Here is a 114849-nt window from a genome sequence, read left to right as displayed (position 1 = left end):
TCGGATGATCGGCTTTACGAGATTGCGGACCAGGTCGGCTTCAAAGACCAATACTACTTTAACCGTCGCTTCCGCCAAGCTACCGGAGTGACGCCGCGGCAGTTCATCCGCATGCAGCAGGAGAGACTGAGCTACCGGGACGCAACTGGACGCAAAATCGCCCTGCCGCCTGCCCCGGAGCGGATCGTGATGATCGGCGATGCCCCGGGGGAACTGCTCGCGCTCGGCGTAAGTCCCGTCGGCGTCAACAAAGCAAACAGTTCGGGCATTTTGTACCAGGAACAACTCTTTGGCGTCGCTGACATCGGTCACCCGGTCGATCGGGAAAAGATCGCGGAGTTGCAGCCCGATCTGATCCTGCTCGGTTTTTGCGAGGACGAAGAGCTGATCCGGAAGCTTTCCCGGATCGCCCCGATCGTGACGTACAACAAATACGCCCCGCTGTACCAACGCTTTCGGACGATTGCCACGATCGTCGGGAGGCAACAGCTTGCAGAGGAATGGATCGCAACGCATGAGCAGAAGCTGAATGCGCTCAAACGGCACTTGCCTTTGCCGAATCGGGAAGAAACGGCGTCTTCTTTCATTTGTCAGGATGGGAAACTGTTCGTCATGGCCGGAAAAGGGCTGCTCTCTACGCTTTACGGCTCGGGCATGGTGAACGCTCAGGCCAACATCCGGAAGCTGATCGCGCAACATGTCGCCTTTGCCGAAGTCACGCCGGAGCAACTGCCCTTGTTCGCCGGCAACCGCGTCTACTTGATTCAGTCGGCCAATGACAGCCAGACCCGCCAACAGCTGGAGCGGACGGCTCAGTGGAGCAATCTGCCAGCCGTGCAAAACGGACAGGCTTACCTGATCGACGACAAATGGAACTACGACGACCCGATCACCAAGCAGTATTTGCTCGACGAACTGCCTGTGCTGCTCGGGCAAACTTCATAGTGCTTTTTGCACGGAGTGGATCAATGTGCACATGAAAAAAGCTCGCGGCTGTTGCAACCGTGAGCTTTTTTGGGCAATTTATTCTACCTGGTAGTGTGCCTGATTGCGCATCAGTTCACGGATGTTGGGCAAATACGGCATCAACTTTTCTGCTTCGGCAATGCTTTTCCACTCGATCGCCTGAATCTCCGAATCGGTCGTTCCCAACTCGCCGCCGACAATCTCGCCCATAAACGTGACAAATGTCGCAAACTCGCGGCCAATGACCTTTTCGCTGACATGCACGATCTTGCCGACCTGCACGGAAAGCCCCGTCTCTTCCATAGCCTCGCGCTTCGCTGCGTCGCAGAGCAGCTCGCCATTTTCCCGCTTCCCGCCTGGCAAACTCCAATACTCCTCATTTTGCACCATGAGCACTTTATCGGTATCTTGGTCATACAGCAAGACGTAGGCCACATTTACGTGAATCAAATCCATAGCTGCTTTCCTCTCTTTTCTCGACTTGACTGGTCCCATCTTGTAGCTTGATTCCCGCTTTTGGATTGGCACATTTTACAAACTTTCGCAACGATTGTTATAATAGCACAAATTACAAGCTTTCCACACGCGAGGAATGGCCGCTGACAGCGCGGTTCCTTTTCCCCGATGTGGATAGGTTTTTGGCAAAAGGAGAGAACGATATGGAAATCAGAAAGCTGGCTCCCCATGAAGAAGCGCCCATGGATCTGCTCTTGCTCGCAGATCCTTCGCAAAAATTGGTGGAAGACTATTTGCAAAGGGGCCAGTGCTATGTTGCCGCCCAGGATGAACAGTTTGTTGGCGTCTACGTCCTCATCTCTACGCGCCCCGATACGATTGAGCTGGTCAACGTCGCTGTAGACGAAGCGCGTCAAGGACAAGGCATCGGCAAGCAGCTCGTTTTGCATGCCATCGAGACAGCGAAAGTGTCCGGCTACAAAACGATTGAGGTCGGCACAGGCAACTCCAGCCTGGATCAACTGGCCCTCTACCAAAAATGCGGCTTTCGCATGACCTGGATTGACCGGGACTTCTTTCTGCGCCATTATGAGGAAGAAATCTATGAAAACGGCATTCAGCTGACAGACATGGTTCGCTTCTCCCAAGACATTTGAGAGCGGGCGTCACCTGGAAAGGAACGATATGTACACGTACACCATCTGTTTTCTCAAGCATGCAAACGAATACCTTCTGTTGAATCGGCGCAAACCGCCGCTGATGGGCCGCTGGAACGGCGTCGGCGGCAAGCTCGCGCCAAACGAGTCTCCGCTTGACTGCGTGCTGCGCGAAGTTTTCGAGGAGACAGGCATTGCCTTGTCCTCCGCCACTTACAAAGGGATCGTTTCGTGGAAGCTGGACGGAGATGTCGCTGGCGGCATGTACGCCTATGTGGCGGAACTGCCTGAGACGTTTGAGCGTCCGCTGACGCCACGTCGCGTTGAGGAAGGCATCCTGGACTGGATGAGTCTCGACTGGATGCTGCATCCGAAGAACGAAGGGATCGCCGAAAATGTTCCGCAGTTTTTGCCGTACATGCTGGAACACGAGCAGCCGATCCAGCACGTTTTTACTTATGAGGGCGATCGGGTAATCCAGTACGAGCGCCTGCCGCTCCCGGAAGTGGCAGAAGCGGTGAAAAACGGATAGCTTTGCTGGTCGGTTCAGGTTCACCTCCCTCCACCATGGCGTGGCAAGGGAGGTTTTTTATGGGGAAAAGGCGGATATGTTACTGAACAACAATCTAGCATCTGGCACTGAAAGACCGCAAGCTCCTGTTCTTTTGCGAAACAACAAATCATTTCCCGTGCGGTTGTATCGCGTAGAATTTTTTATATGGGAGGTTTATAACTTTTTCTGCGCATCGTTTTTTGATCAGGCGCGATATTCACTAAGATCAAACTCTCTGCGATGCCCAGTTCCAGTCAAGAAAGCGGGTGGTCCTGGCTGTTTAGCTATATCGAACACTGCGAAACCTTCCCCTAACTCCATCTCGGCAACCATTGGGCAATTCGCCCAACTGCTCTCCCCTCACTCAGACAAAACAGCCAGACGAGGTATCTGGCAAGTTGGCAACTCCACTTTGGCATGTTGGAAACCAGCATTTAGTTTACATAATTAAATTATGGTTCACCTAACAGCACGATCCTACTCTCTCTATTCCCCCTAAAAACCTTTTCCATTTTGCGGAACTTGATCGGTTTGTCCACGTATGTAACCATATCAACCTAAAAGAAGGTGGCTTGCTTTGGCGATCGAGATCAAGAACATCCGTACTTCAAAAGGAATGCTGCAATACAACATCAGCGGCGACGGCTCGCCCAAGCTGGTGCTGATCAACGGCGGGTCTGGTCCCATCGAAGGCTGGATGCGAGTCCTCCCCGCCTTGTCTGCGGAAAGCTCCGTTTTTTCCTACAATCGCTTGGGCGTCTCGGGCAGCGACAAACCGCAAGAGCCTCAGGATGGCGTCACGATTGTGGAAACGCTGCGCGAAGCACTAGCCGCTGCCGGCTGGGAGCCGCCCTTTTTGCTGGTGGGACATTCTTTGGGAGGGCTGTACGCCAATTTGTATGCCCGCCGCTATCCTGCTGAAGTATCCGGGATGGTCCTGATTGAAGCCAGCCATCCGAAAGATCTCCTGCTCGGGGACTACCAAACCAGCGCGGTCAAGGCAATCAACAGACTGCTCGCCCTGTTCGACTCCTGGTCTGCACACAAAAAGTTCAGTGAGGTGCATTTTGTCCAGCAAACCGTCGCCCAGTTGAATGATCACGCGGCATTCCCTGACATCCCGCTGTACGTCATCACCGGAGGCAAGGAAAACCGCATGATGCCAGAAGCAGCGCGGCGAAAAAGGTGGGAGAACCAACGGGAATTGCTCGCCCTCTCCCCGCAAAGCCAGCATGTCGTCGCCAAAAACAGCGGACATTTCCCGCAATTTACGGAACCGCAGCTCGTCATCGAGACGATCCTTGCGTGTGCGAAGCAAATCAGATAACCAAGTGATCTCCCGCTTCATCCGCTTTTACCCGCACCAAACAGCCGCAGCTTCATCAGCCCGGCTGTTTGCTCCGCTTTCTGCTTGCTTGATTTCTTACCGACTCGCAACCTTTCGTTTCAGCAAAGGCTCGCGTCCTTCGCGCCCTTGCGTTTTCGCCAGGTAGATGGCGTACTCCAGCGGCCGTTGGATCGCGCGTTTGTACTGTTCCGTAGCCCCCATCTCGCGAAAAATTTCTCGCGCTGGCTTGGGGTTGACTTCGATCAGCCAGGCGCGACCGTCTACATCGATCCCGATGTCCAGTCCGAACTCCACCATTCGCCCAAAGTGATCTTCCAGCGTCTCCGCTGTTTGATGGGCGAGGTCTTCACAGTCGCGGACGATTTGCGCCGAGCGTTCCTCGCCGAATTTGGGCTTTAAAAAGGCGGGAACCGGCACAGCTTTTCCGCCCCCGTGCAGGTTGGAAGTAGCGCTGCGCTCCCCCCCTACCCGGAAGCCGTGGCCTGTGATGCTCCACTCGCCCTGGCCGTTTTTCTGGATCAAAAGCCGCATGTCTACGGCTCGCGCTGGCACCAGTTGCAGCCGCAAGCCTTGCTGAACGATGTACTTCTCTTGCCTTGTCCACCGATCCGTCCAGCGCAAAACGGCGGAGATGTCGGAAAAGACCTTGGAAATCTTCGCCCTTTGCTTGTCGCGCCCAAGCAGACGATACCCTCCGCCGTGCTTCTCGATCGAGAGGATGTTGCGTCCGCCTGTTCCATTCAACGGCTTTACGTACAAGAGCGAATGCCTGCCGAGCATTTTGATGAGATTTTGCCGATTGTACAAAAGCGTTTCCGGCAGCCAGCGATGCATGCGCGAATCGCGGTGCAATACCTCATGGACGCGCCATTTGTTCGCCAGACGATTGTTGGCGTACAAGAACGGGCTTGTGCGGCGAAATGCCACATAATCCTTGAACGCCTGGGTCGGTGTGTAGCGGTAACGGTCGAACACAGCGTCCGGACGGTCAAACAAGCGCGATTGCCACTTGCCGTTTGCATCCAGGACGTACCCTCTCACCTGCTTGCCTGATGCCAGCACGTCTTTTGGCGAAAATAAAAAGGCAGTGCAGCCCAGTTCTTGTCCCGCCTTCAGCAATCGGCGAAAATAGGTTGGCTCCGCGAATCGCTTGCCCTCCCGCCAAGTCAAGATGCCGATTGTGGGTCGTTTCATCCTGCCACCCTCTCTCGTTTCTTCCTTGGCAGTTTATTCACGATTCGGCAAAATGGCGCTTAGCGCAGCTTCTTTTCCAAAGCGAGCAAATCGAGCGGCAGCGGGGCCGACGCCTGCACCAGCTCTCCCCCGAACGGATGGGCAAGCGTCAGTACCGCCGCGTGCAGCGCCTGTCTTCTGATCAAATCTTGCTTCCCTCCATACAGCTCGTCGCCCAGCAACGGATGCCCGATATGACTCAGGTGGACGCGAATTTGATGCGTGCGCCCCGTCTCCAGTCTGCACTCGACTTTTGTCGCCGTCTTGTAGCGCTCCTTGACTTCATAGTGCGTGACGGCAGAATCGCCGTTGGGCGCGACTCTTCTGCGGGTGGCATGATACCTGTCCTTGCCGATCGGCTCATTGATTTTGCCGTTCCCTTTTGCCATCTGCCCGGAGACGAAAGCGAGGTATGTCCGCTTGATTTTGCGCTCGCGCAGCATTTCGTCCAGCAAGGCCGACGCCCAGGCGTGCTTGGCGTACAAAACCACCCCGGACGTATCCTGATCCAGCCTGTGCACATGACGCACTTTCGCTTGCAGTCCGGTGCGGAAAAAGTGCCCGGACACCAAATGATCCAAAGTCAGGTGATGGTTCGGCTCGGTTGGATGAAGCAGCATGCCCGCAGGCTTGTTCACGATCAGCAGATGGTCGTCTTCGTACAAAATCGGCACCGTTTCGCTCGCCGGGTCCAGTCCGAGCGGCTCTGGCTGGCACAAGCGCATGCGAATTTCCTGTCCCTCTCGCACTTGCGTGTGCTGGGCACAAGGAGCGCCGTCTACAAGCACTTCTTTATGCTGAAACAAAAGATGGACCTGCTTGCGTGGCAGCTTCCATCCCTCGCGCAGCAGGTTCCCGATCGGAATGGCGTCGTCCTCCGCCTGCAAGTGGCAGACGAGCCATTCCCCTTCTTTTTTCATCGATCGCATGGTCAATCTCCCTGCCTTATGTTCGTTGCATTACTCTGCGTTCAAACCGTTGTTTACCTGAACGGCGCGGTCGAGAAAACGCTCGATCTCTTCGCGGCTTTTGCCGAGCTTGCTGACGAAGCGAACGAGCTCTTTGCCCCGGCTGAACGCGATGAAGCTGGGAATCCCGAACACATCGTGCTTCTGGGACAAATCAGGCAGCGTATCGCGATTGACAGCGACCATGTCCACTTGCTCTTTATATTGTTCTTCCACTTCCGGCATGAACGGATCGATGCGGTGACAGTCCGGGCACCAATCGGTAAAAAATTTGACCACGACGGGCTTCTCGGCGGCAATCGCCTGTTCAAATTCTGCTTCTGTCTTGAGTTCTCTCATCATGGATCTTCCTTCCTAGAATGATTTGGGAACAGTGTAGCACAAAGCCTGCCTGTTTGTCGCACGCGGCTGACACTTCATCCGCTTTTTACAACGCCCCGCCCTGCTCCACCAAACAGCGCACAAACGCTTCAGCCGGGCGCGACAGCGGCTTGTCTTTGCGATAGGCAACGACGAGTGTCCGGTATGGCTTCGTCGTAAGCCGTACGTAGGCGGGCGGCTCTATCGTCCCTGGCGCCAGCGTAATCATTTCCGGGGCAAAAGACAGCCCCATGCCCGCCGCGACCAGCGATTGGACGGTCTGGATGTTGGTGCTTTCAAAGACGATGCGCGGACGGAAGCCAGCTTGCTCGCACAACCGCAAGGAAATCGTCCGGAAGCCTTGCCCTTCCTTCAGCAAAATGAACGGCTGATCCGCAAGCTCGGCCAAGTCGACCTGCTTTTTGCCAGCCAATGGATGATTCGGCGGCACCGCCAGGAAAATTTCTTCATTGATCGCCGGAATGATCTCCAGCGAAGGGTCGCTGATCGGCATCGTCAGCAAGCTGACGTCGATTTTTCCGCGCACGAGCAACTGTTCCAGATGGCTGGATGTTTCCTCCATCAGTTGCAGCTCGACTCCGGGGAACAACTTGGTAAACGTCGGCAACACACGCGGCAGGACGTAAGCGCCCGTGATCGGCAAGCTGCCAACCAGCAGTCGGCCGCTCTCCCCCACTGCATACGCGCGCATTTCCCGCTCCAGCCCTTCCGACATGTCTACCAGCGTCTGCGCCACCTGCACAAAACGTTGGCCCGCATCTGTCAGCTCCACATGCTGGGGCAAACGGTGAAACAGACTCACACCCAATATTTTTTCCAGCTTGGCGATTTGCTGGCTAAGCGATGGCTGAGCCAGATGCAAGCGGTTGGCCGCACGCGAAAAGCTGCGTTCCTCCGCTACTGCAAGCACATAACGAATCTGTCGTAACTCCATAAAAAACCTCCCGATAGGCAAAAGCTATCCTTCTCATAATTATTATATCTTTGAACTATTTTCTTTGCCATGATACAACCTTGTTAAGAGTTTTCGCACGAAGGAGGCATTCACTAATGAAACCCCGTACAATGTTTGAAAAGATTTGGGACAATCACGTGATTCACGAGGAAGCTGGCAAACCGAGCCTTTTGTACATTGATCTGCATCTGGTGCACGAGGTGACTTCTCCGCAAGCGTTTGAAGGGCTCCGCCTGGCTGGCCGCAAAGTCCGCCGTCCAGAACTGACTTTTGCCACCATGGACCACAACGTGCCGACAGCGGATCGCTTCAATATCAAAGACCCGATCTCCCGTCAGCAAATGGAAACACTGACTGATAACTGCCGGGAATTTGGCATTACACTCGCTGACCTGAACAGCCCGGATCAAGGAATCGTCCACGTCATCGGCCCTGAGCTTGGCCTGACACATCCCGGCAAAACGATCGTGTGCGGCGACAGCCACACTTCCACGCACGGGGCATTCGGCGCCCTCGCCTTTGGGATCGGGACGAGCGAGGTCGAACACGTACTCGCCACACAATGCTTGCCGCAGCTGAAGCCAAAAACGATGGAAGTCCGCGTGAACGGCGACCTGCCTTTCGGTGTCAGCGCAAAAGACTTAATATTGGCGATTATCGCAAAATACGGAACTGACTTTGCCACCGGGTACGTCGTAGAGTACACAGGCGAAGCGATCCGCAAGCTGACAATGGAAGAGCGCATGACCGTGTGCAACATGACGATTGAAGGTGGCGCACGCGCCGGGCTGATCGCTCCGGACCAAACGACGTTTGACTATCTGCAAGGCCGCCGCTACGTTCCGCAAGGCGAAGACTTCCTGGCAGCAGTGGAAGCATGGAAAGAGCTGTGCACAGACGAAGGCGCTACGTACGATACATGTGTCGAAATCGACGCCGCTGCCATCGAACCGCAAGTGACATGGGGCACCAGCCCAGGCATGGGCACGAACATCACCAGCACGGTTCCAGACCCGGAAGCTTTTGAGACTACGGCACAGCGCAAAGCGGCTCAGGACGCTCTCGCTTACATGGATCTTGCTCCGGGAACGCCTATGAGCGAAATCAAAATCGACCGCGTCTTCATCGGCTCCTGTACAAACGGACGGATTGAAGACTTGCGCAAAGCGGCGGAAGTTGCCAAGGGACGCAAAGTCTCCCCTTCCGTACACGCGATGGTCGTACCTGGCTCCCAGGCAGTCAAGCAGTTGGCTGAGCAAGAAGGCTTGCACCTCATTTTCCAGGAAGCCGGTTTCGACTGGCGTGAATCCGGCTGCTCCATGTGCCTCGCCATGAACCCGGATATCTTGTCAGAAGGAGAGCGTTGCGCTTCCACTTCCAACCGCAACTTTGAAGGACGTCAAGGCCGTGGCGGACGCACTCACCTCGTCAGCCCGGAAATGGCAGCCGCGGCAGCCATCGCAGGCCGCTTCGTAGACGTACGTGAATGGAAAAGAGAGAGCGCAAGCGAGGAGGTATTCCAATGAACCCATTTGTCATCCACACCGGACTGGTCGCGCCACTGGACCGTGTCAACGTAGATACAGACGCAATCATCCCGAAACAGTTCCTGAAACGCATCGAGCGCAGCGGCTTTGGCCAGTTCCTGTTTTATGAATGGCGCTTTAACGTCGATGGCTCGCCGATCGACTCGTTCATCCTGAACACCCCTGCCTACAAAGACTCGACTGTGCTTCTCGCCCGCAACAACTTCGGCTGTGGCTCGTCGCGCGAGCACGCTCCGTGGGCTTTGCTCGACTACGGCTTCCGCTGCGTGATCGCTCCGTCTTTTGCCGACATTTTTTACAACAACTGCTTCAAAAACGGCATCCTGCCGATCAAGCTCAGCGAAGAGCAAGTCGACGAACTGTTCTTGCGCACACAAAGCCGCGAAAATTACGAGCTGACGATTGATCTCGAACAGCAAGTCGTGCGCGACAGCGATGGTTTGTCCTATCCGTTCGAGGTTGACCCGTACCGCCGCTACTGCCTGTTGAACGGCCTCGACGACATCGGAATTACGCTGCAATACGAGGACAAAATCGCTGCCTACGAAGCAAATCGTTAATCTTTTTGCTCGAAACATGTTTTTCCATACAGAAGCGAAGGCATGCTGCCACACATGCCTTCGCTTTTTCGTCTGGTCAAGCGTTCGTTTTCAAGCGGTAGCCACTACTCATGCAAGAGTACGTACATCAGCGTCTCGTCGACGTAGCGCTCCCCTACCTTCAAAGCTTGTTTTTCATAACCGTACGGCACAAAACCCATTTTCTCGTAAAAACGTACAGCCCCAGGGTTGCTCGTCACAACCGCAAGCTGAACCTGGCTAATGTCTCCGCGCGCTTTCAAATACGCCAGCTCTTCGTGCATCAACGCTTGCGCGACACCTGTCCCGCGATGCGCTTCCCGGACGTACATAGACACGACCGCTGCCTTATGCCGCGCCTTGATGCCGCGATGGCGGAAATAGCCGATGATCCCTACCAGCTCCCCTGCGACGAAAGCGCCAAAATAACCGCTGTCGCCTTGTGGTCCCTGAGACAGCCGCTCCTTCCACTCCGCCATAGGCCGTGCCGCATCTTCTTCATACGTAGCACCGAATGCATCCGGGTCGGTTTGCAACCCTTCCAATCTTACTTTTACAAAAGCTTCTGCATCTTCTGGCCCCAATCGGCGGACTTCCATTGTGCGTTTCCCCTCTCTCCTCGCATTTCCACTCATGATAGTAAAGAGTTGCCAGGTTGTAAAGGTTGAAAAATTCCTTTTTAAACCATTTTTGTAACGGAGAAAAGTTTTCCTGGAAGGTGCGTTCGCTTTCCCGCCAAGCTACAGAGACGACAAGCGGTGTTGCGGAACTGGAAGCTGCATTTTCTCCACTGCTGACGGAACGAAGCGGTACCGCTACTGGATCGGCTGTCCGGTCGGCACAAAGCGGCTATGCTTCCAGATCGCCAGCCTGACCGGGATAACGCGGTACCCATATCGGATAGGCAGCCCGGTTGGATCAAAGTGGACAACTACCGGATCACCAGCCTGACCGGAACAACGCGACTCCCCTACCGGATCGCCAGTCTGGTCGGTACAACACGGCTCCGCTTCCAGATCGCCAGCCTGACCGGAACAAAAAAACGCCAGGACAGCATCCCCCGGCGCTTCTTTTCACCACTTATTCGTTGCTCAGGCAAGCTCGTTCCGGGCCGAATCGGCAAGATCAAACGATGCCAGCGCCTGTTCACGCAGCTTGAACTTTTGAATTTTGCCAGACGCTGTCATCGGGTATTCGGCGACGAACTGGATGTAGCGCGGCGTTTTGAAACGGGCAATTTTGCCTTCGCAGTACGCCAACACTTCCTCCTCTGTCAGCGTCTCGCCCGGTTTTACCCGAATGCAGGCCAGCACCTGCTCTCCGTATTTGGCGTCTGGAACACCGACGATTTGCACGTCCAGTATTTTCGGATGCGTGTACAGAAACTCCTCGACCTCACGCGGATAAATATTTTCCCCTCCGCGAATGATCATATCCTTCAATCTGCCTGTGATCCGGTAGTAGCCTTCCTCGTCGACCGTCGCCAAATCTCCCGTATGCAGCCAGCCCTCTTCGTCGATCGCCTTCGCGGTTTGATCCGGCATATTGTAATACCCTTTCATCACCAAATATCCGCGCGTACACAGCTCGCCCTGGACGCCAGGAGGCAGCGTCTCTCCCGTCGCTGGGTCGATGACCTTCGCTTCCACTCCTTCGTGCAGCCTGCCTACGGTGGATACCTTGCGCTCGATGGAATCTTCTGGCCGCGTCTGGGTGATGACCGGGGAAGCTTCCGTCTGTCCATAGGCGATCGTGATGTCGCGGATGCCCATTTTGTCCACTACGTTTTTCATTACCTCGATCGGGCAAAGAGAACCCGCCATAATGCCCGTGCGCAGCGAACTGAGATCGCGCTCGGCAAAAGACGGATGGTTCAGCTCGGCGATGAACATGGTCGGCACTCCGTACAGCGCTGTGCATCGTTCGGCTTCGACAATCGAGAGCACCAATCCGGGATCGAAAGCGGTGACAGGGACCATCGCCGCTCCCGTGGCAACGCAGGCGAGCGTGCCCATCACGCAGCCAAAGCAGTGAAAAAACGGCACGGGGATGCACACCCGGTCTTCGATGCCGAGCCCTTGACATTCCGCTACCTTGATGGCGTTGTTGACGATGTTCACATGCGACAGCATGACTCCTTTGGGGAAGCCAGTCGTCCCTGACGTATATTGCATGTTGATAACGTCGTCGGGCGAAAGCGACTCTTGCCGCAAACGCCGTTCTTCCTCGCTGACCAGCTCGGCCCGCGCGAGCAAATCTGCCCATAAAAACATCCCCGGCTGCCGCTCCTCGCCCAAGTAGATGACATTGCGCAAATGGGGAAGCCGCTTCGACTGGAGAGCGCCCGGCTCACACGTCTCCAGCTCGGGACAAATTTCCTTGATCATGTCGAGGTAGTTCGCATCCCGATACCCGTCGATGAGCAGCAGTGTCGTCGATTCAGACTGCCGCAGCAAATACTCCAGCTCATGGACGCGGTAGCTTGTATTCACCGTCACAAGCACTCCGCCCATCTTGGCCGTTCCAAACTGGGAAATCACCCATTCCGGCACATTTGTCGCCCAGATCGCGATGTTCTCCCCTTTTTGAATGCCGAGCGACATAAATCCCCTTGCCGCCTGATTGCACACTTCCTGAAACTCGGCAAACGAATAACGCAACGATCGTTCATGGTAGACTAGCGCTTCCTTATCCTGATAAAGTCTGGTTGTCTCATCCAGCAAGTTGCCAATCGTAATCATCCGCAGCATGCAAGCACCCCCAAAAACATTCAGACTATTCCATCTTTATCAACTAGGATTCGTTCTCTTCCATCATATTCCTTCCGAACAGAAAAAGAAAAGCGCCCTCATCGGAACGCTTTTCGCTTATTTCACCACAATTTTTTGCGTCGCTTCTACCTTGTATGGCAGATGGTTGCTGTAATTCAGCTCCACGCGGATTTCGTGCTCGCCTTTTGGCAGCTTTTTCAGCATGAACTCCGGATGGTAGATCATTCCTTTGGATTCTCCATCGAGGTACAGATGGGCGTGGCCTTTGCCAAACACCGGGGTTTGCCCAAGCTCGCTGCTCTCCTGAACGAACTCGAAGTTTTGCGTCAAAAGCGACACTTCTGCTGTCGTTCCGTCCACGGAAATATCCATGTTCAAAGACGGCTTGGCGGCATCGGTCGGCTGGCTCACCGGAGTGTTGGCCGTGGTAGTCGGCACACTCGTGTCACCTGGTCGATAGGAGTCAGAGACGTGCAACGGGTCTTTGACCAATAGCACGATTCCCGCCACCAAAACAACTACGAAGACGATCCCGCCCAAAATGAGATTGCGCATACTGATAATAAAGACCTTCATGTCTCTACTCTCCCTTTCGCAAGTGCTTGTCACTTATTTGTACATGCATATGCGAGAGCAAAGAGAGTTAGACGCAAAACTTTTCTAGCAATCAGCGGTAGTTGATAAATTGCACGTCGAGCGCCAAATCTGCCTTGCGGATCGCCTGAATGATCTGTTGCAGTTCATCCCGGCTTTTTCCGGTCACGCGGATTTGATCGTCCTGCACTTGCGTTTTCACCTTCAACCCTGCGTCTTTAATGATGCTGTTGATCTTTTTGGCGTTTTCCTTGTCAATTCCTTGCACCAGCTTCACGCGCTGCCGAACCGTCCCGCCCGCTGCCGGCTCCACTTTTTGATAGTCCAGGTTTTTGATCGGGACGTCGCGCTTGACCAGCTTGCCGAGCAAAATGTCTTTGACCTGGCCGAGCTTAAATTCGTCATCCGAGATGAGGACAAGCTCTTCCTTTTCCAATGAGATGCTGCTTTTGCTCCCTTTGAAATCAAAGCGATTCTCGATTTCCTTCAAAGCCGTCTGGATGGCGTTGTTCACTTCCGACAAGTCCACCTTGGATACGATGTCAAACGAGCTTTCTTTGCTCATTTTCTTTCCTCCTTTGAATGGGAAATAGTGCCCTAGATCGCCCGGACCAGGCCGCCGTCAACGAGAAACGATTGTCCGGTGACATAGCTGTTGGCTGGCGACGCCAAAAAAGTCACCGTGCGGGCAAATTCATCCGGGTGACCGTACCTGCCAAGCGGAATTTGCTGCTCCCAGTTTGCGCGGACTTCATCTGCCGTAACGCCTTTTGCACTCGCGCTTAGTCCGTCCAGTTGCTGCACGCGGTCTGTGGCGATTCGTCCCGGGCCGATTGTGTTAATCAAAATGCCGTCCGGCCCCAGCTCGGAAGACAACGTTTTCGCCAAGCCCAAAACGCCCGTGCGGAACGTGTTGGACAAAATCAAGTTTTCCAACGGCTGCTTGAACGAAGAAGAGGCAAAGTTGACGATGCGCCCAAACTGGTTGGCGCGCATATGCGGCAAAACGGCGCGGATCGCCCGGACATAGCTCAGCAAGTTCAGCTCAAAGGCGGAAATCCACTGCTCGTCCGTCAACTGGTCAAACTTGCCCGCGGCAGGCCCGCCTGAATTGTTGATTAAAATATCCACGCTGCCAAACTCGCTGACGGTCGCCTGCACAACCCGCTCGATATCTTCCGGCTTGGTCACATCGACGACCACGGCAAGCGGAGCTTTTCCTGTTGCCTGTTCAATCTCGGCGCGAACAGCTTCCAGAGCGCCTTCGTCTCTGCCGCAAATCGTTACGTTTGCTCCCTCGTGAGCGAGGCAAAGCGCTGTCGCTTTTCCCAGCCCTTTTGTCGACGCAAGCACAAGAGCTGTCTTACCCTTCAGTTGCAGATCCATAGTCAGACTCCTTTCGCGGTGCGTATGTATCTTCCTTAGTTTCTATTCTACAGAACTTTCTGACGAACGAAAAGCAAAGAGAAGGGGCAAAAGCACACCTTCCCTTCTCTTCTTTTCGCTATCGTATTGGAACGCACTTCGTTGATCAGATGTGCCCCGCTTGCTTGCGGCAGGCGAAGCAGTCTGACTGCATCGTGCTACAGCTCGGTTTTGGAAACCTCGTTGTTTTTGTTTTGTTTCGCCAAACGCTTGGCTTCCCGTTTCGCTTGACGCGCTGCCTTGCGAGCCAGGCGTTTTTCTTTTGCCCCTTCGAACAAAGAGTACAGCACAGGCACGAGGATCAAGGTAACCATCGTATGGAAAATCAAGCCGGCAATAACGGCTGTCGCAAGCGGAGCTTCCATGTCGGAGCCTTCCGCCATTGCCAATCCCATCGGCAGCATCCCCAGGATTGCTGTCAGCTTCGTCATGATAACCGGACGCACGCGGTCTTTCGTTCCTTGCACGATCGCTTCTGCCGTAGCCATGCCGCGACCGCGCAGCAGGTTGATCCGGTCGATCAGCAAGATCGCGTTGGAGACCACGATACCGACCAGCATGATAATCCCGATCATCGCCATCTCGCCAAACGTTCGTTGCGTGAGCACGAAGCCAAGTACCACGCCAACCAGTGCCATCGGAATTGTCAGCATAATGATGAACGGCTGCGACAGTCGGCCGAACTGGGCGACCATGATGACATAGATCAGCGCAAGAACGCCGAGGAAAACAAGAATCCCTTGTGTCATGTTGGCGCTTTGTTCTTTCAACTGGCCGGCAATTTCCACTTTGTATCCCTCAGGAATGACCATGCCCGGCAGCTTCTCGTTGATTTCACGTCCAACCGTACCCAAATCGCTTCCCAACAGCTCTGCGGACACACTGATGATCCGTTCGCCTTTTTGATGTGTAAGCGTAATCGGCGATTTGCTGTAGACCCAATCTACGAGGTCAGCAAGCGGCACTTGTGCCCCTTTCTCGGATGTTACCGTAATCCCCTTGAGCTGCTCTGGATGCTTCAGCCAGTTGTCCGGCATTTTGGCGACCACATCCACATCGATGCCATCTTTTGTGATGGACGTAATGTGCTGGTTGCCAATCAGAACGCTCAGTTGCTGGAGCAAGGAGCGATGGTCAACGTTCAGTCTGGCCAGTGCATCTTGCTTCGGAATCAGCGTTACTTTTTCTTTTCCTTCTTTGAAATCGTTGCGAATATTCGTTACGCCATTGATCGTGGACAGCATGCCCTCAAGCTCCGTGGCGATCTTGCGCATTTGCTCCATATCGTCCCCGGTGATGTTAAGCTGAACCGGGGCTGATCCACCTTGTTGTCCGAAAGACATGGAGATGGACTCAATGCCTGGGATCGCATTCAGGCGCTCGTTGATATCAGCCGTCAAAGCTTCCTTGGTACGATTGCGTTGCGACTTCGGCACGAGTGAGATGAAGATGTCCGAATCACTTTTGGACGCTATGAAGAAGACGTCTTTTACTTCGGGAATGCCCCGCAGTGCTTCTTCTCCGACCACCGCAGCTTTTTGCGTGCGTTCCAGCGTTGAACCCGTCGGCATCTTCAGCGTGGCAAAAATAAAGTTTTCGTTCGGATCGAGTCCGTTCCCCATCTTCACAAAAGGGGTAAGGAAAGTTACGGCGACAAGCATGAGCACCGCCACGATAATCGTCTTGACCCGGTGGCGCAAAGCCATATTCAACAGCCCGTTGAACAACCGATTGACAGCGTGTTCTTTTCCTTCGCCCTCCAGCGAGACCTTTTTATCTTTCTGCAAAAAGCGATCGGAAAACACAGGTACGAAAAAGAACGCGGCAATGGTCGAAGCGATGATGGCAGCCGATACGGTAAAGGCAATCGTCGCCATGATCGGTTTGAGCCAATCGGCAAAGTTTGCAAAAACGAGCGGCAAAAATACGACGATGATCGTAAGCTGCGAAGTAAATACAGGCGTCAGTACCTCTTTCGTTCCTTTGATGATCGCCTGTTTCAGCTGCTCGCCTTTTTCACGGAAATGATAGATGCTCTCCAGTACGACGATCGCGGCGTCGACAATCAAGCCGACCGACAAGCTCATCGAGAGCAAGCTGACCATGTCGATGTTGTAGCCAGCCATTTTCATGGCGATAAAGGTCATGAGAGCTGACAATGGCAATGTCGTTGCGATGACGAGCGTCACCCTCCAGTTGCGCAAGAACACAAACAGGATGATGATCGCCAATGCCCCACCAATGGCCACATCGCGGCTGAGGTTCGATACCGCATGCTCGATGAAGGAAGCAGCCTCAAACATGACTTTTATTTGATATTTTCCATCGGCTTCCGTATTGATCTGCTTGATGAGTTGCTCGACATTGCGCTGGGTAGTAATCAGATCGTAACCGTCTGAGCGCGACACGCTAAGGTGTACGAATACCATGCCATCAGTCAGCGCTACCGAGTCCTTCACTTTTCCGCGCATGTCTTCCACAGTCGCCAATTGCTCCAGCGTGACGGTTCCGTTCGGTGTGTTGATCGGCAGCACGTTCATTTCCTGTACAGAATGGAAGCTGTTGTCGATCATGATGACCGTGTCAAAGCCTGTGTTTTCGAGCGTGCCGATCGCTTGCTTCCAGTTCGTTTCCTGTAGCTGGGAAACAACCTCGGATGGCGTTGTGCGGTAGGCGTTCAGTCTCTCAGGGCGCAAAGTGATCGCGATTTTGTTCTCAAAGCTGCGATCTGATACAGACACTTCTTTTACGCCTGGCACTTCTTCGATCCGGTCTTTGAGCGTTGTTTTTGCCAGGCTCAGCATCGCTTTCGGATCGGCTCCCACAAGCGCGTAGTCGATCATTTGATCGTCCCCGAAGCTGTTCTGGGTTACGCTGACCGTGTCAATCGCTTTCGGGAAGCCGTTGCGCAGCCGGTTAACGGTATTTTGCACATCTTGCTTAACTTGTTCCCCTTTGCCTTCCAAGGCGATAATCGTAATATTGGCGTAACCTGTACCTGTAGTAGAAGAGTATTCTTTAATGTTTGCAATTGACTTGATATTTTGCTCGATGTTCTTCGTTACCTTCTCTTCCATCTCTTCCGGGGGAAGTGCCCCACCCGATACATTGACGAAGATCGATGGGAAGTTTGTTTTCGGAAGCAGCTCGACATTGAAGCTGAACAGCGAGCCCAAGCCAGCAAGCACGAGCAAAAAGGTAAACAAGTACACAATCAGGCGTCGTTTCAGCAAAAAGAGAATCAACTTTTCCATGCTACTATTCTCCCTTCGCCTCTACTTTTTGCCCCTCGACGTAGAAAGTAATGCCGCTGCGCAAAAGCTGGTCGCCTTCTTTGACGCCCGAGAGAATCTCGATTTGATCGTCGACGATCTGTCCGGTCTTCACTTCCTTCTTCACAGTAAGGCCATCTTCCACCGCCATGACATAGTGCTCTGTAGAGTTAACTCCGACACTTTCCAGCGGCACCAAAAATCCGTTCACTTTGCGCGGAGCCTCAATCGTTGCAGCCATTCCGCCGCGCCAGAATCCATCTGCATTCGGAATCGTTACTTCCACCCGATACTTGCCTGTTTCCTTGCTCACGACCGGGGAGACAAAAGTAATCGTTCCCTGGCTTTGTTTGCCGTCATCGGATACAGCCTGCACCTTCGTTTTTTCCTGGAATTGACTGATGAGATCATTGGTAATATCAAGAGTGACTTTCACTTCGCTCAAGTCCACCAGATGAATGATTTGATCGCCTGGCGAAGCCTGTTCGCCTGTTTGTTTGTATACATCCACGACCGTTCCGGCAAAAGGAGCATGAATTTTCGCATCATCCAGACTCTTTTTCGCCCGCTCAACCTGTCCGGCTGCCGATTTGATCGATGCGTTGGCCATGGCGATGTCCTCTGGCTGCGCACCGCGTTGCAATTCGGTGAGGGACAGTTGTGCGTCTCGCGCAGAAATTTCCGCTTGAGTCAGGGCGCGTTTCAAGTCATTTATTTCGGTCTGTGAAATAGCTCCGCCAGCAAACAGCTTTTCGCCTGCTGTCAGGTCCTGCTTTGCTTTTTCCAGACGGCTTTGGGCACTTTGCACTTGCAGTCGTTGCTGTTCAATCGCCTCGGCAGTTGCTCCCTTCAATGCTTTGTTTTTGCGCGCCGCTGCCTCTTCCACCTGGCTTGCAGCTGCTTCTACTTCCTTTTGGTAGTAACGCGAGTCAAGCGTTGCCAACAACTGGCCTTGCGCGATCTTCATCCCTTTGCTTACCGGGATGGATGAAATCGTTCCTCCCGTTCCAAAAGGCAGTACGGCGTCACGCTTTGCCTCTACCATTCCGGTAACACGCAGCACGACTGGCTGTGCAGCTTTTTGAACCGTAACCACTTCAACGACTTTCGCTTTTGCCTCAGCCTGCGTTGGAGGCTCTGGTGCTGGGCCTCCGCAACCAGCCGTAACCAGCAATAGAGAGGCCATGATGATCGATGCCCGTTTTTTCACAATGATTCCTCCAAATTTTCACAATCTGTTCCCCTTGCGTAATTGTGCCAGTTTTTACCTTCGCTGCAAAACAGTCAGCGGTTGGAATTTCGTCTCCGTCCCAAGGCGGAGGAGGACATAATCCCTACCAGTTTCATAAGTATATACGAACAACACAGAAGACCGTTACCGTTTTTTGGGCTTTCAGCAGAAAAAATCTAAAACAGGAAAAAGCAGCCAAGTAGAATTACTTGACTGCTTTTTTAGCATCGCTTTACTTCTCGTTTAAGAGCTGCTCCATTTCGTCCAGCAACTCTTTGAAAACACTCAACGCTTCTGCAACCGGGGCGGGAGAGGTCATGTCGACGCCCGCCTTTTTCAGCAGGTTGAGCGGATAGTCGGAGCTGCCGCCCTTGAGGAACTCCAAGTAGCGGTCAACAGCTGGCTGTCCTTCCTCCAAAATCTGCTTGGACAAGGAAGTCGCCGCCGAGAAGCCCGTGGCGTACTTGTAGACATAAAAATTGCGATAGAAGTGAGGAATGCGCGCCCACTCCAAATCTACTTCTTTATCTACAACCATGTCTGGTCCATGGTAAGCGACGTTCAGCTCACGGTAGATCGCACTGAGCGAGTCGGCTGTCAGCGGTTCGCCCTGCTCTTCTTTGGCATGGACGATTTTCTCGAACTCGGCGAACATCGTCTGACGGAAAACCGTGCCGCGGAATTGCTCCAGATAGTAGTTGATCAAGTACAGACGCTGCTTCTTGTCTGTCGTGGTCTTGAGCAGGTGGTGCATCAGCAGGGCTTCGTTGAGCGTGGAAGCTACTTCCGCCACGAAAATCTTGTAATCGGCATACGTATATGGCTGGGCCTGATTGGAGTGGTAGCTGTGCAGGGCATGCCCCATTTCGTGGGCCAGCGTAAACATGTTGTTCACGTTGTCCTGGTAGTTCATGAGCACGTACGGATGGGTCGTGAATGCTCCCCATGAGTACGCCCCGCTCGTCTTGCCTTCGTTTTCATGCACGTCGATCCAGCCGTTGGAGAAGCCTTCCGCCAGCACGCGACCGTACTCCTCGCCGAGCGGATGGAGCGCCTCCTTGATCGTTGCGACCGCCTGATCGTACGGGATTTTCATGTCTACCTCGGGCACGATCGGCACGTACAAATCGTACATGTGCAGCTCGTCGACCCCGAGCAGTTTTTTGCGCAGCGCGATGTATTTGTGCATCAGCGGCAAGTGCTCGTGAATCGTCGAAATCAGGTTGTCGTACACAGACAAGTCCACGTTGTCCGCGAACAGGGCCGCATACAAGGCGGACGGATATTTGCGCGTCCGGGCGTAAAACACATCGCCCTTGATCGCCGAGGTCAGCGATGCGGCAATCGTATTGCGAAACTTGCCGTACGTAGTGTACAGCGCTTCAAAAGCTTCCTTGCGCACGCGTCTGTCCTTGCTCTCCATGAACTGCGTGTAGCGACCTTTTGTCAGTTCGACTTCTTCGCCGTTTTCGTCCGTAATCATCGGGAACTTCATGTCGGCGTTGTTCAGCATGCCAAAAATTTTCGAAGGAGCCGAAGCCAGTTCGCTCATGTTCGCCAGGAGCGCCTCTTCCTCCGAGGAAAGCGTATGCGGCTTGAAGCGCGTAATCTCGTCCAGCAAAATCCGGTAGTGCGCCAAACCTTCTGTGTCGTTGATCCACGCTTCCAACTTGTCCGTCGGGATGGTCAAAATCTCCGGCTGTATGTAAGCGAGCGCACCGTATACTTGCGTGCTCAGGCTGGTAGCACGATCAGTCAGTCCCTGGTACGTGCTGTTTGCGTTATCCTCGTCACGGCGCATGCGAGCGTAGACGTACACCGTATCGAGCGTCTTCGTCAGCTCGTCCTGAAGCGTCAATGCTGCGAGCAGCTGCTCCCCGGACTGGGCCAGCGTCCCTTTCAAGGCAGCAACTTGCTCGGTGAGTTGTTTCGCCTTTTGCACATCTTTTTCCCAATCCGCGTCGGTTGGGTAAATATCCTCCAACCGCCATTTGTATTCAGCGGGGACGTCACTGCGTTTTGGCAGTGTTTTGCTTTTGTTCACCGTGATCACTCCCTCGTAATTTGCGCTAGATGGTCAAATCATCCATATGTGACTATCCTACCGTATTATGCCAACTTGTTCAAATCATTAGCCTGCACTTGCGCCAAGTTGCCAGCCAAAAGAAAAAAGCTGAGCTTTCCCAAGGAAAAGTCAGCTTTTTCCTACCCCGATATACGTAAAGCCTGCTTGCTTGACGGTCTGGGCAGGCCAGGCGTTGCGTCCGTCGAGCAGCACGGGCTGAGCCATGCTCTGGCGGATTCGCTCCCAATCTAGCTGCACGCACTCTTTCCACTCGGTGACCAAAAGCGCAGCATCGGCGCCCGCTAACGCTTCTTCGGCTGTCTTCGTATAGGTCACATTCGGAAAAGATTGCTTCACAGCGTCTTCGGCAACCGGATCATAGGCAAAGACGGCAGCTCCCTGCTCTGTCAGCTCATGCAAAATGGAAAGAGACGGAGCCTCCCGGATGTCGTCCGTATCCGGTTTGAACGCCAGCCCCAGTACGGCAATCCGTTTGCCGCGACAATCCGGCACGAGCTTTTGCAACTGCTGCAAAAACCACACGGGCTGTGTGGCGTTGACCTCCCGTACTTTTTCCAGAATCGAAAGCGAGATGCCGTTCTGGGCTGCCAGTTGCAGCAAAGCGATCGTGTCTTTCGGAAAACAGGAGCCGCCGTAGCCGACACCCGCCCGCAAAAATTCCGGGCCAATCCTGCTGTCGAGCCCCATCCCGTGCGCGATCGTGGCGATATCTGTACCCAGTGCCGTGCTCAGTCTCGCCAGCTCATTCATGAACGAGATGCGTGTCGCCAAAAAGGCGTTGGAAGCGTACTTGATCAGCTCCGCATTCGCCCTGGTCGTCACCACGCGCGGGGCATTCACGCCTTTGTACAGTTGTTCCATCACTTCCCCCGTCGACGGATCGCTCACGCCGATGACAATTCGCGAAGGCTCGATGGCATCCAGCAAGGCGCTCCCTTCCCGCAAAAACTCCGGGTTGGACGCGACAGACAGTTCCTGGCAGCCGTCAAGCAGGTCGGCCACTTTGTCTCCGGTCCCTACTGGCACCGTACTTTTGATCACCACAACCCGTTTTTGCAAAGCTGAGTTGTGCACTTCTTTGATCGCTGCTACCGCGCTGTACAAGTAAGTCAAATCAGCGGTTCCGTCATCCGCTTCGGGAGTCCCTACGCAGACGAAAAAAACATCCGCGTCTTTCGCTTCCGACAGCTGCGTGGAAAAAGCCAGGGTACCTGCTGCAAGCACTTGTCGCAGCGCTTCCTCCAATCCCGGCTCATAGATCGGAGAGATGCCTTGCCGCAATTTGACAATCTTCGCTTCGACAAGATCAATCCCGATCACATGATGGCCGTTCATGGCAAGGGAAACGGCAGTCGTCAAACCTACATAGCCGGTACCGATCACGGCAACTTTCATTGCTTCACCTCATCATTTTTTCATCACGCGCAAATACAGTTCTTCCAGCTTCAGTCGCTGTTTGGAAACATCGTGGTTTTTCTCCACCTTCATCCTGGCTCGGGCGGTCATTTCCGGCCACTCGTGCTCGGAGGCGAGGACATGGTTGATCATTCTGCCGAGCTTCGCAGGCGAACGCTCCGGCACGAGATAGCCCGACTCTCCGTGCTCGATCAGCTCGGGAATCCCGGAATGGTAGGTGGAAACAACCGGGCGGCCGGAAGCCATCGCTTCCATCAGCACGTTCGGAATCCCTTCCTGGTCGCCGTTGCGAGCCGTTTTGCAGGCGATGACAAACAAGTGGCATCTCGCCAGTTCGCGCTGCACGTCCTGATGCGGCAAGGCTCCCTTGAGCACGACTTGCTTGCCCAGCTTGTATTTTTTGATCATGCGCCGCAGTTTTTTCTTTTCGTCGCCATCCCCGACGATGATCAGCTTGGCTCGCGGATGCTTTTCGTGCACTTGCACAAACGCCTTGATCAATGTGTCCATGCCTTTCTTCTCCGTCAGGCGGCCGACGCTGAGCAGGCGATACTCGCCGTTCTGAACAGGCTGCGGTGGCAGCATCGGGAATTTGCGCAAGTCGATCCCCGAGCGAATCAGTGTGATTTTGTCACCCGAACAGCCCAGGCGGATCAGACGCTTTTTCATATGGTTGCTGACGACCGTAAACGCCTTGCCCTTTTTGAACAGGCGCTTGAGCGAACGACGATAGCCCGGATTTTCCCGTACGCGCTTGGTCGCATCGAAGCCGTGAAAAGAAGTGATCAGCGGCAACCCCGCTTTTCGCGCGTAGGGAAGAAGCTCCAGGCCAGCGGGACCAAAGCGGGCATGCAAGCATTTGATTTTTTTGCGCTTCATCCACCCGGAGAGTCCTGCCATGGAATTTCGCACATAGACAGGCGCATACGGGAACTGTTTGCGATTGAACGGCCGCTGCCTGGTCAAGACGACAGGTTTGACTCTCTGATGTCCAAGCAGCTGCTCGTAGATGAAGGTTTCACTTCTGGGCAGAAATTTTCTCCGATAGACGAGGACCCGATGCATGCAACTGGCCTCCTATTTTCGAGTTTTAGCTCCTCAGTTGGAAACGCATATCCGCCAACTGTCGGCGCAGCCCTTCTTCCAGGGAAACTTGCGGACGATAGCCCAACCGTTGCTCGGCAAGCCGTATATCTGCGCAAGTCCGCTGCGAATCACCGGCCGGACCAGGCTGAAACCGGATGTTGGGCGTCGTGTTCAAGAGCGTGCCCATGATGGTAAGGACATCGATCAGCTTGATTTCGCGGTTGCCGCCTACATTGAAAATCTCGCCGGGCGCAGCGTGGCGGCCAGCGAGTATGTTCGCCTCTACTGCATCGGTTACGTAGGTGAAGTCCCGCGATTGCTGGCCATCTCCATAAATGACGACAGGATCTCCCTTCATCATCTGCCGGAAAAAGCGGTGAAACGCCATATCCGGCCGCTGCCTCGGGCCGTATACGGTAAAGTAGCGCAACATCGTAATCGGCAAACCGAACGCTTTCACATAGACGGAACAAACCTGCTCCATCGCTTCCTTCGTCACCCCATAAGGCGATACGGGACGCAGCGGAGCGGATTCGTCCGTCAGCGTCCCTTGCATCGTTCCGTATACAGATGAGGAGGAAGAGACTACGATGACAGGCGGTTTCGGTCTTTGCAGGCATGCCTCCAGCAGCAGTTGGGTCGCCAAAATATTGTGGCTGACGTACTCGGAGAATGCCTTGCCCCAGCTGTTCCGCACGCCGGGCAGCGCAGCCAGGTGATAGACGACATCGACTTGGTCCAACCAATCGTTCCAACGCTCTGCCTGCAACATGGTTGAATGAAAAGTAAAGGCGGGATGGCTTCCGATCTCAGCGAGATTGCGAAGCTTGGCAGCAACGTCGTAGTTGTCGACGAAGCCATCGATGCCGATCACTGTCACCCCGTCATTTAGCAAGCGCTGAGTCAAATGTGACCCGATAAAACCAGCACAACCGGTGACAAGCGCTTTTGTCATCGCTTCCGCCGCCTCACTTTCTTCAACCTTTTGATCACGAGATATCCGTCCTTGTAGCCGTAGACAGCTTTGTACTTTTTGCCCCAACGCTTGAGGTAGTATTTGAACGTCTTTTTGCGCAAATGATTCCGTCTGCGCTTCATTTTATTGTCGGTCAGCTGCCCTCTGTGTTTCGTCCGGTTGTACAGCTTCTTGTTAATAAAGCGGACGCGGTATTTTTCGATCAGCCGCAAAATGATGCGGCGATCTTCCATGATGCGGCCTTCGTATTTGTCAGAGGTGTCCCAGCCCCCTACTTCGTGAAGCGCTTCGACCCGGTAGCAGCGCGGCGCGACCATCCAGCGATTGTATTTCAAAAATTGGTATTTGTTGCGAAAATGCTTGTGCTTGACGAGAAACGGATTGTAATACTTCCCGCGCCGCACGCGCCAAATTTTCACGTTCCCGTAGTAAAGCGCGGTGCTTTTCTTGCTTTTGCGAATGTACCTTTTGATGACCGCCAGCGTCCGTTTGGGCAGCCAATCGTCCGAATCCAGCTGCAACAAGTACGGAGTATCAACCATCGACAAAGCCTGATTCATCACTTTGCCGATGCCTGAGTTTTTCTCCATCCGGTAGTACATGATGTTGGGATGGTACAAATACTTTTCGACCTTTTTGCGCGTCTTGTCAGTCGATGCATCATCGATAATCAGCAGCTTCCAGTCTTTTGACGTCTGCTTCAAGACGCTGTTGATTGCTTTGCGGATGAATTTGGCACGATTGTACGTCGGGATGACCACAGTAAAAGTTGGGTTCATGTGTCCTCCCTCTTCACAGCTGGAATGCGAATCGATGACTTGTCGCTCAAAATAAAGACCCCGCTCGTATCCGTTGACTGCCCGACCAGATGGGAGGAACGCCCGAATACACTGTCCGTAATGCTCCAAGCGACATCCATAAGCGAACTGTTTTCCAACATAATACTATTTTCGATATGGGCGCAATTTTGCAGATGTACCCCGTTTTGGATCGATACGTACGGTCCCAATCGGCAGTTTTCGATATGACAGCCCTCGCCGATCAACACAGGCCCGACGATCTCGCAATTTGTGACGATTGACCCTTCGCCAACCCGATGAGTGTTGCCCAAATCTTTTGCCAGCATCCAGCGGTTGGCCTCCAGCCAACGGTCAATCGTTCCGACATCTGAATACTTGCCGCTTGTAAGGGCGTGCGCGATATGGAAACCGCGGTCAATCATGGACTGGATCGCATCCGTGATCTCGTATTCACCACGGGCGGATGGCTGTAGTGTAGCAATCGACTCAAAAATGGGTGGGGTAAACAGGTATGCGCCAATGACAGCCAGATTACTCTTCGGCTGGCGGGGTTTTTCCTCGACCGAGACCAGACGCCCTTCCTGTACTTCGGCAATCCCATAATCCTGTGGTCTCTCCACTTCACTTAGCATCACAGCACCGTCTGAATTATCACTGGTAAACGCACGCATGAGCCCGTGCAGCGAATCCATCAACAAGTTGTCACCAAGTAACAAAATAAACGGTTCGTCTTGCAAGAACGGTTGCGCTAAATGGACAGCATGTGCGATTCCAAGCGGCACCTCCTGCTCGATAAAAGTAATGGTAGCCCCAAATTGACTACCATTGCCCACCAAAGGAGGAATCTGCACTTGGGAAGGGTGTATGACAATTCCAATCTCTTGCACACCCACTTCACGCAGTTTGCTGATGCAGTAGTGTAATACCGGATGATTGGCCACAGGGAGGAGGGTTTTTGGTTGCGAATAGGAGAACGGGTGCAGTCGCGTACCACGTCCAGCACACAAGATTAACCCTTTCACAAGTATCACTCCCCAGTTGTGCTCTGCGATACTTATAAGGTATGCGTCTCGTGATATCTGGACAGGGCAGACGTCCATTCTCCTTGAAGAAAGGGCATAAACCTAGCGATGCCCGAAAAAAAGTTATCCGGTTTTGAGGAGCGGAAGCTTTTCTTTTTGGCGCTTTCCGACTGCATTCTCAAAGACGCGCAGGTAGCCTTGCGCCGTCGCGTACCAGGAAAACTGCTTGGCACGCAGCAGCGCCTGTTTCCCCATTTCCGTCCGAACATAGGGCGCGCTCCACAAAAGCTCCCAAACCGCTGGCAATTCTTTTTCCCAATCTTTGGGAGGAATCAAGAAGCCGCTGCCCTGATGGGTGACAACCTCTTTGATCCCGCCGCGCGTCGTGGAAATCACTGGCTTGCTCGAAGCCATCGCCTCCAGATTGACGCGGCAAAATGCCTCTTTCCAAATCGACGGAGTCGCTACCACGTCGCCAATCTGATAGTAAAGCGGCATTTGGGCACTGGGGACAAAATTGACGAAGCGGACTTTGTCACCGAGCGGTTTCGCCAGCCTTTTCAGTTCCCGCACATACGGATTCAGGCGATTGCTGCCGTAGCCTGTGCCTCCGACGATGACCAGCCGTGCGCGTGGGTCTTGCTTGCTGACCTGGTGAAACGCTTTGATCAGAATATGGACGCCTTTGCCGCGCATCAGCCTGCCCGCGTAAAAAAGCACGCGGTCATCCGGCGACAAACCGACTTGCTTGCGCAGCTTTTTGATCGTGTAATGCAGCTTTGCCACCTGGTAAGGCGACACATCCACTCCGAGATGAACCGCATGAATTTTTTCCGCGGGAATTTTGCATGACTTGATAAAATGTTGCCGCAAAAATTCGCTGTTCGTAATAAAGCCGGACGCCAGGCGAACGACACGCTTCATTTTTTCCTTGCTGATCATGCCCGGCGATCCGTACACATGGGAATGCATATTGACAAAGACCGGAATCTTTGGAAAATGCCTCTTGAGCTGCAACACGTAAATCGGCCGATTTTCCACCAAAATGACATCCGGCTTGTGCTTGCGGATATGCTTGATGATCTTTCGCAAATAAGGACCTGGGCCATCGTAGGAAAAACGGATGAACTCGCGGTTTTCCTCTACCGTCGACTTGGGGTAAGTCGCGCAGCGCCGGGTGTAGATCGTCACTTTGTGCTCGGGATCGATCATTTTGGTCACTTCGTCGATATCGTGCTCCACCGAGCTTCCTTTGACGGGTGGTACGGAAAATGGCCCCGGGCTAATTATGGCGATGTTCATTCCGCTCGCTCTCCCACTCCTTTTTCAAGGACAGAACCACCTGATACAGATGCTGTCTCTCTTTGGACTGTTCCTCCTCTGCCTTTTTCCAGCGTTTTTCCCATGCCGCAAGCGATTCCTTCAGTGCTGCCACTTCCTGCTCCAGCTTTTCCAGCTGTTCGCTCGTCGCCACGTCGGTTTCTCGCATAATAATTTCGAATGTAGGCTCAAGCACCAGTTGTTTTTCCTCATCCGGCTTTTCGTCTGCCGGCTGTTTTGGAACTTGCTCGATCACGGCCTCCTGGGCTTTTTCCACGGGTTTCACAATCGAGATGCGCTCCACCGCTTCATCGACGACAAAATGCCCCGAAAAAACGCCTGGTGTTACCCAGTGGGGCAAATCCCCTTTTTTCCGCTTTTCCATAAGCCTTCCCTCCTGCAACGTGCTTCTACGTAATATGCTATGACAAACGCGGAAAATGGGTACGTGTACAAAGGAGACAGACAATAGAAAAAACCGCTTTGATTGGTAGCATCAAAGCGGCTGTCGATAATCTTTGGACTGATTTTGGCGGCGAAAATTCAAACTGTACAAGCGGGCTTGCTCTACCGTGGTAATTTGCTGCTTTTGCCACTCCAAAAGGATTCTGTCGATGTAGCGAATATGAAGCTTGCCTACCGTTGCGGCCTCACGCAATGCTGTTAGGATCAGCTCTTCCTGGTAACCGTCCTGCTCTGTCCACATGTGGATACTCTCCAACTCAAAAGGAGACAAAGGTCGACCAAACGCCTGCTCAAAACGGGAATAAATCGCAACCGGCTCTGCATCCAATGTCGCAGCAGCCTCCATGAACGGCTCCATCATCCGCGGATCAGCTTGCTGCTCGCGCCAGGTCTGATACAGCTTTTTATACAAAGGAGTCAAATTGTACTGCTCATGGCGCATTCCCGTCTGCGGATCGATAAATTCGTCAATGCTGATCCAGTCTTCCTTCAGCAGCTTTTGCAGCGATTGGATCAATCTCATGCTGGACATGGACATGCGCTCCTCCAGCTCGGTCAAGGTCGGAAAGCGATTCCCTTCCTGCTGAAAAGAAAGCAGATGAATGAGCAGCATCATTTCGTCGTCTGCCAGAGACATTCGTTTGTACATCTTTAGAAGAAGGTTGGAGACGGATGTTGCACCTTCTTGCAACAATTGCAATATATGGGAATCCATAACGCATGTTCACCTCTGGGTTGGATTAACAAGGAAGTGCGTAAAACGCGCTGTCACACAATAGGAACACCCTGCTGCCCTCTCGCAACAGGGTGTATGAGAAACACGAACTTACGGATAGAGACGATAGAGCATACGCGGGAACGGAATCGTTTCACGCACGTGATCCAGACCGCAAATCCAGGCGACTGTCCGCTCAAGCCCCAGACCGAAGCCGGAGTGAGGAACGGTTCCGTATTTGCGCAGGTCCAAGTACCAGCGATACGCTTCCTCGGACAGCTCGTGCTCGGCGAACCGTTTTTCCAACAGCTCCGGATCGTCGATGCGCTGGCTGCCGCCGATGATTTCGCCATAGCCTTCCGGCGCGATCATGTCTGCGCACAGCACTACTTCCGGACGCTCAGGATGCGGCTTCATGTAGAATGCCTTGATCTCGGTCGGATAGTGCGTGATGAACACAGGCTTGTCGAAATGGTCCGCAATCAATGTCTCGTCTGGCGCTCCGAAATCGTCGCCCCACTTGATCTCGCTGCCTTTTTCCTGCAACAGCTTGATCGCATCGTCATACGTGATGCGCGGGAAAGAACCCGTTACGTTTTGCAGTTTGGTTGTATCGCGCTCCAGCGTTTTCAGTTCGCGCTGGCAGTTTTTCAGGACGGATTGCACCACATGGGACACAAAAGCTTCCTGAATGCGCAAGTTTTCCTCGTGATCGACGAAAGCCATCTCCGGCTCGATCATCCAAAACTCGATCAAGTGACGACGCGTTTTCGATTTCTCTGCACGGAAGGTCGGACCGAAGGAATAAACGCGCCCCAATGCCATTGCGGCCGCTTCCATATAGAGCTGACCGGATTGGGACAAATACGCGTCTTCATCAAAATATTTGGTATGGAACAGGTTCGTTGTTCCTTCTGCTGAAGTCGGTGTCAGGATTGGCGGGTCTACTTTCACAAATCCGTTTTCATGGAAATACTCGTATACAGCGCGAATCACTTCGGAACGAATCGCCATAACCGCACGCTGGCGCGGAGTGCGCAGCCACAGGTGGCGATGATCCATCAGGAAGTCTACACCGTGCTCCTTCAGGGAGATCGGATATTCCTGGGCGATCTGAATGATGTCAACGCCTGTTACCGTCAGTTCGTAACCGCTTGGTGCACGATCATCTGCGCGAACGACGCCGGTTATGTATAAAGAGCTTTCCTGAGTCAGTTGGGATGCATTTTCCCAAACGTTTTCCGCTACTTCTGCTTTCACTACTACGCCCTGAATGAAGCCGGACCCGTCGCGAAGCTGCAGAAATTGAATTTTCCCGCTGCTGCGCTTGTTGTACAGCCAGCATCCAATGCGTACTTCTTGTCCAACATGCTGCCCTACTTGGGCAATCGTCGTCAACATCGAATAATTCCCTCCATTTACCATGCCACACAACAGACTAAGTGTACCCAACAATTATACTATTGGGGACAGGCAAATTCAATCAAAGACTCCCTTGAACGGATGGTTACCATAATATAATTATGTTAACAAAAAGCGAGGAAGCCGACTGCACTTCCCACCAACGGCCCCTCGCTTCTTGTTTCTCATTGCTCAGGAACGCAAATCGTCCTCATCACGGAATGTTTCATGCTCATCCGCTGCTTTTTCCTCGCCGGCATCTTCATCTGCTTCGTACTCGCCCTCTTCCCATTCTTCCCCCAAGTCGTCATCCTCTTGCTGCTCATGATGCAGGGCTGTCACCTCGTCATGCACCTGCTCGCCTTTTTCGCCAATGGCGATCCACTGCAAAACGCCGCTGTCTTCCTGCCCGGTTTCCTGACGAAAAACGGTAAGCACAGCCGAGGTGCGTTTGGTGTATTTGAGCGACACGGACACCCCGACCTGATTCGTCATCGCAACCAGGCAATAATGGACGTCTGCATAGGGAGTGGGCAAGCGGACCGTGACGTCTGCCGTCTGGCTTTGCGCCGGGATGCGGAATGGGACAAAGCCAAACTGCTGAAGCGTCGTGCCCAGCTGAACATTCGTCTCAACCGTTTGAAAAGCCAGCTTCTCCCGCGTAATCGACTTGTCGGCCAGATGCTCTGCCGTGACGGTTCTCGGCGCTATTTTCGCTCCGCTAACGGCATGATCGGCCAGCTTTTCTTCCGTTACCGTATTTGTTTGCAGATGCTGACTTTCGATGGAGTTGACGGCAAGATGCTCGCCCGTGAGTGTTCCCTTGACGAGATGGTCACCGCTCAAGCTGCTCTTTTCCACATGTATGCCTGTAATCGCATGCATTTCGAGCTTGCTTCCGTCGACAGCGTGATCCGCCAGTTTTTCGCGTGTGACGCTATTCTCTTGCAGCTTTTCTTTGGAGATGGACTTGGGCTGGATATGTTCGTGCTGCACGGATTGATTGGCAAGATGCTGGGCGGTCACTGCTTTTTCGCCGATTTTTTCGCCAGTGACGGCTCCTTTGCCCAAGTGCCTTGTCTTGATGGCCTCTGTCGCCAGCTTGGGAGACGTAACCGCCGAATCGGCCAGTTTATTTGCGGTAATGCTCAAATCCGTCACTTTGTCGGTCGAAACAGACTCGGGAGCGAGTTTTGACGTCGTCACTACATGATCGTGCAAATGCTGCGTCTGGATCGCATATTCCCGCAGATGACTGCTGCCGATGACGCGTTCACCGATATGCTGCTCCTCGATTGAGCGCCGCGCGATTTTCTCCGCACGAACAGCCCCGTCAGCCAAATGCCTGCTGTTGACGCTCTCCTCCACCAATTGCTGCTCGCCTACGCTGCGATTGGCCAATTTGTCGAGCGTGACGGCTTTGTCTGCCAGCTTGGCTGCCGTGACCTGTTGCTCCCCGATTTTTCTGGTCGTGACGAGTCCATCTTGAAGATGCGTCGTTTGAATGCTGCTTGCTTGCACGTGGACGCTTGCGATCGACTCTTTTGCCACTTTTTCCGAAGTGACGCTGGCGTGATCCAGATGTTCGGTGAGGACGGCGTAAGGACTGATTTTATCGCTTGTGACCGCTTCCGGCTGCAAATGCTGGCTGTAAATGGAATGAAAAGCGATGTGCTGATCCGTGACGCAGCCCGCCGAAAGATGCCCGCCGTCTACGCTGTTCTCCGCCAGATGATGATGCAAAATCGCTCCCTCGCGAATATGCTGGGACTCGATCGAATCCTCCTCCAGCTTGGTGGAAGTCACGGCCCCATCCCGGATTTTGTCGGTCGTGACCGCGCCGTCCTCCAGCTTGACGGAGTTGATCACATAGTTGGCGAGGTTGCGAGTCTGAATGCTGCCCATCTTGATTTTGTCCGATGTGACAGACTGATCTTGAAGCAGCTCATTCGTAATCGCCTGATCCTGGATGTGCTTCGTCTGGATCGCAGACTCTGCAAACTTCATGGAATCAATGGTCTTGTCAGCCAATTTGTCGGACGTAATGCTGTTGTTGACAAGCTTTTGCCCGGTAATGGAATGGTCCTGCACATTTTCGCTGGTGACCACATGCCGTCCCAGATGCTCTCCGAGGATCGCGTACGGAGCGATTTTGTTTGAAGTGACGCTTTTGTCTGCCAGCTTGTTGCTGTCGACGGCGTAGTCCTTCAACAGCGACGTATCAATCGTTCCCGGCTTGATTTTGGACGAATCGACAGCGCGGTTGGCGATTTTTTCCGTAGTGACAGACTGATCCGTCAAATCATCGGTATAAACAAACGATTGCACCCGGTCATCATTGCGATCTTTGATGATCTTGGAAAAAGTCGTCTGGTTGGACGACACACCCTGCTTGGGCATTTTCTGCAATGGTTGTTGTATCGGGCTTGTCGGTGCATGGGAGCTTGGCTTGGGGCTGTTGACAGCGGACTCCAGCAGTTCCAGCTCCAGATCAGCCATCCAATCCTGCTCCGATGTAGAAGATGTTTGCATAAGCGGAATTTCATGCAAGGTTTGCCTGAACGTTTTGGACAGACCTCTGCTCATTTTTTTTCGGTTCGCGTTTGCCATAGAGTCTCCTTGCCTCCTGATGTCATTCCCGGATCATTCTGTAAGATATTCAACCCTATAGGCATTTGGCACCGCAACGCAAAATTTGTTTCGCCCGTTCACAAGTTTTCCCCCACGCAAAAAAACCTGCCAGGCCAACATCAGCTGCTGGCTAGCAGGTTTTTCGTCGCGATTTGATTACGATACAGCCGCTTCCTGTCTCGTTTGGGACAAGAGCGCCCTAAATTCATCTCCTTGCAGCACTTCTGCTTCCAGCAGCGTACCCAAACCAGTCTGGAACACCGCATCGTACTGGCGAAGCAAGCGGTGCGTCTCCTCCAGCAAACGGGACAAGAGTCGCTCTACCTCATCGTGAATCCTCGTTTTGTCTACGTATTGCAGGTGGACAATCCCGAGGTCCGACATCCCGCTGGACACGATTTCCTGAGACATGCCCAGCGCTTGCTCGAAGTCGTTTTTGGAGCCGGTACTGCGTCCGCCGTAGTAGATTTCCTCTGCTACTGCTCCGGCGAGGCTGACCATGATCTGTTTCTCCAAAGCGTCCCTTGTGTACAAATAGCGGTCTTCCATCGGATTTTGCCGAACGTAGCCGAGCGCTTTGCCGCGCGGGCTGAGCGTTACTTGCGAGACAGAACCCGGACGCACGACCTCACTGATGATCGCATGTCCCAATTCATGCAAGGCGACGCGCTTTTTCTCTTCCTCGGAAGCCTGGCGGTCGACTTTTTCTCCGAGCATGACCTTGTCTACGGCGTAAGCAAAATGCTTGGCCATGATCTTGTCGCTTTTGTCGCGCATGGCGTAAATCGCTGCCTCGTTCGCGACACTTTCCAACTGCGCTCCCGAGAAGCCGAACGTCTCCTGCGCCACCTTTTCCAACACCACATCCGCGCCCAGCGGCTTGTTTGCTGTATGGATGGTCAAAATCTGCTCGCGCGCAGGCTTGTCAGGCAAATCTACCGTAATGTGCCGATCAAAACGTCCTGGTCGAAGCAACGCGGCATCCAGCATGTCTTTGCGGTTCGTTGCCGCCATGACCAAAATGCGCGGTTTCTCGCTCGTCGCTACGCCATCCATCTCGGTCAGCAGCTGGTTCAACGTTTGGTCGTACTCCCGTTGTTGCTGCCCATCCCTTTTTCCGCCGACAACATCAATCTCATCGATAAAAATAATCGCGCTGTCCTGTCCGTTTTTCTCGGCCATCGTCTTCGCCTCTTTAAACAGCTCACGGACACGCTGCGCTCCGACACCTACATACATCTCCACGAATTGCGAGCCGGAAGCCGCGACAAAGGCAGAGTTGGTGTAGTTCGCTGCCGCTTTTGCCATCAACGTCTTCCCGGTACCAGGAGGCCCGGTCAGCAGCACGCCTTTGATCGGACGAATGCCGTATTGCTCAATCTTGTCTTTGTAGACGAGAAAATCAAGCGATTCTTTCAGCTCTTTTTTGGCGCGTTCCTGACCGCCGATATCGGCAAACTGCACGTCCGACTTGGGAATCTCGTGCTTGTTCTGCTTCCGTTTGCCGCCGAGCGCCACATTGCCGCCCTGACCGTTTTGCTGACGGATGACGAGGAAATAAATCGCCCCCAGCACGGCGGCGAACAAAATAAACGGTGTGATATTCACGCCCAGAAACACAAGAAAAACGAGTATCGCAGGAACGACGCCGATCAGTACCTCTTTACCCACGAGCCGTCACCTCTTTTGCCTCGGAACGGGGAACAATCGTATAAAAGTCCTCCGTTCCTTTTTTCAAATAAACGTAGATGTTTGCGTCATCCATAAAAGCATCTGCCGCATCGAGCTTGTTCGTCTGTTTCCACTCCGCAATCAAGGCAGGAATGCGGCTGTATTGATGCAAATCCAGCGCTTCGGTGAAAATAAACTGGCCGCTTTTCCAAACCTGTGTCATGGCTTCCGACTGATTCGCTACCACGATAGCGACTTGCTTGTCGCCCGCAATATTTTTCGTTCGCGCAACCAGATCGCGATACTCCGCCGGAAATGCCTGCGGATTCGTCACTTTTACATCTATCTGAATTTTATCTTTGCCTACATGAAAATTACTGAGTGTAGCTGATTGCATCTGGCTGACTTCTGTACGGATCGGCTCTTCAATCTCCATCTTCTGATACAAGAACCATCCTCCAAACAGGAGAGCCAGTGTCGCCAGCAAGGACAACCCGATTGCACTTTTTTTCAACTGCACAGCTAGTCCCCCCATATCGCGTTCTCGTTTTCTCTCTTGTCAACGAACCCAGTATATCACATGAGTATATCAATTTTTTATACAGATGTTGGGTGGCATGCCAAACAGGCCTTTTCCAACAAGGAAAAGACCTGTCGCGAGCGTATATACCATCTGGGTCAAAACAAGCAATCAGGTAGGCGACAATACATAAGAAGCGAGCAGGGCGCCACTGAACAAGTCATAGTGCAAGTAATGATAGCGACCGTTTGCATCCTTCACGGTCACTTCCCAAAACTTCTTGTCCTTTTCAAGTCCGGGCACGATATGGGTAATCTCGGACTTCGGAAAAGCCTTGTTTACCGCATCCTCCACATTTTTGCGCGGAACGGCAAGATCCATGCGATCAAACGATACTTTGTCTGCGGTCATCCAGGCTACTACAGGCGTACCGGCTTTGTTCTTCCCGATCACCACGGCATAGCTTTCCGTACCGCGATATTCGTCGATGGATTCGATTTCGGCAATCGTCGTCCTCGTCTGCACCCACTCACGTACGGTCGCATCGAATTGCGTGCGCTCTCCTGCTACGGAAGCAGTCAAATGATAGGCGAATCCCGCGATTGTCAACAACAGCGCGGCGATTACTCCCACGATAATTCTCACTAACACGTTTTTGGTAACTCCTTTATGCGGTTGACATTACAATCGGAAACGAAGCTGGTCCTGTTTGATCCCCGCCACGGTTCTGATTTGCATTTCCAGCTCCAGTTGGCGAAGCGCGCCTGTGTCAGGCTCATACCAGAGCTGATATTCGATGTTGATCCCTTTGGCAAGCTCAGGGGTAATATCAGCGATCGGAAAGGACGGCCCGAGCCACATCGCCAACAAGGATGTCACTTTTTCCGGCGGCACCGTGAGACGATAACCGCTCCAGTCGCTTCCCGAAGTATCGGCGATCGTCTGCGGCTCGACCGATGACAGCACGCTTTGCAACAGGACAGCGTGTTCATACGGCGTAAACAGGGCGTAAGGGAGTGCTGCATGATCCTGAACTTGTCCGTCTATTGTTACGGTAACCGGCTGCTCCTGGTTACGGCTGATGGCCAGCTTGTGCCCGCCGATTTCTCCGTCCAGGCTGAATGTCTCATGCCGATAGCGGCCATTCAGCGCTTGGTCCTGCATGTAAACGAGAAACGAGCGCTCCTCTGACCGAGTCAGCTGTTCCAAAAGTTGCGGCACGGCATACGCCTCTCGTTTGCCAATCAAGCCCTGTTCATTCCCGGCATCGGCAGCTGAACGGTTCCACAAACCAAAAGAGCCGAGCGCCATCCCGAGGCCAAACAGGCCGAGAAAGATCGGGATCAGCCACCATAGCTGTTTGGGCCGGACGTACATCTGGCGTTCCCCCTGTCCCATTTTTGTCATAGCCTATGCTATACGGGAAGGTTTTAGAACGGCACGGAAAACTTGCTAATCATAGCTCGGGGCCAAGCGGTCATACTACTTATACACCCGCAAGGAGGTGAGCGCGTGAAGTCGCCGCAACAAAACGCATCTCCTGACATACTTGGGTTTTTGCTACAAGAATACCGCGTCTCCTGGGCTGGACTGTCTTCTCCCTTGCGTCAACTGTCGCACACACCCACACTGCATTTTCGCCATCATCCCCTGACAGAGCTGTGGCGAAAATGAGCACGGCACGATGTAATACCCAAATTCCCCTACCTACACCTACACTCCCTTACTCCTGTCCCACACCAGACAGGAGCCTTTTACCGTTTCAGCGCAGCGAATACGCGATTGGCTTCGTAGATGGCACGCTCTTCGTCGATGGTGAGCAGCTTGTGGTTGCGCATCAGGAACTTGCCCGCAACGATTGTGTCTTTGACATCACGGCCGTTTGCCGCATACACGACATGGGAAATCGGCTCATGCGCAGGATGGAAATGCGCCTGGTGGCTGTCGAGAACGATCAGGTCAGCCTTTTTGCCTACTTCAATGCTGCCGAGCGTATCAGCCTGGAACACACCGTCTGCCCCGTAGCGAGTAGCCATGCGCAGCGCCTCTTCAGCCGGAACGGCTACCGGGTCGTTGTTCACGCCTTTGTGCAAAATCGCTGCGAGTTTCAGTTCTTCAAACAGGTTGAGGTTGTTGTTGCTCGCCGAGCTGTCTGTTCCGAGCGAAACGCTCACGCCTTTTGCCAGCATTTTCGGTACAGGTGCTACCCCGCTTGCCAGCTTCAGGTTGCTGACGACGTTATGGGAAACTTTCACTTGATATTTTGCCAAAATGTCAATCTCTTCATCCGTCAAATGCACGGCGTGGGCAACCAGTGTAGGGCGGTTGAACATGCCCAGCTTTTCCAGGTGAGCGACTGGACGCAAACCGTAATCTTTCTCGTTTTGCCCCACTTCCCATGCCGTTTCAGACATGTGGATATGCAGCGGCAAAGACAGCTCGTCCGCTTTTTCAATAATTTGGCTGATAAACTCAGGCGAGCACGTATACGGTGCATGCGGTGCCATCATTACGGTGATACGGCCATCCGCCTGGTTGTGCCATTCTTTGGCAAAAGCGGTCGCATCGCGCAGCTTGGTCTGTCTTTCTTCCTCGGAGCACAGACCGATCATGCCGCGGCACAGGCGGGCACGCATGCCGGATGCATCGACTGCCTTGGCTACTTCGTCCATATGATCGTACATATCGACGAATGTCGTGGTTCCGGTACGGATCATTTCAATCAGGGACAGTTGGGTTCCCCATTTGACAGAATCAGCGGTAAATTGCGCTTCCAGCGGCCACATTTTCTCTTCCAGCCATTGTTGCAACGGCAAATCGTCCGCATAGCCACGCAAAAGCGACATGCCCGCGTGTCCGTGTGTATTGATCAAACCAGGCAGGATGAAGTCGCCTTTTTGGTCGATGACTTCATCGTAGCCTGCATCGGAAAGGTCTTCAGGGGTAGGGCCTACATATGTGATTTTGTCGCCTTCGAACGCGACAGCTCCATCGTGGATAACCTCGTTTTGTTCATTTACCGTAATCACTGTTGCGTGGATGAGGATGGTCTTTTTCATGACTACACTCCATTCTTACGTTAAGTAGTAGGCCAGGCTCTGCAAATTGGAAGTCACATCCGCATAGTGGATGCGCACATCCTTTTTCGCGCGAATTGTCGTAGGAGCAAAATTGAGGATTCCCTTGATACCCGCTTGAGTCAACTGATCACATACGGATTGCGCAGCCGGTGCGGGCACGGTGATAATCGCCAGCTTGATTTGTCTTTGCGCAATCGTGTCCGCCAGCTCATTCAATGGCTGAATCGGGATGCCCGCCACTTCTTTTCCCAGCTTGCCGGGATCATTGTCAAAAATGGCCGCAATCCGCATGTTATCTTTCAAATAAGCGTTGTAGTTGCTGATCGCATGGCCCAAATGGCCTGCTCCAACGAGCGCGACGCGTATCTCATCCGTCAGCTTCAAAATCTGGCGAATTTTTTCCACCAAGTAATTGACGTCATAGCCAATTCCTTTTTTCCCGAAATCGCCGAATGTTGCCAGGTCTTTTCGGATTTGGGCCGGATTCACATCCAAGTTTTTGCCCATTTGCTGGGAGGAAACAGTAGTTACCTCGTTTTGCTGCAAATAGCTGAGGTAACGCAGATAAATCGGCAGGCGGCGGACGACCGCTTCCGAAATCTTTTCGTGTTTAGCCACGCTCGGTCTTCCCCCCTATTTCTTTTGCTTGAATACCCTGTAATCTTTCCCGTTGGACAAGATCGTGATCGATCCGTCCCGGCCCGTCATATACGTCTCCGCCCACGACTCGCCCAACCGCTCCAGCACCTCGGTCTTGCCCTCTTTTTGCATGTCGCGCTCTGTATTGCTCTGGATGATGGCGACCTGAGGATCAACCCGGGAGAGAAAAGGCTGCGAAGTTCCTTGATTGCTGCCCTGGTCTCCCACTTTCAGCACAGCCGACTTCAACTGCTCGGGATGGCGGGCGAGCAAGCGCTCCTCGGCCTGTTCGTTGATGCCGCTCACAAACAAAAACCGCAACTGATCATGCGTCAGCGCAAAAACGAGCGAATTGTTTTGCGGCGACAAAAACAGCGGCTCGCTGGGCAGCAGTACATCCATCGTGATGTCGGTGTCGAGAATCAGCTCCTGGTTCTCCTCGAGTTCTCTTTGCTTCGCGATCTTGTCGTACGGAACGAACTGGCGAATCGAAGGCGCAATCAGCTTGGGCACAATGACGGAATCAATGATGATTTGCTGGTGTAAAAAAGGGAATCCTCCTGCATGTTCAGGCTGATCGTTCGTCAAGACCAGATAGTCCAGGCGCGTCAACTTCGCAGCGGAAAGATGCGCAGCCAAAGCTGGCCAATCTTCCGCGCTGCCCGTATCAATCAGCATGGTTTTCCCGCTCGGCATCCGCACCAGCGTGCTTTCTCCATGAGGAAGCGCCCAGTAAGTGATGACAAGACCCGTAAACTCCGCTTCGTTCTCGGTTGCAAACGGGTCGTCCACCTTAACGGCTTCCTGCAAATGGGTATCGATGGAGCATGAACATAGCAATGCCACACATGCGACGAGAAGCAGCCAGGCCCACTTTTTTTTCCATAACATTTATTTTATCACCTAAATCCCTGCTAGACTATTGCTTCATTTTATGAATCTGGCAGGGATTGCATACGTAAGAACGGTTCAATTCGTTCGCGCAGCGTCGGCCAGGAGCCTGTCTCCACCTGAAACGGCGGGAGCGATTGCAAAAAGGAACGGCCGTAGCGGGATTCGACCACACGCGTATCGAACACGACCACAACGCCCCGGTCCAAATGGTGACGAATCAACCGTCCGACTCCTTGCTTGAACAAAATGACGGCTTGCGGCAGCGCCAGCGACATGAATGCGTTTTTTCCGTCTGCTTTCAAAGCTTCCGCGCGTCCCTGGTAAACCGGGTGGTTGGGCGGCGTGAACGGCAGCTTGATGATAACCAGACTGCTCAGCCACTCTCCTTGGATGTCCACGCCCTCCCAGAAGCTGCTCGTGCCAAGCAAAACGCTTCGTTCCATCGAACGAAACAGACTGACCAGCTTGCTGCGGTTGTTGCTGTCGATGCCGTGTCCAAACAGCGTGTACGGCTCCGGTTCCCCGGCCAGACGCTCTTTCATGGCTTGATACACCAGCCGCAACATCGAATGCGAGGTGAACAAAATCAGCGTCCTGCCTTTTGACGCCACAACCACGTCTACACAGCCTTGGATGATCGCTTCGAGATACGTCTGGTCGTTTTCTTTTCCCGGCGCCGGAAAATCGGAAGGAATCAATAGCAGCCCCTGCTCTTCGTAATGGAACGGCGATGGCAGCGACAGCGTGCGTACCCGCTCGGCAGGCAGCTTGTCGAGGCCAAAGCGGCTCATGACGTAAGAAAAGCTGTTTCTGACCGTCAGCGTAGCGGAAGTCATGATCAGGCTGCGCTTCTGGGAAAAAAGCGGCTCGGCAAGCGAATCCGCGACATCGAGCAACGCCGCAGACAAGTGCACCTGCTTGCGGGCCGTGCGCGACTCGACCTCCATCCAGTAGACGTAGTTCGGATCTTGCTCTTGCAAAAAGAAATGCAACAGCTCCATCACATTTTGCCATTCCTTCACCAGCCCGAACAAATCCGTCTGCAAGCTGCGGATGAGGAAGGGCGGCTTCTCCTCTTGGGGAACGGGAACCAGCTTCAGCATCTGTTCCAGTCTGGAGGCGAAGTCTGTCATGGCGTCGATCAGCTTTTTCGTCACCTTGCGAATTTTTTCTTGTTTTCCCGTGAAAGAAGCTACCCGATACCGCACCGTCTCCCTGCCTGCGTCTGTCGTCTCCTCGGCGCGCTCGGAAGCCCATGCGTACAGAAACTGCGTCCATTGCTGAGCCTTGTCGCGCAAAGACGCAGACAGCTTCTTGCACTCCAGAAGAACCGTGTTCAGCTCTTCCTGGACAGACGGCTGCCAGCTTTGCATTTCCTCGGCAAAGCGTGCAATCGCTCCCCCCTCCTCGACAGAAGCGCGATCCAGCAAAAACATCACCTGTGTCGTTGTCAGCTGCTTGCCCAAGTGCTGTGTCGCGGCATCTTCCAGATGGTGTGCCTCGTCGAGAATCGCGACCTCGTACGGCGGGAGAATCCGGTTCTCTGCCTGCAAGTCGCTGATGAAGAGAGCGTGGTTGACGATGAGCACATCTGCTTCTTTTGCCCGGTCTTTCGCCTGAAAATAATAGCAGCGGCTAAACCACGGACAGGCCCGGTTCAAGCAAGAGCTTGTATCGCTTTTCACCTGCTGCCAGAAAAGCTGGCCGCTCGGAGGCAGGCTCAGCTCCTCCACATCACCCGTTTCGGTCTGCGTTAGCCACGTGAGAAGCTGGCCTTTTGCCAGCCGCATCTCCTGGTTGCTGCCCTCTACCGGCTCCTCCAATGCCATCTCGAATTTGCGCAGGCACAAATAGTTGCCCCGGCCTTTCAACGTCGACGCGGTAAAAGCAAAAGGAAGTGTCTGCTGCAACGTGGCGATCTCTTTATGGAACAGCTGCTCTTGCAGTTGAATCGTGTTCGTGCTCACTACAAGCTGCTGTTGATTTTGATACGCCCAAATGATCCCGGGCAGCAAGTACGCCAGAGACTTCCCTGTGCCTGTCCCTGCCTCCACCAAAAGGTGCGTGCCCTCCTGCATGGCGTCGAAGACAGCGTGCATCATCGCTTCCTGTGCTTCCCGGCGCTGGTAGCCGCTCATGCTGGCATGCATCTGGCCTTTTTCGTTCAGCATTTCTTCCAGTTGCTCGCTGAACGCTTTTCCGTAGCTCCGTTCTGTCTGCGGGCGCTGGAAACTCGCCTTCAGCTTTTCCTCGCGCTTTTTCAAAGCCAGTTGGCGGTATATATCCCACAGCGGTGAAGCTTGCCGTGCTGGCTCGTCGCCCAGCTGTGGCAGCTCCGCCAGCTTTTCCATTTCCATTTGCCGCAAAAGTGTCGCGATGTCCGAACGAAACGACGATACGAGCATTTGCAGTCGTTGAATCGTCACGAGCGGCAACTGCTGCAAAATATCGAGCAAGTGCAAGAAGAGCTGGGCGGTTGCCAGCGCGTCACTGTCGGCCTGGTGAGGATTGTCATGCTCGATCGCAAGCTCCGACGCCAGTTCCCCAAGCCTGTAGCTGTTTTGCATCGGCAAAAGCAAGCGGGACAACTCGACTGTGTCGAGCACATATCCGTCAAACGCATAATAGCCCTGGCTCAGCAGGGCTTCTTGTAAAAATTGGAGATCAAAGCTTGCATTATGGGCAACAAAAGCTCGTCCATCCAATAAGCGCAAAAATGTCGGGAACACCTCTTCCAAAGTAGGCGCGTCAGCCACCATTTCATTGGTGATCCCTGTCAGTTGCGTAATAAAAGGGGGGATGTCCTGTCCGGGATGAATCAGGGTCGAGAAGCATTCTGTGATCTGCCCGTCGTCGATCGCCACAGCGCCGATCTGAATAATGCTGTCTCCCTGCCGCGGATGGCTCCCCGTCGTTTCAAAGTCTACTACCAGTAATCGATTCAAGCGTTGTCACCTCGTAACCTGGGCGGAACCTGTCATCCGCACTCATTCACATTCGGCAACAGTGGGAAATATTCCTGCTTCCGACTGCAATTACGGCTGCACAAGCTCGTTTTGCACAGCTTCTGCGCCGAGCTTGCTCGCGCACAGCTGCAAGTAAAGCGGGATTTCCCGAAACTGGTCTGCGTGAGGCAACGTTCGCTGGAAATACTGCTCAGCCAGCCGCCAGTTTTCCTCCACCATCGCCAGTCTCCCCAAGTGGAAGTACCCAAGAGAACGGATATACGGGTCCGCATCATCCAGAAACAGCTTGGCCAACCGCTTCGCTTCCAGCGTTTCTCCAATTTTTTCAAAAGCGGAGATCATTCCGGACTGCCCCAGGCGGTTTTTGCTGTTTTTTGCCAAAATGCCGCGAAACGCTGCGATGGCCCCCGGGATATTGCCATCAAACAGCTGCATCCAGCCGTAGCTGAACACGAAGTCATCCTGCTCTGGCGCCAGACTGATCGCTTTTTTCACAAGCGTCAGCGCTCGTTTGCTCCCGGCGATCAGCCAGGTGTTCCATGCCAGCCCGTGCCACGTCCAGCCTTCCTTGGGCAACCGTTCCGTCAAAAAATGATAGCACACTTGTGCCCGGTGGTAATTGCCCACAGCTTCGTACAAATGAGCCATTTCCTGCAACGTCTCGTTATCGAGCTCGCGGTTGGGCAAAGTCAGGCTTGATGGGGCAACAAGCTCTGCCGTCTCGTCCATCTGCATCAGCAGTTTGGCGGCGCGAAGCCATAACAGCTGTGCCTCCCAATCTTGCTCGTGCTTTTGCAAATAACATTCGATCTCATCGAGCGCTTCCTGGGCATCGCCGTCCATCAAGTAGCAGAGAGCGAGGTTGTACTTGGCTTCCTCCTGCTCAGGCTTTACTTCCAGCGAGGTTTTAAAAGCTTGCGCGGCCTCCAGCCACTGCTTCTCCTCCGCTAATATGCAGCCGATGGCATTGCTGCTGATCGCCACGATCGCAGGCGAGCTTGCCGATTTTCCCAACAGCCGAAACTCGCGAAAAGCCATTTCCTTGTCGTCGCAAAACAACAGGCTGTAAGCGTAATACAGCCGACCGCTTTCCCAGTCCGGCGCTTCTTTCACCAGCTCGGCAAAACACTTTTTCGCGTCCTGAAACATGCGCAGATGGTAAAATCCTTCTCCGCGGCGAAATACAGGCTCGTAAGCGTGCATCGCTTGCGGCAGTTTGTCGGCTTTGGCTTCGAATTTCGGCTCGGATTTTGACTCGCTTTTAGTCTCGTTCTTGGCCTCGCTTGCCGTCCCTTTTTGGCCATCCTGTTTATGGTCCGTCGCTAACGGTTCTTTTTTTAAGGAAACGGGCTTGGCCTTTTCCTCTTGTGTCTCTGTCGGCAGCTGCCCTTCTATTTGCTTGATGTGCCGGATCGCGTTGGACAGCTTCTCTTCAAATTGCAGCCACAAATCGACGACCGTATCGCTGACCTGCCGCAAGTAAAACAGTTGATCCGCTAACTGAAGCCTTTCCTGCTCGGATGCTTCCTGCCACCGTTCCTCTATCGTCTGCGCTTTTGTGCGCAACGTCTGAAACCAGTCCTCGATCTTCACGAAAAAGCCACCCCCCTGTGAGGCATGAGTAGTTTCATTGTCTCACAAGGCAGGTGGCTCTATGCGCAAAGGCAAAGGCTTTGTCTACAGGATCGTCGCGTGTATTTCCTCGCCCAACATTTCCTTGATTCGGTTCTTCTCGTCCATGATCGCCACTTTTGGCTTGTACGTGCGAGCTTGTTCATCGGTCATCATGGCGTAGGCGATAATGATCACGATATCGCCTTCCTGAACGAGACGGGCTGCTGCGCCATTCAGGCAAATCACGCCACTGCCTGGCGCTCCTTCAATTACATACGTTTCCAGACGCGCCCCGTTGTTGTTGTTCACGATTTGCACTTTTTCATTGGGCAAAATATCGAGCGCATCCAAAATATTTTTGTCGATCGTAATGCTCCCCACGTAGTTGAGGTTCGCTTCTGTCACTGTTGCGCGATGGATTTTCGCTTTCATCATAGTGCGAAACACAGGCATTACCTCCCTTGTCATCCTCATGGAACTTTTTCGCTTACCACGTATGATTAACGGACAGACGCGATCAGGTTGTCAATCAAACGTGTCTTGCCAAAACGGACAGCAAGCGCCACGATAATGTCTTGTCCGGATGTCTCTTTTTCGATTGGCTCCAAATCAGGATAACCCAAAATTTGGATATAGTCGATATCTGCCAGCGGTTTCGCTGCAATCATTTGCTCGATACGCTCTTTGATCTCGGCAAGCGGCTTGCCCTCTGCGAGCCACTCTGCTGCCTGCTGCAAGCTTTGCGACAGGATGAGTGCCTGTGAGCGTTCTTCTGCGGACAAATACACATTGCGCGAGCTCATCGCCAGTCCATCGGCTTCCCGAACGATCGGGCATGGCACTACCTCTACCGGAACGGACAAGTCTTTGACCATTTGCGTGACCACGGCTACTTGCTGTGCATCTTTTTGACCGAAAAACGCATAGTCAGGCTGGACGATGGAGAACAGCTTCAAGACCACCGTCGACACTCCGTCAAAATGCCCCGGCCGGGAAGCGCCGCACAAAGGTGTCGTGACGTTCGCTACCGATACCGTCGTCAGGATCGGCTTGGGATACATTTCTTCGACAGTTGGTGTGAACAGCAGATCGACTCCCGCTTCAGACGCCATCCGGCTGTCACGCTCGATATCGCGCGGATACCGTTCAAAATCTTCATTCGGGCCAAATTGCAGCGGATTGACAAAAATGCTCATGACGACGAGGTCGCACTTTTCTCTCGCTGCCTTGACCAGACTGAGGTGTCCTTCGTGCAAAAAGCCCATCGTGGGCACAAAGCCGATTGTCTTGCCTTGCCGCCGTGCTGCTTGTATTTGAACGCGCACATCCTCGATTGTGGATAGCTGCTGCATCGTTTGAATCATGATTGGGTCACTCCTTCTCCGTACAGCTCCTTGATCGTCTCTTCCGATGCACGAAACACGTGATCAGGCCCCGGAAAGTGACGAAGCTCGACTTCTTTGACATACGTAGCGACTGCCTCGCGAATGGATGTGCCGATGTCAGCGTAGCGCTTGACGAATTTCGGCGTCAATTGGGAAGCGTAACCAACCAGGTCGTGGAACACGAGCACTTGTCCATCACAGTCTGCCCCAGCGCCGATGCCGATTACGGCAATCTCCAGCTTTTGGGCAATCATTTTGGCTACCTCTTGCGGCACGCATTCCAGCACAATCGCAAAAGCGCCAGCCTGCTGCAAAGCCAATGCGTCATCCAGCAATTTTTTTGCCGCTTCCAGATCGCGTCCCTGCACTTTATAACCGCCAAGCTGATGAACCGACTGCGGAGTCAAGCCGATATGTCCCACTACCGGAATGCCTGCCTGAACCAATCGGGTGATCAGAGGCGCAAGCTCGCTTCCGCCCTCCAGCTTGACTGCTCTGGCGAGTCCCTCCTGCATTAGTCTTCCCGCATTTTTCACCGCTTCTTCGATCGTGCCGTGATAGCTGAGAAACGGCATGTCCGAAACGACAAAAGCGCGTTTGGCCGCTCTTGTCACCGCCTTCGTATGGTGGACCATATCGTCCATCGTCACAGGCAGCGTGGAGTCGTAGCCAAGCACGACCATGCCGAGCGAGTCGCCAACGAGAATCATGTCCGCGCCAGCGTCCTCTACCAGCTTTGCCGATGGAAAATCGTAAGCTGTCACCATCGTGATGGGAATGCCCGCTTCTTTCTTTTTGCGGATGTCCGAAGTCGTGACTTGTTTTGTCATTTGCGTCTTCTCCTCTTTCGCGCCAAGCTTCGTGGATAGAGAGGAATAAAAAAACCTTCTCGCTCATAAAAGGGAGAAGGTTGTCCATGCCAAAGAGACATACTTGTCTTGAACGGATTCCTTCTGTCTCGGTCCACAAAGGCTCTGAGCAGATTTTTGTCCTTGCGTATTTGCCTTATCTATACACCATTTGCTGCAAAAATACTCCGGGAGTACCGTTCTTGAAAAGATACAGCCTCCCTTTTGGAGTATAGCAAATCATCTACACATTTGCACGATAATTGACGTCCGCCGAATACACTTTATGGATCTGGCCTGCCCGATCTTCCACCATGAGCACGCCTTCCTCATCAAGCCCTATCGCTTGTCCCTCCAGCTTTTGCGAGATCGTCTGGACGGTTACCCAGCGGCCAATCGAATAGGAGTTGGCTTCCCACTCTTGCTTCACACGCGCGAAGCCTGCGCGCAAGTAATGGTCGTACTCTTCCTCGAAGTTTTGGCAAAAGCGCTGGATGAACGAAACGCGCTTGATCGGAGTACCCGACTCGATTCGCAAAGAAGTCGCGATAGACAACAACTCTTCGGGAAAGTCAGCCTGTACACTGTTGGCGTTCAGCCCGATGCCGATCACCAAGTAATTGACGCGATCCGATTCCGCGTTCAGCTCGGTCAATACCCCACACACTTTTTTGTCCCCGATAAAAATGTCGTTCGGCCACTTGATCTTGACAGGAAGCCCTGTTTCCTCGCGAATCGTTCTCGCGACAGTCACCGCTGTCAGCAAGGTCATCTGCGGCGTTTTCGGCAGCGGGATCGCAGGGCGGACGATCAGGCTCATCCAGATGCCTGTCCCTTTCGGAGAGTGCCAGGGACGTCCCAGCCGCCCTTTCCCCCCCGTCTGTTGCTCCGCCAAAACGAGCGTGCCTTCCTGTGCGCCTTTTGCCGCAGCCTCGTGCGCGAGCGGCTGCGTGGAGACGACCTCATCATGGGCGATGACATGCTGTCCGATCCGCGCGGTAGACAGCCCCGCCATGATTTCTGCCGCAGACAGCCGATCAGGCGCTGCAAGCAAGCGATAGCCTGACTTGCGGACAGCTTCTACCTCGTACCCATCCCGCCGCAACTCCTCGATGTGCTTCCAGACCGCGGTTCGCGAACAGCCGCACGTCTGGCTCAGCTCTTCGCCGGAAATAAAGCGTCCCGGCTGATCGCGAAAGGCTTGAAGAATGACTTGTTTAATGTTCATCTTGCGCAACCTCTTTCTTTGCAGCTTCAATCAAATCATGGGGGGTGTTCGGCAATCCGTGCAGGGCCGCTTGCCGCAGCAGCGTCCGCAACACGTGGACAATCCATTCCCCCGGTTTCTTTTGCAGGGCGAGTTGCAGATCAAGCCCGGTTATCGCAAGTTCCTTCATGGTTTTGACCGGCATCGCGTGATATTGTTCGGACAGGCTCGCCAGCATGGCTTGCGGCTGTTGATTCCACCAGCATGCCAGCAAAAGCTGGGCGAGCTGCTCGCATTTTTCCCAGCCTGCTTCGAGCAACAACTGCCCCCACTCAAGCGGTTTTGGCTGATCCCACTCCGGTTGCAAATGCCGCAATTGCTCCACAAAAAAACCGATTGCTTCCGTCTCCCGCTTGGACATTCGCAAAAGCTGGCAGGCAGCGATCGCTTCCTCGGAGGTAAACTGCGCTGCGTAGAACAGAAGCGCCCATTTTTGCGGCAGACTGTTTACATGCGCACTCCGCCAAAATGCGGAAGCCGAATCGCGAAACAATCGCTGCAAGACAGGCGAATAGCCAAACAGTTCCGTTTCGTTGATCAGATCGCAACCGATTTGCGGGGCTTGGCTGCCGAGCATTTTATTCAGCTCTTCCCGGACACGCTCCACAGCGATATGCGCCAAAAGCGAAGCCGTCTCGCTCATGGCAGCAAGCGTCCTGGCCTCAATCGCAAAACCGAGCTGCGCCGCAAAGCGAACGGCTCGGAGCAATCGCAGCGCATCTTCCCGAAAGCGCTCCAGCGGTTGTCCCACGGCCCTGACCAGTCGCGCTGCCATATCTGCCTGACCGCCAAACGGGTCCTGAAGCTCTTTCATCCGATTCATCGCCATGGCATTCATCGTAAAATCCCTGCGCTCCAAATCCAGTCTGAGATCGGACACGAACTGGACGTCTGCCGGACGGCGATAGTCTTCATACTTGCCTTCCGTCCGATAAGTCGTCACTTCAAAAAATTGCCCCTCGATCCTGACAGACACTGTCCCATGCTTGAGTCCGGTCGGAACGTGATCGGGAAACAAGCGGATGACGTCGCCAGGATGGGCATTCGTACATATATCTATATCGTGCACGGGCCGAGACAGCAGCCAATCGCGGACGCATCCGCCGACATAGTAAGCTTCAAATCCGTGATTCTCCAACGTCTCAAGAACCCGGTTTGCCAGATGGAGCGTCATACCGCTCCCCCCTTTCTCGCATGGTTCACCCGATGTTATGAGGAGGCGACACTCATGAGATTTTTGTATGGGCTGTTCATTTTTGTATCCAAGTTGCATCAATTGGTGAAAAGCCGATTGTCCCGCCAATAGCTGTTGTTGCCCGTATCGAGTGCTTATCCGAGCAGCTTGGCGTAGAGCGCCTCGTACTCGGAGGCAATCGTTTCGTGACAAAACGTTTTGCAGGAGCGTTCGATGCTGTTCGCGGAAAACTGGCGATACATTTCTTCATTTTGCAACAGACGAATCGCCGCTTGCGCCATGCCTTCGACGTCTCCGATCGGACGCAAAAAGCCGTTGACGCCATCGACAACCACTTCGGGAATCCCGCCAGCCACGGAAGCCACGACAGGAACGCCACACGCCATTGCCTCCAGCGCAACCAAGCCGAAGCTTTCCTTTTCCGACGGCAAGAGCATCAAGTCTGCCATGGACAACACTTCCGCTACGTCCTCCTGTTTGCCCAAAAAGCATACGTCCTCTGTCAAATCTTGCTCGGCGATTTGCTTGCGGACGGCCCCCATCTCCGGTCCTTCCCCAATCAGGATCAGACGCGCAGGCATCTCTTGTCTGACTCGCGCAAAGATGTCAATGACATCCGGAACGCGCTTGACCGGACGGAAGTTGGATATGTGCATGAGGATTTTCTCCCCGTTTGGAGCGAACACTTTTTTCAGGTGCTCTACCTCTTTCGGGTAGTAGCGCCGCTTGTCGACGAAGTTGTACACCGGAACGATTTCTTTTTCGACGTGCAAAAGCTCTTTTGTCTGCTTGATCAAATCTTTGGATACAGCCGTCACGAGATCGCTGCGCTCAATGCCGAAGCGAATCATGTCGCTCAAGTTCGAGTCATACCCCAACACGGTAATATCGGTCCCGTGCAGAGTCGTGACGATTTTCAGATGATCCCCGACCATTTGTTTCGCTAAAAACGCACACAGCGCATGTGGCACGGCATAATGTACGTGCAATAAGTCCAGCTTTTCATTTTTGGCCACCTGCGCCATCCGGTTTGCCAGCGTCAAATCGTACGGCGGATATTTGAACACGTCATAATGGTTCACTTCTACTTCGTGGTAAAAAATATTCGGATGAAAGGCTCCCAGGCGAAAAGGCATCCCGCCGGTAATAAAATGCACCTGATGCCCGCGCTCCGCCAACAGCTTGCCAAGCTCTGTCGCGACAACCCCTGAGCCTCCCAAAGATGGGTAACAAGTAATCCCAATGTTCATTTCTTAGGTGTCACCCCTTTTCACAAGCTGTTCAATACATAAGGCGCAGCACTGACAAATCCTTCTGCATACGTCACGCCTGCTTGTTGCCCAAACAAGCGCTCGCGATACTCGACCGATTCCAGATACCCGTTGGTCAACGGAGTCTGCACACTGCCTTCTTCCAGCTCGAATTGACTGCGGTAGCAGCGGAGCACTTCCATTTTTTGCGGGTAGATCGCGGTAATGTCGACCACAAACTGGGGTGTGACTGTCGAATTAATAAAATAGTACAGAAATTGAGCAGGGCGATACGCTGGCAGCTCCGAATCAGGCAAATACTTGCGGATACCCGCATTGAAGATAGCTTCCCGCACGATGCGGCTTACGCTCTCATGATCGGGATGCCGATCGGAAAAATACGGAGCGAGCACTGTACGCGGACGCGTTTCGCGGATCAGCTTCACGACCCGCTCGATCGCTTGCTCCCTGACGCTCTCCAGCCCGCGGTCAGGCAAGCCAAAATTGTAGCGCGCCGCAACCCCTAGCAGCTTGTCAGCCGCAGCCGCTTCCTGTTGTCTGCGCTCCACCGTGCCATTCGACGACAGCTCGGCGTACGTCAGATCGAGAATCGCTGTACGCTTCCCGGATTGCGCCGCCAAAAGCAGGCTCCCCGCCGCGCCGATCTCCACGTCATCAGGATGCGCACCAATCGCCAAAATGTCGAGTGAACTCATGCCTCATTCTCCTCGTGCAGCACCTCGCGCCAGGACAACTCCCCGCGCTCCAGCGCCTTGAGCATGATTTCCGCAGACCCGAGGTTGGTGGCAAACGGAATTTTATGCACATCACACAGCCTGAGCAGCGCAATAATGTCTGGCTCATGCGGCTGCGAAGTAAGCGGATCACGCAAGAAAATAATCAGGTCCATCTCGTTTCGGGCAATTTTCGCCCCGATTTGCTGGTCGCCTCCCAGAGGTCCTGACAAAAATCTGGTGAGTTTCAGCGAAGTGGCATCCATGATTCTTGCGCCTGTCGTACCCGTGGCATACAGCTCATGCTCGGCCAGGATCGACTCGTAGGCCGTTGCCAATTGGACAATCTCTTCTTTCATTCGATCATGCGCTATCAATGCAATTTTCACGAGAAACTCTCCCTTATGTCTCGATAGAGATCGCTTTTTTAATCAAACGTTTAATCAATCAAATGTTCCAGCCCGTAAATCAAGCCGTACATGCTCATCACAGCTTTGATCGCCAAGTTGACGCCTGGCATAAACGACTCGCGATTGATGGAATCGTGGCGAATCGACAACGTTTGCCCGGTCGCACCGAACAGCACTTCCTGGTGAGCAACCATTCCCGGCAAGCGGACGCTGTGAATGCGGAAACCTTCGTACTCGGCTCCCCGCGCCCCCGGAATCGTCTCCACTTCTTCCGGGTGTCCCTGCTTCAGCTCCTGGCGCACAGCAGCGATCATTTCCGCCGTCTTTAGTGCTGTGCCGCTTGGCGCATCCAGCTTGCGGTCGTGGTGCAGCTCGATGATCTCCACATGCGGCATGTACTTCGCTGCCATCGCGGAAAATTTCATGCAAAGAATGGCCCCAATCGCAAAATTCGGAGCAATGATCGCCCCCAGACCCGCTTCTTTGTAGCGATCGGTCATTTCCTGCAACTGCTCGGGAGTCAACCCGGTCGTGCCGATCACAGGTCGAACGCCGTGTGCCAAACACAGCTCCATGTTTTTGTACACGCTATGCGGTGTCGTAAAATCGACAAGCACGTCAGGCTGCATTTCTTCCATTTGTTTGGCAATTTGTTCCGCGTCAAGGCGCGTATCCAGATTGCCGGTATAGATCATCTGGTCGTCCTGCGCCAGCATTTTGACAACTTCCTGTCCCATGCGTCCGTTGGCGCCCGCCACCGCTACGCGTATTTGTTTATTCATGCGGATCGTTCTCCTCAATTCTTGTCCAGCGATCTTTATCGCGTGTGTTGAATTTGTGCATAATACGATCAAACGCTTCCTGCAAATCAATGCCAAGCGAGTTGGCGAAGCAGATCACAATAAACAGGACGTCGCCCAGTTCTTCTTCGACCGTTTTCTCGCCTTCGTCTTTCTTTTTGGGCTTTTCGCCGTAAAAATGATTGATCTCCCGTGCCAGTTCCCCGACTTCTTCCGTCATGCGAGCCAGCATGGACAGCGGTGAAAAGTACCCTTCCTTGAATTGCGATATGTATTGGTCCACTTCCTGCTGGATTTCTTGCATTGTTTTTTGCCGTTCCATTCGCCCACTCCTTTGTTGTTTTCATCCTTCTCTCTTTCACCTATCGTACACAAAAAGGCTGCGTTTGCCAAATCTCAATACTTCCTCTTCCAACATATGGACAATCAAATAATCGGTCATTTATAATGGCTTTCGTATGACCCTCAGGCATCAAGGTTTTCGCTCGCACAACTGCACAACATGTCGGACAAAAAAGCATCCATTTCGGCTCCGGCAAAACAGGAGGACACTATGAACATCCGTTTAAAGAGCATCATCGCCATCATTATCGGTTCTGCCATCATGGGATTCGGCATTAACGCCTTTAACATCCCCAACCATCTTGCCGAGGGCGGTATCACGGGGATTAGCATTTTGATCAAGCTATTGTTCCCGGTCGTAGATCAAGGGATTGTCTTTTTCGTCTTGAACGTACCGCTGTTTTTGTTAGGTTGGAAAATTCTCGGCCGCACGTCTTTTTTCTACACGATTTTAGGAACGGTCGCCCTTTCCGTCTTTCTCTCCGTCTTTGACGGCGTCATGCCGCTCGTGATGAAAGATCGACTGCTCGCTTCCCTGTACGCTGGTGTAGCTGTCGGCGTCGGTTTGGGCATTATTTTCCGCTATGGCGGAACGACTGGCGGAGTAGACATCATCGCCCGCTTGCTGCAAAAATACATGGGTGTCAGCATGGGTAGAACGCTGTTTTTCGGCGACATCCTCGTCATCGGCGCATCGCTCATCTACTTGAACCTGGAGAGCGCGATGTATACGCTCGTCGTCGTGTTTATCGCAGCGCGCGTGATCGACTTTTTCCAGGATGGGGCTTACGCCGGAAAAGCGCTGACCATCATTTCCAATCACGCCGAGCAAATCTCGAAGCAAATTCTCGATCTCGGCCGTGGCGTAACGCTTCTGGCGGGTAAAGGAGCTTACTCTGGGGAAGAAAAGAAAGTCATTTACGTCGTCGTCAGCCGCAACGAAGTCATGCGCTTTAAAAACATCGTGCAAGAGATCGATCCGCACGCTTTCGTGATCGTCAATGACGTGCACGAGGTGCTGGGCGAAGGCTTTACGCTTGATGAGAATAAAAAGCCGCTGCATGATTAAAGCTTCAAACGCAACAAAACCTTGCCTGAGCATAAGGGCAAGGTTTTTTGTGTACGCTTCCTTCCGTTTTCAGGTGGAGCGAATTTCGCCATCGTACTTTTTCCACGCCACATAAGCCAAAGCGGCAACGAGCGCAATCGCAATCGAGAGCAGCATCGTCATGGGCGAATCAGGCCGCATCATCAGGCGGGCAAAAGTGCTCTTCTCCTCGCCGACAAATGCCGTCTGAATGGAACCGTTCAAATCGCGCAAAGCTTCCCTGATGAGCTGCCAGTCCATTTGCGCGTTTCTCATCTCTTTGGAAATGACATCGTAAGCCGAGGAAATCGAAGCCAATTGCTCCTCCGGCAGCTGGATGCTCATGCCCGGTTTGATCGCCAAAAACAGCCGATAATTCTCGTCGAACTGCTCGCGAAATTGGGTGAAATTACGCTCTACCGCAGATTGCTGCAAGTTTTGCACTTGGGTGACAAGAGAGGGATAATAGCTGCGCCACATCGGCTGATGTTCATGCGTCAAAGCATCAATCGCTACCCGAACTTGCGTGGCGTGCCACAACAGCTGCTGCTCGCTCACGTTGGCCGAAGAAAAGCTTTTTTTCGCCGCCAAAATCGACTGCGTTACCGCGTTCAGGCTCTCGATTTTGAGCGGAGACGTCAAATGCTGGTTCGGGAACTTCTCCGCCAGTTGCACAATCCGCTCTTGTGCGCCTTCAATATCCCCTTTTTTTGCGTAATTCAAAAAATCATTGGCAATCTGATCCAGAGCCACTAATTGCTGTGCTTCGATCGGTTGATTCAGCTTGGAGTACAAACTGTGTATCGGCCAGGACAAAAACAATCCGATCGCCAAAAAGAACAGTAAAAACCGGATGTTTTTCTTCAACGCAAAAAACCTCCTTCCCCTAGTACAGCCTATGGAAAGGAGGACAAGATTAGACCTTGTTTATCGTGTGCTTGCTGTTTGCAATCCAAATAACCGATATGGATACCAGGCTGAGAAGCACAGTAAACAGCCCGACGAAACCATCGTACGGGTCAAGCACACTCGGCAGCCATGGGTGGATATCCATCACGTAATCCAAAAAGTCGTTGTTTAAAGTCCACAGCGCAGCGATCCCCACTGGCAGGATGCTCAATTTGTAAAAGCGTGCATACAGCACCGATTCAGCCGCCATTCCAGCATGTGAAATAATTAACATCACATCTGTCCAGCGTACTTCATTCCCCATCATCCAACCCGCCAAGATAATGCAAACGGCCCATACACCATACTTGAAATTCGTGATGCCTGCCAGTGCTTCCAGTACCGGGATGTGGCGACCCAACAAATAGGTAAGGATGACCAAAGTAAAAAGGCCACTACCTGTTGGGCTGTCTGGGACAAAAGGAGTCAAGTACGCTGGCGTTTCTGCCAGCTGGTTTTTATACCAGATGAATCCGTATATAGTTCCCAGCAGGTTTACGATAAACAGCGTCCATAGAAACCATCTTTTCCCCAAAGAATGCTTGAACCACTCCCATATCCAGATCATGTTTATCGTCTCCCGCTGTGTACGCCGCTAAAGAAAAAGCTGACCGCATCGTCAGCCAGCTTTTTCTCTATTAGCTTATTTCAAGGTTGCCATGTACTCGGCCAACTTCGTGATTTCCGCATCATCCTTGATCATGCCGCCTGGCATTCCAGGTGGCTTACCATTTTTGATGATATCGGCAATCTGCGTTGCATCGTATTTTTCACCGATCTTCTGGAGGTTTGGACCCATGCCGCCCTCCATGTTTTTGCCGTGGCAACCCATGCAGCTTGTTTGAGCTTTCCATACAGCATCTGCTGTAAAGCTGGTGTCAGCAGGTGCCGGAGCCGTTGCGTTGGAGCCATGGCCAGCGCCACCAGAATCCTTGCTGGATGGATGGCTCAGGGAGTGCTCGTGATCCGCAGCCCACGTAAGGTAGAAAACGCCTACCAGAGCTGTCAGCATCAAACCAGTTGCTACCGGACGCTTGGAAGGACGGCGCTCTTTGCTGGTATCCAGCCAAGGAGCAAGCATCAGTCCGCCAAAGGCGATACCCGGAATAATGATCGTACCGAGGACTACCCAATCTCCCGCAGCCCAAGGGTATTTCAGCATTTGGTACAGGAACAGGAAGTACCAGTCTGGCAACGGAACGAATGACGTATCATTCGGGTTTGCCTTGTCAGTCAGCGGCGATGGATGAGAAACCGTCAGCACGAGGAAGCCGACCAAGCAAACAGCTGCCACCATCCACTCTTTCAGCAGGAAGTTAGGCCAGAACGGCTCATTTTTTCCCGGAAAGTCGGAGTAGGATGGAGAAATATTAGGGATACGCTTCGCCGATACTCGGGAATCTCCGACGAAGGTAGCATCTTTATCTTGTTTTGCCATGCTATTTCCTCCTTTTTATCGAAGACCCATTATAGTGGACCCGAGATACCTTGCGAACGGATCATAACAAAGTGAGCGCCCAACAGGCCGAGCAATGCGCCTGGCAGGAAGAATACGTGAATCGCGAAGAAGCGAGAAAGCGTTTGCGCACCTACGATGTCTCCACCTGTGAGCAACATTTTTACATACGGACCGATGAGCGGAACGGAGTTTGCAATCTCCAAACCTACTTTTGTCGCAAAGTATGCGGTGTTGTCCCATGGCAAGAGGTAGCCTGTGAAACCGAGGCCCAGCATGACGAAGAAGATCAGCATGCCCACAACCCAGTTCAGCTCGCGAGGCTTTTTGTATGCACCTGTAAAGAAAACACGCAAAGTATGTAGGAACATCATCACGATGACCAAGCTCGCGCCCCAGTGATGCATACCGCGTACGATTACCCCGAATGCAACTTCGTTCTGGAGGTATTTAACAGACTCGTAGGCGTTGATAATGTCTGGTACATAGTACATCGTCAAAAACATACCAGACAAGATTTGAATAACCGTAATAAAGAACGTTAGGCCCCCAAAGCAGTAAACGAAAGCAGAGAAATGGTGTGCCGGGTTCACGTGCTCAGGTACTTCGTGGTCGGCCAAGTCGCGCCACATCGGAGTGATATTCAGGCGCTCATCGACCCAATCATACATTTTTTGTAACATCTTAGCCGTTCACCCCCGGACGAGGATTTGCCTTTACCTTACCCAAATAAAGCTTGCCGTCTTTTACTTCTGTTTCGTACTCATCAAGAGATGCTGTCGGCGGTGTACCCAAGATGTGTTCACCGTTGATCGTGTAACGGCCCAAGTGGCATGGACAGAAATACTGATCTGGATGTTCCGGACTGGTATTCCAGTCAACGGTACAGCCCAAGTGCTTACAGATTGGGGACAGAGCAAGGATCTCACCCTTGTCGTTTTTGGTTACCCATGCAGACAACGTAGATTCGGATTCATACCAACCGTCCTTGGTATGTACCTTAAATTCAACGCGCTTAGGTACTGCGCTGAATTCATCTGGAGAACCAACTGCTACTTTATCTCCACCTGCATGTCCCTGCAGTAAAGGGTCAACCGCAAAGCGAATCATCGGGGTGATCATACCCGCAGCAAGGAACCCGCCAGTTCCCATCAGAGCGTAGTTCAAAAAAGTACGTCTGGAAATTTCGCGTTTGTCTCCCATCTCTTTTTTCCCTCCTTATCCTGTAAAATAGCGCTACGATGGCGTTTTCATACATATACACTAGGTCAATCCCAATCATAGCTAACGCCTATAAAGATGTCAAGAATGTCCAGCGGGCATGGTAGAAGCCAACCCCTGCCTGCTGATAGATTGTTGCCATTTTGTCAAAATTTGCTCCTTGTCCCTCCCGTTTTCCTGTAGTATTACCGGAAAACGCTTTCTCTATTGCGCCGTCTTTCGCTGCCACAGACGAATAATTTCCTGGACCAAAACATCCACAGTCACTTCAAAACGCAAGGCTGAGTCCAGATCTTCTTCTCCGACCGGAAGCATGAGACAGCCTTCCTGCCCCTGCTCGTCCAAGCGAATTTTGTCCTGCGAAAAATGCAATCCGACTGAAAAAGCGAAGTCTCGCGGCGTCTTCTGGCCTTGACTCGCTTCTGCAAACTGATAGCTGAGCGGAAACAGAAGAACTCGCCCCTTGAGCCGCTGTTCGATGCCTGCCGCTATATTCAGCAAATAGTTCATGCGCAGCACGTGTTCTTCTACCCCGATACCGTCCTTGTACAAATAAAGAGGGAGCAGCGCGGTATCCACATAGGGTCGCAGCTCCTCCCAATTTTCAAATTCGTTTACATTCCATTGCATAACGCCGTCTCCTCTTCTCGTGTAGATTCTGGAAACTAGCGTACCATGAATCGGCAAAGTCTCGCAACACAGCTTCCGGCCAAGGCAGCTACGCCTTTTCGTAAGCCATGATCTCTTTCAATTCGCCCGTCAGGCGGATGAACAGCTCTTTGTTTTTGGTAGCCAACGCCTCGTCAATTTCCTGGTACAGCGTCCGCTTGCGGTACTGCCGCATTTGCTCGTCGATTACCATCTCGGACAGCAACCCGGACACCATTTGATTGTTCGTTCCGTACGCGTTGGAATAGAAATTTGGCCACTCCATACCCATCCCTCACTTCAATAAAATAGTCGTTTCCGTAAAGCCGTTGTATTTTCGAAGCCAAGTCTGGCTCGCATAGGTGGCAGTGTACAACCACTGTTCATGCTCGTCTTGGCCGACTCGAAGCAATCCGAGATGCACCATCATTTTGCAGACTCGATTGATCAAAATATCTGCGGGTGCATCGTAGTAGAACTCTTTGATCCAGGGAACCAGCGTATGCAGCAGCGATTCCTGCCGCACCCAGCCGCCAGAGGCGATGAGCGGAATCAACTGGACAAGCATCGGCAAATTCGGGATCGCCCGCTTGTACAATCGCATCCAGAAGCGGATCACATCATGGTAAAGCTGATCGGAATACGGCTGTTCCAACCGCTCCCGTCCCGCCTCGGTAATGCCTACTCTCCCCTCCGCCTCCTCCATCCATTTGTTGTAGTAGCAGAAGTCGTAAAGCAAAGAGAAGCGATCCGGGTATACATCGAAGTGCAGCCCGTATCCAAAGCGCCATTTTTGCGGCAAAAGCGGCTCTTCCTTCACGTACAAAAATTGAAACAACTGCTGCTGATGCCGTTTGTACATGCCTCCCTCAGCCGTAAGTGGTACAGGCTCCTGCTGAAGGAATTGTAAAAATTGCATGATATCGTCGCAAAGAGCCGTTCCTTCGTCCCTGTACGCCTGCGGCCCCGGGATCACCAGGTCGTTCTCCTCGCGCCACTGATCGAGCCAGGCTTGTATGAAAGGTTCTCGGATGTCCAACGGGATTTGATACTGCCCGACCGTTTTGCTTTTGGCAGGAAATATCCAGCCTCTTTTCATCGCCGCCGCGACAAATTGCCTTGCCGAATCCTGCTTTTTTTCTTTCGCTGCCAAAAGAGCCACGCCCGCTTTGGCGAGCAAATCCTCCAGCGACATGACGGTTCGCTTGTCGAGCAAAAGCTGCAGCAAAAAGTGTATTTCGGCTTGAGACAACTGCGCTACTTCCTGAGAGATTGTCAACCGGTGACGCAGACTGGACAAGAGAGAAGTGATCAATTCGTTTTTGGAATGAGGGTTGCATTCGCATCCGTAGTGGTTGGCAATCTGATGGAGCTGCCGGATATCGGTGTAGACCAAGATCTCAGCCAAGTTCATCTGTGCATCCCTTCTTTGCGATGGCTTTCTTGTATCCCTCATTCTTGCCAATAAGCGGAAAAATAAACAGGAAGCCACATGAGTGACTTCCTGTTCGTCGATTTTTTTATGCGCTGAAGCTTTTTTCGCTTACTCTTCTTCTGTTTCGTGATCCCACTGATCGTGCAATTGCTGGTATTCTTTCGCTTCGTCGTATCGTCCCGCTTGCGTCAACAGCGCAATCAGTCGGCGAATTTGATCGAGGTCAAAGCCGGACAGCGTCACGTATTGCTTCAAGGCGTCGATAGCTTGCTCGGTTTTGCCCAGCGACAAGTAAATGTCTGCCGCCAGCGGGTACGAAGCCACGTACTCTTCGTCAATGGCTTGCAGCGTGGTTACCAGCTCCACCGCTTCCTCCAGTCGTCCCACGTGGAAAGCCATCAGTGTCGCTCCATACAGCACTTCCGGCGAGCGATCGAGCACAAGCGCCTGGCGGAATACTTGATACGCCTGCTCGAACTGCCCGTTTTGCGCCAACGAGCGTCCTTTGGTCAAGAGCAGCTCCAGACTTTCACTGCCCGCCTGCTCCAGAAGCTGCATCGCGACTTCATCTTCCCCGATGCGGAAATACAGGTTGCCGAGCGCAGCTAAAATATCCTGGTTGTCAGGCTCTTTTTGTCTGGCCTGCTCCAAATATTTGACAGCCACCTCGTCCAAATCTTGCAGCGCGTACAAATCTGCCAATAGCAAATCGAGTTGAATGCTATCATAGCCCGATTCTTTGCACTCGTAGAGCAAATGCTGCGCCGTTTCAAAATCACTGGAATCAAGCGCGATTTCGGCAAGCAGCAATTGGCACTCTCTGCGCAAGGAAGGGTCTAGCTGCGGATTGTTTTCCAGAACCTCCGACAACAGTTTGCCTGCCACGTCCAAATGGCCCAGACGGTACCAGACTTCCGCCAAATACATCATGACATCAGGCAAGTCAGCCCCGTGCTCCTGCACTTTTTGCAAGGCTGTCAAACCCAGTTCCACTTCGTCGTTCTCAATTCGCTTAATTGCCTCATCTATGACATACAGCCATTTTTTTGGCATCGTGCTCACCTCATATGTATTATGCTTAGGCCGTATTCTGGATGAATAGCCACAAAAGACCGTCCTAAGACGGTCTTTTCATTTCTCTTGATCATATACCATTATGCACGTGTAAGCCAGCTCATTGTCAATACGGTCATCAAAATCCCGAACACACTGAGCACAATCGGGTAGTTCGGCTTCGCTGAATCCGTTGCTGCCGGTTTTCCATCCAGCGGAACGATCGAGGCGGTCGCACTAGCCAGTGCATCACTTTGCGAAGTGAGCGGCTGTGCTTCTACCACGTATGTACCATCGTCTGTCTGCATGGAAGAGGAGATGACTTGCGCTTTTGGCGTGTTCATCGCCATCACTTCCCCGTTGATCACGAGGGAATTGGCTTGCTCGGTGGAAGTGGAATTGACATATAAAGTAAAAGTAAACAACAATAGCAACAAAACGGCTACACTTGCTCCCATGCGTCTCATTCTGGCTGTTACACTGAAAATTTTTCTGCCAATCGGGATCGCCCATTGCTCCTCGGACAAAATCCGGGCCATGACAGCATCAACAATGGAACGGGAAGGCGTAACGGAATGGTACTCTTCCTTGTCCATTTCCATCCACTCCCCGCTGTCCGACCAGATTTCATAGTCGGCACGACAGGCATAACACGATGCCATATGGTGATCAACACGGCGTTGGGTCACCTCTGACAACAGATTTTCGGCGTATTCAGGCAGAATTTCCTGAACTTCTTCACATTTCATCATCGATTCATCCCTTCAGCTTCATCCAATTGAGGGTCCAGGATGTAGGTTTCCAGCTGGCCTTTTATACTTTGGCGTGCCCGAAACAGCAAGGATTTCACGGAGCTGACGGTCAAATCGAGAATCGTGGCGATCTCTGTGTAATCCATTTGTTCGTACTCTCGCAAAATCAAGGCTGAGCGCTGCTTCTCCGGCAAGTTGTTAATAGCCAGTCTGACCATGCTCTCCCGCTCGTTGCGCAACAAAACCTGCTCGGGCAAAGTTTTGGGAGATGCCATCGGCACTTGCAGTGTATCATCGAGATACACGTCGGAGTTGCGGCTTTTGCGCAATTCGCTGAGTACAGAGTTACGGGCAATCGTATAGAGCCAAGTAGAGAAGGTTGCTTCTACATCACGGAAAGAATGAATGCTCTTATACGCCTTGTAAAACGTCTCCTGACAAATATCCTCAGCAATATGCTCCAGATGTGCCTGACGCAAAAGATGAGTGACAAATGAGAGGATCTTTTTTTCATATCGACGAATCAGTTCAGCATAGCATTCCAGATTACCTTCTTTAATTTCTCGGATAAGCTGGGAATCGGTCATGATCAGGATTACCTCCTTGCGATTCCGATCCCTCAGCGGCCTTTGTAACATTAGACTGCTGGGGATGTAAAAAGTTGCGCGACCTTACGATTCTTTTTCTCGTCAGACTGCGGGAATCCTTCACGAAAAAACCCCCATTTTTGGGGTTAAATGACATATGCGTAGGGCTTTGTGTCGAAAAGGCGTCTGCCCATCCCAACAGACGAGCTAAACTGCGCGTTTCGATACAACCATTTACCGTTCGACATAACAGATGTTGGAAGATGCATTTCGCTAAAATTGAGAATAGTGGAAAGATCATACTTTGTCAACCAGTTTTCCTTTTTCAGGAAGACAATATCAGCGTCTGCCCCTGGTGTCAAGCTCCCTTTTTGCGGATAAAGCCCGACTGCCTTGGCAACGTTTGTCGAAGCAAGTCTGACGAGTAGACAAAGCAACCTTTCCGGCGAATACCATCTCCGGCGATAATCAATGCGAACATCGTGAAGGGGAGCAGCGACTTGCCAACTGTCGTAAAAGTGCTGGTGCATGTGGCGAATGGCCCGGTCTGTCACTTCTGTTGGCAAACGAAAAATGTGCAAAAACGGATCGTGTTCTCTTGTTTCAAAGGCCACTGACGGATCAGCGATGACGGTACGCACCTTCCAGTATTTAGTAGCGTCCAGCCAAAGCTGCCGAATTTGATCACGCTGTTCTTTTTTTACGGACGCATCATTTTGTATGTGCAAATGCAGAATCGTTTGTTTAGACGTATGAAGTTGCAAAAGCGTTTCCCATTTTATTGTGGAAATTTCTTCTGGGCTGCGAACCGATACGTGAAAGGCCGCCAAGCCATGTTCACCGTATCTCGCCACCGTTTTCGCCTGTAGCTGGTCAGCCCCGATCCCGACATGCCAGACGTAATCCAGCGGACTGTTGAAATGGCGAGTTTGCTGGTATTCCATCTGCGGCTTGCTCATCCAGCTTTCGTGCAAAAACACATCGGCGAAACTGGTGCAGCCGCTCCTGACAAATCCCTGCATCACTTCTATGTATGTGTGCCTATCTTTTATTTTATATAAAGATTGTGTCGGCAGTGCGACAAAGCCAGGCAAAAGATACATATCGGACGCGTCTACTTCGGCAAAAGCAGTCTCGCCTGTCGTCTTGGGCAAGGTGTCTTTGGCGATGCGGACGATCTTTCCTTCGTGCACCCACAAATCCGCTTCCTTGATTCCGTATGCAGTAACAACGGCTCCCCCTCGAATGACCATTCCTTGCTCCGACATGCTTGTCCCCTCCCGACCCTCGCATCGCACTGCGATTTGTACGAGCATATGCGCGGAAAAGGGAAAAAATGCAAAACGGCCATGGCCGTTTTGTTGACCGCAAGCGGTGACATCCCGTTTCATGAAAAACGTCGAGACGTTTTTCACAAAAAAAAAGACCGCCGTTGATTGTAAGCGCATTCAAACGGCGGTAGCACATGTGTGCTTTTATAATATTGGATAGGAGTGGAGAGAAACCATACTGTATTTTTATAATAAACGGAATGTAAGCGCTTGTCAAATCATTTTTGCTAAAAAACGTCAGAGCAGTTCCTCCTCTTCTAGGCCCCATTGCTCATATAGAAAGGAGCCTGCTGTCTCGTCAACAACAGGCTCTCTCTCCGGTTCCCTTATTGGCTGATGTTTTTCAGCAGTTCTTCAAAGCCCGGGAACGATACATCGATCGCTTCCTCGTTCTCAATCCCCGTCTCTCCTGTCGCAGCAAGGCCAGCAATCGCCATCGCCATGCCGATACGGTGATCGCCCATGCTGTCGATCACCGCCCCTGTCAAGGCTGTCTGTCCTTCGATGATCATTCCGTCGTCCGTCGGCGTGACCCGGCCTCCGAATTTGGACAGCTGGCTCACGACCGTAGCGATCCGGTCGGTTTCTTTTACTTTCAGTTCTTCTGCATCACGAATGACCGTCTGTCCGATTGCCTGCGTAGCCATGACGGCAATGACCGGAATCTCGTCAATCAGTCGCGGAATGATATCCCCGCTGATTTCGATCCCGTGCAGCTGCGAATGGGTCACGAGCAGGTCGGCGACCGGCTCTTCGTTGACAATTCGCTCGTTTTGCAGCTCCAGGCTTCCGCCCATCGCTTTCACCACGTCGATGATGCCTGTACGGCTCGGGTTGATCCCGACATTTTCAATCAAAAGCGAACTGCCTGGCACTACCATGACCGCCGCGATCAAAAAGGCCGCAGAGGAAATGTCGCCCGGGACGGAAATAGCTCGTCCGGTCAGCTTTTGGCCGCCCTCTACAGACACCGTCAGCCCATCGCGAACGACAGAAACGCCAAACGCTTGCATCATCCGCTCCGTATGGTCACGGGACAAGTGCGGTTCGGTTACGCTGGTCACGCCTTCTGCTTGCAAGCCGGCGAGCAAAATCGCCGATTTGACTTGCGCGCTCGCGACCGGAGACTGGTACGCCATGCTTTGCAGCTTGCCGCCGCGAATGGACAAAGGGGTAAACTCCCCGTCTTTTCTGCCGTCAATTTTTGCCCCCATCTGGCGCAGCGGTCCGATGACACGGCGCATCGGTCTTTTGGCAATCGACTCGTCGCCTTCCATGACCGTATGAAACGGCTGTGTCGCCAAAATGCCGGACATCAGGCGAATCGTGGTGCCGGAGTTGCCTACATCCAGATGCTGCATCGGCTCTTGCAAGCCGTACCAGCCTTTGCCTTGTACCGTTACTTTGTCACCCTGCTGCTCGATCTCGATGCCCATGCGGCGGAAGCAACTGATCGTACTGAGGCAATCCGCGCCAGGCAGGAAGCCTTCGATCGTCGTAACGCCTTCTGCCAAGGCTCCGAACATGACCGCACGGTGCGAAATGGATTTATCTCCCGGAACACGTACGGTTCCTGCTATTTTCTTTGCTGGACGAACTCGAAGCACAGTGCCACTCCCCTTTTTCTCTTCACCCGTTAGTCATACTGTGAAGCGTCTTCGTTGTAAAGCGTGTTTGCGCGACCAGGCTCATGTACGCCTGTATACATTGTAATCGAAAAAGCGGAGAAGTTCCTCCCCCTTTTCCATCTCCTCCTGGGAATGGAAGGTGATGCGCAGCGCACCGTATATATCTTCACGCGTCTCCCTGATTTGCAGGTTGGTGATGTTGATTTGCTTCGCACCGAGCAACGTCGTAATGCGCCCGATCTCCCCTGGATGGTCAGGAATGTCGATATACAAATCGTTCAAAGGCGGCAAAGCTCCTGTTTTGCGCTCAGGCAAACCGTCGCGGAAATCGCGGGCTGTCTGGAAGAACCGCTCGATTCCATCCGGGTCGCCTTCTTCCACAAGCTCGACGACATCCTCCAAAGCTTTTGCCCAGTCTTTGGCGATCTTCACAATATGCTCGCGGTTTTGCAGCAATACGTCGCGCCACATGCGCGGGTTGCTCGAAGCAATGCGGGTAATGTCACGGAAGCCGCCTGCGGCCAGACGCGCATGCCACGCGTTCTCTTCGTCGTATCCGGCGACCAGGTTGACCAGAGCAGATGCCAGGACATGCGGGAAATGGCTGACTGCTCCCACTACCTGATCGTGGGAATCCGCGTCCATCTGTACTACTTTTGCCCGCGTGAGGGAGAGAAGCTCGGTTAGACGCTCCACTTTTTCTGCTGCCGTGCCAGGGGCTGGCGTCAAAACGTAGTAGGCATTTTCCAACAGTCTGTCCGAAGCCGCCTCCACGCCTGATTTGTGCGATCCGGCCATCGGATGCCCGCCGATAAACGTCACATGCGGCGGAATGACTTCTACCGCCTGTCTGACAATGCCTGACTTGGTGCTTCCCACGTCTGTGACGATGACGTCTGGTTGCAGCTCCATGTCTTGCAACAAGCGCAGTGTAGCTACGATTTGCTCGACAGGGGCTGCGAGGAAAATGACATTGGCTTCGCGGACAGCCGTTTGCAAATCAGTCGTTCCAGCGTGAATCACTCCAAGTGTCAACGCTTTATCTAATGGTTCTTGTCGTACATCGTAACCGACAACACGGATATTGGGGTCACGTCGCATGGACAAAGCGATCGAACCGCCAATCAATCCGACACCGATTACAGTGATGGTTACTTTTTTCATCTCCACTTCCTGTCCTTCCTCATATGCGCGTAGACAAAGATGCCGGGGAACGCCCGGCATCTCGTGTCCGTTATTTCAATGCGCCAGTTACGATTTCTTTTAGCACAGACAAAATCTTTTCGTTCTGTTCTTTTGTTCCCACTGTAATCCGTTGATATCCAGGGAAGCCGAGCGCATTGCCCGAGCGAACGATGATTCCGTTCATCAAGAGCTTTTTGAATACTTCATCGGAATCCATTTTCAGGTCTACCAAAATGAAGTTGGTTTGCGTCGGGAAGTAGGAAAGTCCCCAATCGTCGAATGCGTCAGTCAATTGCTTCAAGCCTTCGCGGTTGCGGTCGCGGCAAGAGATGACAAACTCCTGATCGTGCAGGGCCGCGCGTGCTGCCACCTGACCAAGCGCTCCGGTATTGAACGGCTCGCGGACGTGCTCCAGAGCGGACACAAGCTCTTCGGAGGCGATGCCGTAGCCGATGCGCAGCGTTGCCAAGCCGTAAATCTTGGAGAACGTGCGCAAAATGATCAGGTTCGGATACTGGGACAGCATCGGAACGGTTTGCGGATACGCGGAATCAACGACATACTCGTAATAAGCCTCATCCATGACGACGAGAACGCTGCTCGGCACTTTTTGCAGGAACGCTTCCAGCTCTGTCGCCGTAACGATCGTGCCGGAAGGGTTGTTCGGATTACATACCCAGACGACTTTCGTCTGCTCGTTGATGGCAGCCGCCATCGCTTCCAGATCGTGCACGCCATCCTTGAGCGGAACCTCGATCAGCTCTGCCCCTTCGATAATCGCATTGGAGCGATATTGGGAGAACGTCGGCGTAGCCATGACGGTGTTCGTGCCTTCGCTCAGGAAAGCGCGAGAGATCATCAACAAGATTTCATCGGAACCATTTCCGAAGATCAGTTGACTAGGCTTCACACCGAGGGCATCTGCCAAGTCCCAGCGCAGGTTGAGGCTTGCGCCGTCCGGATAAAGAGCGAGATTGTCCAGTTGTTCCGCAATAGCTGCCTTTGCCTTTGGCGAGCAGCCATAAGGATTCTCGTTGGACGCCAGCTTGATCACTTCTGTCAAACCAAACTCCCGTTTGACGTCTTCAATGGGTTTCCCTGGCTGATATACCGGGGCATTGAGTATGCGTTGCTTCGGTTGCATCCACGTTCACTCCAGTCACATTTTTCCCACTATTGTAGCGCACTCGCCAACTGATGTACAAACGTTTTTATTTTTTCAACAGCATCTGGCATTCGTGCCGGATCTTTCAGTTCGTTCTCGTAGTTTTCAATCTGCTGCACAATCGCACTGCCCACGATTACCCCGTCCGCATGAGGAGCCACGGCCCGCACCTGCTCTGGTGTAGAAATGCCGAATCCGACAGCAGTCGGCGCACTCGTACTCGCCTTCACCCGTTGCAAAAAGTCTGCCAGATCCTCGCGCAAATCCGTCCTCGCCCCTGTCACGCCGAGCGACGAGACGCAATACAAAAAGCCTGTCGCCTGTTCGCCAATCGTTTGGATGCGCGCTTCGGAAGTCGGCGCGACCAGCGAAATGACATGAAGGCCGTTTTGCTTCGCCGCCGCAACGCAAGGGCCGTTTTCTTCAATCGGCAAATCGGGAATGACGACGCCATCTGCCCCGTGTGCCGCCATTTCCGCAAAAAACCGCTCGACTCCATATTGCAGCACCGGGTTGAAGTAGGAGAACAACACGATGCCCGCTTCTACTTTCGACTGGCGCAAACGGCTCACCAGTTGCAAAGCGTCTGCAATCGACACGCCGTTTTCCAGTGCGCGCTGGGAAGCTCGCTGAATGGTAGGGCCGTCTGCCAGCGGGTCAGAGTAAGGTATGCCCAGCTCAATCACATCGGCTCCGGCCTCCGCCATGGCGGTCACAAGCTGAAAAGTCGCTTCGATAGTTGGATCGCCCACCGTAATGAACGGGATAAAACGCTTGCGGCTGCGATCCGCAAACAAACGGTCGATTCGATTGGTAGCTGCCGTCATTACGCCTCGCCTCCTTCTGTCCGTTCTGCCAACGCTTCCTGAATGGTCAACACGTCTTTGTCTCCGCGCCCCGACAGGCAAATGACCAGCACTTGCTCAGGAGACATTTGCGGAGCGCGCTTGATCACTTCCGCAATCGCATGAGCGCTCTCCAGCGCGGGGATGATGCCTTCCGTCCGGCACAAAAGCTCGACTGCCGCCAGCGCCTCCGCATCTGTGACAGACGTATACGTCACTCTTTCCGTATCTTTCAAATACGCATGCTCGGGACCGACACCCGGATAATCCAGCCCGGCGGAGATGGAATGCGCTTCTTGCACCTGACCATGCTCATCTTGCAGCAAGTAGGTAAGCGAGCCGTGAATCACTCCTGGACGTCCAAGCGTCAAGGTTGCCGCGTGTTTGTCCGTATCGATTCCTTTTCCCGCCGCTTCCACGCCGCGCAGCGCAACAGACTCATCCTGGATGAACGGATAGAACATGCCGATCGCATTGCTTCCGCCTCCTACGCACGCGACCACTTCGTCGGGCAATTTGCCGAGCTGTTCCAACACTTGACGCCGGGTTTCCTCTCCGATGATTTTCTGGAACTCGCGGACCATGTACGGATAAGGATGCGGGCCGACGACCGATCCGATGACGTAAAACGTTTCCTCTACGTGAGAAACCCAGTGGCGAATCGCTTCATTCGTCGCGTCTTTGAGTGTGCGCGAGCCTGATACCGCCGGAATGACTTCCGCTCCGAGCAAGTTCATGCGAAACACGTTCAGCGACTGACGGCGAATATCTTCCTCGCCCATGAATACTTTGCAGGAAAGCCCCAGCTTCGCTGCTACGGTAGCGCTCGCGACACCATGCTGGCCCGCTCCTGTTTCCGCGATAATCGATTTTTTGCCCATCCGTTTTGCCAAAAGGGCTTGACCGAGCGCGTTGTTCAGTTTGTGCGCCCCGGTATGGTTGAGGTCTTCGCGCTTGAGGTAGATTTGCGCCCCGCCAAGCTCTTGCGTCAACCGTTCAGCGTACGTCAACGGCGTAGGACGCCCAGCGTATTTGCTCAGCAGCTCATTCAGCTCTGCTACGAACTGTGGATCACGTCGCGCTTCCTCAAAAGCAGTCTCCAGCTCGTACAAAGCGTTCATCAACGTTTCCGGTACGAATTTCCCTCCAAACGCTCCAAAACGTCCATTTTCGTCAGGCACGACCCGCGCGGTTGTCTGTGTATTGCTTGGCATGCGCCTTCACCCTCTCCACCAGTTTTTTTATCTTTTCTCCGTCTTTCTCTCCATCCGTTTCCACTCCGCTGGACACATCGATCACAGGGGCCTGATACGTTTCGAGCAGCTCTCCGACATTTTCGGCGTGAATGCCGCCCGCGATGATGCAATCAGCCGCTTGGCACGCAGCCTTCAACAGAGGAATCTGCTCCCACGAAAACTTTTTCCCGGTTCCCCCGGCTTGGGCAGGATCATACGTATCGAACAAAAAGGCGCTTACGATCCCTTGATACGCTCCAATCGCCCGGACTGCATCCTCTTCGCCGCCGACAGCCAGCGCTTTCCACACTTCCACGGAAAAACGTTCCCGCACTTGACGGCAAAATTCCGGCGTCTCCTGCCCGTGCAGCTGCACGGCAGCGAGCGGCACGTCCTGCAACACCTCCGCCAACTCGTCCAGAGTCGGGTTGACGAACACGCCCACCGCTGGCGGATGAGCAGGGACGGCTGCAAGCAGCTCTCCAGCCGTCCGTGCGTCGATCCTGCGCTTGCTCGGGGCAAAAACCAGGCCCACGTAGTCGACATCCAGTTCTTTTAAAAGCGCAAGCGTTTCCGGGCGTTTGATCCCGCAAATTTTTAATCGGGTCACAAACTCACCCCCGCTTTCGCTCCAACCAGCTCGATCACCGCTTGCGCTACGTCTGGCTGACGCATGAAATGCTCTCCCACCAAAACGGCGCGCGCTCCTGCTCTCCTTACCTTCTCGACATCCTCCGCTTTGGAAATGCCGCTTTCGCTCACGACTGTCAACGAAGCAGGCAGTCCGCCAATCAGTTCGTCTGTCACAGCGAGATTCGTCTCGAATGTGCGCAAATTCCGGTTGTTGATTCCGAGCAGCTTCGGTTCGATCGCCCGGAATACGCGGTCGCATTCCGGCTTGTCATGCACTTCGACGAGCACGTCCATCCCCAGCTCTTCTGCGGTTTGATACAAATGCCGCAGTTGCTCGTGATCGAGAATCGCCGCGATGAGCAAAATGCAATCCGCGCCCGCTGCCCGCGCTTCCACGACCTGGATGTCCTCGATGAGAAAATCTTTGCGCAGGAGCGGACGGTTTACCACTTCGCGGATGTCTTTCAAATAAGCCAGACTTCCTTGGAAAAATGTCTCGTCGGTCAAGACGGACAAGCATTCTGCTTCGGCAGCTTGATACGCCTGCGCGATTTGCAGCGGATCAAAATCCGGGCGAATCAGCCCTTTGGACGGAGACGCCTTCTTCACTTCTGCGATGACGCTGACTGGACGGGAACTTTGCACAAGCGCTTGATGGAAGCCGCGCGGACGATCCTGGTTTTTCGCTTGCTCAAGCAAGTTTGCGATCGTCGTCGCTTGTTTCAGGTGAGCAATTTCTTCGCGTTTCTTTTCCACAATGTTAAGAAGCATGAATCATTCCTCCTGCAATTTGCCGGATGTGCTCCAGCTTGCGCATGACCAGTCCGTCGTCGATCAGCTCTGCCGCCCGAATCACTCCTGCCTCAATGGAACGCACGCGATCAGACAAGTAGAGGATCGCTCCTGCATTCAACAGCACGATGTCGCGTGCCGCACCGCGCTTGCCAGCGAATACATCGCGAATGATCTCGGCATTTTCGCTCGAATCCCCGCCGCGCAGCGCCTCTTTGTCATGTCGGCGCAATCCGAACTGCTTGGGATCGATCTCGTACGTGCGAATCTGGCCATCTCGCAGTTCAGCGATCTGGCTCGTTCCCGTCACGGTCAGCTCATCGAGTCCGTCCGAGCCTGCCACAACCAGCGCCCGCTCTACGTGCAGCTCTCGCAGTACAGCCGCAACCGTCGGGAGCAGCTTCGCATCGTAGACGCCCATGAGTTGGTGACTGGCGTTTGCCGGGTTGGTCAGAGGGCCGAGCAAATTAAACACGGTGCGTACAGCCAGCTCCTTGCGCGGTCCGGCTGCATGCTTCATCGCCTGATGGTACAGCGGGGCAAACAGGAAGCACAGATTGGTAGCACGCAAGCAATCCGCAGCCTCTTTTGGCGACAGGTTGACTGGGACTCCCAGCGCTTCCAGCACATCCGCACTGCCGCTCTTGCTCGATACGGCACGATTGCCGTGCTTGGCGATCCGCACGCCGTCGCTTGCCGCCACAATCGCACTCGCCGTCGAGATGTTGAACGTGTTGCTGCCGTCTCCTCCGGTGCCGCACGTATCGACCAAACCGGGATGATCGATCGGAAAACGCATCGCTCGTGCCCGCATCGCCTGGGCAAACCCGATAATTTCCTCAACCTGCTCTCCCTTGAGCCGCATGCTGGCCAAAAAGGCGCCGATCTGGGCAGGAGTCGCTTTGCCGTCCATGATCTCTCCCATTGCTTCCTCAGCGATTGCTCGTGTCAAATCGCTTCCTTGCAAAATTTGTTCCAGTGCATAGGTCAGCATAGCAATTCCTCCTTGCGCGCAAATAGCTGTTCTGCTTTTTCCAGGGCCGAAATCATCGCGGCCGCCTTGTTTACCGTTTCCTGATATTCGCTTGCCGGAATGGAATCCGCCACGATGCCTGCGCCAGCCTGCACATGCGCGTATCCATCCTGGAAGAACAAAGTGCGAATCGTAATGCAACTGTCGAGCGAGCCGTCAAAGGAAATGTAGCCGATCGCTCCCGCATACAAATGGCGCTCATCCTGTTCCAGCTCGGCTATAATTTCCATCGCCCGCAGCTTCGGCGAGCCTGAGACAGTTCCCGCAGGAAAGGCGCTCAACAGGGCGTCAAACGCGTGCAGTCCCTCGCGCAGCTTGCCTGTCACATGCGATACCATGTGCATCACATGCGAGTAATTTTCGATGACGAGCGCCTCCTCCACTTGCACGCTTCCGTACGCGGAGACTTTGCCGACGTCATTTCGGCCCAAATCGAGCAGCATGTAATGTTCGGCCCGCTCTTTTTTGTCTGCCAAAAGGTCTGCGGCCAGCTCCTCGTCCTCTTGCGGTGTCGCGCCTCTTTTTCTCGTCCCGGCAATCGGGCGCATCTCGACTTTTTCATCCTCCACCCGCACGAGCAGCTCAGGAGATGTTCCGACCACCGTCTCGCCTGCGTATTCGAGGTAGTACATGTACGGAGAAGGATTCAGCGTACGCAGCAGCCGGTACACGGCAAACGGGTCGACATCTGTCTTCACGGAAAAGCGTTGGGAGAGCACGACCTGAAAAATGTCTCCTGCGGCGATGTACTCTTTCGCCTGTTCGACCATGCGCTCGTATTGCTCGCGGCTCATGTTTGGCTCGACCTGCAGCGGTTTGGGCGAATCGACTGCCACTTGAATCCGGCTGTCCTGTTCCAACGGAGCGGTGACTTTTTCCGCCAATTGCTCCAGCCGTTCGCAGACTAGCCTGTATTTTTCGTCAATAATGGCTGGCGAATCTCCTGGCTCGACGTGCAAATTCACGATCAACTGAATTTCTTGTTTCAGGTGATCGAACGCGATCATCTCGTCGACGAACAGAAAACGCATGTCAGGAGCTTGAACCGCTTCCTTGCGATGGGCCGGGAGGTTTTCAAAATAACGCAGCGTATTGTAGCCAAAAAAGCCGACCGCTCCGCCGCTAAGCCGGGGAAAGCCCGGCAGCTTGGGGCTTTTGAAGCGATCTGTCTCCTCGCGCAAAAAGTCGACGGGGTTGCCTGTCATCGCTTTGCGCTCACCGCTTCTCGACACAACGGAGATGTCTGCTCCTTTTGCTTCCACGATCTGAAAAGGATTCATCCCAATGAAGGAAAAGCGTGCCCAGCGCGCGCCGCCTTCTACGCTTTCCAGCAAAAACGAATCGCTGGTGCGAATCTTCTGATACAAACGGATAGGAGTCTCCTGGTCAGCTAGAAGTTTCAAGCTCACAGGAATCAGGGAATACGACGCCGAAAGGGTCTTGACTTCGGCAAGGGAGGGAAAATACATGGAACTCTCATCTCCTTTTTAGTGGGAGCGAAAAGGACGAAGACACCCGTCTTTTCACCACCCGCTTTCTAGAGCGAGAGGTAGGGGGAGAAAAAAATATACAAAAAAATCCAGCAAAAAGAACTGGATCGGGTAGATAAATATGTACCCAGCCTGCTCTTCTCTCCTCAACCTAACTCATCTCTACTCTGCTCTACTCATTCTCATCTCAGCCGGAATTGGCTCTTCACGAACAAACGAGGCGCTCTCGTTTCACTTATGGTAAAAGAGAGCGCCCTGATTGTCAACTGCGATTTGTCAAATCAGGTCGAAGCTTTACAGCATCCCGCAAGAAGACGTGTTGAATCTCTTTTGCCGATTTCTCTGTGTTGACATGCATCATGACACGTATACAGAGCGGCAAGCTGCCTGGTACAGGAATTTCGCGTGCGCACATCAGGGGAACATACTGCCACGCTTCCCCTTCAAGAAGACGTGCCGCCTGGGCGGGAAATGTCGCACACAAATCCTCTGTCGTCGTGATGATGATGCTGCCAATCTCTTCAGGATTCACTTCATTGCGCGTAACCATTTCTTCCAGCAGCCACTTGGTGGAAGAGACAATCTCGTCTCGCGTATCGGCTTCCACCGTGACTGCGCCTCTAATTCCTCGCATTCCCATTACAAAGCCCCCGCTTCTTCACTCATTACTGTCAGGATGAGCTGTTCGTCTACATTTTTCACAATCTCCGCCTGCCCGATTGCGCTAGGCAATACGAGGGCAAGCTTGCCGCCAACGGTCTTCTTGTCCCGCTTCATCGCATCGAGTACATCTTGCGGCAGCAGTCCTTTTGGCCAAGCCGTAGGCAAATGGTACAAACCAATCAAGTGCTTCGTGCGGTCGTACACACCGTTTGGCGCAAGACCGATTCGCTCTGCTAGTTTGGCAGCCAGACACATCCCGATTGAAATCGCTTCGCCGTGATTCAGCGTGGAGTAAGCTGACAACGCTTCAAACGCATGCCCGAACGTATGCCCCAAATTCAATAGCGCCCGCGGGCCCTGCTCCGTCTCGTCAACAGAGACAATCGCAGCCTTCACTGCGCAGCCTTTTTCAATCGCTTTCCCTAACAATTCTGAATCAAGCTCCCACAAACTTGCGGCGTTCTCCTCCAGCCAATCTGCAAAGGAAGCATCGGAAATAAGGGCGTGCTTGATTACCTCGGCAAAGCCGGCAGCCACTTCACGCTTGGGCAAAGTGTGCAGCACTTTTGTGTCATAGATCACGACGCGAGGCTGATGAAAAGCGCCGATCAAGTTTTTCCCCAACGGGTGATTGATCGCCACTTTCCCTCCGACGGAGCTGTCGTGGGCAAGCAAAGTAGTCGGCAGCTGGACAAAATGAATGCCGCGCATAAACGTAGCCGCCACGAAGCCAGCCAAATCTCCCACGACTCCGCCGCCCAATGCGAGAATCGCAGATTGGCGATCCAATCCCGCTTGAATCGCTTCGGTCATCAGCCGTTCATAGACAGGCAGACTTTTCGATTGCTCGCCCGCTTCCACTACGCTCGCTGTCGCGTTGTATCCGGCAGCGCGCAGAGCATCACGCAGCGGCTCTAAGTAACGAACCGCCACGTGCTCATCTGTTATAATCATGAGTTTGCTTGTGGAGACAACCCCCGCCTCCGCAAGCAAACCAGGCACCTGCTGCAATAGAGAATCACCGATCACAATCTCGTAGGAACGCTCTCCCAGCTCTACTGTCAGTCTGTTGGTATCCATTAGAATTTCTCCGTGTATGCGCGGTATTCACGCACGTTTTCGATCATGTCGTCCATGGAATCGCTCGGGAATTTTTCGCACATCGCTTGGGCGATTTCCCATGCCACCACAGCTTCTGCCACGACACTCGCTGCCGGAACCGCGCAGCTGTCGGAGCGCTCGATGCTGGCCGAGAACGGCTCTCTGGAGTCGATATCGACGCTCATCAGCGGCTTGTACAGCGTCGGGATCGGTTTCATCACGCCTCTGACAACGACAGGCATGCCTGTGGTCATGCCGCCTTCCAGTCCGCCTGCCCGGTTTGTTTTGCGACTGTAGCCTGTTTCCTCGTTCCAAACGATCTCGTCATGAACCTGGGAGCCTTTCAAATCCGCAGCTTCAAACCCGATTCCGATCTCCACGCCTTTGAAGGCTTGAATGCTCATGATCGCCTGAGCGAGTCGTCCGTCCAGCTTGCGGTCCCATTGCACGTGGCTGCCCAAGCCGATCGGCACGCCTTCCACGATGACTTCAACCACGCCGCCGAGAGAATCCCCGTCTTCTTTGGCCTTGTCGATCGCTGCCATCATAAGCGGCTCCGCTTCTTTGTCCAGGCAACGGACAGGTGATTCTTCCGTGCGGGCGATCAGCTCTTCCAGGCTGACTTCCTGGCGTTTTGCCACGACATCGTTGATCTGCAACACTTGTCCGCCGATCTGGATGCCAAAAGCGGCGAGCAATTGACGCGCTACGGCGCCGACCGCAACACGCACAGTTGTTTCGCGGGCGCTGGAACGTTCCAGAATATTTCGCATATCCCGTTGATGATATTTAATCGCACCGTTCAAATCAGCATGGCCTGGGCGCGGGCGAGACACGCGGCGTTTTTCCTCTGCGCCCTCTTCTACTGGCTCGGCACTCATGATCGTCTGCCAGTGCGTCCAATCCTTATTTTCAACAACCAGCGTGATCGGTGCTCCTGTCGTATACCCGTGGCGCACGCCAGACAAAATTTTCACCTGGTCCTTTTCAATTTGCATTCTCCGGCCCCGCCCGTGACCTTTTTGGCGGCGCGCCAGCTGTTCGTTGATTGCCTCAATGGAAATCGGCAAGTTGCTTGGGATTCCCTCGATGATCGCTGTAAGCTGCGGTCCGTGGGACTCCCCCGCTGTCAAGTAACGCATCTCTTCCTTCCTCCATCCTCCAGGCAGCTCATGTCCCCAGTTCCTTCCGGTTCGGGTCGCTGTCCTTTATCACTTTTAAGCGCTATAATATCATACCTGTCTCGCTCTGGAAACACAAAAAGTACAATCCTACGCGAAAACCTTTCGCTTGAAGAAAAAACGCCCCTCCAATGGAGAAGCGCTTCGCTTGCAGATGGCGCTGACTAGAAAGGATCGACCATCAAAAATGGATTGGGGCTCAGCGGCCTTCTGGAATGATCCACACGTATCAAATCATCCAGCTGAGTTTTTTCAGCCCCAAGTATTTGTCCGCATTCTTGCAACGTAATCAAACCCCGACGGTATGCTTCGATGACCTTGTGCTTATCCATCTGCTGCCTCCCTTGGCAAAGTAAGTATTCCTAGTCTTGGGAAAAAGGAGCAGAGTTATACACACGGCCATAGAGAATCATCCCATTTTTCGGTAAAAGAATGTGTCTTCCGTCTCCAGCTGGTATTGCTGCGGCTGGAAGATTTGCTCCGTGCTGCCCACAAACAGCACGCCGCCCGGTTTGAGCGCCCGGCTGAATTTGTGGTACAGCTCGTGCTTGGCTTCCTCTGTAAAATAGATCATCACATTGCGGCAAATGATCAAATCGAACTGGGTATCAAACGTATCCGCCAGCAAGTTATGCTTTTTGAACGTGACACGCTTTTTCACCTCTTCGGAAATCCGGTAGCTGAGCGTGTCTTTGACGAAGTATTTGTCCACAAGCTCTTTCGGACAATCTTGCAAGGAACGGTCTGTGTACACGCCTTGCTTTGCCTTGGACAAAGCGCCCTCATCGATATCCGATGCCAGCACCGTAGCATCCAGACGCTTGCGCAGCAAAATCAGGGAGAGCGTGTACGGTTCTTCGCCAGTGGAGCAAGCCGCGCTCCAGCACTTGACACGCGACGATTGCTTGGCAAGCCGCGGCAAAATTTTGTTCTCCAGCACCTCCCAACGACCTGGGTTGCGGAAAAACTCGGAGACGTTGATCGTCATCCGATCGAGAAACTCGTAAAAAAGCTCCTTGTCCTTTGCAATCGCATCAAAATATTGGACAAACGTGCCGTAGCCCCGCTTTTGCCGCAACGAAGTCAGGCGCCGCTTCATCTGTGCTTCCTTGTAGAGGGCAAGATCAATTCCGGTCATTTTTTTAACGCTTGCAATAAATTGGAGAAAGTCTTTATCTTCCATTCAGAATCGTACCCCCTTTCATACCTGTTGTTCATCATTTCGCTATCGTTCGCCAAATTCCTATCCATTTCGCGGGAGTTTTTGACGAAAAAAAGAAAAAACCCCAAAAAGGGGTTTTTGTGGTGATATCTTAGATCCAGCGTTGGATTGTTTTCTCGAAGGAGAGAACTTCTTCAGCGGAGAACCAGAGACCGATTTCACGCTCAGCGCTTTCTGGGGAATCGGAGCCGTGGATGATGTTCATGCCAACGGAAGTAGCGAAATCGCCACGGATTGTGCCGGAAGCTGCATCTACTGGGTTTGTTTTGCCCATCATAGCACGAGCTGTGGAGATCACGTTGTTACCTTGCCATACCATAGCGAATACAGGACCGGAAGTGATGAAGTCAACCAGTTCGCCGAAGAATGGGCGCTCTTTGTGCTCAGCATAATGTTCTTCAGCCAGTTCGCGGCTTACAGTCATCAGCTTAGCGCCAACGAGTTGGTAGCCTTTTTTCTCGAAACGGGATACGATTTCTCCGATCAGGTTACGTTGTACGCCGTCAGGTTTTACCATAAGGAATGTTTTTTCCATTGTAAGTATGCCTCCATCAAAGCTATGTATTGGTGTATACAACACCAACGAAAATTTTATCAAAACTGGGGTGGTCAAGCAACAGTCAGACCGTTAAAATCTCATTAAAATTTGCGATCGACGATAAAATTAGCAATTCCTGTCAACGATGTTTTTGCCTGCGTATTGGGCAAATCGCTTATAATGGCATGCGCGCGGGCAATATAGCGCTCGGCCAGCCGCTGGGAAAATGCGATTCCTTCGTCAGCCCGCACCAGGCGAATCGCTTCGTCCGTGTGCTCCCAAAACGTATTTTCCTTGATCCACTCCTGGAACTGTCCGCTCGCCTTGCCATGAAAAGCGGTGTAAAGGGCTGGCAGCGTGATGTTTCCATGCAAAAGGTCGCTCCCTGCCGGTTTTCCCAACTGCTTCTCCGTTCCGGTGAAATCGAGAATGTCATCGGTAATTTGAAAAGCCATCCCCACGTTGTACCCGTACCAGTACATTTTGCGTACCAGCTCTTCAGTAGCACCGCTGGCAACGGCACCCAACTGACAGCTGATCGCAATGAGCAGCGCCGTTTTCCGCTTGATTCTGCGCAAATACGTCCGGAAGTTTTGATCCCAGTTGTTCAAATCCTTGACTTGCTCGATCTCGCCTTTGCACACCTCGACAATCGCTCTGGACAAAATCTGGTGCAGCTTCGGATTCGGCAATTGGGAAGCGACTGCAAGCGCACGGGCGAAAATGTAATCGCCTGCGTACATCGCCACCTTGTTGTCCCATTTCATGCGCACCGTGTCTTTGCCCCGTCGCTTGTCGGCGTCATCAATGACGTCGTCGTGAACCAGCGAAGCCATATGAATCAGCTCAAGCGGCACAGCTACGTGCTTCAATACTTTTACATCGTACTTGCCCCATTTGCCTCCGAGCAGCACAAAAACCGGACGAATGCGCTTTCCCCCAGCTTTAAGCAAATGAGTCGAGGACTGATACAGTTCCCGCACATCCGTATCAATCGATTTTTCCAGCTCATCTTCAATGTACTGGACATCCTTTTTCATCTTGAAGTAAATATCGACTAGGTTCATCCGTTATCCGTTCCACCTATCTCGCAAGCGTAATATTGGTCTTGTGGCCATCCGCCTGCCACAACTCGACTGTCGCGGGTGCCGCAAGAAGCCCCAGCTCTGCCGCGCATCGGTAATAATACTCCAGTCCTACCCGCTGCACTTCGCCAAAATCGTGTTGCAGTCCCGCGAAGTAACGAAGCCACTCCTCTTTTGTCCCGCCAAAATGCGTGCATACGTAATCGACCAACGGGCCAGGATTTGCTTTCGTCTTCTTCTTGCTCGTCAAAAAAGAGGCGTGCACTTCCGCAATCAACGCAAAATGCTCGTCAATCACCTCGCGTCGCAGCGCCCAAATGGCAAACGTCATGGAATAGCCTGTGAAGCGGTGCCACAATTCGCCGAGATCGTATACGTGCAGCTCACCAGCTGTCCGCTCTGCGGTAATCGCATCATCGCCAATGAGCAGGGCAGCATCCGCATCTTGCAGCATGTGTGCGAGATTCGGCTCTTGTGTAACGTAGGTGATCTCGTAATCGTAAAACTTGTGGAGAATGATTTTCAGCAAGTTCACTGTCGTTGCCGACGTGTTGGTCAGGGCAATTTTGGCCCCGTTCAGTTGCTCAATCGGCTTTTTGCTGAATAAGAAAAGGGAGCCTACTCTCCCGTTGGCACTGACAGACAGGTCTGCCAATGCCACATATTGGGAGGCATGCTCAGCATAGCTAAACGAGGAAATCGGCCCCATGTCAATCTCGCCTTTGGCCATCGCCAGATTCAACTGGGCAGGCACCTGGCGGATGAACGCGATGCGATCCTCGAATTTTGCTTGTTCAAAATAATAGTAAACAGGCAGTACGTTGGTATACAAGATTTGCCCGATCCGCAAAGACTTTTGCATGCGTCTATTCCCCCCAACGCCGAAACAGCGAATGTGGTACATCAAGTGCATCCAAAGCTTTCCCCACGACAAAATTAATCAAGTCATCCATCGTTTGCGGTTTTTGATAATAACCAGGCATGGCTGGCAAGATCCGCACACCCAGCTTGCTCAATGTCAGCATGTTTTCCAGCTGGATCGCATTGAGCGGCGTCTCCCGCGGAACGAGGACCAGTCGTCTGCCTTCCTTGATCATAACGTCAGCGACGCGTTCCAGCAAATTGCCCGAAGCGCCGTGTGCAATCCCGGAAACCGTTCCCATCGAGCACGGAACCACGATCATGCCGTCGCAGCGATACGATCCGCTCGCCGCCGGGCAGTTGAAATCGCGAAGCCCCCAGTAGTGCAGCTCTCCCGGGAAGGATTGTTGCAGCTTTTCTCGCAGCAAACCTTCCCGGTCGTCTGAATGCCAGTCCAGCTCATCGTGAAAGACTTGCCAGCCTGCCTCGGTAATCATCAAGTGAACGATATGACCTGCGCGCAAAAGCTCGGTCACCACACGCACACCGTAAATCGCGCCACTTGCCCCTGTAATTCCGACTACCCATTTTTGTTGGCTCATGCGATCACCAGATCAATCATAGTAAACACGAACATGACTACGCTCAAAATGCCGTTCATGTTGAAAAACGCAACGTTTACTTTGGACAAATCCGTCGGCTTCACCAGCGTGTGCTCGTAGATCAGGATCGCACCGGAAATGAGTACGCCGAGCAGGAACCAGATCGACAAGTCAGCCACTACATACAGCGACATCAGTCCAACAAAAGTGATGATGTGGCACAGTCTCGCCACAACCAAGGCGCTGGCAACCCCAAAGCGGCTCGGCATGGAAAACAGCCCTTCCTTGCGGTCAAAGTCAGCATCCTGGCAGGCGTAAATAATATCGAAGCCCGCCGTCCAAAACAGAACGGACACAAACAGGAGCAAGCCAACCGCGTCTACCTGGCCTGTCGTGGCGACCCATCCTCCCAACGGTCCGAACCCGATTGCTACTCCCAAAACAAAGTGGCACAGCCAGGTGAAGCGTTTGGTGTAGGAATACAGCACCAGGACAAACACAGCAAGCGGCAACAGCTTGACTGCCAAATCGTTCAACTGGAACGCCGCAATGAACAGCACGGCGAACGAAACGACGATAAACAAAACAACTTCCAGGACGGAAATAAGCCCCGCCGGAATCGCTCGTGTAGCTGTCCGCGGGTTTTTGGCGTCAATGACGCGGTCAATCAGCCGATTCAACGACATTGCTGCACTGCGCGCCCCGACCATCGCAACCGTCACCCAGAAAATCTCCATCCAGGTCGGCCACGCCTTCTCCACTACAATACTTCCCAAAACCGCCCCCATAAAAGCAAACGGCAAAGCAAACAGGGAATGCTCGAATTTTATCATTTCCAAGATGATTTTCAATTTACGTAGACCCATCTATGACACTTCCTATCTACTGAAAAAATACCGTTGTTGTCGAGGCGGTTACGGCTTCGTGCCAATGTGCAGCGCGGATACGCCGCCCATGAACAGCTTGACTTGAACCGGGTCCAAGCCTGCTTTTCTAAACATCCCGGCAAGCTCACGACTGTCCGGAAAATTGGTCAGCGAGTGCGGAAGCCAGGCATATTCCTCGTATTTGTTCACGGTCATTTTCGCAATCAATGGCAAAATTTTATAGAAGTATAAGTAAAATAGCTTGCGATACGGAATGAATGGAGGCTTGGACACTTCCAGAGAAACGACTTTCCCGCCCGGTTTGACTACGCGCGCCATTTCATTGAGCACTTGCTGCACATCCGGAACGTTGCGCAGGGCAAAGCCGATCGTGGCAAAATCGAATGTATTATCCTCGTAAGGCAAATTCATCGCATCGGCATTCACCAGCTTGACGTTGTTGCTGACTCCCTCATTCGCCACCTTGTACGCGCCTACATCCAGCATGTTCTGGCTGAAGTCGAGCCCGACCACCCGGCCGTCTTTCCCTACTGCCTTGGCAAGCGCGATCGTCCAGTCCGCCGTGCCGCAGGCTACATCCAATGCGGTATGGCCCGGTTGAATGTTCATCTGCTTCATGGTGTAGTTGCGCCAGGCCAGATGGCTGCCAAAACTGATGACGTTGTTCATTTTGTCGTAGTCGCTCGCGATGCTTTCAAATACGGAGTGAACGTATTTTGCCTTCTCGTTCATTTGTGTCTGGTCCACTAGGCTACATCTCCTCAATAACTCGTTTCAGGCGATTCACTCGATGGGAGTAACGAGCTGTTATGGAAGCAAGCACATTGCGTGTTTCTGCTGGCAGCGAACGCACCATTTGCTCGCACATGCCGATCATTTCCATGGCTTTCATCTCAACGCCCGACAGTACCTGGGCAAGCGTAGCACCCGGTTTTTGCAGCAAAAAACGAGCAAAACCAAAGGGAACCTGCTCTTGCCACTTGATTTGCTCCCACTCTCCGATAACGCTTTCTACCTTGGCCGTTTCTTTCATCAGATCGACCCACAGGCGGCGGCGATCATCCGAATCGGCATACTTCTCTACGATTGCTACGTACAAACCTGTGTCGATGGCGTTGCGCAATTCCCAGTACCCTTCATCCGACAAGCTTCTGGAATCGCGTCCCGCAATGTACAGCTTCATTTTGGCTTCATTCACGCGCTGAATGGCTCCGGACAACACTTGAATCGCTTCAATCTCGCCCGTTTCCGCCAGCAGGTTGTAGTAGCGGCTGCTGTAGTAATCTCCGGCGAGCACAGTCAACTGTCTGTTTCGCTCTGCGCTCAAGGAATGTTCGTATTGATTTTCCACATTTTCATGCATGTCCAGTCCCAGCTGGACAAGTCCAGTCGCTGTGCAGAAAATGGATGCCCGTTCCTTCGTCATGCCTTGCTCCAGCAAAAACAAATACAAGAGTTCCAGGCGATTCTCCGCCATGGAAGGAACGTCCACGTAATATTCTACATAGGAATGGGTGGTTCGCTTGTAGATCTGCTCGATGATCGATCGAACCTCTTCTACATAGGGGGTATGTTCTTTGCTCATGCGTCCTCCTCCACAAGCTGCGCAACCTAAAGATGTCTGCCTGTTCCGTACACTTCCGTCTACCTTTACCATCCGGTCAAAAGGCCGTCCTTGCTATCATACCATACTTCTACCATCAGGGACTAATTCTCTCATAAAAATACGGATCGATTCGCACGGGAAATGTGTTTTTCACAAACGAATCCACATCGGCGATCTCCGCCGCCGGTTTGGAAAATGACTTCAAATTCGTCCCAGTTGTTTGAATGGCAACAAGGAGTCTCGACTCTTTTGGCTGTTCGCTTTCTTCCAGCAAACGGAAATACACTTGACCAACATTATCCGTGTGCGTTAGCAAGCCGTATGTCAATCCGTAAAAATCACGATAAACTTGACTTTCATCCACTTTTTCACCCGGTTTCACGATCAAATCGACATAAACCGACGGATTTTCCCATTTTATACGCTTCATTTTATAATGTGTGGGCGTCAATGTAAACAAATCCAGGACATTTCGCTCGCTCAGTTGAACAGGGTGTGATGTCTGAAAAGTGGGCACATCTGCCTGCCTCCATAAAGCACTCGGGACCATCGACAGCATCAGAGCCAGAAAAGTGGAAACAGCGATCGCCATGAGCAGTTGGCGCGGCATAGACATCCCTCCTCTTCACCATTGTACAAACAAAAAAAGCAGGCTATGCCTGCTTTTCCGCTGGAGCTGTTTATTCTGTCGTATCGACAACACCGTGCTGCGAGTAAATGACGGCTTTTCCCCGAACTTTGATGGCCGAAGTATGCTCCGTGAATTGAAAGATCATCACTTCGCCCTTGTCGAGCTTTTCTGTGTGATGAAAACGGGTGTCCGAGCCTCTCGTAAGCCCGATGACATGCACGCCGTTTTCCTTGGCTTTGACGACAAAATAGTCCTGGTTGATTGTTGGCTGTGACAAGTTGTTTCCTCCTGACCAGTGCGTGATGCGCCTCGTCTAGTATGATGTCCCGTCTGTCTCCAAACGGCCCATGATTTTTGCTACATACTTCTGCGTTTCCCGAGGCAGCTGGCTGTACTTTGCCTCCAGCTCCTCGTCACTGTCGATACCCAGACGGCCTACCCGGCCCGGGCCTGCATTGTACGCCGCCAGCGCCACCTTGACATTGCCATCGTAGCGGTCGAGAAGCGATTTCAAATATTTCGTTCCACCCGCCAGGTTTTCATCCGGGTCGTATGAATTGCGGACACTCATCGCCTGTGCTGTTTTGTCCATCAGTTGCATCAAACCTTTGGCACCCGCTTTGGACACGACATTCGGATTGAAATTCGACTCGGCTCTGACGACTTCCCGGATCAGATCGGGATCGACGCCAAGCGATTTGGCGGTTCGTTCAATTTTCTCCAAAATAGCTCCGGGAGCAACCGCTGCTCCTTTTTCCATCGTCGGATTCAACTCTGACTCATAGTCTGCGGCCAGCTTCCATTCTCTGCTGCCGTCGAGCTTGGCCAAAATCTCTTGCGAGGAGATGACGCGCTGTCCTTGCGCCAACTGTGATTGCAACACGTCAGAAAAGAGATCCTGCTCCTCGTAGGACAAGGAGGAAGCTGCGCGATTGCTTGAATAGGATTGCTGTGTTGATTGTAAATACGGCTGAAGCGATACAGGCACCTTCATGGCACTAAACAACCCTTCCCTTGCTTGTCTCCCTACTATTATAAAAAAGAAAGATCAGGAAGCCAATAGCAAAAATGGCAATTGTCAAGAACAAAAAAAGAAGCCTCGCAAAAGGCTTCCTGGTTTTTTATTCAGATGGTCGGAATGCAGGGATTCGAACCCTGGACCTCACCCACCCCAAGGGTGCGCGCTACCGGGCTGCGCCACATCCCGACTGTACATCTGTACTTTACAATATTTTACCTGTAGAGTCAATAGAAAATTGCTGGATTTGGCAGTTCATCCCAGGCCTAGCGCCTGTCCGATCAGGAACGGATGAGACTGAATACTTCTGCACGCGCCGCCGCATCTTTTTCAAACATGCCGCGCACCGCAGAGGTGATCGTTTTCGAGCCGGGCTTTTTCACGCCGCGCATGGTCATGCACATATGCTCTGCTTCAACCACGACGATCACGCCATGAGGGTCGAGCTTGCGGACGATCGACTCGGCAATCGTCGTCGTAATTCGCTCTTGCAGCTGCGGGCGCTTGGCTACTGCTTCAACCGCTCTCGCCAGCTTGCTCAAACCGACAACCCGTCCACCGCGCGGAACGTAGGCCACATGCGCCTTGCCGAAAAACGGAACCAGGTGATGCTCGCACATGGAGTAAAAAGGAATGTCTTTGACCAAAACCATTTCTTCGTGATCTTCGCTAAAAACGGTCTCAAAGTACTGTTCCTCGTTGATATGCATGCCCTCGAATACTTCTGCATACATTTTTGCGACGCGTTTAGGGGTATCCAGCAATCCTTCGCGATCGGGATTTTCTCCGACCGCCTCCAGAATCATGCGGACAGCCTGTTGAATTTTATCCAAATCAACGTTCATTATTTGTACCTCCTACCTAGCGGCCCATCCCGTTTGCGAAGCTTGCGGCTTCTCCGGCTGGCCCTGACCAGATCCGTTTGTCATGCTCCGTTGTACGCAGCCGAACCCACGCCAATCTTACCATACTCATTTCAAAAAAACAAAAACATCTGACAAGACAACTGTATGTACACCAAGCCAAAGTTGTCCGCCCTTTGTTGCCTGTCTTCAACCAAAAAGGGCAGCCGTCCTCTACGTGCACAAACGTTCGCATCCCGGACGTTAAAAAAAATCCACATTTCATCAATGTGGATTTTTTTATGTAAGTGCTTCGTTCTCAAAAGAAACAACTACTTGATGGAGTCTTTGAGTTGTTTACCTGGTTTAAACGCAGGTACTTTGCTGGAAGCGATTTCGATCTCTTCACCTGTTTGTGGGTTACGACCTTTACGAGCCGCGCGCTCACGAACTTCGAAGTTACCAAAGCCGATCAGTTGGACTTTATCACCAGTTTTCAAAGCATCAGCAATTGCATCGAGAACAGCGTCAACTGCTTTAGTTGCATCTTTCTTGGTGAGTTCGGTGGTTTCAGCCACTTTTGCAATCAATTCTGTTTTGTTCATTTTCTTCACCTCCCCTCAAAGAACACCAAGTCCTAGCTATTATTTTTCTTAACCGAAACGAAGCGTTTTATACACGATTGGTGGTATTTACCGATCTGACAAGCTTATAGTAATACACCGATTTCTTAAATTCAAGCCCCTCCTGTCGAAATTGAACGAAATACAAGAAAAAAAGGCATCCCGTCACGCCGGGTGCCCCCTTTTGGAATCAATTGTCTAGGTCTATTTACCTAGTCCTTAAAGTATGATGGCAATCAGACCGCCGGAGCCTTCGTTGATGATCCGCCCCAATGTTTCTTGCAATTTATACCGCGCATTGTCCGGCATCATCGTAATTTTTGCCTGGATGCCTTCCCGCACAATCGAGTGCAGCGATCTGCCGAAAATGTCCGAATTCCAGATCGACAGCGGATCTTTGTCGAAGTCCTGCATCAAGTAACGGACAAGCTCTTCGCTCTGCTTCTCGGTCCCGATGATCGGAGCAAATTCCGATTCGACATCGACGCGGATCATGTGAATGGATGGCGCAGTCGCTTTCAGTCTGACGCCAAAACGCGGTCCCTGGCGGATCAGCTCAGGTTCGTCCAAGGTCATTTCATGCAGCGACGGAGCAGCGATTCCGTAGCCCGTACTGCGCACCATATGCAAGGCTTCCGCTACCTGGTCGTACTCTCGCTTGGCGTGGGCAAATTCCTGCATAATCTTCAGCAAATGGTCCTTGCCGTTGATCTCGACGCCCACGATTTCCATCAGGATGCGATCATACAGTTCATCCGGCGCGAACAGGTCGATCTCCGCAATCCCTTGGCCCATGTGCATTCCCGCAAGAGACGCCCGCTCCACGAAGTCATAGTCATTGAAGAAGCCGACGACGCGGTCCACGTCGCGCAACCGGCGGATATCCTGCACGGTTTCACGTACGGCTTCTTCATAGTTCTGACGGAGCCAGTGGCCGTTCTCCAGCACCATGACCCAGCTAGGCAGGTTCACGTTTACTTCATGCACAGGGAACTCGAACAGCACTTCCCGCATCAAGAGGAGGATTTCCTGTTCTGTCATGTGATCGACAGACAAGGCCACTACTGGCACGTCGTACTTTTCCTGAAGCTGCAAACGCAGGTTTTGCGCCTCGTCAGAGCGTGGACGCGTCGAGTTCACCACGATGACGAACGGTTTGCCCACTTCCTTCAGTTCATTGACGACCCGCTCCTCCGCGTCAATGTATCCTACACGCGGAATTTCCGCGATGCTGCCATCTGTCGTAACAACGATTCCGATAGTCGAATGCTCCTGGATGACTTTACGCGTTCCGACTTCAGCTGCTTCCTCGAATGGCACTGGCTCCTCATACCACGGAGTGTTTACCATTCGTGGACCGTTGTCATCCTCGAAGCCTTTTGCCCCCTGAACCGTATAACCTACGCAGTCAACGAGGCGGACATTGATGCTGAGTCCTTCTGTCACATGTACGTTTACGGCTTGGTTCGGAACAAACTTCGGCTCTGTCGTCATGATTGTTCGGCCAGAAGCACTCTGCGGCAGTTCATCTGTCGCTCTGATCCGCTCTGCTTCCGATTGGATATTCGGGATGACGACCTGCTCCATAAACCGTTTGATAAAGGTCGACTTTCCCGTACGAACCGGGCCTACTACCCCGAGGTAGATGTCTCCGCCCGTCCGTTCGGCAATGTCTTTAAAGATGTCGACTCGTTCCACCATCGATGACCTCCTTCTATTTGTCTATTTTTACACTATGACCGATTTTCCGAATTATCCCTGACCGTCAGTATTTTCGTAGGGAATCTCGTACTAGTTTCGTGGACAGTACAAGTATATGTGCGACTGGACCAACTAGAACAAAAAAACAACTCCGATCAGAGTTGTTTTTTGTGTTCGCTATTTGATTTGCAGCAGCCTCGGCTCACCGTCTACCAACTCGTACGGGAACGATTTGGCGGGAACAAACATCGATACGCGCGACAGGACGTATCTCGGGTCTGTGTTTGGCGTGACAGTCGCTTTGTTCTCGCGCAGCATCGTCGCAATATCTGCCGCGTAGTCAATTCCTACTTGCCCATCCGCATTCATAACCAGCGGCAGCAAATAATTGCCCATGGTCGATGGCACTTGCCACGCCTTCACACCGATCTCCGTATGGTCGATCGAGTAGTAGCCGTTGCCGAGGTCGGCTTGCACCGGCAGCTTGTTAAAATAGCCGCGATAGCGGTCTACAGCCGTCTGTACATCGGCAACCGTGCTGACAGCCCCCAGATGGATGAGCTTGACCGTTGGCTTCGTCTCCACGTCAATCAGGACGTATTTGTACAGTCCGCCCTTTTCAAAGGCGTTTCCAGGCACATCCGGGATGTACTTGGGAATCATTTTGCGAAAATCAATCTCGTATTTCTCAAAAATGGGAGTGTCCAGCGGTTTCGTCACAATCGGGAGCACAGCGGTATCTTTTTTGAACTCGTCGATACCTTTTTGCGCCGCCTCCAGAAAAAATGAGCTGGGCACCTGATTTTCCGCCTTCCGCTCGTTCGGATACAAACATCCGGACAACAAAACAGAAAGCATGCACAAGCTGATCGTCAGCTTGAAAGTTTTACGCCATGATTGCCACATCTTATGTATACACCTCAAACCCTCATTCTTCGTTTTCCAAGCGCTGTCGCTCAAGTGCCGCAGCCACCACCGATTTTAACCGGCTCTCCGGGATTCGGACCGTGCAGTCGTTCTCTGTCGCCTTGGCCTGACAAGCCAGGCGCAGCCCCTGCCGCAAGTCCTGCTCCGGCATTTTGCGCAGCTCCAGCACGGTCGGAGGAGCAAGTTCCCCGCTCTCCACAATGACACGGCACATCAGACAGGAGGCGTGGCCTCCACACCTTTGCGGGATCACGATCCGGGCATTGCCAGCAACACTGACAAGCGATTGGCCCGCCCTCGCTTTCACGCTTTTACCGCCGGGAAGAAAAGTCACCTTCCCCATGTCGTCACTCCTTTTTCAATACGGGCGATGGGCCAGCTTCACCGTTCCTTGCCCGACGATCTTGATTTGGCAGCCAAGTCTGAACCCTTCGGCCCGCTCTGCTTTGCGCAGGCGCAGCTTTTCCTCGCTCGTGATCTCACTCAGGTACTCCGCGCCTTCTACCACTTGCGTGCGGCACTGAGCGCACACGCCTCTCTGGCAAGCATGCCCCCACGGAACTTTATGTTTTTTGGCAATCGCAACGATCGTCTCATTCAACTCCACAGGCACTTCATACGTTCCTGAGCGAGTGATCAGTGTTACCTGAGACATCCCCTATCCTCCCCTTACACAAAAATCACGATCAAAATCATGACAAACACCGCGATTAACATCAGGAAAGCGCAAGTCTTCACGAGAAATCTGACAAGCGCATTCGTCATTTTTCTGGCAAAGATCATCAACAAATTGCAGACGAACATCAGGCCGATGGCCAGTAGTGAAATGTTCATCTTCGTCATAGGATCGATATACATCTGGCTTGCAGCATCCTTTGCATTTTTTGCTTCATTATACCATACTTCCCAGCTCTCGTCTGACCTTGTGAACCTCTATCTGGACGTTCGCATAGACTATTCTGATGAATCCGCCCATGGGAGGGATGAATGTTGAGCAACAAAGTAAATGGTCGAAAATGGCGAAACCCGTACGCTCCCATACCGAGCAAAAAATTGAGCGACCAAGTGGCCGACGTCTCATTAGCCATTACCCCGAAAAAAATCTTGCCAGCCGTGGACCTTAGATCCTCCGTCTCCAAAATGCGCAACAACATCAAAGGAATCAGCACCACGATTCGCCAGGTGGAAGAAACGATGGATACGCTGTACGGTGCCATGGAAATCATCGAGAACTTGGGCAAACGTACGGCTGAACCGGAAGTTGCTGCCGAAAAACCAGTCTCGACCAAGCGCAAAGGAAACGCGGAATCAGCGAGGGACAGTGCAAAGGGCAGAGAAACAGCGAAAGCAGTGGAAACACCCCAGGAATCGAGCGCAGCCTCAGGCTCTGGCTCAGGAAACCCGCTCGGCAACATTGACATCGGGCAAATTCTCGGCCTGCTGCAATCTCCATTGGTGCAAAACCTGTTGACCCAGACGGTGAGCGGCTCAAGCAAGCAACGAAAAAAAGAGGGATGAGATCCCTCTTTTTTTCTTGGTATCTGTAGGTCAGCCATGTCCCTGTAGAGCCATGATTGTTCCTAATTTTACTGTATGATGCTTTTGACAGCAGGTAACGGGCATAATCGCCCATTTCTCTCACTTTAGCAGCTTGGACAAGGATGACATGTCATTCAAATTGATTTCCTTGTTGCGGAACATCTCGATGATCTTGTCTTCCTTTTCCGGATTGAGCTGTTTGCCGCTCATGGTCGCGAGCGTCTGCAAAATTTGCCGAAGCTTTGCTTCATCCTCAAAGTCGCTGCGCTTCATCTGACTCGCAAGCGACCGCAATTTGCCCTCGTCGACCTTCTCGCTGCCTTTCCCCTGCAAACGCTCCAAAAAACGCTTGGAAAGATTGTTATTCATCTGCGCTCTCCTCCTGCACCTGGGCTTTCACCCTATCGTATGTGCAGGAGCCTAAATGTGTGAAACGCTACGCTTGCGTCTCATCCGGATTCAGATAGCCCATTTCAAACGTCTTTCCTCTGCCCATCAGTTCCTCTACCCCTTGGCGCGGTTCTTTGCCTTCGAACAAGATGCCGTACAGAACGGACGTGATCGGCATTTCAACCTGCTCCCGCTGTGCGAGCGCGTGTGCCGCATGTGTCGTACGCACCCCTTCGACTACCATGCCCATCTGCGCCAAGACGTCATCGAGCTTTTTGCCTTGTCCGAGCATGTAGCCTGCGCGCCAGTTGCGGCTATGGCGGCTCGTGCACGTCACGATCAAATCACCGACCCCAGCCAGCCCGGAGAAAGTAAGCGGCATAGCGCCAAGCTTGATGCCGAGGCGACTGATTTCCGCCAGGCCGCGCGTCAAAAGCGCCGCTTTCGCGTTGTCGCCGAACCCCAGCCCATCTGACATGCCCGCTCCGAGTGCGATGATGTTTTTCAACGCCCCGGCGATTTCCGCTCCGATCAAGTCCGGGTTGGTGTACACCCGGAAATTGGCGTTCATCAAAAGATCTTGCGCACGCAGCATGCTGTCCTCCGACTCGGATGCAACCACGACCGTAGTAGGCTGCCTGCGGACTACCTCTTCTGCATGGCTCGGCCCGGACAAGACGGCAAGCCGTCCAGATATTTCGCGAGGCACCTCTTCCATGATGACCTCAGACATCCGTTTCAGACTTTCCAGCTCAAAGCCTTTTGTGGCATGGATCAAAAGTGTGTCGCTATGTAAAAACGGTGCCAACTGCCTGCAAATTTGCCGCATGGCGTGCGAAGGCACTGCCAAGAGAACAATCGGTTTGCCGGAAACAGCCGCTTCCAGATCCGTTGTCGCCACGATGCTTTCGGCGAGCTTCACTTCAGGCAAATATTTGGCATTGGTGTGCTTTGCGTTCACTTCGTCAGCCAGTTTGGGATCGCGCACCCACAGCCGAACCTGGTGGCCGTTTTCAGCCAACACAGAAGCGAGAGCCGTCCCCCAACTACCTGCACCGACTACTGTAACCTCTTTTCTCAATAGATCCCCCTCCATCCTTCGTTCTGCGAGAACGATTCAGACCCATTCAGATCTATCCCAGCTTGCGATTGGACTTGTCTCCCAGCTTCCGTTCCGTACCTGCTATAAGATTTTGGATATTGTTATAATGGCGAACATACGCAAACACCGCGATTACCAAACTTGTCCAAACAAAGGAAATCGGTTTATCCAGCAGGTACAAAGAAATAGGAATCACCGTAACGAGGACAAGCGATCCAAGGGAGACGTAACGGGTAATGGCAATAACCAGCACAGCCAGTACCGCTGCAATCAAAAAGGCGAGGGGAGAGAAGCCGAGCACCACGCCGAGCGTAGTTGCAACGCCCTTTCCCCCGCGAAATCCAAAATAGATAGGCCAATTGTGCCCCGCGATGACAAACAAGCCCGCTACTGCATAGGCAGCGGCATCACCTGTCATGAGGTGTGTTATTCCCATCGCCGCCAACCCTTTTAGTGCGTCAAGGATCAGTACGGCAATACCCGGACCTTTCCCCAGCACGCGAAGCGTATTCGTCGCCCCTGCGTTCCCGCTGCCATGTGAGCGAATATCAATTCCTGCAACTTTTTTGGCAATAAGATAGCTGAAGCTAATTGAGCCGATCAAATAGCTGAGCACCCAGGCTAATAACACCATGGCGGTTTCCTCTCCCTACGTTTTTTTCCGCGTCCATATCCGAACAGGAGTACCTTCAAAGACAAATGCTTCGCGGATTTTGTTCTCTATGTAGCGCTCATAGGAAAAATGCATAAGCTCCGGATCATTCACAAACAGGATGAATGTTGGAGGTTTGACTGTCGCTTGCGTCGCGTAGTTGATTTTCAGACGCTTGCCTCGGTCAGATGGCGGCGGCGTGCGGATCGTTGCATCCGTAACGATATCGTTGAGGACGGAGGTCGGAATGCGCATCGAGTGTGCTTGCGCTACCTCGTTTACTTTTGGAAGGATCGTGTGAACACGCTGCTTGGATTTGGCTGATACATACATGATTGGCGCGTAATCGAGGTATTTGAACTCTTCGCGGATCAGCTCGGTAAAGCGCTGCATCGTTTTGTCGTCTTTTTCAATGGCATCCCACTTGTTGACGATGATGATCACGCCGCGACCAGCTTCATGGGCATAACCGGCGATTTTTTTGTCTTGCTCGATGATGCCTTCTTCCCCGTTGATGACAACGAGAACGACATCACTGTCCTCGATGGAACGCATGGCGCGCATGACGCTGTATTTTTCCGTCGTCTCGTACACTTTCCCGCGCTTGCGCATACCCGCCGTGTCAACGAGAACGTAGCTTTGACCTTCCCGCTCAAACGGAGTATCGATCGCATCGCGCGTAGTACCTGCGACATCACTGACAATGACGCGCTCTTCGCCCAAAATGGCGTTGGTCAAGGAAGACTTCCCGACATTCGGACGTCCGATGATCGACACGCGAATGACGTCTTCTTTTCGCTCCTCGTCGTCTTCCGCCGGGAAAAAGCGAACCACTTCCTCCAGCATGTCGCCCAAGCCGAGGCCATGGCTGCCGGAAACCGGGAACGGCTCACCCAAGCCAAGCGAGTAAAAGTCGTAAATATCGGCACGCATGTCCGGGTTGTCCGCTTTGTTTACAGCCAGAACAACTGGCTTACCCGTACGGTTCAGCATGCGAGCCAGCTCAAGGTCAGCGTCCGTTACGCCTGTTCGGCTGTCGGTAATCATGATGATGACGTTGGCCTCATCAATCGCCAGCTCAGCCTGATAGCGCATTTGCGTGAGAATTTCATCGGTCTCGCCAAACTCAATCCCGCCCGTATCAATGACGTGGAAAGTATGGGTTAACCATTCTCCTTTGCCGTACAGGCGGTCACGGGTTACTCCCGGCATATCCTCCACGATCGCGATGCGCTCGCCGACCAGTCTGTTAAATATCGTGGACTTCCCCACGTTGGGTCTCCCCACAATGGCTACCACAGGTAATCCCATAATCAACAACACTCTCTCTCATTTACGTTTTGACTAGCTAATCATACCATACACTACTTGTGACGAACAATGATAAGGGTATCCTTGCTCACCTCATGCACCATGGCGTCCAGAATCTTTTCCAGCGTAAAGGCTGTTTGCTGCATGCTCTCGTGCGTAGACTCGATGAAAATGGGCGCTCCGCCCGCGATTCTCTCCTTGTTCACGGTAATCACGGCCAAAATGGTCCCGGTCATGGTCTACAGCTCCTTCTTCGCTAATTTGGTCTTTTGCGGCATTCGGAAGACGCTTTCCAAAATCGGCACGGCATCGATGACTTGTTTGCCATGCTCCGCGTCTTTTTCTTGCGGCAGCAAAAATACGCCGAGCCGCCCTGATTGCAGGTCGCGCTTCACGAGCGGGGTCAAGGAAGGCTCTCCCGTATCGGTGTACACGCCAAGCTGCGTGGCGACATCATGCAAAATCGCCTGTCGCTGGCCGGGATGGGCGATCGTCACCTTGGCATTGGCGTCTTTTGGACTCACAATAAACCCAACGCCATGCTCCCGGATGATGTTCTGCGCATCTTCCAGTCCCACGTTCATGATGTAAATATCCCCGACGTACAAATCCTTTCCTTCCACCCGCACCTCTGCCGGACTCGTCTCGGCGATCAGGGAGAGCGTCTTTCCCGAACGCAGCTTGCGCGAGATGAGAAGGGCGATGACTCCGGCAATGATTCCGCCCCACCAGTTGAACAAAATCGTAGTAGTCGTCGCCACCAGCGACGTAAAAATCACCATGTAGTTGCGGCCTTCAAACACCATGGCGATCCCTTCGATATACGGCCCGCCGCGCGGCACCAGTTCTTGCTTGTCGATTTCCGTCAGCGTCGTGCGCTCCATGTTGCGCACATCCCTGAACTGTTGAGCGGCCACGGTTAAAAAGGTAACGGCCGTATAGTTTTCCTTGAGCAAGGCTGGCACAGCCAGTGCCCCCAATGCCGAAGCGATTACGCCGAGCGAAACATGAATAATTTTTCCGTGCGGATAGGTCGGATATTGCCGATAATCCGTTCGCAGCAAATTGATTCTGCACATGATTCCGAAGACGAATCCAATCGTCAAAGGAACGACAAATTCATTGGCTAACAGCTCTTTAAACACTCGCGATCACCTGCCTGTGTCGGAATGGGAAGGCTCTGTCTCTCTCCGTCCAAACAGCCGACGAATGGCAGACCAGAGCAAACTGACCAGCCCCAGCAAGGAGATGCCGCTCCACAAAAGATCTTGCGCATAATCCGTCCCCAGGCTGCACGTGCCAGAAGCTTGCCAAAAATAGAGCGTGTGGAGAGCATCCGCCATCGGTAGCGCAAGCATAAGCGCGAACAGCCGGGCCGCGTTCAGCTTGCTGATGGAAAAGGCAACCGCAACACTAATTCCTGGCACAATGACCCGCTCGTCCCAAAACAGCAGGATCGGATCGGTAAAAAACAGCCAGCGCAGCCAAAAGACCATGACAGAGATGCCTAACGCACCTACCACATACAGTCTTCTCGTCGCTTTGGGGAGGCGCGTGTAGAGGACCACACTTGCAAAAAGGGGCAACAACGTTCCGCTGAGACTTACCTGGATGGGAGCGAAGAACAATTTCCAGCTGACAAAGGAGCAGATCAGAAACGCACAAAGCACGGCAAGCACGCGTCTTCTTTCCATGTTCATTTCCCGCAGCTGCGCGTCAAAGCTTCCCATCCAGACAAGACAAAGCAGAGACCACTGGATGAGAAGCGCAATGGTTCCCTCGTTCATGTTCATCTCCTCAAAATTGTGGTTGTCTCCCCAAAGTATGCCTCAAGCGCTCCCCTTTCATGAATCACACGCTTGTCCGTGTTTAGCGCTGGGCCAACTGTTCAAGCAAAATTCCCCGCAAACGGGCGCGCTCTGCTGTTTTTCCTGTAACCAAAAGCGGCACGTTGATTGCGTCTGCCAGCTGCACAATCCCCAGCGCCGTCATCGCCACCCGAATCTGATGATGCCACGCGTCCACTTCCTCCAGGCATTCTGCAAGCGATTTTGTATGAATCAACCGAAGCAAAGCTCCGGCCACACCGACCGCTTTCGCTCCCAAGCTGATTGCCTTGAATGCGTCCAGCCCGTGGCGCACGCCTCCTGTCGCCATAACGGACGACTGGGCGTGGATATGGTTGTCTGCTTCCAGCAAGCTTTCTACAGTCGTAAAGCCCCAGTCTTCAAACATGGTCAGCCGGTGACTGCTCCGCATGTTTTCCACTTTGGCAAAATTCGTTCCGCCCCTTCCGCCGACATCGATGCTGCGGATTCCGGCTTCCAGCAGTTTGCGCATCGTTTCCTTTGTCATGCCAAACCCGACTTCTTTGACGATGACCGGGACGTTTACTGCTTCGCTGATGTTTTGAATGCGCTCCAAATAGCCGCGGAAGTCGCGATCTCCCTCCGGCATCAACAGCTCCTGCATCACATTCAGATGAATTTGCAGGCCGTCCGCCTCCAGCATGTCAATCGCTGCTTTCGCCTGCTCAACCGTTGCCTCTGCCCCGACATTGGCCCAGATGATCCCGTGTGGATTTTCTTTGCGGACAATCTGATAGCTGGAAGCTAGGGACGGGTCCCGGAGCGCCGCCATTTGCGAACCGACAGCCATCGCCAATTGCCGTTCTCTGGCAATAATTGCAAGCTTTTGATTGATTGGCGTCGTCGCCTCGGCTCCCCCCGTCATTGCGTTAATGACAAAAGGGGATGGCAGGCGAAACGTGGCAAACTCCGTCGCAAGCTTCGTCTCCTCATATCCTGTATTCGGCACACTGTTTGGGACAAAACTGACATCATCGAAGCAGTTTGTCCCATTTTCAGCCGTTGCCAGCGCGTTGCGAATATGATCGAGCTTCCGTGTGGATCGATCCATGCATGTATCCCTCCCGTCAAACTATCTTTCCTCTCTGATTGACAGCCAAGCAAAAAGGGATACGCAAAAGCGTACCCCCTCATTTCACGTCTATACCGCTTACTTGAACTTGTCTTTCAGATCGGCAAACAGTTCACCAAGCGTCACGCCCATAGGCTGATTGTTTTCTTGCGTGAATTGTTGTTGCTCACGCTTGCTTGCGCGCTCTGCCTGCTCAACGCGCTCTTCTTCAACCGCGCGAATGCTCAAGCTGATGCGCTGCTCTTGCGGAACGACATCGAGAATCTTCACTTGCACTTCCTGACCTTCTTTGAGCACCTCGCCAGGAGTGTTTACGCGACGATTCGCGATTTGGGAAATGTGAACCAATCCTTCGATTCCAGGAGCCACTTCCACAAAAGCACCGAAGGAAACAAGGCGTTTAACCGTACCAGTAGCCACAGAGCCTGCTTTGAACTCTTCCGCTACTTTCGCCCAAGGACCTGCTTGCGTTTCCTTGATGCTCAGGCCAATGCGCTCATTTTCACGGTCGATCTTGAGCACCTTCACCTGTACTTTGTCGCCTTCCTTCACTACATCGGACGGTTTTTCAACGCGGTTCCAAGCCAGCTCGGATACGTGCACCAGACCGTCTACTCCGCCGATGTCCACGAATACGCCAAAGTCAGTCATGCGTTGAACGGTTCCTTCCAGCACTTGACCTACTTGGATTTGATCCAGAATGGACTGTTTTTGCGCTTTTGCTTCATCTTCCAGCACCGCTTTGTGGGAGAGAATCACTTTGTTCTTCTCTTTGTCCATTTCGACCACTTTCAGCGTCAGGGACTTGCCTTTGTAATCGGAGAAATCTTCTACGAAGTGACGCTCTACCATGGATGCAGGAATGAAGCCGCGAACGCCTACATCTACAACTAGGCCGCCTTTTACTACTTCTTTTACGGTTGCTTCGATGATGGTGCCAGCCTGCATTTTTTGCTCCAGATCAGCCCAGGAAGATTCCATCGCGACAGCTTTTTTGGACACGACGAGTTCTTCTTTTTCATCATTGAGCTTGATTACTTTCACTTCAAACGTGTCGCCAACCGAAACGACGTCAGCCACTTTTTCTACGTGCAGCGGGGAAAGCTCGCTGATCGGAATCAGGCCGTCGTATTTGTAGCCCACATCCACAAGAGCCTGTTTGTCTTCGACTTTCGTTACCGTCGCTTTTACGACATCCCCTACGGAAATGGTTGTTGCATCCGTCAAGCTTACGTTTGTTTCATCCATCATCCAAAAAACCTCCTTGAATACCATCCAGTCCCAGGCCATCTATGTACAGGTTGTAAGCAACCACATTACACGAAGCGGGAGCAAGTATATTTTTTACTGTCGCCCGAAGGCTGGCAGTTAGCACTGACATAGCCAGTAAGTTCCAGCAAATGTAGTATTCGTCCCTTTGTCAATTCTATACCGGACTTAGGGAAGATGCTGGCTCCGCAATTCTTTGATGTGGGTCATGATCAGGTCGCTCGTCTCTTTCAGCACTTCAGCGCTGCTTTTCGCTTCGCGCAGGCTGGCGAGATCAATCGGCTTTCCGTAGACGATCTTGATCGGACGAAAAGCGCGATACGGCCCGACAATCGCCACCGGAATGACCGCGGCTTGCGATTTGAGCGCAAACATCGCTACGCCTGACATCGCTTCTCCCGGTTCACCCGTTTTGCTGCGGGTTCCCTCAGGGAAAATTCCAAAGATTTTTCCATCTTCGAGCAATTTGAGCGTCGTGCGGATTGCCGCCCGATCACCCGCGCCCCTCTTGACGGGAAAAGCGCCGAACTTCGTGATTAGAAAAGATAATACCGGGATTTTAAAAAGCTCTTCCTTGGCCATGAAATGTACCTGTCGTTCAATTCCGGACCCGAGCAAAGGCGGGTCCCAGAGCGAAATGTGGTTGGCACACAAAATCACCGGGCCTTCCTTAGGTATATGTTCACGCCCAATCACTTGCCAACGATAGACAAGCGAAAATATGATGCGGAATATTCCGCGGAATAAACGGTAATAGGTCACTTGGCAGACTCTCCCGTTCGCTCGCAGATTTGCAAGATGTGATCAACCACCTGCTCAATCGACATGCCTGTTGTATCCACCAAAACGGCATCTTCCGCCTGGCGCAACGGTGCCACCTCTCGCTGTGTATCCCGACGATCCCGCTCCTCGATTTCTTTTTCCAGCTCGGCAAGGTCTGTCTCGGTTCCTTTTTCACGCAGTTCTTTCCATCGTCTCTCTGCTCGTTCACGACTGGAAGCTGTCAGAAAAATTTTCACCTCGGCATCAGGCAGGACATGTGTTCCGATATCTCTGCCGTCCATGACCACATTCCCTTGTTCGGCGAGCTGTCTCTGCAGTACCAGCATTTGTTCGCGAACAGGACCGTAGCTCGCTACAATAGAGGCGTACTGGCTGACCTCTGTGGAACGAATCTGATCTGTTACGTCGATGTCATTCCAGAACACGCGTTGGCGACCAGCTTGGCGCACCAGCCCAATCTTGTTGTTTTTCAAAAGCGCAGAAACTGCGGACTCGTCGCTGATCGGAAGCTGCTCGTGGGAAACGCCCCAGGCAAGAGCACGGTACATGGCACCCGTGTCGATATAGACGTATTCCAGTTGCCCTGCCACCTTCTGTGCGACGGTGCTTTTCCCTGCTCCCGCAGGTCCATCAATTGCTATGTTCATTCACTTCTCACCTGCTATGTACAGTAGTTCAGAAAGGGAGTAAAACAAGAAAAGCTTCTGCCCGAAGCCTGTTCCCATTCATGTGGAGAAAAACACACATATGACCGTAAACGGTCTACGAAAACGATCATTGCCGTTTTCTATGTTATCTATAATAGTACCATAGTATGGAAGCATGCGCAAACCTTTAGGGCTTGTCTGACACGCCTTCCAAGCGTTCTGTCTCGATCAGAAAAGCGCGAGCAGGAACGTATTGTATCAGGATTTCCCCGGCTGTCAGCGCGATGGCGCAGGCCACAATTCCAATCATGATGCCTTTCTCTACCCGTCTGGAAAATCGGCGAAAACGCTCGTCGTACTGACTGGTCAATGGGGTCACTTCCTTTTGGCAAAGCGTCAATCCTCGACGCCTTTTTTGCGAAGCTCTAGCTGTCTTTCGTAACACGCCCTAACCACTTTTACCCGATCCTGTTCACTGATATTCGTAAACTTCCCTGATATCCACTGATGCAAGCCCTTCTCTTCCGGCGCCTTTTGTCTGACGACCTCCAGTTCGGCAAATGCATGCTGCACCTGGCCAGTTCGGCTAGGCAGCGATATCCAGACCTGGAGCAAATCCTTTTCCCGCAAACGATAGGACTCGTCGCAGCTGAAAGACAGACCGCCACCGCTGATGTCGATCGTTCGCGCCAAAAAATGATAGCGCCGCATCGGGTCCTGATGCTTTACGGCGATGTCCAGCGTCGTTTCGATACGCAAGTAATTGCGCCGTTGTGTGCGCACAATCTCCTCTTTATTCGGCAATTGCAACAACAGCACCGGGATATGCGCGCTTTCTCTGCCGACGATGGAGGTATGGAACTCATAGCGAGAGCCGTCCTCTCCTACGTACCAGACCAGGCAGCTTGTGCCGGGCCGAAATACTCCGGTTCTTCCCGTGTTTTCACTGGTCGGCAATTCGATAGAAGCTACCTCTTCTGTCAAGTCGGTGACGCGGCTTTTGAAAGCATCCAACTCTGTTTCTTCTTCAGAGGAACCCGTGAAGTGAAGTCGTATGGTTTGTCCTACTCGTGGAAGCATCATATAGCAAATGTTCCTCCTTTTCCCTCTCACCCCCTCATTATATACTCTTTTCTTTCGAATCAGCAAATAGGGAAAGCCGTCAAATTCAGCTTTCCCCTTGCATTTTTCCGCGCTTATTGCTGATTCTCCCGGTCTGTGCCAGTCTCCATTTTCACGACTTCTTCCTCGTCGCCGTTCATGGCGTTGATGTACACCATGTATGAATTTCCTTCAAAGCTGCCCGTCAGCTCCCAGGTCAAAACTTCTTTGCCGTCATTTTTCCCTTCGATCAAAGCCAGCCGCTCGCTGGTGACTTTCACGCTCGGATTTACTTTTTTGCGCGCCTCTTCTTTGGACAGACGCGGCTTGGACAGCAGGCGTTGTTTGTGATTGAACAAGTATTCCGTAGAGTTGAATGCGGTCACTTCTCCGTTGTCCAGCGCGATCTCAATCGTCACGGAATCCGGATAGATGCGCACGCCATCCTGGACGGGCACAAACGTGAACAGCGCATTGCGGTCATAGCTGTCGATCTCGGAAACAACCATATCCCCGAAGCCATGCTTGCGCAAAAACTCTTCGCCTCTCTCTTGCGCTTGCTTCATATCGAGTTTTTCTTCCCCGATCTCACGCTCGTTCATCATCCAGACGACTTTGCCGCCGCGTTTGGTCACATCGAGGTTGATCGCCGCTTTCTGTCCGTTCGGAATGACGCGGACACTGTAAGCTGTGTACGTTTGTCCTTTTCCGTTTTCATCGACTTCCACCTTGGCGTCAGACGCGTTGATGCGCAAAAATTCCAGTGCGCTTTTCTTCGCATCCTCAGCGGTGGCGGGCTTGCCGTCAATTCCCTGGATTCGTTGCTGTTTTTTCTTGTCCAGGCTCTGGATGCCCACTCCCCAGTCCAAATCCGGAAACTCCTGCACTTTTTTCTCGATCGTCTGGAATCCGTCTACGATTGTGTTGTCCGACTTCTTGTCGTCTGACGCGAGCGCCGTCTCTACGTCCATCCAGCGCAGTTGCTTGTCGATGACATTGGCCTGGACGTTGCGAAGCTGGTCCTGAATGTCCTGGGCTTGTTTATGCAAGCTTTTCAAGGTGCCGTACTCCTTGTCGCTAAGCGGCTCCTTGTCCAAATCGCGCACAGCAACCCGGTAAGAGAAATCGGCTACACGCGAAAGCATCTCCTCTGTGTTGCTGAAAGGCATCAACGTAAGCGGAAGCTGGCCCACATCCGATTGGGCTGCGTAGGCAAGTCGCCAAACGTTGGTCAAGGTCGGCGTCATTTGCCGGCGGGAGTTGACGACCAATGACTTGCCCAGTTCGTCATGCAATTTGTCGATATGGTAGGTCAAGTCGTGAAAAGCCCGCTGATACGAGTTTTCCGCTTTGATCAAAACCGAGTTTTTTTCGTTATGCTCCTGGTACCCCCACATCCCCGCGCCCACCAAGGCAACCAAGGCTATGGGTAACAAGACGCGCGCCGTTGCTCCATATACCATCCCTTGCCACTCCTTCTATTCTGATTGAAAAGCCTTTACCTGCAAAAAATATGCTTCCCGATTTTTTTGACTTGCGGCCTGCTCCAAATCCATTTGGACGTCGCTGTTACCGGGTTGAAGTAGTAGGTGCAGCCTCCCGATGGGTCCCACCCGTTCAATGCATTTTTGACAGCCTTGCGCGCACTCTCGTTCGGGGCCAGCCAGATTTGCCCGTCCGCCACTGCCGTGAATGCTCGCGGCTCAAAAATGACAGCCGATGGCGTATCGGGAAAGGACGGGCTTTTGACGCGGTTTAAAATGACGGCAGCAATCGCCACCTGGCCTTCAAACGGTTCTCCTCTGGCCTCTCCGTACACGGCATTCGCCATCAGCTTGAGGTCGTTCTCCGATATCCGCGAAGGATGAAAGCTCGCTTTGGACTTTGTCTGGCTTTGCTTTGCCGGTGCTGCCATCTGTGTCCCGCGTGCGGCCACCGCGCTGTTTTCATTGGAGAAAATCTCGTACCCGCAAAAGCCTGCCACCACGAACAAGATCAGCACACCTGCGATCCAGATTTTTTGCACGGCATAAGTCCTCCTTGGCATGAATTGAAATCTTTGCATAGTGTTAGTGGAGGAAGAATGGATTATGCATGAAAATGCGAGAGGAATCGCCAATCCAGAGGCTTCCAGCACAAAAAGACCGATACGCTTGGCATCGGTCTTTTTGTCTGGCTTGCTATTTGTTTTTTACGATTCGTCAATGCGAAAATGCTGGTCGTTGTCGCACAGGCATTGCTTGAATCCCGTTTCCACTTGCCCGCCTGGTTCCCTGCGACCGCGGAGGGTAAATTTTTCTCCACATACATTGCATTGAATGGTCACTTTTGCTCGTTCGGATTTCAGCACGTCTCGTCTCCTCCTTAACGTCTATTGTGGACGCGAAGAAAGATTTTTAGAACCGTATTCATGAGCGCGCTGCACCTTTTTCAAGCCTTGCCACCAAAGAATCAGCATGAACGGCACGATGACTACCAGCCAGTTTTGGATCGAAAGAAAAATGGCGTTGTACAAAGCGTGAAGTCCAATCGGCAGGACGATGGACAGCCAGAGAAACGTTTTTTCCTGCTTGCTGTTTTGCGAGAACTTGGCCCGCCCCAAATAATAGCCCATCCATACAGCGAAAAGCGCGTGGCTGGAGACAGGCAAAAAGGCGCGCCAGAAGGCAATATTCATCCCGTTGATGATCAAATAAAACAAGTTTTCCAAAGTGGCAAAACCGAGCGACACGGCGACTGCATACACAATTCCATCGTAAGGCTCATCAAATTCCACATGCTTGTAGACTGTGAAAAAGATGACCATCCATTTGAAAAACTCTTCTACTACAGCGGACTGGATGATTTCCGCGACAATTCCGCTCCGCCAGTTCCATTCATTCTGCATGATGTACTGGAGTACCATAATCGGAATCACCAGCAGCATCCCAAAGATAAACGACCGGATAACCATGGAAATCGGTTCCGGTTCGAGACTGTCACGCAGGTAAAAATAACTCATGATGGCGATACCGGGGGCAATTGCCGCGCCGATCATTGCGATCATCTTTTATTGCTCCTTTACACAAGGCTGTTATTCATCGTACCATGAATAATGGTTGATGAAAACCCGCTACAGGAGAGAGATCATGACAAAAAAAATATTGGTAGTCAATACTGGTGGCACGATCGCCATGTCCGTAGATGACACAGAAGGCGTCAAACCGCTGGATGACCAAGCTGTAAACAAAATCCTTCCTTTTTTAGAGCGTTACGCGGACGTCACCATGAAAAACGTACTGAATTTGCCAAGCCCGCACATGACTCCCAAGATCATGAACGACTTGCGTCTGCAAATCGAAGAAGAATTTCGCCAGGAGCAGTATGATGGGGTCGTCATCACGCACGGAACCGATACATTGGAAGAGACAGCGTATTTCCTTGACCTGACGCTTTCCGTCAATGTTCCGATCGTTGTTACCGGGGCTATGCGCAGCAGCAACGAGCTTGGCGCTGACGGTCCGGTCAATCTGATTTCCTCCGTTCGCGCTGCCGCTGATCCAGCCAGTCTGAACAAAGGCGTGATTGTCGTGTTCAACGATGAAATCCACGCCGCTTGCCATGTGACGAAAACCCATACGAGCAACGTCGCCACATTCCAATCGCCGCAATACGGCCCGATCGGAACAATCGCGAAAAAAAGCGTGCAGTATCATCACGCTCCATTGGATCGCGAGCATTACAACATCACCCACGCCGATGCGAATGTGCCGCTGATCAAGGCCGTTGCCGGCATGGAGCCAGCTTGGCTGCAATTTTTGCTGGAGCAACCGATTGACGGATTGGTCATCGAAGCATTCGGTCTCGGCAATCTGCCGCCAGCGATCATCCCGACGCTGCAGCAACTGCTGGATCGCGGAATCCCGATCGTTCTCGTGTCCCGCTGCTACAATGGACAAGTTCAGGACATTTACGACTACGAAGGCGGCGGCCGCAAGCTGAAAGAAATGGGCATTATTTTCTCTAACGGTCTGAATGGTCAAAAAGCTCGCCTCAAGCTGATCGTCACCTTGCAGACGACGCGCGACTTCCAGGAACTGCAAAAGTTGTTTGATCAATAAAAATGAAATGAACAAACCCCCTCTTTGCTTCGACAAGGAGGGGGTTTTCATTGCTTTTCCGCTTTTGTTCAACCAAAAAACAAAGGCTTCGCCCACATGAGGCGAAGCCTGTTTCTTCTCAATATATGGAGGGTCGTTTGTTTGATTAAACCCAGCCGCGGAAGCGAGAAGCTTCTGCCATTTTGCGTGCACCGACCATGTAAGCGGAAAGGCGCATGTCCACACGGCGCGTTTGCGACAGGGAATAAACACTTTCAAACGAGCGAACCATTACTTTTTCCAATTTCTCTTCTACTTCTTCTTCGCTCCAGTAGTAACCTTGGTTGTTCTGTACCCACTCGAAGTAAGAAACGGTTACACCACCAGCACTTGCCAGTACGTCTGGTACAAGCAGAATGCCGCGCTCAGTCAAAATCTTGGTTGCTTCGAGTGTAGTCGGGCCGTTAGCCGCTTCTACGACGATTTGCGCCTTGATGTTGTGAGCGTTTGCAGCAGTGATTTGGTTTTCGATAGCCGCTGGTACGAGAATGTCGCAATCCAGTTCAAGCAGCTCTTTGTTCGTGATGGTGTTGTTGAACAACTTCGTTACGGTACCGAAGGAATCGCGACGATCGAGCAAATAGTCGATATCCAAACCGTTTGGATCATGCAGAGCGCCGTAAGCATCGGAGATACCTACTACTTTTGCTCCTGCATCGTGCATGAATTTCGCCAGGTAGCTGCCAGCGTTACCAAAACCTTGAACGACAACGCGTGCACCTTTTACATCGATGTTGCGGCGTTTTGCTGCTTCGCGAATGCAAATGGTAACCCCTTTGGCTGTTGCTGTTTCACGTCCATGCGAACCACCAAGTGCAATCGGTTTACCGGTAATGAAACCAGGCGAGTCAAATTCACGGATACGGCTATATTCGTCCATCATCCATGCCATGATTTGCGAGTTCGTGAAGACGTCCGGAGCCGGAATGTCTTTCGTTGGACCCACAAGTTGGCTGATTGCGCGAACGTAACCGCGGCTCAGTCTTTCCAGTTCACGGAAGGACATTTCACGCGGGTCGCAAATGATACCGCCTTTACCACCGCCATATGGCAGGTCGACGATACCGGCTTTGAGGCTCATCCAGATAGAAAGTGCTTTAACTTCATCCTCAGTAACTTCCGGGTGGAAACGAATGCCCCCCTTGGTCGGACCAACTGCATCGTTGTGCTGAGCACGATAGCCCGTAAACACCTTTACTTCGCCGTTATCCATGCGAACCGGAATGCGTACGGTCAAAACGCGTAGCGGCTCCTTCAAGAGTTCAAACATCGATTCTTGGTAACCTAGTTTATCCAGTGCTTCCTTGATCACCGTTTGAGTCGAGTGCAGCAAGTTCAATGTTTCTTGCTTTTCTTTCCCTTCGGTGCTTTCGGTTACCACGTCTTGATTACCCATTACTTACCACCTCAAAAATGTTATCGGTCAATGCAGCCTTTAGTATACACGCTTGTATCAGGTATGAGAAGCGAAAAAAAGTTTTTTTTCCATTTCGAAAACGTTTTCTTCTGTTTGCCTGCATATAAATACAACTATTTACCAGCCGCTTGTATCAGCAAACGAATGGCCCGGACGCGGCTTCCTGTCCCTAAAAACGCACACTGCTTGGTCGTTGTAGTGTTCCCAAAGTGCACACTTTCATTACCGAACCCATCGATTTATGTCATAATGGAAACAGTAATTCTGGAAGTTTATTCATGGAGGCGTTTTTATGAAAAAAAATAACATTTTGTTCGTTTACGCTCATCCAGACGACGAAACCTTCGCGTCCGGCATCACGATTTCCAAATACACCCAGAAAAACAAGGCCGAGTGCCACTTGCTTTGCGCCACCAGAGGCCAAGCTGGCAAGCCAGGCGATCCCCCGCTTTGCTCCATCGAACAATTGCCCGCATACCGCGAGCAGGAATTGCGAGAGGCTGCTTCCCTTCTCGGACTTGCGAGCGTGGAGCTGTGGGATTATCAGGATAAGCTGTTGAATACAGTGCCCGTCGACGAGCTGGTCAAGCGCATTCATCAAGCGATCGAGGTATTGCAGCCTGCTGTCCTCGTTACGTTTGCCCCGCATGGCATCTCGGGACACCCGGACCATCAGGCGATTTCCCAAGCCACAACCAAGGCTGTCCAGACGTTGGGTGCTGAGACGAGCGTGCGCAAGCTCTACTACGCGACACGCCCTTCCAATGGACCGTTCGGAGCGATCGAGCCGCCGTTTTCCGATCCGATCGAGAACATTACTACCATCATCAACGCTCCCGAGTACAAACCGCAAGTGGCAGCCGCCCTGCGTGCGCACAAAACGCAGCACCTCTCGGTAGAGCGCGTCTTCCCGGGTGTTCCTTCCGGCGGATTTGACGCGGTTCCGCCAAGCAACCACTACATTTTGGCCTGGCACAATCTGCCTAGCTATTCCGTTTCCGCTGACAAAAAAGAAGCCGACTTGTTCGAGGGCATGGGCGTCTGAAAATAATCGAGACAGCAAAAGCACCTAGTGGCCACTAGGTGCTGTTTATTCTCCCAGGCACTTCACCATTTCATTGCGTCTCACGTGAAATGTCTGCATATTTCCTTGACAGCATCGTCGGCAACGACAACCTTGCCATATTCTTCCAGGACATAAATCGTTGTCGGCGTCGCTTCCCCGTACTCAGAGAGAATCGCAATCAATTTGTGGTATCGCTCCTGATCCAATTCCACCTCTTCTAACACCAGATGATATTTCCCCTGGTAGAAGTAGGCCGCCCCTCCATTGGTCAGCAAAGCATTGATACGGTGGGCAGCTTCAACCATATGCTCAAAGTCACGGAAGGCGTAAATGATTAGATCGCTTTCCTCTAGGGTGACTTCTAATTCATATACTTCCTCGTCCTCGAATTCTTCTTCTTTTCCGTCCTTTGAGCCTGTTTTGCCGCGAGTAACGATCACGACCATACCCTGAGCTGGCAAGGCGAACACTTCAACTGCAACAGGCCCTGACACTTCAAACCCTAACTCGTGATAAGCCTGCTCCATCATGTCGTTGAACAGTTCATGAACTTTAGGAATGTCACGCCACATGTCTTCTTTTTCTATCCCGCGCTCTGTTAGGTCGTCAAACGTTAAAAAGATTCGTATTTTGTCTTGACCAAGGCGTTCAACACGCATGACTGTCCCTCCTCGCCATCCAGTCGTACTACAAAATATGATGCTGAGCCTGTAAGAGTTCTCCGCATTTTCCGACGAATGCCTGCGCTGCATTCAACCATTTTTTTCGCATTTGGGAAAATCCGGGGTAGTCCTATCATATCACATTTAGTAGCGGGAACATAGCCACCTGACACTCTACGCGGCTCTTCGTGCACTTTCGCACACACGTGTCGATTCGGACGTTTGAAAAGCAAACTTTGTAGCAGCCTGTCATTTCCTGCGCTTTCCCAGGAAAAGCTGCTCGCGTTATCGCCATCCAATCATGAGCGCGACTGTGGCCGCCAGGAAGGTGGGAACGGGCATTTTGACAAATTGGATCAGCAGGACAAAAAAGGAGAAGAAGCATAACGGTCCATGGAGCCAGCCCGTTTGCAGCATGCGGCCGTACAGGTACTGGCTGATGTGAAAATGCAACAGCCCGAACAGCAAGGCAGTAGCTCCGATGAACAGGAGCGCAGACAGAATGATCTCCACAGGCGAAAACAGAAACATCGACACCCAATCCCCGATTCGCTCTGCATGCAAATGTTTCGCAGGAAAAACCTGCTGGGCAGCACTTCCCAATAGCCATGCCAGAAGTCCGACAAACAAGCTCCTCCCCATGACCAGCATGATTTTTCGAAGCCTCCCGATTTTTATCTTCCCCCCATATATATTGAATCCCGCTCGTTCGGGTTCCGGGCGCGCCTAGTCCGAACAGAAAAAAAACGCCGCATGCTTGGGCGTTTGTTCTCGCGCAATCCTTTTTCGCTCTCCTGTTGCCCCTTCGCTTTGCCGTTTGTCTTTCTGCGTCCGCTTCACGCCTTGTTTTCCTGTTCGCGCAGCCGCTTGTGAATCCAGATAGCAGCCTGCGCGCCGTCTCCCATGGCGATTGCAACTTGCTGGGAGTGGCAAGCGATGTCCCCGACTGCCCAAACGTTGGGATGATCCGTCTCCTTTGTGCGCGGGTTCGTTCTTACGTGGCCTTTTTCATCAATATGTACAGAAAAGGCTTGCAACAGTCCGGTCTTGGCCGTCGCACCAGGAAAGGCCAAAAACGCCCGTGACACAGCCAGCTTTTCGCCGGAAGCAAGCTGCACAGTTTGCAGAAGGCCATCGGCTTGCACCAACTGTTCGACCCGCGCTTCATGGTAGGCGATCTTCAAACGGTTGAGGATGGCATGCTCCTGGTCGCTGACCGCGCTGCCCCCATGGTTGATCACGAGCAGACTGCGCGTGTAATACGACAGCTCCTCGGCCATCTGGACAGCGTGCTTGCCATCGCCGATGACCGCTGTTGTTTGCTCGACACATTCATAGCCGTCACAATCCGGGCAAATGAATACCGATAGCCCAAGACAGTCGCGCAGCTCGGCAATTGCCGGGAAAGGATCGGCCATTCCCGTTGCCATGACCAGCGTTTTCGCCCGCAGTTTATTGGCCTGACCCTTGACTGTCACGAAAAACTCTCCATTCGCAGCAACTGAAAGGTCCGTAACCTCATCCACGATGAACTCGGCACCAAACCGGGCCGCGTGCTTTTGCCCTTCCTGACGAAAAAAATCGCCACTGACCCCTTCGGAAAATCCGAGGATGTTCCGGTAGGCTTTGGCGACTGCTGATCGTCCTCCCGGCGCATCGATCACGACCACGCGCCGCAAGCTTCTGGCGAGCTGAATTGCCGTCTGGAGTCCTGCAATTCCGCCGCCTACAATGATGGTATCGTACATCGCAAGTCCCCCACTGCTCCAACGGTTTGCCATTAGCATAACCGCTGCGCTCCGAAACCATTACGGAGCGAGCGGGACAAGCACGACTTTTCCTTCTACAAGCTGTGCCTGCGTATGAAAGCCGTTATATCTGGCGATGCGCGAAACGTTGGAATTGTTGCCGAAGTACTTGCGAGACAACATGAACAGCGTCTCGCCTTTTTGCACGACATGCTTGACGACTCGCGGTTTTTGCGCCGTCTCTGCCGGCTTCTGCACAGGAGTTGCCGTCGCGGGCGCCGCTGGTGGCTTGGCTTGCGTCTGAACGGGCTTGTTTTCCTTTTTGGGAGTGGTTGCCGGAGTGCTGCTCGCGACTGGAGTGACCGGAGCAGGGGTGGCAGAAACGCCCGAAGTTGGCTCCACAGGAGCAGAAGCAGGCTTGCTGGTCGCTTCCTCTGTCCCTTTTTGCTCGGCTGCTGCTGATGTCTCGGCAGGCGTAGCCGGAAGAACAACCGAAGTCGGTTCGCTCTCTGATGTAGTTGGAGTGCTTTCCGCCTTCGCCACCGTCTCGTCGCTCTCGCTAACCGCTTGTGTCTCTACGGCTTCCGTGTTTCCTTCTGTGCTGCGGGCAACGTTCGCTTTATACAGTTCAAAGCCAATCAATCCGAAAAACAAAATCCCGAATACGAAGAGTCCTGATTTGACCCATGTTTTAAACCGTACCGACGACGTTTTTGTCCGATTATGCCGGGAGCGTCGAGGCGGCAATTGGTTCATTTCCAGATTCACTCTTCCTCCCCCTTTGCCTTTTTGAGTGTCCTTTGCAAATAAAACGCCAGCGAAACATCAATGACAATATGGGCGACAATCGGCGGCCATAAAGACATTTGCTGCTCCATCAGCATCCCCAACAGCCAGCTAGTGCCAAATACGCTTACGATCAGGAGCGGCTTTTTCAAATAGCGCACATGCACGAGCGTAAAAAGAAAGCTCGTCCAGCCATTTCCGGCAAACGGTTGGATCACACCGCGAAACAGCCACTCCTCAGCAAATCCGACGATCACACAGATCATGACGGTCATGCCCGGAGACATGGCTCCAAAAATCTTCTCGTTCAAGCTGCCATCGTCCTGCCAGCGCTTGGGTAAAAAAATCTCCATGACCAGGTTAAGCACAACGATGCCTACTGCTACACAGCACGCAATCCCTATTCCCGGCCAGCCTTGAAAGCTGAACAGGCCGAGCGTGCCTTTCCATCCGTGGACCCAGAAGCTGCTTATCGCCGCTGCTGCCAAGACCAATCCTTGCGTCAGCCACAGATTCATGCGCAGCGTGGCTTCATCCACCTCTAGCCCACTTTCTTTCACTTGCGTAATCTCTCCTTCTTATTTTTTCGGCAAAAGCATGTCCAACGCCTGCCGCAAGTTCCAACTGTTTTGTACTTCTCTTTGCAAAAGCGCTGTCTGTCTGCCTTCGTAGCTTTCCCGCTGCAAGCCGCAGCGCGAGCAACAAAAGCGGGTAAAGCCGAGGTCGGATTCCCCGAAGTATTGATTCAAATGCTTGCGCAGACAACGATCCGTCAGTACGTACGATCTCATTTCAGCCAACTTTTTCTGTTTGACCGCTTTGCGTTTTTCCGTCTCCTGCCAAATGTCCTGCACAGGATTCGCCATTTCCGTCGTCGTGCTCACCTGCGCCTTGACCAGTGCTCTTTCGGTATAAAACGTGAGCATCGCTGCCATTTCCTCGGACATGTCAATCGAAGCCAGTGCTTTTGGATCGGGAGGCGCTCCCGCACCGTAAAGTTGGCAAAACTGCTGAATCTGCGCGGGTGTGGGATATTCTTTGTCCAGCATGTACTGATGAAGGTGGATATCGTCCTGGGAGTAAAGCAGCATCGCATAGCCAGGCTGGCCATCCCGCCCGATCCTGCCGATTTCCTGCGAATACGCCTCCAAGCTGGCGGGCAGCTGGTAGTGAATGACATAGCGGATGTCCGGCTTGTCAATGCCCATGCCAAAAGCGTTCGTGGCGATGATGACATCCAGCTCTCCCGCCAGAAACTGCGTCTGGATCAGCATTCGCTCCATGCTGTTCATGCCGCCGTGATAGCCGTCTACGTGCCGTTTTCCTTCGAGCTGGTAAGCTGCCACGAGCACCTCTACCGCCTGGCGCGTGCTGCAATAGACGATCCCCGGCCCCGCAAGCTGGTCAATCAGATCAAAGGTCAGCTGGCGGCGCTCGCTCTCGCCGCCGACTTCCGCCAAATCGTAGGCAATGTTGGCGCGATTGAGCGTTTGCACCACCACATTTTCCCGGTCAATGCCAAACAGGGAGCAAATTTCCTCACGTACCGCAGTGGTAGCTGTCGCGGTCACCGCCAAAACGGGAGGATTCCCCAGTTGTTTGACCGTATCAGGCAAGCGCAAGTAGTCCGTGCGAAAATCATGGCCCCACGCCGAGATGCAGTGGGCTTCATCGATGGCAAAAAGGGAGACAGTGGCGCGTTTGAGCGCTTGCTGGACATACGGCTGTTGCAGCTTTTCCGGCGAGATATACAACAGCTTGCACTGGCCGGACGCGATCTTTTGCAGCACTTCCCGCGCTTCTGCCGCTTCCTGTGTGCTGTTCAGATAGGCAGCCGGAATTTTTCTTTTCGTTCGCAGCTGCTGCACCTGATCGACCATCAGCGAGATCAACGGGGAAACGACCACCGTGATACCCGGCAACAACAACGCGGGAAGCTGATAGGTCACCGATTTTCCGCCGCCCGTTGCCATCAGGCCAAGCACGCTTTTTCCCGCCAGCACCCTCTTTATGATCGACTCTTGACCGGGTCGAAATTCCCCGTAGCCAAAATGCTGTTTCAACTGCTGCTGCCATTCGTTATTCATTCGACTCCTCCTGCCTGCGGGCCAAAGCCAGCCGGATTTGCAAGTAACTGACAGTCGGGCCGACACGATCCTTGATGAGTCTGAGTCTGCTCGTTTGCAGCTGCTCGCTGGCGGCCATAATCGCCGCGCGCGTTTCCGAAGACAAGTAATCCGCATCGTCCCACTCCGGGCAGCGCAAGGCGATCTCCACCAAATGATCCTCGACGGTGCTCTCTTTCACTTGTCTTTGCGCAGCAATCTCTGCTTTGTGTATTCCGCGCTGGACCAAAGCATACGTGCGGGCCGCGCTGTCGCTCAGCCGTGGATCGAGCTTGTTTTCCTGGACGACGAGCCGTGAAAGCAGGGGAAATGCCTGCTTCTCCTCGCTCAGTCGCAAAATGGAGGCAGCCAGCCCGTACCGAAACAGCAGCGTGAGATACACTTTGGACGATTGCTTTTGCTTCGCCAGCTGTCCGAGCGTCTTCCCCACTTGCGAGACGCCAGATAGCTGAGCGACCAACAATTCCTGCACTTGCGGCTGCAACGGCTCCCACAGGCGGAAAAGCTCCTCTGACAGCCCCGCTTCCCATGCTTCCCGCAACCTCGCTGGCCCGACTTGTTCTTTTACCCACTGCTGGACGGACTTGTCCATCACGACCGGCACGAATCCAAGATCTTTTCCAAGCAATTGCGATACAGTTTGCACAAGCAAGTGCAGCCGCTGCCAGAACGATTCGATGCGGGCTGCCAAATCAAAGCGGGTAAACGGCGCGAACCAGACAGCAAAACCGTACTTCTCATAAGCATGCTCGGCAAACTGACGTCCGTTCGCCGTGACCAAAAACGTCGGTTTGGGACTTGGTCCCTCCCCTTCGCACGGTTGCAAATAGTCGTTTTGAAACAAAGTTGCAACAATTTTATCCCAATCCTCTTTTGAAAAACCCGGAAACATCCGATAATACGGATAAAGGTTGTACAAATGCACATCCTGAAGAGTCTGGTTTGCTTTTCTGCCGCGAAGGATGTAGTAAGCTGCCTGAAGCGTTCTTTCGTTCGCCAGAGGAAGCATCGCATTCAGAGCGACAGCGCATAAAAGCTCTCGTTCCTCTGCCACACTGTTTTGACTGTTCATGTGTACTCCTTGCTATTGTTCTTTTATTCTTTTTGCGGCCCTAACGACTGCACACTTTTCACTGGATTGGATTTGGAGGATTTCTTTATGACAAAACGATTGAAAAAGTCAGAATTTATGATGGCGTACATGATCATCATAACACTTGCATGTACCGTTGGTGGATTTTTTTTCGGCGCACATTATATGAAGACATCCATTGAGGCCGAGCAAGCGGCAGCTATGGAAGCCAAACAAAAAGAAGCCGAAAAGGAAAAGATGCTGCGTGAACAAAAGCTTTACAGTGAACAGGACTTCATCCGGTTTTATTATGCGGTTTACGCTCCCGTGCTTGAACTGAAGCAGGCGCATTTCGAAACGATGGCGAACTGGGGCAGCCTCGATCAAAAAGCGCGCACGGATGCGCTCAAGCAATTGGAGAAACAAGCCGATCAGACGATCAAAGACCTGGACAAAACCGTGCCGCTCCCGACCTCCCCACTGCTGGCACAGGCCCACACGCAATTTACGAACAGTGTACGGGCTTATTTGGATAGTATGGAGAATATCCGATCCGCTCAGAATAGTAATGCCTCAACGCCTGCCGTCATCGCTTCCGGCTTGACGCTTGCCCAAAACAGCTGGCTGACGGCCCAAGAAATGGTCTACCATTCGGTTGCTGCCTGGGAATCGGCCTACGTCGAGAAAAAGCCGATGCCAAAAGCAGCGCCTGCGACCGTTTCTGTGGAACAGTGGAAGCAGTATCCGTTCCACTACCGGACCTATCTGGCTGCTTTGTTTATGTCGGCGAACAAACAATGGGGCAGCTACAATCCGGAAGACTTGACCGCGCGTCTGGATCTGCTCCTGGCCTCTACTGAGTCGCAAACGCTGGGAATCAAGGACGTGGCCGCGGCAGTGAAGGTTTTGAACGCCACAGATGCTGTCCATGCTGGTGATTTCAAAAAGTTGAATGGCAAGCTTTATTCTGTCCTAAGTACCCCTGAAATTCCGCTTTACAAGTAGTCGTACATTTTTAGACTGATTCAATCTTGAAATCTTGTGAACAAGAGCATACAATGGTCTATGATAGTGGACGTACCACTTCGCAACGGGAGGTGAAACCACGATGACTACATGGGTAGATAAAGACACTTGTATTGCTTGCGGTGCTTGTGGCGCCACGGCTCCTGACGTCTTTGATTACGACGACGAGGGCCTTGCGTTCAACAAGTTGGATGACAACGCAAACAGCGTTGAAATCCCGGATATCCTTCAAGACGACGTTCGCGACGCTGCAGAAGGATGCCCGACCGATTCTATCAAAGTGGAATAGTATTCCAGCAACCAAACCTCTTACGTACTTTGTATGTAAGAGGTTTTTCAGTTTTTTTCCACTACTCCGCCATTCTGAACGGACAGTCGGCATTTTCCCGTTTCTTATTTTTTGATTTTTCGGTAAGATAAAATCATGCAGAAAAACCGAACATTCTCGCGCGTTTTTCCCATTTTTTGTGAGACTAATATCCTAACGTTCGGTTTTAGGTTGTTTTTGCCCATTAAATACACTCCAATCAACTAATATTCACGAACGATAAATCTATTTTTCTTGGTATCGTTCATTTTTTCTTGTTTTTCTGC

General features: G+C 52.7%; 121 protein-coding genes, 1 tRNA gene and 1 pseudogene (1 of these 123 running past the window's edge). 12 read left to right on the top strand and 111 right to left on the bottom strand.

What is annotated here, in order from left to right; all coding sequences use genetic code 11:
• Positions 1-945, top strand: partial view of a helix-turn-helix domain-containing protein gene (locus HP435_RS13125; RefSeq protein ID WP_173598806.1) — the 3' portion only. Its footprint begins 693 nt before the window's first position; only the last 945 of its 1638 coding nucleotides appear in the window; its start codon lies beyond the left edge, outside the window; its stop codon occupies positions 943-945.
• A 78-nt stretch (positions 946-1023) separates the two neighbouring features.
• Here HP435_RS13125 and HP435_RS13120 read toward each other — a convergent pair whose 3' ends face one another.
• A complete protein-coding gene (locus HP435_RS13120; RefSeq protein ID WP_173598805.1) occupies positions 1024-1422 on the bottom strand; it encodes an NUDIX hydrolase in 399 nt (132 codons plus the stop codon).
• Between the two features lie 203 nt (positions 1423-1625).
• On the opposite strand from HP435_RS13120, the gene HP435_RS13115 reads away from it, so the two are divergent.
• The 3 genes from HP435_RS13115 to HP435_RS13105 all read left to right on the top strand — a co-directional run bounded on the left by HP435_RS13115 (position 1626) and on the right by HP435_RS13105 (position 3958).
• The gene (locus HP435_RS13115; RefSeq protein WP_173595832.1) at positions 1626-2078 is read left to right on the top strand and encodes a GNAT family N-acetyltransferase; all 453 of its coding nucleotides are present in this window, start codon (positions 1626-1628) and stop codon (positions 2076-2078) included.
• 28 nt (positions 2079-2106) lie between these two features.
• Entirely contained in the window at positions 2107-2610 is a 504-nt protein-coding gene (locus HP435_RS13110; RefSeq protein WP_173598804.1) for an NUDIX hydrolase, read from the top strand.
• A 598-nt stretch (positions 2611-3208) separates the two neighbouring features.
• A complete protein-coding gene (locus HP435_RS13105; protein WP_229049902.1) occupies positions 3209-3958 on the top strand; it encodes an alpha/beta fold hydrolase in 750 nt (249 codons plus the stop codon).
• Positions 3959-4054: 96 nt separating this feature from the next.
• Here the strand turns inward: HP435_RS13105 and HP435_RS13100 are convergent, their stop codons facing one another.
• From HP435_RS13100 to HP435_RS13085, 4 genes are all read right to left on the bottom strand, one after another.
• Positions 4055-5173, bottom strand: a complete 1119-nt coding sequence (locus HP435_RS13100) for a YheC/YheD family endospore coat-associated protein (RefSeq protein ID WP_122963516.1) — start codon at positions 5171-5173, stop codon at positions 4055-4057.
• A 59-nt stretch (positions 5174-5232) separates the two neighbouring features.
• Positions 5233-6141: an RluA family pseudouridine synthase gene (locus HP435_RS13095; RefSeq protein WP_173595830.1), complete on the bottom strand. Its 909-nt coding sequence runs from the start codon at positions 6139-6141 to the stop codon at positions 5233-5235.
• Positions 6142-6171: 30 nt separating this feature from the next.
• Positions 6172-6519, bottom strand: a complete 348-nt coding sequence (locus HP435_RS13090) for a thioredoxin family protein (RefSeq protein WP_122963654.1) — start codon at positions 6517-6519, stop codon at positions 6172-6174.
• Positions 6520-6607: 88 nt separating this feature from the next.
• Positions 6608-7495, bottom strand: coding sequence for a LysR family transcriptional regulator (locus HP435_RS13085; RefSeq protein WP_122963518.1), 888 nt, complete (start codon positions 7493-7495; stop codon positions 6608-6610).
• 116 nt (positions 7496-7611) lie between these two features.
• On the opposite strand from HP435_RS13085, the gene leuC reads away from it, so the two are divergent.
• Both leuC and leuD read left to right on the top strand, forming a co-directional pair.
• Positions 7612-9042, top strand: coding sequence for a 3-isopropylmalate dehydratase large subunit (leuC, locus tag HP435_RS13080; RefSeq protein WP_122963519.1), 1431 nt, complete (start codon positions 7612-7614; stop codon positions 9040-9042).
• Positions 9039-9623, top strand: coding sequence for a 3-isopropylmalate dehydratase small subunit (gene leuD / locus HP435_RS13075; RefSeq protein WP_122963521.1), 585 nt, complete (start codon positions 9039-9041; stop codon positions 9621-9623). The genes leuC and leuD overlap by 4 nt, the downstream gene beginning before the upstream one ends.
• A 104-nt stretch (positions 9624-9727) precedes the next feature.
• On the opposite strand, the gene HP435_RS13070 is transcribed toward leuD, so the two are convergent.
• The 37 genes from HP435_RS13070 to HP435_RS12890 form a co-directional block, all read right to left on the bottom strand.
• Positions 9728-10240 (bottom strand): GNAT family N-acetyltransferase, encoded by a 513-nt coding sequence (locus tag HP435_RS13070; RefSeq protein WP_173595829.1) that lies wholly within the window; start codon positions 10238-10240, stop codon positions 9728-9730.
• Positions 10241-10732: 492 nt separating this feature from the next.
• Complete coding sequence (locus tag HP435_RS13065) at positions 10733-12391, bottom strand: AMP-binding protein (protein ID WP_122963525.1); 1659 nt, start codon at positions 12389-12391, stop codon at positions 10733-10735.
• Positions 12392-12508: 117 nt separating this feature from the next.
• A complete protein-coding gene (locus HP435_RS13060; RefSeq protein WP_122963528.1) occupies positions 12509-12988 on the bottom strand; it encodes a hypothetical protein in 480 nt (159 codons plus the stop codon).
• A gap of 91 nt (positions 12989-13079) precedes the next feature.
• Positions 13080-13571 (bottom strand): YajQ family cyclic di-GMP-binding protein, encoded by a 492-nt coding sequence (locus HP435_RS13055; protein ID WP_063227007.1) that lies wholly within the window; start codon positions 13569-13571, stop codon positions 13080-13082.
• A gap of 32 nt (positions 13572-13603) precedes the next feature.
• Positions 13604-14392 (bottom strand): SDR family oxidoreductase, encoded by a 789-nt coding sequence (locus HP435_RS13050; RefSeq protein ID WP_173595827.1) that lies wholly within the window; start codon positions 14390-14392, stop codon positions 13604-13606.
• A 197-nt stretch (positions 14393-14589) separates the two neighbouring features.
• Positions 14590-17685, bottom strand: coding sequence for an efflux RND transporter permease subunit (locus tag HP435_RS13045; protein ID WP_173598803.1), 3096 nt, complete (start codon positions 17683-17685; stop codon positions 14590-14592).
• A 4-nt stretch (positions 17686-17689) separates the two neighbouring features.
• Complete coding sequence (locus tag HP435_RS13040) at positions 17690-18913, bottom strand: efflux RND transporter periplasmic adaptor subunit (RefSeq protein ID WP_122963533.1); 1224 nt, start codon at positions 18911-18913, stop codon at positions 17690-17692.
• Positions 18914-19166: 253 nt separating this feature from the next.
• Entirely contained in the window at positions 19167-20978 is a 1812-nt protein-coding gene (gene pepF, locus HP435_RS13035; RefSeq protein WP_173595824.1) for an oligoendopeptidase F, read from the bottom strand.
• A 150-nt stretch (positions 20979-21128) separates the two neighbouring features.
• Positions 21129-22415, bottom strand: coding sequence for a UDP-glucose dehydrogenase family protein (locus tag HP435_RS13030; protein WP_122963535.1), 1287 nt, complete (start codon positions 22413-22415; stop codon positions 21129-21131).
• 12 nt (positions 22416-22427) lie between these two features.
• Complete coding sequence (locus tag HP435_RS13025; protein ID WP_173595823.1) at positions 22428-23501, bottom strand: glycosyltransferase; 1074 nt, start codon at positions 23499-23501, stop codon at positions 22428-22430.
• A gap of 25 nt (positions 23502-23526) precedes the next feature.
• A complete protein-coding gene (locus HP435_RS13020; protein ID WP_122963537.1) occupies positions 23527-24477 on the bottom strand; it encodes an NAD-dependent epimerase/dehydratase family protein in 951 nt (316 codons plus the stop codon).
• Positions 24474-25277, bottom strand: a complete 804-nt coding sequence (locus HP435_RS13015) for a glycosyltransferase family 2 protein (RefSeq protein ID WP_063226999.1) — start codon at positions 25275-25277, stop codon at positions 24474-24476. Before HP435_RS13015 ends, HP435_RS13020 begins: the two co-directional genes overlap by 4 nt.
• Positions 25274-26320: a glucose-1-phosphate thymidylyltransferase gene (locus HP435_RS13010; RefSeq protein WP_122963655.1), complete on the bottom strand. Its 1047-nt coding sequence runs from the start codon at positions 26318-26320 to the stop codon at positions 25274-25276. The genes HP435_RS13015 and HP435_RS13010 overlap by 4 nt, the downstream gene beginning before the upstream one ends.
• Before the next feature lie 123 nt (positions 26321-26443).
• Positions 26444-27622 (bottom strand): glycosyltransferase family 4 protein, encoded by a 1179-nt coding sequence (locus HP435_RS13005; protein WP_122963538.1) that lies wholly within the window; start codon positions 27620-27622, stop codon positions 26444-26446.
• Complete coding sequence (locus tag HP435_RS13000; protein ID WP_122963539.1) at positions 27603-28025, bottom strand: hypothetical protein; 423 nt, start codon at positions 28023-28025, stop codon at positions 27603-27605. Before HP435_RS13000 ends, HP435_RS13005 begins: the two co-directional genes overlap by 20 nt.
• A gap of 111 nt (positions 28026-28136) precedes the next feature.
• Positions 28137-28820, bottom strand: coding sequence for a DnaD domain-containing protein (locus HP435_RS12995; RefSeq protein ID WP_063226996.1), 684 nt, complete (start codon positions 28818-28820; stop codon positions 28137-28139).
• Positions 28821-28931: 111 nt separating this feature from the next.
• Positions 28932-30221: an asparagine--tRNA ligase gene (gene asnS, locus HP435_RS12990; RefSeq protein WP_173595822.1), complete on the bottom strand. Its 1290-nt coding sequence runs from the start codon at positions 30219-30221 to the stop codon at positions 28932-28934.
• Between the two features lie 192 nt (positions 30222-30413).
• Positions 30414-32831, bottom strand: coding sequence for a WIAG-tail domain (locus HP435_RS12985; RefSeq protein ID WP_229049901.1), 2418 nt, complete (start codon positions 32829-32831; stop codon positions 30414-30416).
• Between the two features lie 177 nt (positions 32832-33008).
• The gene (locus HP435_RS12980) at positions 33009-34523 is read right to left on the bottom strand and encodes an AAA family ATPase (RefSeq protein ID WP_122963542.1); all 1515 of its coding nucleotides are present in this window, start codon (positions 34521-34523) and stop codon (positions 33009-33011) included.
• Positions 34516-35043, bottom strand: a complete 528-nt coding sequence (locus HP435_RS12975; RefSeq protein ID WP_122963543.1) for a hypothetical protein — start codon at positions 35041-35043, stop codon at positions 34516-34518. The genes HP435_RS12980 and HP435_RS12975 overlap by 8 nt, the downstream gene beginning before the upstream one ends.
• A 171-nt stretch (positions 35044-35214) precedes the next feature.
• On the bottom strand, positions 35215-35694 hold the full coding sequence (locus HP435_RS12970) for a cell wall elongation regulator TseB-like domain-containing protein (protein WP_122963544.1): 480 nt from the start codon (positions 35692-35694) through the stop codon (positions 35215-35217).
• Positions 35695-35724: 30 nt separating this feature from the next.
• On the bottom strand, positions 35725-36420 hold the full coding sequence (locus tag HP435_RS12965) for a hypothetical protein (RefSeq protein WP_122963545.1): 696 nt from the start codon (positions 36418-36420) through the stop codon (positions 35725-35727).
• 377 nt (positions 36421-36797) lie between these two features.
• Complete coding sequence (locus HP435_RS12960) at positions 36798-38102, bottom strand: amidohydrolase (RefSeq protein WP_063226990.1); 1305 nt, start codon at positions 38100-38102, stop codon at positions 36798-36800.
• A gap of 15 nt (positions 38103-38117) precedes the next feature.
• Entirely contained in the window at positions 38118-38741 is a 624-nt protein-coding gene (locus HP435_RS12955; protein WP_122963546.1) for a redox-sensing transcriptional repressor Rex, read from the bottom strand.
• Between the two features lie 15 nt (positions 38742-38756).
• A complete protein-coding gene (locus tag HP435_RS12950; RefSeq protein WP_122963547.1) occupies positions 38757-39653 on the bottom strand; it encodes a ComEC/Rec2 family competence protein in 897 nt (298 codons plus the stop codon).
• 41 nt (positions 39654-39694) lie between these two features.
• Complete coding sequence (gene dinG, locus HP435_RS12945) at positions 39695-42601, bottom strand: ATP-dependent DNA helicase DinG (RefSeq protein WP_173598802.1); 2907 nt, start codon at positions 42599-42601, stop codon at positions 39695-39697.
• A gap of 90 nt (positions 42602-42691) precedes the next feature.
• Positions 42692-44215 carry a tetratricopeptide repeat protein gene (locus HP435_RS12940; RefSeq protein WP_173598801.1) on the bottom strand — a complete coding sequence of 508 codons (1524 nt, stop codon included), beginning with the start codon at positions 44213-44215 and terminating at the stop codon, positions 42692-42694.
• A gap of 84 nt (positions 44216-44299) precedes the next feature.
• Positions 44300-44683 (bottom strand): aspartate 1-decarboxylase, encoded by a 384-nt coding sequence (gene panD, locus HP435_RS12935; RefSeq protein WP_063226985.1) that lies wholly within the window; start codon positions 44681-44683, stop codon positions 44300-44302.
• 53 nt (positions 44684-44736) lie between these two features.
• Positions 44737-45600 carry a pantoate--beta-alanine ligase gene (gene panC, locus HP435_RS12930; RefSeq protein ID WP_122963553.1) on the bottom strand — a complete coding sequence of 288 codons (864 nt, stop codon included), beginning with the start codon at positions 45598-45600 and terminating at the stop codon, positions 44737-44739.
• The gene (gene panB / locus HP435_RS12925) at positions 45597-46451 is read right to left on the bottom strand and encodes a 3-methyl-2-oxobutanoate hydroxymethyltransferase (RefSeq protein ID WP_122963554.1); all 855 of its coding nucleotides are present in this window, start codon (positions 46449-46451) and stop codon (positions 45597-45599) included. The genes panC and panB overlap by 4 nt, the downstream gene beginning before the upstream one ends.
• A gap of 262 nt (positions 46452-46713) precedes the next feature.
• Entirely contained in the window at positions 46714-47697 is a 984-nt protein-coding gene (locus tag HP435_RS12920) for a biotin--[acetyl-CoA-carboxylase] ligase (RefSeq protein ID WP_122963555.1), read from the bottom strand.
• On the bottom strand, positions 47687-48910 hold the full coding sequence (locus HP435_RS12915) for a CCA tRNA nucleotidyltransferase (protein ID WP_173598800.1): 1224 nt from the start codon (positions 48908-48910) through the stop codon (positions 47687-47689). The genes HP435_RS12920 and HP435_RS12915 overlap by 11 nt, the downstream gene beginning before the upstream one ends.
• 155 nt (positions 48911-49065) lie before the next feature.
• Positions 49066-50181, bottom strand: coding sequence for an N-acetyl-alpha-D-glucosaminyl L-malate synthase BshA (bshA, locus tag HP435_RS12910; protein WP_122963557.1), 1116 nt, complete (start codon positions 50179-50181; stop codon positions 49066-49068).
• 20 nt (positions 50182-50201) lie between these two features.
• Positions 50202-50897, bottom strand: coding sequence for a bacillithiol biosynthesis deacetylase BshB1 (gene bshB1 / locus HP435_RS12905; protein ID WP_122963558.1), 696 nt, complete (start codon positions 50895-50897; stop codon positions 50202-50204).
• Entirely contained in the window at positions 50894-51304 is a 411-nt protein-coding gene (locus HP435_RS12900; protein WP_063226978.1) for a methylglyoxal synthase, read from the bottom strand. Before HP435_RS12900 ends, bshB1 begins: the two co-directional genes overlap by 4 nt.
• Before the next feature lie 50 nt (positions 51305-51354).
• Positions 51355-52107 (bottom strand): 4-hydroxy-tetrahydrodipicolinate reductase, encoded by a 753-nt coding sequence (gene dapB, locus HP435_RS12895; RefSeq protein ID WP_122963559.1) that lies wholly within the window; start codon positions 52105-52107, stop codon positions 51355-51357.
• Positions 52100-52447 carry a nucleotide pyrophosphohydrolase gene (locus tag HP435_RS12890; RefSeq protein ID WP_122963560.1) on the bottom strand — a complete coding sequence of 116 codons (348 nt, stop codon included), beginning with the start codon at positions 52445-52447 and terminating at the stop codon, positions 52100-52102. The genes dapB and HP435_RS12890 overlap by 8 nt, the downstream gene beginning before the upstream one ends.
• 231 nt (positions 52448-52678) lie before the next feature.
• On the opposite strand from HP435_RS12890, the gene HP435_RS12885 reads away from it, so the two are divergent.
• On the top strand, positions 52679-53536 hold the full coding sequence (locus tag HP435_RS12885; protein WP_063226975.1) for a YitT family protein: 858 nt from the start codon (positions 52679-52681) through the stop codon (positions 53534-53536).
• Between the two features lie 69 nt (positions 53537-53605).
• Here the strand turns inward: HP435_RS12885 and HP435_RS12880 are convergent, their stop codons facing one another.
• The 44 genes from HP435_RS12880 to HP435_RS12665 all read right to left on the bottom strand — a co-directional run bounded on the left by HP435_RS12880 (position 53606) and on the right by HP435_RS12665 (position 89337).
• Positions 53606-54421 carry a sporulation protein YpjB gene (locus HP435_RS12880; RefSeq protein ID WP_122963561.1) on the bottom strand — a complete coding sequence of 272 codons (816 nt, stop codon included), beginning with the start codon at positions 54419-54421 and terminating at the stop codon, positions 53606-53608.
• A 49-nt stretch (positions 54422-54470) separates the two neighbouring features.
• On the bottom strand, positions 54471-55070 hold the full coding sequence (locus HP435_RS12875; protein WP_063226973.1) for a DUF1405 domain-containing protein: 600 nt from the start codon (positions 55068-55070) through the stop codon (positions 54471-54473).
• A 75-nt stretch (positions 55071-55145) separates the two neighbouring features.
• A complete protein-coding gene (locus HP435_RS12870; RefSeq protein WP_063226972.1) occupies positions 55146-55940 on the bottom strand; it encodes a menaquinol-cytochrome c reductase cytochrome b/c subunit in 795 nt (264 codons plus the stop codon).
• A 29-nt stretch (positions 55941-55969) separates the two neighbouring features.
• Positions 55970-56641 carry a menaquinol-cytochrome c reductase cytochrome b subunit gene (gene qcrB / locus HP435_RS12865; RefSeq protein WP_049740092.1) on the bottom strand — a complete coding sequence of 224 codons (672 nt, stop codon included), beginning with the start codon at positions 56639-56641 and terminating at the stop codon, positions 55970-55972.
• 1 nt (position 56642) lies between these two features.
• The gene (locus tag HP435_RS12860; protein WP_063226971.1) at positions 56643-57161 is read right to left on the bottom strand and encodes a Rieske (2Fe-2S) protein; all 519 of its coding nucleotides are present in this window, start codon (positions 57159-57161) and stop codon (positions 56643-56645) included.
• Between the two features lie 222 nt (positions 57162-57383).
• A complete protein-coding gene (locus HP435_RS12855; protein ID WP_173595817.1) occupies positions 57384-57809 on the bottom strand; it encodes a DUF2487 family protein in 426 nt (141 codons plus the stop codon).
• A gap of 88 nt (positions 57810-57897) precedes the next feature.
• Positions 57898-58113, bottom strand: coding sequence for an IDEAL domain-containing protein (locus tag HP435_RS12850; protein ID WP_063226969.1), 216 nt, complete (start codon positions 58111-58113; stop codon positions 57898-57900).
• 9 nt (positions 58114-58122) lie between these two features.
• Positions 58123-59241, bottom strand: a complete 1119-nt coding sequence (locus tag HP435_RS12845; RefSeq protein WP_122963564.1) for a hypothetical protein — start codon at positions 59239-59241, stop codon at positions 58123-58125.
• Between the two features lie 129 nt (positions 59242-59370).
• Positions 59371-60315, bottom strand: coding sequence for a tetratricopeptide repeat protein (locus tag HP435_RS12840; protein WP_122963565.1), 945 nt, complete (start codon positions 60313-60315; stop codon positions 59371-59373).
• A 101-nt stretch (positions 60316-60416) separates the two neighbouring features.
• Positions 60417-61067: a zf-HC2 domain-containing protein gene (locus tag HP435_RS12835; protein ID WP_122963566.1), complete on the bottom strand. Its 651-nt coding sequence runs from the start codon at positions 61065-61067 to the stop codon at positions 60417-60419.
• Positions 61064-61654: an RNA polymerase sigma factor gene (locus tag HP435_RS12830; RefSeq protein WP_063226965.1), complete on the bottom strand. Its 591-nt coding sequence runs from the start codon at positions 61652-61654 to the stop codon at positions 61064-61066. Before HP435_RS12830 ends, HP435_RS12835 begins: the two co-directional genes overlap by 4 nt.
• Before the next feature lie 146 nt (positions 61655-61800).
• A complete protein-coding gene (locus HP435_RS12825; protein ID WP_122963656.1) occupies positions 61801-62922 on the bottom strand; it encodes an amidohydrolase family protein in 1122 nt (373 codons plus the stop codon).
• Between the two features lie 389 nt (positions 62923-63311).
• Positions 63312-64592, bottom strand: a complete 1281-nt coding sequence (aroA, locus tag HP435_RS12820; RefSeq protein ID WP_173598799.1) for a 3-phosphoshikimate 1-carboxyvinyltransferase — start codon at positions 64590-64592, stop codon at positions 63312-63314.
• Positions 64593-64673: 81 nt separating this feature from the next.
• Positions 64674-65777 carry a prephenate dehydrogenase gene (locus HP435_RS12815; RefSeq protein ID WP_122963657.1) on the bottom strand — a complete coding sequence of 368 codons (1104 nt, stop codon included), beginning with the start codon at positions 65775-65777 and terminating at the stop codon, positions 64674-64676.
• A 70-nt stretch (positions 65778-65847) separates the two neighbouring features.
• Positions 65848-66942 (bottom strand): histidinol-phosphate transaminase, encoded by a 1095-nt coding sequence (gene hisC / locus HP435_RS12810; RefSeq protein ID WP_122963568.1) that lies wholly within the window; start codon positions 66940-66942, stop codon positions 65848-65850.
• 29 nt (positions 66943-66971) lie between these two features.
• Positions 66972-67790: a tryptophan synthase subunit alpha gene (gene trpA / locus HP435_RS12805; protein ID WP_122963569.1), complete on the bottom strand. Its 819-nt coding sequence runs from the start codon at positions 67788-67790 to the stop codon at positions 66972-66974.
• Entirely contained in the window at positions 67790-69022 is a 1233-nt protein-coding gene (gene trpB, locus HP435_RS12800) for a tryptophan synthase subunit beta (RefSeq protein ID WP_173598798.1), read from the bottom strand. The genes trpA and trpB overlap by 1 nt, the downstream gene beginning before the upstream one ends.
• Complete coding sequence (locus tag HP435_RS12795; RefSeq protein WP_173598797.1) at positions 68982-69653, bottom strand: phosphoribosylanthranilate isomerase; 672 nt, start codon at positions 69651-69653, stop codon at positions 68982-68984. The genes trpB and HP435_RS12795 overlap by 41 nt, the downstream gene beginning before the upstream one ends.
• Positions 69650-70447 carry an indole-3-glycerol phosphate synthase TrpC gene (gene trpC, locus HP435_RS12790; protein ID WP_173598796.1) on the bottom strand — a complete coding sequence of 266 codons (798 nt, stop codon included), beginning with the start codon at positions 70445-70447 and terminating at the stop codon, positions 69650-69652. Before trpC ends, HP435_RS12795 begins: the two co-directional genes overlap by 4 nt.
• Positions 70437-71462: an anthranilate phosphoribosyltransferase gene (gene trpD, locus HP435_RS12785; protein ID WP_122963573.1), complete on the bottom strand. Its 1026-nt coding sequence runs from the start codon at positions 71460-71462 to the stop codon at positions 70437-70439. The genes trpC and trpD overlap by 11 nt, the downstream gene beginning before the upstream one ends.
• Complete coding sequence (trpE, locus tag HP435_RS12780) at positions 71456-72970, bottom strand: anthranilate synthase component I (protein WP_122963574.1); 1515 nt, start codon at positions 72968-72970, stop codon at positions 71456-71458. Before trpE ends, trpD begins: the two co-directional genes overlap by 7 nt.
• Positions 72971-73253: 283 nt before the next feature.
• On the bottom strand, positions 73254-73631 hold the full coding sequence (gene aroH, locus HP435_RS12775; RefSeq protein WP_122963575.1) for a chorismate mutase: 378 nt from the start codon (positions 73629-73631) through the stop codon (positions 73254-73256).
• Complete coding sequence (aroB, locus tag HP435_RS12770) at positions 73631-74734, bottom strand: 3-dehydroquinate synthase (RefSeq protein ID WP_173598795.1); 1104 nt, start codon at positions 74732-74734, stop codon at positions 73631-73633. The genes aroH and aroB overlap by 1 nt, the downstream gene beginning before the upstream one ends.
• A complete protein-coding gene (aroC, locus tag HP435_RS12765; RefSeq protein WP_122963577.1) occupies positions 74734-75897 on the bottom strand; it encodes a chorismate synthase in 1164 nt (387 codons plus the stop codon). The genes aroB and aroC overlap by 1 nt, the downstream gene beginning before the upstream one ends.
• 203 nt (positions 75898-76100) lie before the next feature.
• On the bottom strand, positions 76101-76268 hold the full coding sequence (locus HP435_RS12760; protein WP_007785434.1) for a hypothetical protein: 168 nt from the start codon (positions 76266-76268) through the stop codon (positions 76101-76103).
• Between the two features lie 77 nt (positions 76269-76345).
• Positions 76346-77119, bottom strand: a complete 774-nt coding sequence (locus HP435_RS12755; protein ID WP_122963578.1) for a CheR family methyltransferase — start codon at positions 77117-77119, stop codon at positions 76346-76348.
• Between the two features lie 130 nt (positions 77120-77249).
• Positions 77250-77693 (bottom strand): nucleoside-diphosphate kinase, encoded by a 444-nt coding sequence (gene ndk / locus HP435_RS12750; protein ID WP_063226951.1) that lies wholly within the window; start codon positions 77691-77693, stop codon positions 77250-77252.
• A 104-nt stretch (positions 77694-77797) separates the two neighbouring features.
• The gene (locus tag HP435_RS12745) at positions 77798-78763 is read right to left on the bottom strand and encodes a polyprenyl synthetase family protein (RefSeq protein WP_122963579.1); all 966 of its coding nucleotides are present in this window, start codon (positions 78761-78763) and stop codon (positions 77798-77800) included.
• 16 nt (positions 78764-78779) lie between these two features.
• Positions 78780-79643 (bottom strand): menaquinone biosynthesis protein, encoded by an 864-nt coding sequence (locus tag HP435_RS12740; protein ID WP_122963580.1) that lies wholly within the window; start codon positions 79641-79643, stop codon positions 78780-78782.
• 4 nt (positions 79644-79647) lie between these two features.
• Complete coding sequence (locus HP435_RS12735) at positions 79648-80244, bottom strand: UbiX family flavin prenyltransferase (RefSeq protein ID WP_122963581.1); 597 nt, start codon at positions 80242-80244, stop codon at positions 79648-79650.
• Positions 80241-81110, bottom strand: a complete 870-nt coding sequence (locus HP435_RS12730) for a UbiA-like polyprenyltransferase (protein ID WP_122963582.1) — start codon at positions 81108-81110, stop codon at positions 80241-80243. Before HP435_RS12730 ends, HP435_RS12735 begins: the two co-directional genes overlap by 4 nt.
• A 48-nt stretch (positions 81111-81158) precedes the next feature.
• Positions 81159-81878 carry a demethylmenaquinone methyltransferase gene (locus HP435_RS12725; RefSeq protein ID WP_122963583.1) on the bottom strand — a complete coding sequence of 240 codons (720 nt, stop codon included), beginning with the start codon at positions 81876-81878 and terminating at the stop codon, positions 81159-81161.
• Between the two features lie 4 nt (positions 81879-81882).
• On the bottom strand, positions 81883-82716 hold the full coding sequence (locus HP435_RS12720; RefSeq protein ID WP_173595809.1) for a heptaprenyl diphosphate synthase component 1: 834 nt from the start codon (positions 82714-82716) through the stop codon (positions 81883-81885).
• Between the two features lie 115 nt (positions 82717-82831).
• On the bottom strand, positions 82832-83347 hold the full coding sequence (locus HP435_RS12715; protein ID WP_173595808.1) for a hypothetical protein: 516 nt from the start codon (positions 83345-83347) through the stop codon (positions 82832-82834).
• A gap of 70 nt (positions 83348-83417) precedes the next feature.
• Entirely contained in the window at positions 83418-83645 is a 228-nt protein-coding gene (gene mtrB, locus HP435_RS12710) for a trp RNA-binding attenuation protein MtrB (RefSeq protein ID WP_063226943.1), read from the bottom strand.
• 36 nt (positions 83646-83681) lie between these two features.
• Positions 83682-84362, bottom strand: a complete 681-nt coding sequence (locus HP435_RS12705) for a lytic transglycosylase domain-containing protein (RefSeq protein WP_122963586.1) — start codon at positions 84360-84362, stop codon at positions 83682-83684.
• A gap of 136 nt (positions 84363-84498) precedes the next feature.
• Positions 84499-84575, bottom strand: a tRNA-Pro gene (locus tag HP435_RS12700).
• A gap of 92 nt (positions 84576-84667) precedes the next feature.
• Entirely contained in the window at positions 84668-85234 is a 567-nt protein-coding gene (gene folE, locus HP435_RS12695; protein WP_173595995.1) for a GTP cyclohydrolase I FolE, read from the bottom strand.
• A 326-nt stretch (positions 85235-85560) separates the two neighbouring features.
• The gene (locus HP435_RS12690; RefSeq protein WP_005831316.1) at positions 85561-85833 is read right to left on the bottom strand and encodes an HU family DNA-binding protein; all 273 of its coding nucleotides are present in this window, start codon (positions 85831-85833) and stop codon (positions 85561-85563) included.
• A 237-nt stretch (positions 85834-86070) separates the two neighbouring features.
• Entirely contained in the window at positions 86071-87549 is a 1479-nt protein-coding gene (gene spoIVA / locus HP435_RS12685) for a stage IV sporulation protein A (protein ID WP_063227114.1), read from the bottom strand.
• Positions 87550-87729: 180 nt separating this feature from the next.
• Entirely contained in the window at positions 87730-88458 is a 729-nt protein-coding gene (locus HP435_RS12680) for a hypothetical protein (protein WP_173598794.1), read from the bottom strand.
• 22 nt (positions 88459-88480) lie between these two features.
• Positions 88481-88822, bottom strand: a complete 342-nt coding sequence (locus HP435_RS12675) for a 2Fe-2S iron-sulfur cluster-binding protein (RefSeq protein WP_063226939.1) — start codon at positions 88820-88822, stop codon at positions 88481-88483.
• A 15-nt stretch (positions 88823-88837) separates the two neighbouring features.
• Complete coding sequence (locus HP435_RS12670; RefSeq protein ID WP_122963589.1) at positions 88838-89134, bottom strand: 2Fe-2S iron-sulfur cluster-binding protein; 297 nt, start codon at positions 89132-89134, stop codon at positions 88838-88840.
• Positions 89135-89148: 14 nt separating this feature from the next.
• A complete protein-coding gene (locus HP435_RS12665) occupies positions 89149-89337 on the bottom strand; it encodes a DUF2768 family protein (protein WP_063226937.1) in 189 nt (62 codons plus the stop codon).
• 129 nt (positions 89338-89466) lie between these two features.
• On the opposite strand from HP435_RS12665, the gene HP435_RS12660 reads away from it, so the two are divergent.
• Positions 89467-89997 carry a hypothetical protein gene (locus HP435_RS12660; RefSeq protein ID WP_173598793.1) on the top strand — a complete coding sequence of 177 codons (531 nt, stop codon included), beginning with the start codon at positions 89467-89469 and terminating at the stop codon, positions 89995-89997.
• 120 nt (positions 89998-90117) lie between these two features.
• Here HP435_RS12660 and HP435_RS12655 read toward each other — a convergent pair whose 3' ends face one another.
• The 17 genes and pseudogenes from HP435_RS12655 to prsW all read right to left on the bottom strand — a co-directional run bounded on the left by HP435_RS12655 (position 90118) and on the right by prsW (position 103259).
• A complete protein-coding gene (locus HP435_RS12655; RefSeq protein ID WP_122963591.1) occupies positions 90118-90387 on the bottom strand; it encodes a stage VI sporulation protein F in 270 nt (89 codons plus the stop codon).
• 67 nt (positions 90388-90454) lie between these two features.
• Positions 90455-91504: an NAD(P)H-dependent glycerol-3-phosphate dehydrogenase gene (locus HP435_RS12650; protein WP_173598792.1), complete on the bottom strand. Its 1050-nt coding sequence runs from the start codon at positions 91502-91504 to the stop codon at positions 90455-90457.
• Between the two features lie 37 nt (positions 91505-91541).
• Complete coding sequence (gene plsY / locus HP435_RS12645; RefSeq protein WP_063226933.1) at positions 91542-92144, bottom strand: glycerol-3-phosphate 1-O-acyltransferase PlsY; 603 nt, start codon at positions 92142-92144, stop codon at positions 91542-91544.
• A 15-nt stretch (positions 92145-92159) separates the two neighbouring features.
• On the bottom strand, positions 92160-93473 hold the full coding sequence (gene der / locus HP435_RS12640) for a ribosome biogenesis GTPase Der (protein ID WP_122963593.1): 1314 nt from the start codon (positions 93471-93473) through the stop codon (positions 92160-92162).
• Between the two features lie 53 nt (positions 93474-93526).
• Positions 93527-93709 (bottom strand): capping complex subunit for YIEGIA, encoded by a 183-nt coding sequence (locus HP435_RS12635; protein ID WP_122963594.1) that lies wholly within the window; start codon positions 93707-93709, stop codon positions 93527-93529.
• Positions 93710-93712: 3 nt separating this feature from the next.
• Positions 93713-94618 carry a YIEGIA family protein gene (locus tag HP435_RS12630; protein ID WP_173595804.1) on the bottom strand — a complete coding sequence of 302 codons (906 nt, stop codon included), beginning with the start codon at positions 94616-94618 and terminating at the stop codon, positions 93713-93715.
• Positions 94619-94624: 6 nt separating this feature from the next.
• Positions 94625-95260 carry a YphA family membrane protein gene (locus tag HP435_RS12625; protein ID WP_063226930.1) on the bottom strand — a complete coding sequence of 212 codons (636 nt, stop codon included), beginning with the start codon at positions 95258-95260 and terminating at the stop codon, positions 94625-94627.
• 82 nt (positions 95261-95342) lie between these two features.
• Positions 95343-96392, bottom strand: coding sequence for a type 2 isopentenyl-diphosphate Delta-isomerase (fni, locus tag HP435_RS12620; RefSeq protein ID WP_173598791.1), 1050 nt, complete (start codon positions 96390-96392; stop codon positions 95343-95345).
• Positions 96393-96491: 99 nt separating this feature from the next.
• Entirely contained in the window at positions 96492-97664 is a 1173-nt protein-coding gene (rpsA, locus tag HP435_RS12615; protein WP_122963597.1) for a 30S ribosomal protein S1, read from the bottom strand.
• Positions 97665-97850: 186 nt separating this feature from the next.
• Complete coding sequence (locus HP435_RS12610; protein ID WP_063226927.1) at positions 97851-98444, bottom strand: lysophospholipid acyltransferase family protein; 594 nt, start codon at positions 98442-98444, stop codon at positions 97851-97853.
• A complete protein-coding gene (gene cmk / locus HP435_RS12605; protein WP_063226926.1) occupies positions 98441-99112 on the bottom strand; it encodes a (d)CMP kinase in 672 nt (223 codons plus the stop codon). Before cmk ends, HP435_RS12610 begins: the two co-directional genes overlap by 4 nt.
• A gap of 187 nt (positions 99113-99299) precedes the next feature.
• Positions 99300-99491, bottom strand: coding sequence for a hypothetical protein (locus HP435_RS12600; protein ID WP_229049950.1), 192 nt, complete (start codon positions 99489-99491; stop codon positions 99300-99302).
• A gap of 17 nt (positions 99492-99508) precedes the next feature.
• Positions 99509-100195, bottom strand: coding sequence for a flagellar brake protein (locus HP435_RS12595; protein WP_122963599.1), 687 nt, complete (start codon positions 100193-100195; stop codon positions 99509-99511).
• A gap of 113 nt (positions 100196-100308) precedes the next feature.
• Complete coding sequence (gene ypeB, locus HP435_RS12590) at positions 100309-101676, bottom strand: germination protein YpeB (RefSeq protein WP_122963600.1); 1368 nt, start codon at positions 101674-101676, stop codon at positions 100309-100311.
• A 35-nt stretch (positions 101677-101711) separates the two neighbouring features.
• A pseudogene (locus tag HP435_RS12585) lies at positions 101712-102309 on the bottom strand (cell wall hydrolase).
• 95 nt (positions 102310-102404) lie between these two features.
• Positions 102405-102563, bottom strand: coding sequence for a hypothetical protein (locus HP435_RS12580; protein WP_005831362.1), 159 nt, complete (start codon positions 102561-102563; stop codon positions 102405-102407).
• Between the two features lie 21 nt (positions 102564-102584).
• The gene (gene prsW / locus HP435_RS12575) at positions 102585-103259 is read right to left on the bottom strand and encodes a glutamic-type intramembrane protease PrsW (RefSeq protein ID WP_063226921.1); all 675 of its coding nucleotides are present in this window, start codon (positions 103257-103259) and stop codon (positions 102585-102587) included.
• An 82-nt stretch (positions 103260-103341) separates the two neighbouring features.
• On the opposite strand from prsW, the gene HP435_RS12570 reads away from it, so the two are divergent.
• On the top strand, positions 103342-104313 hold the full coding sequence (locus tag HP435_RS12570; RefSeq protein WP_122963602.1) for an asparaginase: 972 nt from the start codon (positions 103342-103344) through the stop codon (positions 104311-104313).
• Positions 104314-104458: 145 nt separating this feature from the next.
• Here HP435_RS12570 and HP435_RS12565 read toward each other — a convergent pair whose 3' ends face one another.
• Positions 104459-105748, bottom strand: coding sequence for a Glu/Leu/Phe/Val family dehydrogenase (locus tag HP435_RS12565; protein WP_063226919.1), 1290 nt, complete (start codon positions 105746-105748; stop codon positions 104459-104461).
• Positions 105749-106061: 313 nt separating this feature from the next.
• On the opposite strand from HP435_RS12565, the gene HP435_RS12560 reads away from it, so the two are divergent.
• Positions 106062-106814, top strand: a complete 753-nt coding sequence (locus tag HP435_RS12560) for a PIG-L deacetylase family protein (protein WP_173598790.1) — start codon at positions 106062-106064, stop codon at positions 106812-106814.
• A gap of 80 nt (positions 106815-106894) precedes the next feature.
• On the opposite strand, the gene HP435_RS12555 is transcribed toward HP435_RS12560, so the two are convergent.
• The 7 genes from HP435_RS12555 to HP435_RS12525 form a co-directional block, all read right to left on the bottom strand.
• Positions 106895-107494, bottom strand: a complete 600-nt coding sequence (locus HP435_RS12555) for a genetic competence negative regulator (protein ID WP_122963604.1) — start codon at positions 107492-107494, stop codon at positions 106895-106897.
• 288 nt (positions 107495-107782) lie between these two features.
• Entirely contained in the window at positions 107783-108148 is a 366-nt protein-coding gene (locus tag HP435_RS12550; protein ID WP_173595800.1) for a hypothetical protein, read from the bottom strand.
• Between the two features lie 185 nt (positions 108149-108333).
• Entirely contained in the window at positions 108334-109245 is a 912-nt protein-coding gene (locus tag HP435_RS12545) for an NAD(P)/FAD-dependent oxidoreductase (RefSeq protein WP_173598789.1), read from the bottom strand.
• A gap of 60 nt (positions 109246-109305) precedes the next feature.
• Positions 109306-110013: a LysM peptidoglycan-binding domain-containing protein gene (locus tag HP435_RS12540; RefSeq protein ID WP_173598788.1), complete on the bottom strand. Its 708-nt coding sequence runs from the start codon at positions 110011-110013 to the stop codon at positions 109306-109308.
• Positions 110010-110591 carry a CPBP family intramembrane glutamic endopeptidase gene (locus tag HP435_RS12535; RefSeq protein WP_173598787.1) on the bottom strand — a complete coding sequence of 194 codons (582 nt, stop codon included), beginning with the start codon at positions 110589-110591 and terminating at the stop codon, positions 110010-110012. The genes HP435_RS12540 and HP435_RS12535 overlap by 4 nt, the downstream gene beginning before the upstream one ends.
• A gap of 18 nt (positions 110592-110609) precedes the next feature.
• Positions 110610-112118: a RecQ family ATP-dependent DNA helicase gene (locus tag HP435_RS12530; protein WP_173598786.1), complete on the bottom strand. Its 1509-nt coding sequence runs from the start codon at positions 112116-112118 to the stop codon at positions 110610-110612.
• Positions 112111-113229, bottom strand: coding sequence for a YpbB family protein (locus tag HP435_RS12525; RefSeq protein ID WP_173598785.1), 1119 nt, complete (start codon positions 113227-113229; stop codon positions 112111-112113). The genes HP435_RS12530 and HP435_RS12525 overlap by 8 nt, the downstream gene beginning before the upstream one ends.
• 87 nt (positions 113230-113316) lie before the next feature.
• On the opposite strand from HP435_RS12525, the gene HP435_RS12520 reads away from it, so the two are divergent.
• Complete coding sequence (locus HP435_RS12520) at positions 113317-114234, top strand: hypothetical protein (protein WP_122963611.1); 918 nt, start codon at positions 113317-113319, stop codon at positions 114232-114234.
• Positions 114235-114337: 103 nt separating this feature from the next.
• Positions 114338-114544: a ferredoxin gene (locus tag HP435_RS12515; RefSeq protein ID WP_031305339.1), complete on the top strand. Its 207-nt coding sequence runs from the start codon at positions 114338-114340 to the stop codon at positions 114542-114544.
• Positions 114545-114849: the final 305 nt, after the last annotated feature.

The sequence above is a fragment of the Brevibacillus sp. HD3.3A genome (assembly GCF_013284375.2).
Classification (GTDB): domain Bacteria; phylum Bacillota; class Bacilli; order Brevibacillales; family Brevibacillaceae; genus Brevibacillus; species Brevibacillus parabrevis.
The sequence above is the reverse complement of the archived record's forward strand: the minus strand, read 5'-3'. Positions and strand labels throughout refer to the sequence as shown.

Excerpts from the sequence above, each read along its gene's own strand:
- HP435_RS12555 (WP_122963604.1), bottom strand. The coding sequence starts at position 107,494 with ATGCGTGTTGAACGCCTTGGTCAAGACAAAATACGAATCTTTTTAACG.
- HP435_RS12760 (WP_007785434.1), bottom strand. The coding sequence starts at position 76,268 with ATGGATAAGCACAAGGTCATCGAAGCATACCGTCGGGGTTTGATTACG.
- qcrB (WP_049740092.1), bottom strand. The coding sequence starts at position 56,641 with ATGTTACAAAAAATGTATGATTGGGTCGATGAGCGCCTGAATATCACT.
- HP435_RS12635 (WP_122963594.1), bottom strand. The coding sequence starts at position 93,709 with ATGACCGGGACCATTTTGGCCGTGATTACCGTGAACAAGGAGAGAATC.
- prsW (WP_063226921.1), bottom strand. The coding sequence starts at position 103,259 with ATGATCGCAATGATCGGCGCGGCAATTGCCCCCGGTATCGCCATCATG.
- HP435_RS13015 (WP_063226999.1), bottom strand. The coding sequence starts at position 25,277 with ATGAACCCAACTTTTACTGTGGTCATCCCGACGTACAATCGTGCCAAA.
- HP435_RS13110 (WP_173598804.1), top strand. The coding sequence starts at position 2,107 with ATGTACACGTACACCATCTGTTTTCTCAAGCATGCAAACGAATACCTT.
- HP435_RS12680 (WP_173598794.1), bottom strand. The coding sequence starts at position 88,458 with ATGTGGCAATCATGGCGTAAAACTTTCAAGCTGACGATCAGCTTGTGC.
- HP435_RS13020 (WP_122963537.1), bottom strand. The coding sequence starts at position 24,477 with ATGACAAAAGCGCTTGTCACCGGTTGTGCTGGTTTTATCGGGTCACAT.
- HP435_RS12715 (WP_173595808.1), bottom strand. The coding sequence starts at position 83,347 with ATGCCGCGCCAACTGCTCATGGCGATCGCTGTTTCCACTTTTCTGGCT.
- HP435_RS13100 (WP_122963516.1), bottom strand. The coding sequence starts at position 5,173 with ATGAAACGACCCACAATCGGCATCTTGACTTGGCGGGAGGGCAAGCGA.
- trpC (WP_173598796.1), bottom strand. The coding sequence starts at position 70,447 with ATGCTTCTTAACATTGTGGAAAAGAAACGCGAAGAAATTGCTCACCTG.
- trpE (WP_122963574.1), bottom strand. The coding sequence starts at position 72,970 with ATGTATTTTCCCTCCCTTGCCGAAGTCAAGACCCTTTCGGCGTCGTAT.
- HP435_RS12675 (WP_063226939.1), bottom strand. The coding sequence starts at position 88,822 with ATGGGGAAGGTGACTTTTCTTCCCGGCGGTAAAAGCGTGAAAGCGAGG.
- HP435_RS13070 (WP_173595829.1), bottom strand. The coding sequence starts at position 10,240 with ATGGAAGTCCGCCGATTGGGGCCAGAAGATGCAGAAGCTTTTGTAAAA.
- HP435_RS12855 (WP_173595817.1), bottom strand. The coding sequence starts at position 57,809 with ATGCAATGGAATGTAAACGAATTTGAAAATTGGGAGGAGCTGCGACCC.
- HP435_RS12650 (WP_173598792.1), bottom strand. The coding sequence starts at position 91,504 with ATGGAGGGGGATCTATTGAGAAAAGAGGTTACAGTAGTCGGTGCAGGT.
- HP435_RS13050 (WP_173595827.1), bottom strand. The coding sequence starts at position 14,392 with ATGGATCTGCAACTGAAGGGTAAGACAGCTCTTGTGCTTGCGTCGACA.
- panB (WP_122963554.1), bottom strand. The coding sequence starts at position 46,451 with ATGACAAAACAAGTCACGACTTCGGACATCCGCAAAAAGAAAGAAGCG.
- HP435_RS13065 (WP_122963525.1), bottom strand. The coding sequence starts at position 12,391 with ATGCTGCGGATGATTACGATTGGCAACTTGCTGGATGAGACAACCAGA.
- HP435_RS12565 (WP_063226919.1), bottom strand. The coding sequence starts at position 105,748 with ATGGGTAATCAAGACGTGGTAACCGAAAGCACCGAAGGGAAAGAAAAG.
- aroB (WP_173598795.1), bottom strand. The coding sequence starts at position 74,734 with ATGGATACCAACAGACTGACAGTAGAGCTGGGAGAGCGTTCCTACGAG.
- HP435_RS12570 (WP_122963602.1), top strand. The coding sequence starts at position 103,342 with ATGACAAAAAAAATATTGGTAGTCAATACTGGTGGCACGATCGCCATG.
- cmk (WP_063226926.1), bottom strand. The coding sequence starts at position 99,112 with ATGAACATAGCAATTGATGGACCTGCGGGAGCAGGGAAAAGCACCGTC.
- HP435_RS12845 (WP_122963564.1), bottom strand. The coding sequence starts at position 59,241 with ATGAACTTGGCTGAGATCTTGGTCTACACCGATATCCGGCAGCTCCAT.
- HP435_RS13060 (WP_122963528.1), bottom strand. The coding sequence starts at position 12,988 with ATGAAGGTCTTTATTATCAGTATGCGCAATCTCATTTTGGGCGGGATC.
- HP435_RS12625 (WP_063226930.1), bottom strand. The coding sequence starts at position 95,260 with ATGAACGAGGGAACCATTGCGCTTCTCATCCAGTGGTCTCTGCTTTGT.
- HP435_RS13005 (WP_122963538.1), bottom strand. The coding sequence starts at position 27,622 with ATGAACATCGCCATAATTAGCCCGGGGCCATTTTCCGTACCACCCGTC.
- HP435_RS12525 (WP_173598785.1), bottom strand. The coding sequence starts at position 113,229 with ATGAACAGTCAAAACAGTGTGGCAGAGGAACGAGAGCTTTTATGCGCT.
- HP435_RS13115 (WP_173595832.1), top strand. The coding sequence starts at position 1,626 with ATGGAAATCAGAAAGCTGGCTCCCCATGAAGAAGCGCCCATGGATCTG.
- aroH (WP_122963575.1), bottom strand. The coding sequence starts at position 73,631 with ATGGGAATGCGAGGAATTAGAGGCGCAGTCACGGTGGAAGCCGATACG.
- HP435_RS12885 (WP_063226975.1), top strand. The coding sequence starts at position 52,679 with ATGAACATCCGTTTAAAGAGCATCATCGCCATCATTATCGGTTCTGCC.
- HP435_RS12665 (WP_063226937.1), bottom strand. The coding sequence starts at position 89,337 with ATGTATATCGATCCTATGACGAAGATGAACATTTCACTACTGGCCATC.
- dapB (WP_122963559.1), bottom strand. The coding sequence starts at position 52,107 with ATGAATAAACAAATACGCGTAGCGGTGGCGGGCGCCAACGGACGCATG.
- HP435_RS12595 (WP_122963599.1), bottom strand. The coding sequence starts at position 100,195 with ATGATGCTTCCACGAGTAGGACAAACCATACGACTTCACTTCACGGGT.
- HP435_RS13095 (WP_173595830.1), bottom strand. The coding sequence starts at position 6,141 with ATGCGATCGATGAAAAAAGAAGGGGAATGGCTCGTCTGCCACTTGCAG.
- HP435_RS12840 (WP_122963565.1), bottom strand. The coding sequence starts at position 60,315 with ATGCCAAAAAAATGGCTGTATGTCATAGATGAGGCAATTAAGCGAATT.
- ypeB (WP_122963600.1), bottom strand. The coding sequence starts at position 101,676 with ATGGTATATGGAGCAACGGCGCGCGTCTTGTTACCCATAGCCTTGGTT.
- fni (WP_173598791.1), bottom strand. The coding sequence starts at position 96,392 with ATGGATCGATCCACACGGAAGCTCGATCATATTCGCAACGCGCTGGCA.
- asnS (WP_173595822.1), bottom strand. The coding sequence starts at position 30,221 with ATGTTGACGACGATTGCCCAAGTAGGGCAGCATGTTGGACAAGAAGTA.
- HP435_RS12995 (WP_063226996.1), bottom strand. The coding sequence starts at position 28,820 with ATGGATTCCCATATATTGCAATTGTTGCAAGAAGGTGCAACATCCGTC.
- HP435_RS12655 (WP_122963591.1), bottom strand. The coding sequence starts at position 90,387 with ATGAATAACAATCTTTCCAAGCGTTTTTTGGAGCGTTTGCAGGGGAAA.
- der (WP_122963593.1), bottom strand. The coding sequence starts at position 93,473 with ATGGGATTACCTGTGGTAGCCATTGTGGGGAGACCCAACGTGGGGAAG.
- panC (WP_122963553.1), bottom strand. The coding sequence starts at position 45,600 with ATGATTCAAACGATGCAGCAGCTATCCACAATCGAGGATGTGCGCGTT.
- HP435_RS12850 (WP_063226969.1), bottom strand. The coding sequence starts at position 58,113 with ATGGAGTGGCCAAATTTCTATTCCAACGCGTACGGAACGAACAATCAA.
- aroC (WP_122963577.1), bottom strand. The coding sequence starts at position 75,897 with ATGCGTTACTTGACAGCGGGGGAGTCCCACGGACCGCAGCTTACAGCG.
- bshA (WP_122963557.1), bottom strand. The coding sequence starts at position 50,181 with ATGAACATTGGGATTACTTGTTACCCATCTTTGGGAGGCTCAGGGGTT.
- HP435_RS12550 (WP_173595800.1), bottom strand. The coding sequence starts at position 108,148 with ATGCTGGTCATGGGGAGGAGCTTGTTTGTCGGACTTCTGGCATGGCTA.
- HP435_RS12915 (WP_173598800.1), bottom strand. The coding sequence starts at position 48,910 with ATGACGCTCCATCTGGCAAACCGGGTTCTTGAGACGTTGGAGAATCAC.
- trpB (WP_173598798.1), bottom strand. The coding sequence starts at position 69,022 with ATGCCAAGCAATACACAGACAACCGCGCGGGTCGTGCCTGACGAAAAT.
- HP435_RS12985 (WP_229049901.1), bottom strand. The coding sequence starts at position 32,831 with ATGGCAAACGCGAACCGAAAAAAAATGAGCAGAGGTCTGTCCAAAACG.
- HP435_RS12520 (WP_122963611.1), top strand. The coding sequence starts at position 113,317 with ATGACAAAACGATTGAAAAAGTCAGAATTTATGATGGCGTACATGATC.
- HP435_RS12545 (WP_173598789.1), bottom strand. The coding sequence starts at position 109,245 with ATGTACGATACCATCATTGTAGGCGGCGGAATTGCAGGACTCCAGACG.
- HP435_RS12870 (WP_063226972.1), bottom strand. The coding sequence starts at position 55,940 with ATGGCAAAACAAGATAAAGATGCTACCTTCGTCGGAGATTCCCGAGTA.
- hisC (WP_122963568.1), bottom strand. The coding sequence starts at position 66,942 with ATGCAACCGAAGCAACGCATACTCAATGCCCCGGTATATCAGCCAGGG.
- HP435_RS12950 (WP_122963547.1), bottom strand. The coding sequence starts at position 39,653 with ATGTTATGGAAAAAAAAGTGGGCCTGGCTGCTTCTCGTCGCATGTGTG.
- HP435_RS12670 (WP_122963589.1), bottom strand. The coding sequence starts at position 89,134 with ATGTCTCAGGTAACACTGATCACTCGCTCAGGAACGTATGAAGTGCCT.
- HP435_RS12705 (WP_122963586.1), bottom strand. The coding sequence starts at position 84,362 with ATGAAGGTGCCTGTATCGCTTCAGCCGTATTTACAATCAACACAGCAA.
- HP435_RS13055 (WP_063227007.1), bottom strand. The coding sequence starts at position 13,571 with ATGAGCAAAGAAAGCTCGTTTGACATCGTATCCAAGGTGGACTTGTCG.
- HP435_RS13000 (WP_122963539.1), bottom strand. The coding sequence starts at position 28,025 with ATGGAAAAGCGGAAAAAAGGGGATTTGCCCCACTGGGTAACACCAGGC.
- HP435_RS12875 (WP_063226973.1), bottom strand. The coding sequence starts at position 55,070 with ATGATCTGGATATGGGAGTGGTTCAAGCATTCTTTGGGGAAAAGATGG.
- HP435_RS12860 (WP_063226971.1), bottom strand. The coding sequence starts at position 57,161 with ATGGGAGACAAACGCGAAATTTCCAGACGTACTTTTTTGAACTACGCT.
- plsY (WP_063226933.1), bottom strand. The coding sequence starts at position 92,144 with ATGGTGTTATTAGCCTGGGTGCTCAGCTATTTGATCGGCTCAATTAGC.
- HP435_RS13120 (WP_173598805.1), bottom strand. The coding sequence starts at position 1,422 with ATGGATTTGATTCACGTAAATGTGGCCTACGTCTTGCTGTATGACCAA.
- HP435_RS12515 (WP_031305339.1), top strand. The coding sequence starts at position 114,338 with ATGACTACATGGGTAGATAAAGACACTTGTATTGCTTGCGGTGCTTGT.
- HP435_RS12660 (WP_173598793.1), top strand. The coding sequence starts at position 89,467 with ATGTTGAGCAACAAAGTAAATGGTCGAAAATGGCGAAACCCGTACGCT.
- leuC (WP_122963519.1), top strand. The coding sequence starts at position 7,612 with ATGAAACCCCGTACAATGTTTGAAAAGATTTGGGACAATCACGTGATT.
- HP435_RS13045 (WP_173598803.1), bottom strand. The coding sequence starts at position 17,685 with ATGGAAAAGTTGATTCTCTTTTTGCTGAAACGACGCCTGATTGTGTAC.
- HP435_RS12745 (WP_122963579.1), bottom strand. The coding sequence starts at position 78,763 with ATGAACCTAGTCGATATTTACTTCAAGATGAAAAAGGATGTCCAGTAC.
- HP435_RS13030 (WP_122963535.1), bottom strand. The coding sequence starts at position 22,415 with ATGAAAGTTGCCGTGATCGGTACCGGCTATGTAGGTTTGACGACTGCC.
- HP435_RS12920 (WP_122963555.1), bottom strand. The coding sequence starts at position 47,697 with ATGAACATTAAACAAGTCATTCTTCAAGCCTTTCGCGATCAGCCGGGA.
- bshB1 (WP_122963558.1), bottom strand. The coding sequence starts at position 50,897 with ATGAGTTCACTCGACATTTTGGCGATTGGTGCGCATCCTGATGACGTG.
- HP435_RS12530 (WP_173598786.1), bottom strand. The coding sequence starts at position 112,118 with ATGAATAACGAATGGCAGCAGCAGTTGAAACAGCATTTTGGCTACGGG.
- HP435_RS13025 (WP_173595823.1), bottom strand. The coding sequence starts at position 23,501 with ATGCATCGGGTCCTCGTCTATCGGAGAAAATTTCTGCCCAGAAGTGAA.
- HP435_RS12690 (WP_005831316.1), bottom strand. The coding sequence starts at position 85,833 with ATGAACAAAACAGAATTGATTGCAAAAGTGGCTGAAACCACCGAACTC.
- HP435_RS12730 (WP_122963582.1), bottom strand. The coding sequence starts at position 81,110 with ATGGGTCTACGTAAATTGAAAATCATCTTGGAAATGATAAAATTCGAG.
- trpD (WP_122963573.1), bottom strand. The coding sequence starts at position 71,462 with ATGCTGACCTATGCACTGGAACAAATTTTGCAAGGAAGCGATTTGACA.
- HP435_RS12825 (WP_122963656.1), bottom strand. The coding sequence starts at position 62,922 with ATGTCGGAGCAAGGAATGGTCATTCGAGGGGGAGCCGTTGTTACTGCA.
- HP435_RS12965 (WP_122963545.1), bottom strand. The coding sequence starts at position 36,420 with ATGTACGTCCGGCCCAAACAGCTATGGTGGCTGATCCCGATCTTTCTC.
- HP435_RS12830 (WP_063226965.1), bottom strand. The coding sequence starts at position 61,654 with ATGACCGATTCCCAGCTTATCCGAGAAATTAAAGAAGGTAATCTGGAA.
- HP435_RS12960 (WP_063226990.1), bottom strand. The coding sequence starts at position 38,102 with ATGAAAAAGACCATCCTCATCCACGCAACAGTGATTACGGTAAATGAA.
- HP435_RS13090 (WP_122963654.1), bottom strand. The coding sequence starts at position 6,519 with ATGAGAGAACTCAAGACAGAAGCAGAATTTGAACAGGCGATTGCCGCC.
- HP435_RS12735 (WP_122963581.1), bottom strand. The coding sequence starts at position 80,244 with ATGAGCCAACAAAAATGGGTAGTCGGAATTACAGGGGCAAGTGGCGCG.
- rpsA (WP_122963597.1), bottom strand. The coding sequence starts at position 97,664 with ATGATGGATGAAACAAACGTAAGCTTGACGGATGCAACAACCATTTCC.
- leuD (WP_122963521.1), top strand. The coding sequence starts at position 9,039 with ATGAACCCATTTGTCATCCACACCGGACTGGTCGCGCCACTGGACCGT.
- HP435_RS12720 (WP_173595809.1), bottom strand. The coding sequence starts at position 82,716 with ATGAGCAAAGAACATACCCCCTATGTAGAAGAGGTTCGATCGATCATC.
- HP435_RS12560 (WP_173598790.1), top strand. The coding sequence starts at position 106,062 with ATGAAAAAAAATAACATTTTGTTCGTTTACGCTCATCCAGACGACGAA.
- HP435_RS12815 (WP_122963657.1), bottom strand. The coding sequence starts at position 65,777 with ATGAAAAAAGTAACCATCACTGTAATCGGTGTCGGATTGATTGGCGGT.
- HP435_RS12755 (WP_122963578.1), bottom strand. The coding sequence starts at position 77,119 with ATGGAAGATAAAGACTTTCTCCAATTTATTGCAAGCGTTAAAAAAATG.
- HP435_RS12740 (WP_122963580.1), bottom strand. The coding sequence starts at position 79,643 with ATGCAAAAGTCTTTGCGGATCGGGCAAATCTTGTATACCAACGTACTG.
- HP435_RS12890 (WP_122963560.1), bottom strand. The coding sequence starts at position 52,447 with ATGGAACGGCAAAAAACAATGCAAGAAATCCAGCAGGAAGTGGACCAA.
- trpA (WP_122963569.1), bottom strand. The coding sequence starts at position 67,790 with ATGACGGCAGCTACCAATCGAATCGACCGTTTGTTTGCGGATCGCAGC.
- HP435_RS13085 (WP_122963518.1), bottom strand. The coding sequence starts at position 7,495 with ATGGAGTTACGACAGATTCGTTATGTGCTTGCAGTAGCGGAGGAACGC.
- ndk (WP_063226951.1), bottom strand. The coding sequence starts at position 77,693 with ATGGAAAAAACATTCCTTATGGTAAAACCTGACGGCGTACAACGTAAC.
- HP435_RS12835 (WP_122963566.1), bottom strand. The coding sequence starts at position 61,067 with ATGATGAAATGTGAAGAAGTTCAGGAAATTCTGCCTGAATACGCCGAA.